Consider the following 109,326-nt stretch of genomic DNA (forward strand, 5'->3'; position numbering starts at 1 on the left):
TCGCGCTGTGCCGTGTCAGTGGATGCGCATTATAGGGAGCTAAGATTTTTGCGCAACCCCTTTTTTGAAGTTTTTTGTAATTTATGGCTCACTTGTTGGTAAATTGACCTGACTAGCTAGTTTTTAAGCATTATACTTTTAAAAAACGCCATTTCTAAGGATATTTATGACTTCCAACTTACGATCTTACCAAGGTAAGCACCCCGAATTAGCTGATAGTGTATATGTAGATAGCAGTGCTATTTTGGTTGGAGACATCAATTTAGACCATGATGCCAGTATTTGGCCACTTGTTGCAGCCAGGGGAGATGTAAATCACATTCGTATAGGTAAACGCAGTAATGTACAAGATGGAAGTGTTTTGCATGTCACCCGGAAATCACCATCAAACCCTGATGGTCATCCATTGATTATTGGCGATGATGTGACTATTGGCCACAAGGCTATGTTGCATGGTTGTCGGGTGGGTAATCGTGTTCTCATCGGTATGGGTGCCATTTTATTGGATGGTGCCATTATTGAGGATGATGTCATTGTGGGGGCGGGTACCTTGGTTCCACCTAATAAGGTGCTTAAAAGTGGCTACCTGTATGTGGGCAGCCCTTGTAAACAAGCCAGAGAATTAACGGATGCTGAAAAAGCGTTCTTACCTCAATCGGCTGATAACTATGTACGCCTGAAGAATGAATACCTTGTTGAGGTTCAACAAGAAGCAAGTTATTAGCTTCTGGTATTACTTATAGATTGTTGAAAGTGTTATTTGTTCAATACTTAGAAACAGATGTTTCCTTGTATTGAACAATATTTCAGCTTTTTAATCGGCAATAATGTTGCCTTTACAATAATATAGAACCATCATCTTCAAATAACTCATCTTTTATTGCTTTTTCAGCTAACTCTTCAATATCAAACCTTATCTGTTCAAATACCGTTACTGCATTGTTCACAGTGACTAGCAATGAAGACAATTTAGTTAGGGAGGAAAAACTTATCAGGCACTGGATAACTTGTCCCTGTTGCTGTGCTGAAAATCTCACAGCGCTTTCCAACGCGGTGACATCATCACCAAAAATGAGATTTTGATTCATATGTTTTCCATCTCTATCACGTTATAAAATAAACAGGATCGGTAAAACATTATGTCATCTGCTGACGAATAGTGGTCATTATTATTTGGGGATCAGGCATGACACCGCGCCAAATACTGAAACTTTTTGCTGCCTGGCCTACGAGCATACCTAATCCATCCGCTGTTTTTATTGCGCCAACGGATTGAGCCCAATGATTAAATAGGGTCAGTTTTTTCCCATAGGTCATGTCGTAGCACATTGTATTTTTACCAATAACAGACTCTGGTAATGGTGCTAATTCTCCAGACAAGCCAGCTGAAGTTGAGTTGATGACAATATCAAATTCATCATTTAATGTATTAATGTTTTCAGCATAAACATTACCGAAGTCGTTAAATAGCAAAGCTAATTGCTTAGCTTTGCTATATGTACGATTGCATATCACCAGCTTGCTAATATTACTTTGCAGTAAAGGCAATATACACCCTCTTGCAGCACCACCAGCACCAACAAGCAATATTCGTTTACCTGCTAGAGAACCAAACTGAATTTGTAGATCATTCACTAAACCTACCCCATCGGTATTATCACCAATGATTTTTCCTGTGACAGTAAAAGAAAGCGTATTCACCGCGCCAGCTAGTTTAGCTAATTCACTGAGTTCATCACACAATGTAAAAGCTTGCTCTTTAAATGGAGCGGTAACATTCGCACCTTTTGCACCTTGCTTTATGAAGGTGCGCAAAGTGGACTCAAATTGATCGACCGGAGGTTGGATTGCTTGATAACTTATATCTTGCAAGGTTTGCTTGGCAAACTCACCATGAATATAAGGTGATTTACTTTGCGCAATAGGGTTACCCAATACGGCATACAACTCGGTCATCAATTATCTCTCTTTCTTAAAGTGCTTTGGCACTACTTAGTGTAACCACGTGGCATATCAGAAGGTGTGGTATAGCGCTCACGTAACTTATCATGACGGCTTTGAGTGCTTTGCTCTTTACCGTCTATGTACATTTTTACCACATGACTACTGAATTCAAACGGGTCACCATTCCAAATAACAATATCAGCGGGCTTACCGACCATAATACTGCCACTGTCAATATTGAATGTATCTGCAACATTGACAGTTAATGCAGCTATTGCAGCATTGTAATCCATTCCATTGGCAACGGCATTTCCAGCACTATAACGTAAGTTATAGATGTTATGGCTGTCACCCATGTTTGACAAAATCACTTTTACGCCAGCGGCATGTAATTTACCCGCGTTGCTTAAATCATTATGCAGTGAATCAAAGCTTTCTGGTAAGTTTCGCATTGCATCAATAATCACTGGGACATTGGCTTTTGCAATTTGCTCACTAATCAAAACAGCATCTGCGGCACCAACTAGCACAAGATTTACATTAAAGCGTTGCTTCAGTTTTAATATGGCAAGTATGTCGCTGGCCCGATCAACGGAAACGATTAAAGGCTTTTCTCCAGACAATATCGACTTAACAATTTCATCCGCCGCTTCTGGCTCTGGCGCATCCTCTTTTGCTTTTTTATCTTTCGATACTTTAGCTAATGACTTTTGTCCTTTTTCTAATTGGGTTATTAATTGTTGAATGGAGGTAGCACGAGAACCTTCATGATTTGCTCCTAAGCTAACAAATACGCCAGTACTTGTTGCCTTAACACTATCCCAATCACCTGTTAAATCGACCAAAAACGTTTGGCCAGAATGGATATCTTCACCACCACTAGAGGCCACCACATTAAGCGTTATGCCACCTTTACGTGTAAATGCAATGCTACTCGCTTTAGGGTTGTAACCAAAACTAGGATCAAAGGTTATATCAGCCTTTTTATCCCATGCATCACTAGAATCTGTCACTGCGTTAACTTCAACCAGTCCGAGTATGTTCATTGAGCCAATAAAGCCTGGTGTAACAATGCCGCCTTGCGCATCGATAATATTGTCAACGTCATATGTTATGCCTGCAGTGGCAGGGACGACAGAGGTAATTACACCATCTTTAACCACAACAACGGCATTTTGTATTACCCCTTGCTCTGTTGCGGTATGCACTGTGGCATTGGTAATAGCAAATGAATCAGCTAATGCTAAACCCGACGTGCCAAGCAAAGTGCTTGCCAAAGAAAGGGCGAGTAAAGATTTGGTCATTTTTTTCATAGTATCCACCTTATTCCTGTCCAAGTAAAAAATCGCTTTGTGCTTGATAACGAGTGTCTTGATGATCAAACACTTTGGCACCATCGATAAATACTTGTTCTGCTTTGGCGTAAACACTAAACGGATTAACGTTCCAAATAACCACATCAGCATTTTTGCCTACGCTAAGTGATCCCGTTTTATCCGCAATGCCTAAAGACTTAGCGGCGTTAACAGTGATCCAGCTAATTGCCTGCTCTTCGGTATAATTGAAACCGCTGGCATTGGCGTTATGCATAATTTTAGCGCTTTCTTGGTTCAGACGTTGAATTGTCACAGGTGAATCTGAATGCACGACTGCGCATGAGTTTTTCACAGCATCAACTATGGCCACATTTTCCAGTACCATATCGTAAGCTTCTAACTTGAATCCCCACCAGTCTGGCCACATAGCAGCACAATTACCATTTTCAGCTAGCGTATCTGCAATTTTGTAGGCTTCAATAGCATGGTGGAAGGTACCTGAGTGATAATTAAACTCTTTACCTAAATCAATCATCATCACCATTTCTTCGGCTTTATAACAATGATTGTGAATAAGAATTTCACCTTCTAACACCCCTTTTAAGGTATCTAAGGTTAAATCCCGTTTCGGCGCGACGGCATTTTTACCAGCGGCATAATCGGCTTCATATTTATCCCAAGCTCGTTTGTATTCTGTGGCTTCGATAAACGCTTGACGATAACCAGCCATATTACCCATTCGCGTCATCGGCAGTTCTGAACGGCTACCATAAAGCGACTTAGGGTTTTCTCCACAAGCCATTTTTAGACCGTAGGGTGCATCAGGAAACTTCATTGCTTGCATGCTTTCAGATGGCACGTTTTTTAGGGTTACACCCCGTCCGCCAATTAAGTTGGCTGAACCTGGTAAAATTTGCATCGTCGTCACCCCGCCTGCACGGGCACGGTTAAACCCTGGGTCTTGCGGCCAAACGCTATGTTCAGCCCATACTTCCGCTGTGATTGGATTGGTCATCTCATTGCCATCATTATGAGATTCAGCATTAGGACTTGGATAAACACCTAAATGGGAGTGGACATCTATAATACCTGGGGTGACCCACTTACCCTGGGCATCAATAATAGTGGCACCATCTGCAGTGAGATTTTCCCCAACGGCATTAATTTTGCCATCAATCATTATTACATCAGCATTTTCTAACTTTTCACCGGTTCCTGTTAACACTGTGGCATTTTTGATAATTGTTTTTGTGCTAGGTAAAACCTGATAGGTACTAGGGTAAGGATTTTTATTTATGGTTACTTTTGGATCTTGAGCTTCTGATTGGTTACAACCCACAAGGGCCGTAGTGACAGCAATCATCACTAAAGATGGCATCATCTTAGTCATTATTGTTCTCCTTTTAAATTGCCGTCAATTTAACAAGATAGGCTGACAAACAAAACAGAAAAGTTAACTAAATCGTTTCAAAACATTAACCAAAACTTCAACGCTAGCGTAATTGGAATAACCGAGTTTTATTGAGATATAATATAAATCAAACAAATATTCGGTATTGTTATGAATTGGCTTAAAAAAATTTTCTCAAAACATGATGCTCAACAGGATAGAGATCCTGAGCAATCCAATGCCTACGATTTGATTGGGGGAGATAAAGTGATTCGAGCTATTGCCCATGAATTTTATCAACAAATGCAACAACGACCAGAAACCCAATCTTTGCTGGCAATTCACCGATCACCTATTGCAGAATCTGAAGCTAAGCTTTATGAATTTTTAAGTGGTTGGTTAGGTGGGCCGCAACTTTACCAACAAAAGCATGGTCACCCAGCACTTCGCGCTAGGCATATGCCTTTCAGTATTGATGACTCGATGCGTGATCAATGGCTAATCTGTATGCGCGCAGCTGTTGATAAGTGCGTAAAAAAGCCTGAACATCGACAGGCGATTATTCAGGCTATTTCAACGTTAGCTGACCATATGCGCAACCAGTAACAAAAGTCGCTTAAATCTAGGTTTATAAATTCAACTTCAACCAGTCTTGTGGTTTAAGGTAATACTCATATAATTCTGCTTCAGGAGTGCCCTCTTCAGGCGTAAATCCATACTCCCAGCGCACAAGTGGCGGCATCGACATTAAAATTGATTCGGTGCGACCACCGGTTTGTAAACCAAACAGGGTGCCACGATCATAAACAAGATTAAATTCAACATAGCGCCCACGGCGGTATAATTGAAATTGACGTTCTTCATCTTGATATTCTAAATCTTTATTGCGTTCAACAATTGGCTCGTAAGCTTCAATGAAGCCATTACCCACCGCTTGCATAAACGCAAAACTATTTTCAAACCCAGGTTCGTTTAGATCATCAAAAAACAATCCACCCACACCACGAGTTTCATTTCGGTGCGGTAAAAAGAAGTATTCATCACACCATTTTTTATACCTAGGATAAACATCTTCACCAAACGGCAAGCATAAATCATGCGCAGTTTGGTGCCAGCTTATAACATCTTCTTCAAACGGATAATAAGGCGTTAAATCGAATCCACCGCCAAACCACCAAACAGGATCTGCGCCCTCTTTGCGTGCAATAAAAAATCTGACATTGGCATGGGTTGTTGGAATGTAAGGATTATTTGGGTGGATCACTAATGACACACCCATAGCTTCAAAGCTTCTGCCCGCTAGTTCTGGACGATGTGCGGTAGCCGATGCAGGCATTGCTGCCCCCATCACATGAGAGAAGTTAACTCCTGCTTGCTCAAACACGTTGCCTTGGGTTAATACCATACTGGTACCACCGCCGCCTTCTTCACGCTTCCATGATTCTGCACTAAAGGTAGATTTACCATCAAGAGCTTCTAATCGCTGACAAATATTTTTTTGTAACGATAATAAAAATGTTTTTACTTGTTCTGCATTGGGTAAACTGACGGCATCTGAACCAGTTTGCATATAATTAGTTTCCGTTTCTAATAATTTGACCTGTGAGCGCATCAATAATCGTCGAGGGCTGGCGCTGTTCTCCTAAAGTTCCCATCACCAATGCATCAATTTTGCCCTCAAAATCACTGAGTATATGTTCGGCCAAAACAACGGGATCTTCACCCGCTAAATTTGCGCTAGTTGATACTAACGGTTTCTGCAGCGAGTCGCAAAGTGCGCGAACCACGGGGTGAGCTGAAACTCTCACTGCTATCGATGCAAACTCACCACATAACAGCTTCGAAACGGTGGGTTTAATTGGCATAACAAATGTAAATGGGCCAGGCCACTTAGAAAACGCAAATTGAAGTTGGGCAGATGTCAATTGAGACTCGTCAATATAAGGCGTTAGTTGATCAAAATTACTTGCCACCAAAATTAAGCCTTTTTGCCATGGGCGTTGTTTTACAGCCAATAGTTTTTGAATAGCGGTATCATTGTCGGGATCACACCCCAAACCAAATACTGCTTCTGTAGGATATGCAATTACCCCACCCTCTAAAACAACGTCAACAACAGCGTCTGGCTGCACTTGCAACATGATTGATCCTCAACACAATTAGATTATAACGAACGTTTGTATTTACACATTTTTTGCGGACACTCAACTCGATTGCCAGCAGCGCCCTTTCGCTCAACCAAAATGCCAAATCCACAATCAGGACAGGATTCACTTATGGGTGGGTAATTGACGATATATTTACATTTAGGATAGGCATTACAGGAAAAAAACGTTTTTCCATAACGGCTAGTACGCGATTCTAACAGCCCTTTTAAGCAATGTGGGCAGGTTATCGCTTCAGCTTCATCACTGTGATCATGTTTTTCAATATGATGACACTCAGGATAATGCGTGCAGCCAATAAAGATACCAAACCGCCCTGATTTCACAGCCAGCTCATGGCCACATTCAGGGCAACTTGAACCAGAAATAACCTGTGTCTCGATTGATTCATGCTGCACTAAAGGCCGAGTATATTCACATGTCGGATAATTATTACAACCAATAAAGCTACCGTGCTTACTGTGTTTTAACGATAACTCACAGCCACACTTAGGACAGAGTTCAAACTCTTTTTCTAAAGCATGCTCATGGACAGTAAATAGTTGCTGGTCAATTTTTGACATGGTTATCTCATTGGCTGAATCTTTGTGCATTTTACCAAGCTCGATGCTGCTTGGATATCGAATAAGCATCTAATTATAGCTAGCCTTCGCACAAAACCATCTGTATATTGTATACAAAAAAAAGGAGGTGCTATGTTAACCCGTTCATTTATTGCTTTATCTTTTCTTTATTCGAGCTTAGTTCTGCTCTCTGGTTGCAGCACGGTAAAGCCAATAGATACCAACCCAGCCATTGCTCAACAGCTACAAACTACCTCTGTTGATCAATTTTTTACCCATGATTATCAACACACCCGAGATTCTTTCAATCAAGCCGTTAAGCTCATTCAAAATGAAAATATCCCAGAGCAACTTGATAGACAGCTCTATTTTCTGCGAGCATTCAGCTATTTCGGCCCTTTAGATACAGTGACTCAGGATGATAAACAGCGACTGACTAACGCTTTAATCAAGCTATCAACACTACAAGCATTTAATGACAGCCCAAGGCTACAAGAGCACTTCGCTGTAACCCTTTACCTTTATTACAATACTGACGACACAGCGTTATTGCTGAGTGAGCTGCTGCCAATACTCAATACACAATTAACACGACTCGCCAAACAACCTATCACAGAGGCGAATGACTACGCTTTATGGGAAACCTTAAGAGCTTACGGATTACTGCTCACTGATGCCAGAAAGAATAATGAAGGCGCACTCTCGAAGCAGCTTATCGATGCAAATATCAGCCAAGCGTTATTAGCCTTCGCTAGCTCACCTGAAAGCCTGCGTGCGCAGCAAGATTGGCCAAGAGCAAATGCGTATTGGGCATTAGGACAATATCGTCTCGCACTTCCTAGTGGTGAGGATGGTAATCCTACTTCCGCTGAATTAGCCATCGATTCAGCGGTCGCCAAAATAGCCAAAGCCGATGTAGACCTACGTGGCAGTATCGCGAAACACACTTACACACTAGGCTTTCACGTCAACGCTTTTGCTGGGCAGGAAAGTTGCCAACAGCTGAATGAAATTTGTCAAATACCGACACTCTCCGAGATCTTACCGATAAACTATCCTTGCTCTGATTCGTTGTTTATTCTGGCACAAGATCTTAATCAGCAAGAGTTAGCTCTGAGCTGTGAAAAGCTGACCTCACAAGAATCAAGCTTCCACCAATTACTCCAGACCCAAAATACGCCTACAGCCAACGATGGCAACAACGCCCTTCGCGTAGTGGCATTCAAAAACTGGAGCCAATATAACGCCTACGGTCAACTACTCTTTGATATTCAAACTGATAATGGTGGTATGTACATTGAAGGAACACCATCAAAACCAGGCAACCAAGCAACATTTTTTGCTTATCGCCAGTTTTGGATTGAACCAGAATTTGCCATCTGGAATCTTAACCATGAATATGTGCATTATTTAGATGGCCACTTTGTAAAGTATGGCGGTTTTGGACACTTTCCAAGCAAAATGGTGTGGTGGTCAGAAGGCCTCGCCGAATACGTATCTAAAGGCAATGATAACCCCACAACATTCGAAGTGATTAAACGGGATATAGAGAAAGCGCCGACATTGGCAGAGATATTTGCCACCGAATACAAAGATGGCCAAGATAGAACTTACAAGTGGAGTTACATGGCAATTCGTTTTCTCGCTGAAAATTACCATGATGATTTTGTGCAGCTAAGCCGCTACTTAAAAACGGACTACTTCGAAGGTTATGAGCTGTTACTGGTTGAACTCAGCAAACATCAACAGCAATTTGCAGTATGGCTTAATGATCAAGCTGCCGCTTTTGAAAATGAAACAGCGCAAGCACCTGCAAAAATAAACAAACTCGATCGCTATGGCTACCGTGATTATTTAATCCCAAGCCATCTCACTCAAAATAACAAACATTTGCATTTTTAGATTGATGAAAAACGAAAAAGGAGGCCAAAGCCTCCTTTTTATCTCATTTATTTATGAGTGCAACCTTCCATCAGGCTGCTCAAAGATTAAATCTTCCATTTGCTCATAGGCTGACTCATTACCGGGCACATTAAATAACACCATCAATATCACCCATTTTAAATCTTCTAATACTAAAGCGGGTTCATCTAAATCCATGACTCTGTCGATAACCATTTCACGTGTTTCGACGCTTAACACCTGAATTTGTTCTAAAAACAATAAGAATCCGCGACATTGCACATCTAGCTTGGCCATTTCTTGTTTAGTATAAATACGGAAAGAATGTTGCGCATGATTGCATAAATACGGCTGCTCGCTTTCTTGCAAGTCGGCTAAATGCTCAAGCCATGCCAAGGCCTTAATAATATCGACCTGATGAAAACCTGCACGAGTAAGCTCTTTGGTTAATTCATCTTCATCAACCAATAGCTCTATTTCGCTATGAACATAGTTCTCAAATAAATACATGAGGATATCAAACATGGCTAACTCCTCTTTAATCTGACGTAACCACCGGGTACCACGGTAACCCACCCTTGTAACTCAAGTTCAAGCAATTGTACTAACACCAGATCTATTGGTTTTCCACTGTGCTCGACTACCGCATCAATTGTTGTAGTCTCATATCCTACACTTGTTAACAGACTAGCTAATTGTGAAGGAAATGGCAAATTACTCATTTCGTTATCTTGTATATGGTGACGCTGATGTAATTGTTCAAGGTGATATTGAGATAAACACCCTAACTCTTCTATTATATCGGCAGCATTCTCAACAAGCTTTGCACCATTTTTAATTAAATCATGACAGCCTTGATGAAATCCTGCCACGGTTGAACCTGGAACGGCAAACACTTCTCGATTTTGCTCCATGGCCAATCTTGCTGTGATCAATGAGCCACTTTTGCGCGCAGCCTCAACAACGACCGTTCCTAGACTTAATCCACTAACGATGCGATTACGCCGAGGAAAATGTCCTGCTAAAGGGCTTACGTTCGGCCAAAACTCACTTATCACACAGCCATTTTGCTGGATATTATCATATAACGCTTTATGTCGCTTAGGATAAATCACATCAACGCCACAGCCGAGTACCGCTAACGTCATACCATTATTGGCAACCACAGCTTTATGCGCTGCACCATCGATACCAGCGGCCATGCCACTAGTAATACTAAACCCTTGATTAGATAACGAGATAGCTAAATTAGCTGCAGTGTCTGCACCATGCAAAGACATACTACGACTGCCCACTATCGCAATAGATGGTGGTAACAATGCATTGAGATTACCTTTGATAAACAAAACGGAAGGGGGATCATAAATTTGTTGAAGTAATGGAGGATATTGAGGATCAGATAAACAGATCAGATGATGGTTATTATCTTTTTCAAGCCAATCAAGCGCGTTATCGACTTTATCAAAATCGATAACGCAAGCTTGCAAGGTATGAGATGAAAGAGGCAAAGCACTGGGTTCAAACTGCAGTCTTTGCCTTAACTCTTCTACATCCATGTAAGTCAGTAATTGTTTAATCCGAGCGGGTCCTAGCCCAGATACAGCAGAAACAACCAGCCAATCGACCAGATTGTCAGTAATTATTCACCTTTAAACGTTAAGTTTGCTGGAGTAACCAGTTTATCTTTTACTCTTACCGGACGATCACTCATCATTATTAACCCTAGGCTAGTTTTATCAAAAACTTTAAACACCATTAAGTTACCATGATAAACATCAGGGACTTTAAACACTTTATCATCTGAAAAGTGAGCCACGACATTATCGTATGATGAACGGTCTACAGTTCGTACTGGTTGGCCGTTGTTATCTAATATAATTTCTTCACCATCACGATAAATAGCAAACACATGACCAGGTTGAACACCGGCATTTAATCCTTTGTCCAAATAAACCACTTCAAGTTTACCTGCTTCAAGGTTAGCGCTAGCAGTAGCAATCACACTAGCAGGCACATCTAATGCTGCAGCAGTGGGTACGAAGAAAGCTGACATTAAGGCTTCATCTTCAACCGGAATAACCGCATAACCGACTTTAGTTTCGCGCAGGTTGCTTAATAGTTGTACTTTTGATATTTCACCATCAGTTGTCACGCGGCCACTGGCGGTAAGAATAATTTCACGCCCTAGCACATCACCGGTTTCAGTATCTAAAAATTCTCGACCAGGCTCATAAATTGCCACTTTCTGCCCCATTGGCATATTGGCATTTACAAACACAATGTCGTTAAGAATATGATGCTTAGACTCACTTTCGCCACTTAACACAAAAGGCTGTGCAGTTAACCACTCTTGTTCTACTACACGATTTTGTAATAAATACGGTTGAATAAGCGCTAAGTCAATTGCAGGTATCGCATCACTTTTAGGCACGATACGCCCTTCAACACCTTTCTTAATATGTTGTTTTTTGACTAAACGCGGTTGACCGTCAATGAACACTAACGTCAGTCGATCACCGGGATAAATTAAATGAGGGTTAGCAATTTGTGGGTTAACACCCCACAATGTCGGCCAGCGCCAGGGATCTTTAAGAAAATAGCCAGAAATATCCCAAAGTGTGTCGCCTTTTTTAACGACATAAGTATCGGGATGTCCCGCTTTTAAAGTTAATGTATCTGCATTTAATCCAAAGATATTCAATGTCATAAAAGCAAGTAGTAATATCCGTTTCATGGTGGTGTCCATGTTATTAAGCTCTATATTTGAGCTTTTTACTATTATTGAAGGCCCGTTAGGATTAAAATTATCCTATTTTTTACAGTCAGTATAGCTAACAAGCTAAATATTGACAGATTTGTTAAGAGTTTATCTATGCCATTATTAAATGTTTTACGTTTTCCAGATGAGCGTTTGCGCACTGTAGCCAAGCCTGTAACAGACTTCGGCCCAGAACTTCAGACACAAATTGATAACATGTTAGAAACAATGTACCACGAAAAAGGCATTGGGCTAGCTGCAACGCAAGTTGATTTTCATCAGCAACTGATTGTAATGGACTTACAAGACGAAATAGAACGCCCAACAATTTTCATTAATCCACAAATTGTCAATTCTAGTGGCGACTTTGCCAATGAGGAAGGCTGCTTATCTGTTCCTGGGGTTTATGCCAAAGTTGACCGCGCAGAAAAAGTCACGCTAAAAGCACTTGATCGCCATGGCGAAGCTTTTACTGTTGAAGCCGATGAGCTATTTGCTATTTGTATTCAACATGAAATGGATCACTTACAAGGCAAGCTTTTTGTGGATTACTTGTCGCCACTGAAACGTCAACGCATTAAAACTAAGCTTGAAAAAGAAGCTCGCTTAGCAGCTAAAGAATAGGGGCTGATTTGAAACCGTTAAATATTATTTTTGCTGGCACGCCCGATTTCGCAGCTCGCCATTTACAGGCGTTGATTGCATCAGAGCACAATGTTTGTGCTGTTTATACCCAACCAGACAGACCTGCAGGGCGTGGTAAAAAATTGACCCCTAGCCCAGTAAAACAATTAGCGGTTGAGCATAACATTGCCGTTTTCCAGCCACCATCGTTACGTAATGAGGATGCTCAAGCCGAGCTTGCTGCGCTAAATGCAGACATTATGGTTGTGGTGGCATATGGACTGATTTTGCCGAAAGTCGTACTCGATACACCTACATTAGGCTGCATAAATGTTCATGGTTCAATCTTGCCGCGTTGGCGAGGTGCTGCGCCAATTCAACGAGCATTATGGGCAGGTGATAATGAAACCGGCGTAACCATTATGCAAATGGACATAGGCTTAGATACCGGTGACATGCTGCTAAAAACTGCGTTAAAAATTGAAGACACAGATACATCTGCCAGTCTTTATGAAAAGTTAGCGCTTCAAGGCCCTGATGCCCTTATCGATGCTTTAGCGCAATTAAGCTTAGGCGCCTTAACCGCCGAAAAACAAGATGAATCCTTAGCTAATTACGCTGAGAAATTATCAAAAGAAGAAGCCAAGCTTGACTGGAATAAACCCGCTAAGCAGCTTTGGCAAGAAGTGCGCGCTTTTAACCCTTGGCCAGTCAGTTATTTCGAACATCAACAAAGCAGCATTAAAGTATGGCAAGTGCGTTACGACACGTCATTAAATACAGCGGCGCCAGGGACCATTACTCAGGCGGATAAAAATGGCATCGTCATCGCCACCGCTTCTGGCAGCTTAATAATCGACACCATGCAGTTACCCAACAAAAAACCATTAGCTGTTGCTGACATTCTTAACTCACGAGCTGACTGGTTTAGCGTTGGAACCCTATTAAGCCAAGAGGCAAATTAGCATGAATGTGCGCGCATTAGCCGCCAAAGCCATTTTTGATGTATTAGAAAAAGGCGTATCCCTATCTGTTGCCCTACCGGAACAACAGCAACATCTTGATAATGGCAAAGACAAAGCCTTGATGGCAGAGATTTGCTATGGCGTCATGCGCCAACTGCCTCAGCTTGATAAATGTATTAGTGATTGTTTAGCCAAACCGTTTAAGGGTAAGCAGCGAATCGTTTACCAGCTTTTGCTTGTGGGGTGTTACCAGCTTTACTTTACCCGTATTCCTGCACACGCTGCGATTTCAGAAACCGCTGAAGCTTGCAGACAATTAAAGTTTGATGGTTTAGTCAAAGTGGTTAATGGGGTATTACGCAATATTCAGCGTAATAATGCTCCACTGTCGACAGAAGCAGATACACTTCGTTATAACACTCCCGCCTGGTTTATTAAGCGCTTACAACAAGCGTATCCTGAACAGTGGCAACACATTATTGAGCAAAGCCACCAGCGTCCACCTATGTGGTTACGTAACAATCAATTATCACAAAGCCGCGATGCCTACATTGCCACCTTGGCTGAACAGGAAGTCTTAGCAACAAAAGGCACAAGTGCTGATGCTATTTTGCTAGAAAGTCCAAAAGATGTGCATCTACTTCCCGGTTTTATGGATGGCGCTGCTTCAGTTCAAGATGGTGCCGCACAATGGGCAGCCACCTTATTAGCCCCAGAAAACGGTGAGTTAATCCTAGATGCCTGCGCAGCACCTGGCGGCAAAACCTGTCATATCATAGAGCAAGCACCTCAAGCCCAAATTGTTGCGGTAGATTTTGACGAAAATCGTTTAGCCAGAGTGCAACAAAACCTCGACAGATTGAATTTAAAAGCGCAAGTTATTCATGGCGATGCTGCCAATATTGATACTTGGTGGCAAGGTGAAAAATTTGACCGTATTCTGTTAGATGCACCTTGTTCAGCGACCGGTGTAATCCGTCGTCACCCAGATATCAAATGGCTGCGTAAAAATAATGACATTGCTGAGCTGGCCATTTTACAACAACAGATATTTGATCACTGTTGGCAATGGTTAAAACCCGGAGGTACGTTACTTTATGCAACGTGCTCAATATTACCGGAAGAAAATAGTCAGCAAGTTAGCGCGTTTTTATCTCGTACTCCTGACGCGCAATTAGTGCCGATTAGTCAGCAACAAAATGCACAAGATATTGGCTGGCAGATTTTACCCGGCCAGGACAATATGGACGGTTTCTACTACGCTCGCTTAATAAAAGCACTGTAAGGATATTGGCAAGGATATGAAGATTATCATCTTGGGCGCTGGACAAGTAGGCGGCACGCTAGCTGAAAATTTAGTTGGCGAAAACAACGACATCACTCTTGTTGATAACGATCGAGCCAGACTTAGAATTTTACAGGATAAGTTTGATTTACGCGTTGTTGTTGGTCATGGTGCACATCCTAGCGTCTTAAAAGAAGCTGGCGCCGAAGATGCTGACATGCTGATTGCGGTAACCAACAGCGATGAATGTAACATGGCGGCTTGCCAAATTGCTTATTCACTGTTTGGTACCCCAACTAAAATTGCCCGGATCCGTTCCGAGCCATATTTAGATTTGCGCGAAAAGTTATTCATTAATTCAGAAGTAAAATCGAGTGACGCAAAACCACGCGGTGGTTTTATCATCGATGAGTTAATTGCGCCAGAACAGTTAGTAACTGCTTACATACATCGTTTGGTTGAATACCCAGGAGCGCTTCAAGTACTTGAGTTTGCTGAAGGAAAACTGAGCCTAGTGGCGGTGCGCGCTTATTACGGTGGCCCATTAGTGGGTAATGCACTTGCTACATTGCGTGAACATATGCCTAATATTGATACCCGGGTAGCGGCAATATTCCGTCAAGGTAAAGCCATCATGCCCCGTGGTACCACAATTATCGAAGCTGACGATGAAGTATTCTTTGTTGCCGATAGCCGCCACATTCGCGCTGTAATGAGTGAAATGCAAAAGCTAGATAACTCGTATCGCAACATTATGATTGCCGGCGGGGGTAATATCGGTTTTGGTTTAGCGAAACGTTTACAAAAAAATCATTCGGTAAAATTGATAGAGCATCGCCAAGAGCGCGCCGAAATGTTGTCAGAGAAACTCGAAAAAACCACCGTTTTTTGTGGTGACGCATCGGATCAAGAACTATTAAATGAAGAGCATATCGACCAAACAGATGTGTTTATTGCCGTGACCAATGATGATGAAGCCAACATCATGTCTGCTTTGTTAGCCAAACGTTTAGGTGCCAAAAAAGTCATGGTGCTTATCCAACGTGAAGCCTATGTTGATATTGTTCAAGAAGCGAATATCGATATTGCCATCTCCCCTCAGCAAGCTACCATTTCAGCTTTACTGACCCATATTCGCCAAGGTGATATTTGTAATGTGTATTCATTACGTCGTGGTGCAGCAGAAGCCATTGAAGCGATTGCCCACGGCGACGCCAATACATCTAAAGTTGTCGGTAAACAAATTGGCGACATCAAACTGCCACCGGGTACGACTATTGGTGCCATTGTACGCAAAGATGAAGTACTAATGGGGCATGACAAAACGGTTATTCAGCAAGGAGATCATGTGATTCTTTTCTTAGTAAATAAGAAGTTTATCGGCGATGTTGAAAAGCTGTTCCAACCGAGCGCTTTTTTCTTTTAGTTCGACTATAAATGATAAATCTCAAGCAACTGGTTTTTGTGATTGGCATATTTCTCGCCATCCTCACAGGCTTTATGCTTATCCCAATGGGTTTCGCGCTAGCATATGGCGAAGAAACCATTGGTGACTTTATGCTATCAGCTTTATTCACTGGAATTATCGCAACCATTTGTATCCAATCAGGGCGACCACATGACATTCGCTTAAATATTCGCGACATGTTTGTGTTAACCAGTGCCACCTGGCTAGCGGTAAGTTTTTGTGCGGCTCTACCCTTCACTCTTTATCACGGTATCACTTATACCGACGCATTTTTTGAAACCATGTCAGGTATTACAACTACAGGCTCAACCGTGTTATCAGGTTTAGATAGCATGGATCACAGCATCTTAATTTGGCGCTCTTTATTGCAATGGCTTGGCGGGATCGGTTTTATTGTCATGGCGGTGGCTGTTTTACCATTCTTAAACGTGGGTGGTATGCGTTTATTTAGAACAGAATCATCGGATTGGAGTGATAAAACCACTCCAAGAACCCAACACATGGCCAAACACCTTTTTCTTCTTTACGCTGGTCTCACATTACTGTGTGCATTGGCTTATCACCTCGCGGGGATGAATTGGTTTCAAGCCATTAATCACGCTATGACCACGCTTTCAACTGGCGGATACTCTACATCTGATAGCTCAATGGCTCACTTCTCTAATGCATCGCACTGGGTTGGGGTTGTGTTTATGCTCGCAGGCGGTTTACCGCTATTGATGTTTGTCCAATCTATCCAACAACGTAATCTGTCCATTTGGAACGATCAGCAAGTAAAAGGATTTCTACTGTTTGTTGGTGTTGTATCACTAAGCATTGCTGTGTGGCTGTATTTTCACAAAGAATTAGCCTTTATTGATGCATTAAGATTATCCAGTTTTAATGTCATATCAGTAGTCACAACCACAGGATATGGCTTAACTGATTATCAAGCCTGGGGAGCGTTTGCCGGTACCGCCTTCTTATTTTTAATGCTCGTCGGTAGCTGTTCCGGCTCCACATCTGGTGGAATTAAAATTTTCAGATTTCAAATTGCCATGGCGATTATGCGTCAGCAAATCAAACATCAGTTTCACCCCAATGGTATTTTCAAAGAAACCTACAATGGCCACAAAGTGCATGATGATATTGTGCGCTCATTAGTGACCTTTTTTATGTTGTTTTTCCTGGTTATTTTAAGTTTATCAATGGTATTAGTCTTAACAGGTTTAGATACGATGACCAGCTTCACCGGTGCAATTACTGCGGTTGCGAATGTTGGCCCTGGTTTAGGCTCAATCATCGGCCCAGCAGGTAATTTTTCAAGCCTTTCAGATGTGGCAAAATGGGCATTAGCAATAGGAATGTTATTAGGCCGTTTAGAAATACTGACCGTTGCAGTTCTTTTTCACCCCCAATTTTGGCGATACTAGCAATGTCTAAGGCCTATAAATTATAGGCCATCACCTATGAGCTACTGCTTAACCAACGTCAATATATGCTCGGCATAACACTTCACATCATCCCAGTCGGTGTAATCGATAATCGCTTTAGGATCTGTTGGTCCATCGGTCATTTTCATGATTAACCGGATCATCAAACTGTCATACCAAGGCCAGGATGGGTAATCTACCTTACCGGCAATAATTTTGACATCTTGCGGTTGCCAAGGTGACAGCGATAAAAACTTTTGTAGATATTTATTGTTTTCAGGAATGCGCTTCTCAGGGTTGCGGGCAACCACATTTACGCAAAAAAAGCTGTTAGGTGCTTGGGTTAATTGCGCTTGATAGCGCTCAACAAACTCAAAAACAGACTTATGATAAGAGCCGTATAACACGCATGCGCCTAATGCAATGGCATCATATTGAGGCCAGTCAATATCGCCTTTAACATCATGGATATTAACGACATCACACCCGTTACCCGTCGCCATGATTTGTTGAGCAATGGCACGACTAATTTGCGCAGTATGACCACCTCGAGAATAATACAGTACCAATATTTTAGACATGGTTTAGCCTTATTGATTAACAAAGGACTAGTGTGGCAAAAATATTGCTGAGATACCGATGAAATGATCACAAATTAGAATTAGCTCATATAATTAATACTGATAATTGAGATCTCTCTTCCGCACGAGTATGATTCTCATATAGATAATCGCCCAAGGAATTCATCATGCAGCAAGAGATTGATGTCACGACCATGTTAGAAAATGCTGAAACGGCTGCAAAATGGCTAAAAGCCATCGCTAATCCTTACCGATTAATGATTTTATGTTTATTGCTGGATAAAGAACTTAGTGTGACAGAGCTAAACGAAACGGTCCCATTAAGTCAGTCAGCACTGTCACAACACTTAGCCGTATTGCGAGCAGAAGATTTGGTTAATACACGTAAGAGCTCACAGGTAGTATTTTATACCTTGAAAAACGAGCAGGTCACAGAGGTAATATCAATACTACACCGTCGTTACTGCGCTTAATATTCACGCCCTCGCCTTAAGCGCTCAGTGAGAGGTTTGCTGCACTAACTGCGCAGCAAACTCATCAACTTTCTGCCAATCAGTAAACTCAAATGTTCCCGTTGTATCAGTCGGGCCTTTAGTCATCCACATAATAAAGCGGATCATAAATTTATCGAAAAATCGGTATTTTGGATAATCAATTTTACCTGCAAAAACACCAAGCAACTGCGGTTGCCATTGTGACAATACTAAAAATTTTTGCATATATGGGTTGGTTTTAGGGGTGTTTTTTTCAGGTTTTCTTGCCACCACGTTAACCGTAAAAAAGCTATTTGGCTTGCCTTCAATACTCGTCTTATGGGTTGAAATAAAATCATACAATGCAGATCTATGTTTGCCATAACGAATGCTTGCACCAATAATGATCTGCTCTGCGTTGTTAACATCGACTTGACTAACCTGAGCAACATCTTTCAAGTTAACAGACTGTCCAGCCTGCTCAAGCTGCTGCTTTATTCGCTGACAAATCGCTAATGTTTGCCCATCAACCGTTGAATACACCATCAAACTTTGCATTAATTTTTCCAAAATGTCGGCGTGAATAACACCAATAGAGTAAACACTTCTAAACGCCCAAATAACATCGCCATTACGAGCACCCATTTAGCACCATCAGTAATACTTGCGTAATTGTTAGCCACATCGCCTAACCCCGGGCCAAGGTTATTCAAACTGGCAGCTGTCGCACTAAACGCGGTAATCGCATCCATGTCCATTGCCATTAAAATGACCATACAAATAACAAACACTAAAGCATAGGCCGAAAAGAACCCCCATACCGCATCGATAATACGATCGGGTAACGCTGTACCACCAATACGAATTGAATACATGGCCTTAGGGTGTACTAAGCGCTTAAGCTCACGCGAGCCTTGTAAAATAAGTAAAATGAGTCGGATTACTTTCATTCCTCCACCTGTTGACCCGGCACAACCGCCAATGAAACTTGAAAAAATCAGTAAAATAGGCAGGAACAAGGGCCAGGAATGGAAGCTTTCGGTACCAAAACCTGCTGTGGTGGATATCGAGACAACCTGGAAAAAAGCATAATCTAAGGTTTGTTCTGGTGAATCATAAATACCAGATGAATATAGGGTGATAAAACAAATAGCGGTTAAGACTAACTGCACAGCAATTAACACTTTAAATTCGGCATCTTTAAAATAGATTTTAAAGTTAATACCTCGACGGGTAAATGCTGCAAAATGTAGACTGAAATTAACCGCTGCAATTAATAAAAACACCGCACATATAATATTAATTAATGGGCTATCGAAGTGCCCTAAGCTAGCATCTTTAGTCGAAAAACCACCAATGGCGATAGTTGAAAATGAGTGGCAGATAGCATCAAAAATGTCCATTCCTGCAAAATGAAATGCTGTTGCACATGCAATTGTTAACATTAAATAGATGTACCATAAGGCTTTAGCCGTTTCAGCAATCCTTGGAGTCATCTTACTGTCTTTTACTGGCCCAGGTACTTCAGCCTTATAAAGCTGCATACCACCAATACCTAATAGTGGCAAAATGGCTACGGCCAAAACGATGATCCCCATCCCCCCCATCCACTGTAATAGATGACGATAAAACAGTACGGCTTTAGGTAAATGGTCTAGGCCAACAATAACCGTGGCCCCTGTCGTTGTCAGCGCCGAAAATGATTCAAAAAAGCTATCAGTCCAGCTTAGATCGGGCTCTTTAGAAAAAATAAACGGTAACGCACCAATCGATCCCAGTACGGTCCAAAACAACACAACAATGAGGAATCCTTCGCGAGTACGTAAGTCGCCTTTTTCTCGACGGTTGGGGTACCAAAGCAAAAAACCTAAAAATAAGCTAACAAAAAACGCCTGAATAAACGCCGTACCACCGCCATCTTTATATAACACCGCCACCAACGCAGGAGGAAGCATGGTGATAGAGAATAACCCCATCAACAACCCCGTGATTCTTATAATTGTTTTATATTGCATTAATGGCTTCTGTTGGCTAAATGTTGTAAAGATATAAAGAAATACGATCTGTCAGGGCATTTTGGCATAAGTTCTGCGTAGCTCAAACTGTAAACTTCACTTGAAGTTCACCCTGAGTCAGGGTGGCAAGTTGTGTATTGAAATGTTCTAACGCATCTTTGGCTAATTCAAACTTAAGTTCAACCTTGTCTGTAAATTCTTTGGTTAACATAACGCCGTCATGTTGCGCGACAATATACTCAATATCAGCTAATTGCGCGTAGCTACAACTCAGGCTAATTGGATATCGAATAAATTTAGTCACCACGCTAAGTTGTTGCATCCCTTGCTTAACACCCGAACTGTAAGCTCTGACTAAACCACCGACACCTAGCTTAGTACCGCCAAAATAGCGCACCACAATCGCGCCAACCTCACCGATATTAGCCCCTTGCAAGGAAGCAAGCATAGGTCTTCCCGCACTTCCGGCGGGCTCACCATCGTCACTGGAGCCAATATTCACCATATCATTCGGCGCACCGGCAACATAGGCGTAGCAGTAATGACTTGCCCCAGGGTATTCCTGCTTAATGTTAGTAAGTGTTAACTTCAAAGTGTCCTGACTTGGACAATGAAACAGAAAAGAGATAAAGCGACTATGCTTTATCTCTTCTTCAATCAATAAGTTAGACTCTGGTATCGAATAACTCTCAGTCAAGACCACTCTCTCTTGTCATGTTTTCATTTCTATCAGCATGGACGATGACATTATCTTCAATACGGATCCCACCAAAGGGCCGCATTAAATCAACGGTTTGCCAATTCACTAATTGTTTTGCATTATTTGATAAGTCATTCAGTAACGAGTCGATGATATAAATACCAGGCTCTATGGTTAACACCTGATTAACCGCTAACGTTCGAGTGCAACGCAAAAATGGATGTTTTTCAGGTGCGGGGATATGTGTCCCTCTTTCGTCATGGGAATATCCACCCATATCATGTACCTGCAAGCCGAGCATATGCCCCAAACCATGAGGAAAAAACGCACTCGTTACACCAGAGTCTATTAATGTTGCCACGTCCGAATGTGCTAACTTAAAATCAATCAACAACTGTGCAATCCGTTCATGAGTCATGATATGTAAATCTGTGTACTTCACCCCAGGCTTCATTGCATCAATAATACTTAACTGCTGTTGGTTTAGTGCACTGATTAACTCAGAAAAACGGTTTTTCTCAAAGGAATAAGTCCTGGTAATATCCGCTGCATAACCATGGTAACTCGCGCCAGCATCAATCAAAAAAGACAATCGCTGTTGCGGCTTTACGTGCGCTAAGGTCATGTAATGTAAAATTGCGGCATTTTGATTGAGGGCAATAATGTTGCCATAGGGCATTTCATTCTCACCTTGACTTATTTCGGCCAAATACTGCTGCTGGATCTCAAATTCACTGGCGCCATTAAAAAATGCACCTTTCGCCGCTTTATGGCCCCTTACTGCAATTTGGTTTGAACGACGTAAACACTCAAGCTCATATTGTGTTTTATCAGCTCGATGATAATGCAGGTAATTCATTACAGCATCTGGATTGCGCGAGGAAAACTCAAGCACGTCGGCGACATCCAAATGCTCACCAATGTACGCCCACCCCGTTAAATCTTTTGGTAGAAACTCCGCAACCTTGTCAGCTTTAGTCAATAACTGAATATCAAAGTGTTCGGTCCAAAATGCTTCGGGAACATCACTGACCTTATGCCAAAAATCCACAGGACGGTAAAAAACTAATTTAGGTTTATCGATACCATTCACAATAACCCAGCAATTAGGGTTATCCAGAACCGGTAACCACGCTTTGAAATGTGGATTAACCTTAAATGGATAATTCATGTCATCTAAGAATTGGCGATGAGGTTGACCAGAATGGATGACCAATCCCGCTAATCCTTCACGGTGTGATATTTCCGCCACACGACGGTTTAATTCAGCAATATGCGCATGATAAAAGCTAGCCAGCTTATCCATTTTTTAATCCCTATTCTTGAGTTGGCGAACCTTAACAGTCTACCACAAAGGAGAAAAATCTCCTCAGCAGACAAAAAATTAAACGGTCGTTTAAATTGGGTGTTGTAATTTTTGTCATTTAGTCGCACACTGTTGTGTAACTGGTCAAATGATGGCCTACACTGCTGTAAAACAAGCTTGATAACTACACAAGTCATAAAGATGTGGAAATCGCTTTAAGCAATAAGGAAGCAAGCAATGATCTACCAAAGCCCTACCATCCAGGTTGAGTTACTAGAAGACAATATTGCCAAGCTGTGCTTTGATGCACCGGGCTCGGTAAACAAGTTCGATAGAGAAACTCTAGCCTCTTTAGATGCTGCATTAGATAGCATTAAGCAACATGCTGAGATTAAAGCACTGTTACTGACCTCAGCCAAAAGCACATTTATCGTTGGTGCTGATATCACTGAGTTTTTAGAATTATTTAAGCAAGATGACGCCACATTACTCGCTTGGGTTGAACAAGCTAATGCGGTATTCAATAAGCTTGAAGATTTACCTTTTCCGACAGTATCTGCCATCAACGGTTTTGCCTTGGGCGGCGGTTGCGAAACGATTTTAGCAACAGATTTACGTGTAGCAGATACTAATGCACGTGTTGGTTTGCCAGAAACCAAACTGGGATTAATTCCTGGTTTTGGTGGCACAGTGCGTCTACCTCGCGTGATTGGTGCAGATAACGCATTAGAGTGGATCACATCGGGTAAAGAGCAGCGTCCTGATGATGCCCTTAAAGTTGGCGCAATTGATGCGGTCGTTGCACCAGAAAACTTACAATCAGCAGCGATTCAAATGATCCATGACGCGTTAGCTGGCAACTTAGATTGGCAAGCACGTCGTAAACAAAAGCAATCTCCTCTGCAGCTTGCTAAGTTAGAAGCCATGATGTCTTTCGCTACCGCTAAAGGCATGGTGTTCTCAATTGCCGGTAAACATTATCCTGCGCCAATGGCGGCTGTGAATGTTATCGAACAAGCAGCAACTCTTGATCGCACTGGTGCATTACAAGTTGAAGCGCAGGCCTTTATCAAGTTAGCTAAAACAGAAGTCGCTACAGCCCTTATCGGCATTTTCTTAAACGACCAATTCGTTAAAGGCAAAGCTAAGAAAGCGGTCAAACTAGCTAAAGATGTTAACAATGCAGCGGTACTTGGTGCTGGTATTATGGGTGGTGGTATCGCCTATCAAAGCGCAAGTAAAGGCACTCCGATTGTCATGAAAGACATCGCCCAGCCTGCACTTGAGCTTGGTTTAAACGAAGCAGCTAAATTGCTTTCAGCACAGGTTGCCCGTGGACGCTCTACGCCAGAAAAAATGGCACAAGTACTCAACAACATCACTCCATCATTAGACTATGCATCGATTAAACACAGTGATGTGGTAGTTGAAGCGGTAGTTGAACACCCAAAAGTGAAAGCGACAGTATTAGCAGAGGTTGAAGGTTACGTAGCTGAAGATGCAATTATTGCATCAAACACATCAACTATTTCAATCAACTTACTCGCCAAAAGCCTCAAGAAACCGGAACGTTTCTGCGGCATGCACTTCTTTAATCCTGTGCACAAAATGCCATTAGTTGAAGTGATCCGTGGTGAACACAGCTCAGAAGAAACCATTGCTTCGGTTGTTGCCTACGCCAGCAAAATGGGTAAAACCCCTATTGTTGTTAATGACTGTCCAGGTTTCTTTGTTAACCGCGTACTTTTCCCATATTTTGCAGGCTTTAACGGCTTACTTGCTGACGGTGCTGACTTTGCCGCAGTTGATAAAGTGATGGAAAAACAATTTGGTTGGCCAATGGGCCCTGCGTACTTACTTGACGTGGTGGGGTTAGATACTGGCCACCATGCACAAGCAGTTATGGCTGAAGGTTTCCCAGATCGTATGGGTAAAACAGACAAAGATGCTATTGACATCATGTTTGAAAACAAACGTTTCGGTCAAAAAAATGCCAAAGGATTCTATGCTTATTCTGTTGACCGTCGCGGTAAACCGAAAAAAGATCTGGATCCAACCAGCTATGAATTACTCAAAGGCACATTTGGCGAACTAAAAGCATTTGAAGCTGATGACATCATCGCGCGTTGTATGATCCCAATGATCATTGAAACAGTGCGTTGTTTAGAAGAAGGCATTGTTGCCTCTCCAGCAGAAGCTGACATGGGCTTAGTTTACGGCTTAGGTTTCCCTCCATTCCGTGGTGGTGTATTCCGTTATTTAGACACTATGGGCATAGCAGCATTTGTTGCCCTAGCAGATAAATATGCGCATTTAGGTGGCTTGTACCAAGTGACTGATGCAATGCGCGACCTTGCAGCCAACAACGGTAGTTACTACCAAGCCTAATTAGTGGGAAAGGAATTAAATCATGAAACAAGCTGTTATCGTAGACTGCATTCGTACCCCAATGGGCCGTTCAAAGGCGGGGGTATTTAGAAATGTACGTGCAGAAACTCTGTCTGCAGAATTAATGAAAGGGTTACTTCTTCGTAACCCACAATTAGACCCAAACCTAATTGAAGACGTTATTTGGGGTTGTGTACAACAAACCTTAGAGCAAGGCTTTAACATTGCGCGTAATGCTTCATTACTTGCTGGTGTACCTAAAACGGCGGGCGCTGTTACCGTAAACCGTTTATGTGGTTCATCAATGGATGCCATTCATCAAGCCGCTCGCGCCATCATGACAGGCATGGGTGACACTTTCATTATTGGTGGTGTTGAACACATGGGTCACGTACCAATGAATCACGGTGTTGATTTTCACCCAGGCCTTGCTAATCGTGTTGCTAAAGCGTCAGGTATGATGGGCTTAACCGCTGAAATGCTGGGTAAATTACATGGCGTTACTCGTGAGCAACAAGATGCATTTGCTGTGCGTTCACACCAACGCGCTCACGCAGCAACTGTTGAAGGCCGTTTTGCCAAAGAAATTTGGGCAATGGAAGGTCATGATGCAAATGGCGCATTAATCAAAGTGTTCAACGATGAAGTGATTCGTCCTGAAACCACAATGGAATCACTTGCGGGTTTACGTCCAGTATTTGACCCTGCAAACGGTACTGTTACTGCGGGTACTTCTTCTGCACTTTCAGATGGTGCATCTGCAATGCTCGTCATGGAAGAATCTAAAGCGCGCGCTTTAGGTTTACCAATTCGTGCCCGCATTCGCTCTATGGCTGTTGCCGGTTGTGATGCCGCAATCATGGGTTATGGCCCAGTTCCTGCCACCCAAAAAGCATTAGCTCGCGCAGGCTTAACGGTTGCTGATTTAGACGTGATTGAGCTTAACGAAGCATTTGCTGCACAGTCTTTACCCTGTGTGAAAGATCTTGGTTTGCAAGATGTGGTTGAAGAAAAAATCAACCTTAACGGTGGTGCGATTGCACTAGGTCATCCACTAGGCTGTTCTGGTGCTCGTATTTCTACGACCCTAATCAATCTAATGGAAGATAAAGATGCAACCTTGGGTTTAGCTACCATGTGTATTGGTTTAGGCCAAGGTATCGCAACGGTATTTGAGCGCGTTTAAACCTGATATCTGGAAGTCAGATAGAAATGTTAACTCTGTAGCTTGATGACTTGACTATGATGATAAAAACCGAATTATTATAAAATAATTCGGTTTTTTATTTTCATGAAACGGCTAATGTTCCACGTGAAACATATTTGAGGAAAGTTTAAAAAGCACGATGAACACAAATCTTGAATGGCATAGCATACAAAAAAGATCATTGAGCCATAAGTCTGAAGGTAAGTATTACGTAATCTATTCAGCCATAATGGTAATTTGAACATCTGCACCAAAAACAAACATAGTGGTTAAAAAAAATAATCATCAATCAAAAAAACGTCAGTTTACATCGACAAATTCAAATAAATTTTATTCGCTTAAAATCACATTAGCCGCAGCTAAACTTGGCAAGTTTAACTTGGCGGAGTACCATATCCACATAGTCATGTTGTCAATAGAAGTTGTAATGTCAGAACAATTAACCTCATCAGATATATTTAAGCAAGCTCAACATCAACTTGATGCTGTAGGCTTACGCTGCCCTGAACCGGTAATGATGATCCGAAAAACGGTTCGAAAAATGGCGGAAGGTGAAACACTGCTAATTATTGCCGATGACCCAGCAACCACAAGAGACATTCCCAGTTTCTGTGAGTTTATGGATCACACTCTGGTAGCCAGCGCTACGGATGCTACACCTTACCAATATTTGCTCAAAAAGGGATTGTGATGACCTCACCTAAAACTGACATAACCTTAACGGGCATAGCATATAAAACAGCAAAACGGGGCGTTATGAACTCGGTTTTTTGCGCGAATGTGACCCTAGAGCGTGGCGTAGAGAATGATATTTTTGGCCGCCCGGGTAAACGTCAAGTCACTGTGATGTCAGAAGAGCAATGGCAAATAGCCTGCCAGCAAATCAATAACGATTTAGATTGGCTTACTAGAAGAGCCAATTTATTAATAAGTGGCTATCAATTCAGTGTCGATGATGTTGGTAAAGTCATTCAAATAGGTGATGATTTACAGTTAATCATAACGGGTGAAACGGATCCATGTAAAAAAATGGAACAGGCATATTCTGGATTAGAGCAAGCTATGACACCGGATTGGCGTGGCGGTGTAACCTGCCGAGTTAAAAAGCCAGGCCTTATTCAACAAGATGATATTGTCACCATCATCACCCCCTAATCGACCTTACAAACATTCACACCGCCCGTCATTTCCCCCTATTAAGTCAACTTATTGTGCTGCGAATGTTATTTATTGTCATTAATTGAAACAGAATTTTTGTGTCGTTAAGCGCCCTTTTATGCGATAAAGGTTGCCAAGCCAGATTTGATGCTAGCAACCTTACTAAAAACACCTATCCACGGTTTGCTAGTATTCATTTTCTTATAACGATAAATAAATGGATCTTGCATGTTCACACAAAAACTCACCCCAATATATACCGCGATAGCCTTGTCGCTTGGTATCAGCGCTAACAGTTTTGCAACCGAAGAAGAAGCAACTAAATGGCAAGTAAATGCGCCAGAAAACGCCCCTCTTCAAAAAGTCGATATTAATGTTACCGATGGGACATGGATGAACGTTAACGTGTCTCCTGACGGTAAAACCATCGTATTTGATCTACTCGGTGACATTTATCAAATGCCAATATCAGGTGGCGAAGCCAAAGCTATTTCAAGCGGTATAGCATGGCAAATGCAGCCAGTATATAGCCCCGATGGAAAATACATAGCCTTCACATCTGATGAAGATGGTGGCGACAATATATGGGTAATGAATGCCGATGGTTCTAACCCACACCCTGTGACCAAAGAAACCTTCCGCCTGTTAAATAGTCCTGCATGGAGCCCTGATTCACAGTATTTAGTCGCCCGTAAACACTTCACCGCGAGCCGAAGTTTAGGTGCTGGCGAAGTATGGATGTATCACCTTGCTGGCGGTGAAGGGGTAAAATTAACTGAGCGCCCTAATGATGAAAAAGATTTAGGTGAACCATCTTACTCGCCAGATGGCCGTTATATTTATTTCAGCCAAGATGCTACACCGGGTAAAACATTCCACTACTCAAAAGACTCTGTAAAAGGGATTTATAAGATTAAACGCTACGATACCCAAACAGGTGATATCGAAGTATTAATCGAAGGTACGGGGGGAGCAATTCGTCCAACGCCAAGTCCTGACGGAACAAAACTAGCATATATAAAGCGCGATGGCTTTCAATCTACGTTATATCTCCTTGATCTTAAATCGGGTGAAACCACCAAGTTATACGATAAATTAGACCGTGATATGCAAGAGACTTGGGCTATTCATGGCGTTTACCCAACGATGTCATGGACCCAAGATAATAAAGAAATTATCTTTTGGGCTAACGGTAAAATTAATAAACTCAATATAGCAAAACAAACTGTCAGTGATATTCCCTTTTCAGTAAAGACCCAATTAGACGTTCAACCATCTGTACGATTCACTCAAAATCTTGACCAAGATAAGTTTGATGTGAAAATGTTACGCATGGCACAAGTATCACCAAATGGTGAAAAAGTCGTTTTTGAAGCGTTAGGAAAAATTTGGATTCGTGATATTAATGGTGGCAAGCAGCAACGCTTAACGCGTTTAGATGACAACATTAATGAACTGTTTCCGCAGTGGTCTCGTGATGGTAAAAACATCGTGTTTACCACTTGGAATGATCAAGACCAAGGAACAGTCAGTGTTGTCAGTGCGCGAGGTGGCAAAGCCAAAGTATTAACCAGTGAGCCAGGTAAATACGTTGAAGCCACCTTTTCACCAGATGGCGATACCATTGTTTACCGCAAATCGAAAGGCGGTTACATGACACCAAGAACTTGGTCGCAGGAACCAGGTTTATATAAAGTAGATATTAAAGGTAAACAAAATACTAAAATTTCTGCCAGCGGTCATCAACCACAGTTCGGTGCCGATAATGATCGCGTGTTTTTTATGGACTATAGTGATAAACCCGAGCTTGCCTCTATCGGTTTAAATGGTTTTGAAAAACGCACTCATTACACGAGCGATCATGCGACTGAGTTCCGGGTATCTCCCGATGGTGAGCACTTAGCTTTTGCTGAACGTTTCCGGGTATACGTAACCCCGTTTGCTAAACACGGTGAAACGATTAATATTGGTCCAAAAGCAAATAACCTCCCTGTTACACAACTCAGTGCCCGCGCAGGTGAAAGCATCAGCTGGAACAATGATAGTAATCAATTATATTGGACCCTTGGCCCAGATTTATATCAAGCTAAAGTGGATACATCATACGCTAAGTCAGATACCAAAACTGACCCCACAATCACAGCTATCGGCTTTAAAGAAAACGCAGATGTTCCACGTGGAACTGTCGCATTTGTTGGCGGAAAAGTGATTACGCTTGAAAACGACCAAGTGATTGAAAATGGTGTTGTGATTGTCAAAGATAACAAGATTATCAGTGTTGGCGATGCAACAACTGAAATACCCTCTGGTGCTGAGATAATCGATATCAAAGGCAAATCAATTATGCCTGGTTTATTTGATGCGCATGCCCATGGTGGACAAGCTGACGATGAAATCATTCCACAACAAAACTGGGCGCTATATTCAGGCCTGTCATTGGGTGTCACGTCAATCCACGATCCATCAAATGATACCACCGAGATTTTTGCTGCATCAGAGCAACAAAAAGCCGGTAATATTGTTGGTCCACGTATTTTCTCAACCGGCACAATTTTATATGGGGCAAACCTTCCAGGTTACACCTCTCATGTAGACTCATTGGATGATGCTAAATTTCATTTAGAGCGCTTGAAAAAAGTTGGTGCATTCAGTGTTAAAAGCTATAACCAACCACGTCGAAATCAACGTCAGCAAGTGATTCAGGCTGCTCGTGAGTTAGAGATGATGGTTGTGCCAGAAGGTGGTAGTTTACTGCAGCATAACTTGTCGATGATTGCCGATGGTCATACAACCGTTGAGCATTCGTTACCTGTTGCCTCTATCTATAGTGATATCAAACAATTTTGGCAGCAAACTGAAGTCTCTTATACCCCAACGTTAGTTGTGGCATATGGTGGTATTTCAGGCGAGCATTACTGGTATGACAAAACAGATGTTTGGGCTCACCCACGCCTTAGCATGTACGTTCCATCAGACATTTTAGATGCGCGTTCAATGCGCCGCACAACTGCACCCGATGCCCACTATAACCATTTCAATGTGGCACGCGTTGCAAACGAACTCAACAATGTTGGCGTTAAAGCCAACATTGGCGCACATGGTCAACGTGAAGGTTTAGCGGCTCATTGGGAAATGTGGATGTTTGCACAAGGTGGCATGAGTAATATGGAAGTGCTAAAAACGGCAACCATTAATCCTGCAACAACCTTTGGTATGGATCATCAATTAGGGTCTATTAAACCAGGTAAATTAGCCGACTTAATCGTTATCGATGGTGATCCATTAGCAGATATTCGTACGACGGATAAAGTGACTTACACTATGATTAACGGCAAGCTGTTTAATGCAGAAACGATGAACCAATTAAATGGCGATAAAAAACAACGCAAAGCTTTCTTCTTTGAGAGCAAGTAAGCTGGTTTTTAACTCACTATAAAATAAAAGGGTGTTCCACGTGGAACACCCTTTTTTATATAAACCATAAGCGTTACTTTTTATAGCAGAAACAATCTTTTGTGTGGTCGTTGACCATGCCTACAGCTTGCATAAAAGCATAACAAATTGTCGGACCGACAAAATTAAAACCAAGCTTTTTAAGTGCCTTCGACATGGCCTCTGACTCAGGAGTTTGTGCGGGCAAATCCGCTGCTGTTTGAAAATGATTAATCTGCGGTTGACCATTAACGAACTCCCAGAGAAATGATGAAAAATCATTACCCTGCTCTACAAATGCTAAATAAGCTTTGGCATTACGTATAATAGAATTAATCTTCAATCTATTACGAACAATACCAGGCTCAAGCATGAGTGCCTCAACTTTCGCCTCGTCATAGGTAGCGATAATACTGGGGTCAAAGTTAGCAAATAAATCTTCATAATTATGCTGTTTTTTTAAAATGGTTATCCAAGACAAACCTGCTTGTTGACCATCTAAACATAACTTAGCAAACAACTCTTGCGAGTCATAAACCGGTCGGCCCCAAACCTCGTCATGATATCGTTGGTATATAGGATCATCACTTACCCAGCCGCATCGGATAACTTGCATGTATCGCGTCCATTAACAAAAATTGTCATACGTTAAAAAATAACCTACATCTACCTAGTTCTACAAGGTATAATCAATTCCATTTTCTATTAATAGCCTGACAGTAGTAGACATGACGACGAAACACGACGTAAAGACATTTCAGGGTTTCATCCTAACCCTACAAGAATACTGGGCGCAGCAAGGTTGCGCGATTGTTCAACCACTCGATATGGAAGTGGGCGCGGGAACATTTCATCCGCAAACATTTTTACGCTCTTTAGGCCCAGAGCCAATGAGCAGCGCCTATGTTCAACCATCACGCCGCCCAACTGATGGCCGTTATGGTGACAACCCTAATCGCTTACAACACTACTATCAATTCCAAGTAGTATTGAAGCCGTCTCCAGACAATATCCAAGAGTTATATTTAGGCTCATTAGAAGCGCTCGGTATTGATACTCAAGTACATGATATCCGTTTTGTTGAAGACAACTGGGAATCACCTACGCTTGGCGCCTGGGGTTTAGGCTGGGAAATATGGTTAAACGGTATGGAAGTGACTCAGTTTACCTACTTCCAGCAGGTTGGCGGATTAGAATGTAGCCCGGTTACGGGTGAAATCACCTACGGCCTTGAGCGTTTAGCTATGTATATTCAAGAAGTCGACAGTGTTTATGATCTCGTCTGGACTGATGGCCCTATGGGTCGAGTAACTTACGGTGACATTTTTCATCAAAATGAAGTTGAACAATCAACTTATAACTTTGAACATGCCAATGTTGAAGTGTTATTCAAACAATTTGATGACTGTGAAAAAGCCTGCCAACATTTATTAGGTTTAGAAAAGCCACTACCTCTCCCTGCCTACGAGCAAGTCATGAAAGCATCGCACGCTTTTAACTTACTTGATGCACGCCACGCTATTTCAGTGACCGAGCGCCAGCGTTATATTTTACGCGTTCGTACCATGGCTAAAGGTGTAGCAGAATCTTATTATCAAGCACGTGAAGCGCTAGGCTTCCCTATGTGTAAGTAGAGGTAACCGATGAATTTTGAAAACTTACTCATTGAGATTGGTACAGAAGAACTGCCACCAAAAGCATTACGTAATTTAGCTGAATCATTTTTAGCTAACTTTAGCGATGAGCTAGCAAAAGCCGATTTACCTTTTAGCGCATCAACATGGTATGCCGCACCTCGTCGTTTAGCGATTAGCTTTACTGAGCTGGCATTATCTCAAGCTGACAAAGTGGTTGAAAAGCGTGGTCCTGCGGTTACTTCTGCATTTGATGCTGAAGGTAACCCAACTAAAGCCGCTATAGGCTGGGCACGTGGTAATGGTATTACGGTTGAGCAAGCCGAACGCTTAGTCACCGACAAAGGTGAATGGTTAGTGCATAACGCTAAAGTTGTCGGTGTTGCCACCAGCAGCTTAATTGCTGATATGACGCAGCGCGCATTAGACAAATTACCCATCCCAAAACCGATGCGTTGGGGCAGCAGCAAAACTCAATTTATTCGTCCAGTGCACACCGTAACTATGTTGTTAGGTAGTGAGGCCATTGACGGTGAAGTGCTTGGTATCAAATCAGCTCGCACTATCCGTGGTCACCGTTTTATGGGACAAGCTAGCTTTGAACTTGATCATGCCGATAACTATATAAGCATGCTTAAAGAACAAGGCAAAGTGATTGCTGATTACCACGAACGAAAAGCACTCATTAAAGCCGATGCAGAAAAAGCGGCGAGTACTATTGGTGGCGTGGCTGATTTAGAAGATAGCTTACTTGAAGAGGTCACTTCTTTAGTTGAATGGCCGGTAGTATTAACGGCGCACTTCGAAGAGAAGTTTTTAGACGTACCGGCAGAAGCCTTGGTTTACACCATGAAAGGCGATCAAAAATACTTCCCAGTTTTTGACGCTGCGGGCAAGTTACTGCCTAACTTCATCTTTGTGTCTAACATTGTGTCTAAAGATCCACAGCAGATTATTTCGGGTAACGAAAAAGTGGTTCGTCCACGTTTAGCCGATGCTGAGTTTTTCTTTAACACCGATAAAAAACACACGCTTGAGTCTCGTCTAGCCAGTTTAGAAACTGTTGTGTTCCAAAAGCAATTAGGTACGTTAAAGCAACGTGTTGAACGCATTTCTGCAATGGCAGGCTTTATCGCTGCGCAATTAAATGCAAATGAAACTGATGCGAGCCGTGCCGGTTTATTGTCTAAAGCAGACTTAATGACCAACATGGTGATGGAATTTACCGATACCCAAGGCACCATGGGCATGCACTATGCGCGTCTTGACGGTGAAACCGAAGCGGTTGCCATTGCTATAGAACAGCAGTATAAGCCTAAGTTTTCAGGCGATACCGTACCAACAGATGCAATATCTTGTGCCGTTGCCTTAGCTGAAAAATTTGACACCCTTGTGGGTATTTTTGGTATTGGCCAAGCCCCTAAAGGGGCTGCAGATCCTTTTGCTTTGCGTCGTGCCGCTATTGGTATTCTGCGAATCATCGTCGAAAACAACTTGCCACTTGATTTAGTTGATTTAATAGCTCAAGCGCAAGCATTGCATGGCGAAACCCTAAGTAATAACAGCACTGCTGATGATGTACTTGAGTTCTTTATGGCACGCTTCCGCAGCTGGTATCAAGATCAAGGTATTGAAGTTGATGTTATCTTAGCAGTGTTGGCACGCCGTCCAACACGTCCTGCTGATTTTGATAGCCGAGTTAAAGCGGTATCTCACTTCCGCAGTTTAGAAGCATCTACCGCCCTTGCAGCCGCCAATAAACGTGTATCAAACATCTTAGCTAAAGTTGAAGGCACATTGCCTGACACGATTAACTCAAGCTTACTTGTGGAAGCTGCAGAAAAAGCCTTGGCAGATAAGTTAACTCAGCTTCAACCTGAGTTAGCACCATTATTTGCCAGCGCAAATTACCAGCAAGCACTGACATTGTTAGCTGATTTACGTGAAAGCGTTGATCAGTTCTTTGAGGATGTAATGGTGATGGCTGATGATGAAGCCCTAAAACAAAACCGCATAGCCTTACTTAATAGTTTACGTGAACAATTCCTGCACGTAGCAGATATTTCGGTGTTGCAGTCTTAACCTCTCGCTCATCAATAAAAAAGCGCCTTAGGCGCTTTTTTTATGTCGGTTAAATGGTGGTGATTGTTATGTAATAAATACCAATAAAATTAAAACTCAATGAGCTTTTGATGTAACGAATCGAATGATTCACGAGAAAAATCAACTTGTCCGAGCAACTTAATCAACATCTGTTCCGACAATTTATTAGCCTGTAATAACATTGAGCATTCACTAATCACATTGGCACGCCAAACCGCTTTTGCCGCGCCAGAATGAGGCGCAATATTCACATTGGCTAGTAACAATAAGTTATCAGCAAACGTATCAGGGATCTGCCAATATTTAGCCAATAAAGCACTTAAGGTGAGCGATTTAGACGTCATTAACTGACTAAAAAGCACCGAGTTTGGTTGTTCCCCTGGTTCGGCCTGATAAAACGCATCAATTAACATTTTAAAAATGGCTATCTTACCCACATCATGCAAAAGCCCTAATAAAAAAGCACTGTCGCTATCTTGTTCAACTAACTCACCTGACAAAAATGCTACCTGCATTGAATGTCGCCAAATCTCGGCGCCAAATCGACGAAAGTAAATGGGCTTAATATCGATCATTTCACGGGTAAGACAAACAGTAACAAGTCGCCTTAGCTGTGCTCGCCCCAACTGTACCAAAGCTTGCTGAAGATTAGTCACTTGTTTATCTGAACGCCTAAACAGCGGTGAATTACACAGCTTCAGTATTTCGATGCTTAATAACGGGTCTTGCTCAATCAGTTTAAGCACATCTTTAATATCAACATTTTCGTCAGCTAATTTGTTATCTAACTCAATTATCTTACTTGGCAGCTTCAGTACATTTTCAGCAATTTCTTTAGGCGAACTTAATGCTGTTTCAATTTGCCCCATAACTTGGCGCTCAAGATTATTAGCAATGCCATCTTGTTGCTGTTGTTGTGGAAATAGCAAAGTATAAAATAGCGCTGACACATCAATAGAGGATAGTTGCTCAGCATCGTTGGGCCGATTAACACGAGGTGACGTATTCGGATGAACCGACTTTTTTTGTATAGCAGCCTGCTTTTTTTCAGCACTAGACACGCCAGTAAACTTGGCTTGTTCTTGAGTATCACGAACATTAAACAACTTTTTAAATAATTTTATGACCACAAGATAAGCCTAAAAAGTAAATCTATTAACCCAAATATAACCATAGCATCCTGTAATAAAAATGGGTGCTAAATAGCACCCATTTATGATATTAACGTCAATATTACACGTCTAGGTTAGCCACGTTTAACGCGTTGGTTTCGATAAACTCACGGCGCGGTTCAACTTGATCACCCATTAAACAAGTAAAGAGTTGGTCTGCAGCAACAGCATCCTCAATCGTCACGCGTAACATACGACGAGACTCAGGATCCATGGTGGTTTCCCATAATTGCTCAGGGTTCATCTCACCCAATCCTTTATAACGCTGGATATATAAGCCACGTTTCGCTTCACTTACGGTCCAATCTAACGCTTCTAAGAAAGTATCAACTTCTTTTAAACGTTCACCACGTTGTACATAACCACCCTCTTCAATCATACCGTCTAGTGCCGCACCTAACTTAGCAATACGCTGATAGTCAGTAGAAGTGAAGAAGTCATAACCAAATAAATAGTTAGTATCAATACCGTGCTTACGGATAGTGATGTTTGGGGTATACACTTTACGCTCAGGATCTAAAATCACTTCTGATGAATAGATCACACCGCTGTTTTCTAGATCGACAAGATCTGCGATAAACGCGTTACACCAGGTATTCATCGCACCTTCATCAGCAAGCGTAGCTAATGTAATTTCTGGATGGTAAAGCATGCGGTTAGTTATATTGGTTGGGAAACGTTTTTCTAAACGACTGACAATTTTCTCAACATCACGATACTGACTCACTAAACGCTCTAACGGCTCACCACTCATTCCAGGTGCACCTTGGCTTGGGTAGACATGTGTACCATCTAGCGCTTGAGTTGTTAAGTATTCAGTTAGTGCTAACTCATCTTTTAAATACTGTTCCTGTTTGCCCTTTTTCACTTTATATAACGGTGGCTGTGCAATATACACGTAACCACGTTCAATAAGCTCAGGCATTTGACGGAAGAAGAAGGTCAACAGCAAAGTACGAATGTGCGAGCCGTCGACGTCAGCATCGGTCATGATAACGATATTATGATAACGAGTTTTATCTGGATTGTATTCATCACGGCCAATACCACAACCTAATGCGGTAATTAGCGTCGCCACTTCTTGTGATGACAACATTTTATCAAAACGCGCTTTTTCTACGTTAAGAATTTTACCTTTAAGCGGAAGAATTGCTTGGTTTTTACGATTACGCCCCTGCTTGGCTGAGCCGCCAGCAGAGTCACCTTCCACTATGTATATTTCAGAAAGACCAGGGTCTTTCTCTTGGCAATCGGCAAGCTTACCTGGTAAACCACCTAAATCTAATGCGCCTTTACGGCGGGTCATTTCACGAGCTTTACGTGCGGCTTCACGTGCACGAGCTGCATCAACAATCTTACCCACAATCAATTTAGCATCAACAGGATTTTCTAATAGGTAGTCATTTAATTGCTCACCCATTGTTTGTTCAACTGCGCTTTTCACTTCGCTAGACACCAATTTATCTTTGGTTTGCGAGCTAAATTTAGGATCAGGCACTTTAACAGAAATAACCGCAGTTAAGCCTTCGCGAGCATCATCACCTGTTGCACTTGTTTTACCTTTTTTATTGAAGCCCTCGCGCTCCATATAGTTGTTCAAGTTACGGGTTAACGCACCACGGAAACCGGCTAAGTGGGTACCACCATCACGCTGAGGAATGTTATTGGTAAAACAGAAAATACTTTCTTGATAACCGTCATTCCACTGCATTGCAACTTCAACGGTAATACCGTCTTCACGCTCTTGAGAAAAATGGAATACATCTTTATTAATTGGGGTTTTATTGCGGTTCAAGTAATTTACGAATGCACTGATACCGCCTTCATATTTGAAGAACTCATCTTTATTGTCGCGTTCATCAACAAGGCGAATGCCTACTCCTGAGTTTAAGAAAGATAGCTCACGAACACGCTTAGCTAAAATATCAAAGTGAAACTCAACATCGGTGAAGGTTAGGCTACTTGGCCAAAAACGGATTTCTGTACCGGTTTTAACGGCATCGCCAATTTCTTTGATAGGTTCGTCAGGTACACCATGAGTATAAAACTGCTCATAAACCTTACCAGCACGACGAATGGTTAACTGTAATTTTTCTGATAATGCGTTTACAACCGATACACCCACACCGTGTAAGCCGCCAGATACTTTATAAGAGTTATCATCAAACTTACCACCAGCATGCAGTACAGTCATAATAACTTCTGCAGCAGAGACGCCTTCTTCTTCATGAATAGAAACCGGAATACCGCGGCCGTCATCTTTTACTGAAACAGAACCATCTGAATGAATGGTGATAGTGATATCACTACAATGGCCGGCTAACGCTTCATCGATAGAGTTATCGACGACTTCGAATACCATGTGGTGAAGGCCTGTACCGTCATCGGTATCACCAATATACATACCAGGGCGCTTACGTACTGCATCAAGGCCTTTTAAAACCTTAATACTCGAAGAATCGTAACTATTCTCTGACATATTTCTCTCTCGTTGTTATTCAATAACCGTTACTTGCCCATGTTCCACATGAAACATCCTGTCGGGAGGGCTTGTTAACGAATCGACTATTGCTGAAGGCTCGATAGCGGTGACAAAAATTTGTGCGCCGGTTTCTGTTAACTGTTTCAACAATAGTTGCCTATGCTGTGCATCCAACTCTGACGGTAAATCGTCTACCAAATAAATACTGTTTTTATTTAGCTGTTGTTTGAGCAACTTTCCCTGTGCAATACGCAGTGCACAGACTAATAATTTTAATTGCCCCCGGGATAACGCGTCCTGCGCAGGTAAAGTACCTACCCTTAACCGTAAATCCGCTTTATGCGGGCCGCTTAAGGTATGTCCGGTGGCTAAATCTCTAGGATATTGGTTTTCAAGTAACTGCGAAAAGTCCGTTTTACTATCCCATCCTCGGGTAAAAGAAACATTGATATTAACCTGAGGTAAAAACTCACTTATTATACTCTTTAGTAGCGCATTTAACGAGTCTACATAGTGATTTCGTATATCAGTGACCTGTTCAGCATACCGCACCAATTCCTTATCCCAAAACTGTATTTGCGAATAGCTTGCTTGATTTCTAAGGAGTTGATTTCTTTGCTTTAAAATGCGCCTAGTATTGACCCAAGCTTGATAAAATTGTGGGTCAGAATGAAATGCGCCCCAATCAATAAATTGTCGCCTAGCTTTAGGACCTTCAAACAATAATGAAAAGCTTTCGGGGGTGATGACCTGTATTGGTAAGGTTTCAGCTAATACCGAAAGTTTTTTAACTTTGTCACCATTTATTTTAACTTCAATCTCACCACTGCGATGGCGTCTTAAACCAATTTTGGTTTGTGATTCATCATCTTCAAGTTGAGCAAATAACATTAAATTATCAGCATCGGTATTAATTACGCGTTGCGACAAATGACTGCGAAATGAACGCCCCATTCCCAAAAAGAAAATCGCTTCTAAAATACTGGTTTTGCCACTGCCATTTTGACCATAAATCAAGTTCAAGCCACTGCCAGTACTAAGGTTAGCAGACAAAATGTTACGAAATGAACTAATGGTTAAACGGCTAAGACTCATGCAGACCTGTAGGTAAATAAATGGCTAGAATAAAAGACAAACAAGGTGCCTTAAGCACCTTGTTAATGATATGAGTTAGACTACCACAATGCGCTTAAAGACGCATAGGCATCACAACATACATAGAGTCTTCTTCTAAATGATTTTCAATTAACGCACTTGAATTACCGTCGATTAAAGTAATACGTACTTCATCACTGGCGAGGTTATTTAAGACATCCAACAAATAACTCACGTTGAAACCAATTTCTAAATTATCTGAGTCGTAATCTACATCAATAATTTCTTCAGCTTCTTCTTGTTCTGGGTTATTTGCGGTAATTTTTAATAAACCCGGTTCAAGCTGAATTCGCACTCCACGGAATTTTTCGTTCGAAAGGATCGAGGCTCGAGTTAAAGCCTGTTTCAATTGGTTACGGCTAGCAATAACAATTTTATTGCCACCTTTTGGTAATACACGGCGATAATCAGGAAAACGTCCATCAACTAACTTACTGGTGAACACGGCATTGGCTGTCACAGCACGAATGGCATTATCACCTATGCTGATAGTGATATCTTGATCTTCACTGTCTAATAGGCGCGACATTTCAACCACACCTTTACGCGGTACAATCACCTGTTTTTCAGGCAATGTTTGTTCAACCTTACGATGACTTAATGCTAGACGATGACCATCTGTGGCAATCGAGCGTAACACATTACCCTCAGTTTCAAATAGCAAGCCATTCAGGTAGTAACGCACATCTTGGTTGGCCATCGAAAATTGAGTGGAATCGATGATCGATTTCAATACGCCCTGCTTTAAGCTAAATTCAATATCAGCTTGAAACGCTTCAACATTCGGATAATCTTCAGCAGGCAAAGTTGCCAATGAAAAACGGCTACGACCAGAAAGCAGTAACCATTTATTATCCTGTTGTTCGATACGCAGTTCAGAAGAATCCGGCAATGACTTTACGATATCTAATAGTTTTTTAGCAGGAACGGTAGTCCGCCCGGTGATAACGTCACCATGAATAGCAGCTTGACCAACAAGTTCCACTTCTAAATCTGTACCTGTTAGCTTAAGTGAGTCTTCACTAACTTCTACAAGTAAATTGGCAAGAATGGGTAAGTTGTGCCTACGTTCCACGGCACCACAAACCAATTGCAATGGCTTTAGCAGTGCATCCCTATCAATTGAAAATTTCATTGTGTCAGTATTCCCTGAATTAAGAAGAGAGCGTTCTAATTAAGTTAGCATAATCTTCTTTAATATCATGACTTTCTTCACGCAACTGCGCAATCTTACGACAGGCATGAAGCACAGTTGTATGGTCACGACCACCAAATGCATCACCAATTTCAGGTAAGCTTTGGTTGGTTAGTTCTTTAGATAACGCCATCGCCACTTGTCTAGGTCTTGCCACACTGCGCGAGCGACGTTTAGACAGCATATCTGCCATTTTTATTTTGTAGTATTCAGCAACGGTTTTCTGAATATTGTCTATAGTGACTAATTTTTCTTGAAGTGCCAAGAGATCACGTAAGGCTTCTCGAACAAAATCAATGGTAATTGGTCTACCAGTAAAGTTAGCATTGGCAATAACGCGGTTTAACGCGCCTTCTAATTCACGCACGTTCGATCGCAAACGCTTAGCAATAAAGAATGCCACTTCATCAGGAAGGTTAATGCCGCTTTCTTGCGCTTTACGCATCAAAATAGCCACACGGGTTTCTAATTCTGGTGGCTCAATCGCCACTGTTAATCCCCAACCGAAACGTGATTTTAAGCGATCTTCCACGCCGTCGATCTCTTTTGGATAACGGTCTGAGGTTAAGATGATCTGATGATTACCTTCTAATAATGCATTAAAGGTATGGAAAAATTCTTCTTGAGAGCGATCTTTATTGGCAAAAAACTGAATATCATCGATAAACAATGCGTCAACACTACGGTAATAGCGTTTAAATTCTTCGATAGCATTGTTTTGCAGCGCTTTAACCATATCCTGAACAAAACGCTCAGAATGCATATAAACCACTTTTGCATTGGGATTATTTTTAATAATGCCATTACCCACTGCATGTAAAAGGTGGGTTTTACCTAAACCGGTGCCACCGTATAAAAACAACGGATTATAAGCGCCACCGGGGTTTTCAGAAACTTGCAAAGCCGCAGCTTTACCTAACTGGTTTGATTTACCTTCTACAAAGTTATCAAACTGATACGTTGGGTTGATATTACTACGATGATTAGCATTTGCTATCGGTTCAGCCTGGGTATTAAAGCTAGTCCCCACACGAGCCTTAGTCTGTTGACCACTGGGTTTAGCATAAACAGGTGCTGACACAACAGGTGTTTGACGGGCAGAAGGACGACTACCAATATCAAAACGCAACTTAGGTGCATTACTGCCCATTTGCTCAGTAAAGAATTGATTAATGATATTGATGTATTTATCACGTACCCAATCCAATACAAATCGGTTTGGAGCGTAAAGGACTAACGTATCACCATCCATTTCAGCTTGTAACGGACGGATCCACATACTGAACTGCTGAGCCGATAATTCGTCTTGCAGTCTACCGATACATTGTTGCCAAAGTGAAACCGCCACTTATATCTTCCCCAAAATAGCTTAACAAAAGGAGATGTATTCTATAGCGAGATCACAAGGATCGCTATCGTTAATCTAATATTTATCCCCAACGCGATCATTGTATGTGGATATCTTCGATCATTAAAGATCAAACTCGATCTAATTTCTGTAAAAATGATGCAAATCCCGCTTTATTAACCGATCCGGATTGATCTATAATGCGCGACCTTTGATCTGTTTTCATTGTTTTAAAACCACTAGATATTGTGTTGGTACACAGAGTTATCCACACTCTATGGTGCTTTTTAGCTAAATTCAGCAAAGAAATATTGGCAGAAATTTATCATATAACCATTTTGGCTGTTGACGCTGAGGGTTAAAGTGATTACAATTCGGCCTCTTTTTTACCCTTACCTCTAATGTTGGAGCTAAGGCAAATTCACTAACAAAGACGGATTGCCATCATGAGTAAACGTACTTTTCAACCTAGCAACCTGAAGCGCAAGCGTTCTCACGGCTTCCGCGCTCGTATGGCCACTGTAGGCGGCCGTAAGGTGCTTGCACGTCGTCGTGCGAAAGGTCGCGCTCGTTTATCTGCTTAATAAGTAGATAACTAGGTGACTAGCTATACCTTTACGCGGGAGTTAAGACTCTTAACTCCCGCGCAATTTAAATCTGTATTCTCCAATCCAATCAAAGCATCCTCTGCTGAAATAACCCTGCTCGCCGTTCCTAATTCAGAGCAACATCCTCGTATTGGTTTAACTGTTGCAAAACGTTTTGTTAAACGTGCTAATCAACGCAACCGAATCAAACGTGTGATAAGGGACAGTTTTCGTTTACATCAACACGACATTCCCAACATAGATATCGTGGTATTAGTCAGAAATGGCGTGATGGAAATGGAAAATGCAGAACTACACAAATTAATAGAAAAGCTATGGCGCAAACTCAGTCGCCGCTACAATGGCTAGCAACCACGTTAATTCGTGGCTATCAACTCATTATTAGCCCTATGATTGGACCGCGTTGTCGATTCAATCCAACATGTTCACATTATGCAATTGATGCAATAAAAATACATGGAACGGCAAAAGGTAGTTGGTTTGCAATCAAACGCATATTAAAATGTCACCCTTTACATCCCGGCGGAAGTGATCCCGTCCCACCCAAAAATGACAGGTGTAATAAATAGGCTATGGAATCTCAACGCAATATATTGCTAATCGGTCTGCTGTTTGTCAGCTTTTTAATGTGGCAACAATGGCAAACAGATAAAGCACCACAACCGGTTGCTACTCAAACCTCATCAGTTGCCGCTTCAACGAATGCGCAACTATCTGATGTACCTGATGCTGATGCTTCTCTTCCTGAAGCTGTAACCGCATCAAAAGAACTCATTACTGTTACCACAGACCAATTAGTATTAAAAATCGATCCAGTCGGTGGTGATATTGTTTACTCTGCATTGGTTGGACATAAAGTCAAAATCGATGAAGAAGAATCTTTTGTGCTGCTTGAGCAAACAAATGATATTTATTATATCGCCCAAAGTGGTTTAATCGGTCGCAACGGTATCGATAGCAGTGCTAAAGGTCGTGCGCATTATTCAAGCCAATCACAGCAATATACCCTAGCAGATGGCCAAGACACTGTTGAAGTACCATTATCATTTGTTGCTGACAATGGTGTGACATATAACAAGGTGTTTATCCTTCATCGCGGTAAGTTCAATGTTGATGTTGATTATCGCATTAACAATACATCAGCTGAATCACTGCAAGTACAAATGTATGGCCAAATCAAGCATAGCATTAAAGAAAGCGAAAGCAGCATGATGATGCCAACATACCGTGGTGCAGCTTTCTCTACAGCTGATACCCGTTATGAAAAATACAGCTTTGAAGATATGGCTGACAAAAACCTAGACAAGAAAACATTAGGTGGTTGGGCAGCAATGCTACAGCACTACTTTGTTTCAGCTTGGGTGCCGCCAGCGAATGATCAAAACACCATTTTCTCTAGTTTAAGTGCTGGTGGTTTAGCTAATATTGGTTTCCGTGGTGCTATTTATGATATTGCTCCGGGTGCTGAACAAACGCTTTCTGCTCAATTTTATGTAGGTCCTAAAGACCAAGAAGCCTTAACCGCTATCTCTGAGTCACTAAACTTAGTAGTTGATTACGGTTTCCTTTGGTGGTTAGCCATCCCGATTCACTGGTTATTGATGTTCTATCAATCCTTTGTGGGTAACTGGGGTGTGGCGATTATTCTAATTACCCTAACAGTACGTGGACTGCTGTACCCGCTAACTAAAGCGCAGTACACCTCTATGGCTAAAATGCGTAACTTGCAGCCTAAATTAGCTGACATGAAAGAGCGTTTTGGTGATGACCGTCAGAAAATGGGTCAAGCCATGATGGAACTGTACAAGAAAGAGAAAGTGAACCCTATGGGTGGCTGCTTACCTATCTTGTTACAAATGCCTATCTTCATCGCATTATACTGGGTATTACTAGAAAGCTATGAATTGCGTCATGCGCCATTCATGCTATGGATTAACGACTTATCAGTGCAAGATCCATACTACGTATTACCATTATTGATGGGTGTGTCTATGTGGTTAATGCAGAAAATGCAACCAATGGCACCAACCATGGATCCAATGCAAGTGAAAATGATGCAGTGGATGCCGGTTATCTTTACCGTGTTCTTCCTATGGTTCCCAGCAGGTCTAGTACTTTACTGGTTAGTAGGTAACTTAGTTGCTATTACCCAGCAGAAGATTATTTATGCCGGTCTTGAGAAAAAAGGCTTAAAATAAGCCAAGCTCAATAAACAACTCATTGTGTAGTTACATTAAAAGGCGGCTTAATTGGCCGCCTTTTCAATTAATGATTTAGCAGGAAATAACCGTGACAACAGATACTATTGTGGCACAAGCTACCGCACCCGGTCGTGGAGGAGTAGGCATCATTCGTGTATCAGGTGATTTAGCCAGTAATGTGGCGACGGCCATTATTGGTCATGTACCGAAAACTCGATATGCCGAATATTGTGATTTTAATAGTAGCGACGGTCAGGTTATCGACCAGGGTATTGCACTATTTTTCAAAGGCCCAAATTCGTTTACCGGCGAAGATGTACTCGAACTACAAGGCCATGGTGGCCAAATAGTGCTTGATATGCTGATCAAACGTGTTATGGAAATAGACGGTATTCGTATTGCTAAACCAGGCGAGTTCAGTGAGCAGGCCTTTTTAAATGACAAGCTTGATCTGACTCAAGCAGAAGCCATTGCCGACTTAATTGATGCCACCAGTGAACAGGCAGCCAAAAGTGCATTGCAATCACTCCAAGGTGAGTTTTCGAAAGAAGTGCATGAATTAGTCGACCAAGTAACTAACCTGCGTTTGTATGTTGAAGCCGCGATTGATTTTCCGGATGAAGAAGTCGACTTTTTATCGGATGGAAAAATTGCCAGTGCCCTTTATAAAATTATTGATAAATTAACGGTTGTGCAAGCCAGTGCCAAACAAGGCTCAATTATTCGTGAAGGCATGAAGGTGGTAATTGCAGGTCGCCCGAATGCAGGTAAATCAAGTTTATTAAATGCCTTAGCGGGTAAAGAATCAGCCATTGTCACAGAAATTGCCGGTACTACCCGTGATGTACTGCGAGAGCACATTCATCTTGATGGCATGCCATTACATATTATTGATACCGCCGGATTACGTGATACTGCTGATACCGTTGAAAAAATTGGTATTGAGCGCGCTTGGGCTGAAATAGCTACCGCTGACAGAGTCCTATTTATGGTTGATGGCACCACAACCGACGCCGTAAACCCGCATGATATTTGGCCCGATTTTATCGACCGTTTACCACCAAAACTCGGTATTACGGTTATCCGCAATAAAGCAGACTTGACCGGCGAGCCGTTAACCATGTCAGAAGAACAAGGTTATGATGTTTACCGTATATCAGCCAAAACAGGCCTAGGTGTTGAAGAGTTAAAACAGCATTTAAAGTCACTAATGGGCTACCAAAGTAACCTTGAAGGTGGCTTTATTGCCCGTCGCCGTCATTTAGAAGCCTTAGACCTAGCTGAAAGCCACTTAATGTTGGGTAAAGAGCAATTAGAAGTATATTTAGCCGGTGAGTTACTGGCCGAAGAACTGCGTATGTGCCAAATGGCGTTATCTGAAATCACCGGTAAATTCACTTCAGACGACCTATTGGGCAAAATTTTTAGCTCGTTCTGTATTGGTAAATAAGGCATAGGCATCATGTTGGCAAATGGCGATATAACGTTAGCAAATAATGTCGTTGTCCTCGATTTTGAAACCACAGGCTTATCACCTGATAACGGTGATAGAGCCATTGAAATCGGTGCGGTGAAAATAGTTAACGGTGAAATCGTTGAGACTTTTCAGTCATTAATGAACCCAGGTAAAAAGGTAAATACTTTTATCGAACAATACACGGGTATCAGTAATGCCATGCTGAGTGAAGCACCAAGCTGTCAGATTGTAATGAACCAGTTTGCTGATTTTATCGGCGACTTTAGCTTAGTTGCCCATAATGCAACTTTCGATAAAAAGTTTTTAGATGCTGAATTAAATTATTGCCAACGCGACTACACTGGCCAATTTGCCTGTTCATTATTACTGTCACGTCGTATTAGCCAAGATGCACCCAACCATAAATTAGGCACCTTAGTTGAATATCATCAGCTGCCTAATGATGGCGTTTTTCATCGAGCTTTAGCTGATGCCACCATGACAGCTCATCTGTGGTTATATCAATTGACACTTATTCAGCAAAAAGTGCCACATGTTGAATTATCGTTTGATGTTATCAATAGATTATCGCGCGTGCCTAAAGCACAAATTAATCAATATTTAAAATCTTTAAAAACCTGATAATTCTATCGCAATAGACTTAAGCCAGTTCTGCGCTCAGCATATCGACCAATAACCTTACTTTAGCGGATAAATGGCGGTTTTGCGGATACAAAGCCCAAATACCCTCTTTTGCTTGCTGAAATGGCGCCAACAGAACCTTTAACTGACCTTGCTTAATGGCATCATTAACATAATAGCCAGGCAACTGTACCACGCCCATTCCACGTAAAGCCGCATCCAGTAAAGTCAGGCCACTGCTGCATTGCAATCGGCCTTGCACCTTAATCACCTTTTCTTTTCCATGCTCATCAAAATGCCAATGGCTATTAGTACCAATCAAACAATGATGCTGATTTAAATCGGCTAAGGTTTCAGGCACACCATATTGTTGCAAATAAGCGGGCGACGCGCACACATATTGGCGGCGACTGGTTAAGCGTTTAGCCACTAAACTCGAGTCCGCTAATCTACCTAAACGAATAGCTAAATCATAGCTGCCATCAACTAAATCGAGTTGCTTATTGGTCAGCTCGCAAATCACTTCCACTTGCGGATATTTTTCCATAAAGTTAACCACAATAGGCATAACAAAACGTTCGCCATAAGTGACAGGTGCCGTCATTCTAATCAAGCCTTGTGGAGATCGATGCAGACTTGAAATAGCACGTTCAGCCTCTTCTAAACCATCTAATACTTGGCGACAATGACGAAAATACACCGCACCTTCTTCTGTTAAAGACACCTTACGGGTGGTGCGATAAAACAACTTGGTCGTTAAGCGATTTTCAAGCTGACTGACTTGACGACTGACTTGTGCGGTAGATATCCCTAAACGGCTGGCCGCCTGCGTAAAACTTTCTGTTTGTGCCACAGCAACAAACTCTACAACCCCATCCCATGGCATCATTATTACATTCTCGTAAAAGTGATTTGCAATTTAAGCTAATTATCAACTGATATAAAACAATTACAATAGCTTTATCATCTACACTGTGTAGATATTTATTTTCATCTATTAGGCTACTGGTTAATGTTTTACAACATGGTCAAATCAAAGCATGCCAAACAACACTCTATATCGATAAAGGAATAAACACATGTCAGCACAATTTATCAAATCAAAAGCCGCTGTTGCCTGGGGTCCCGGACAAGCATTAAAAATTGAAGAAGTCGATGTCATGTATCCAAAAGCAGGCGAAGTGATGGTGAAAATTGTGGCTTCAGGTGTTTGTCATACCGACGCATTTACCTTATCTGGCGATGATCCAGAAGGGGTTTTTCCTGCCATTCTTGGTCATGAAGGTGGCGGGATTGTTCATATGGTAGGTGAAGGTGTTACTAGCGTAAAAGTAGGTGATCATGTTATTCCGCTTTACACCGCTGAATGTGGCAAATGTAAATTCTGTACTTCGGGCAAAACCAACCTGTGTAGTGCTGTACGTGAAACCCAAGGTAAAGGCTTAATGCCTGATGGTACTACGCGTTTTTATAAAGATGGCCAACCTATTTTCCATTATATGGGTTGTTCGACCTTTTCTGAATTTACGGTATTGCCTGAAATATCATTAGCTAAAGTCAATAAAGATGCCCCATTAGAAGAGGTTTGCTTACTGGGTTGTGGCGTGACCACCGGCATGGGAGCGGTGCTGAATACCGCAAAAGTACAACCTGGCGATACTGTGGCTATCTTTGGTTTAGGCGGTATTGGTTTATCGGCTATTATTGGTGCAACAATGGCCGGAGCATCGCGTATTATCGGCATTGATTTAAACGAATCTAAATTTGAATTAGCCAAAAAACTGGGTGCGACAGATTGTATTAACCCAAAAAACTTTGATAAGCCTATTCAGGAAGTTATTGTCGAAATGACTGATGGAGGTGTGGATTTTTCATTCGAATGTATCGGTAATGTCAACGTTATGCGCAGTGCTTTAGAATGTTGTCATAAAGGTTGGGGCGAATCTATTATCATAGGTGTAGCAGGTGCTGGCCAAGAAATTTCAACCCGACCATTCCAATTAGTAACAGGCAGAGTGTGGAAAGGCACCGCATTTGGTGGCGTCAAAGGTCGCAGTCAATTACCCGGCATTGTTGAGCAATATCTCAATGGCGATTTTAAACTGGATCATTTCATCACCCATACCATGGGGCTAGAAGGTATCAATGATGCATTTGAGTTAATGCATAAAGGTGAAAGTATTCGAAGCGTCATTCACTTCAATAAATAATCACTACAGGCATTTGCACTTCCCCTCAGCAACTTATGTGAGCTGAGGGGAATTTATCGATGAATCAAATGTTATTAAGGTCTGTAGAACTTTACTGGTGGAGTTTTGTTCAAGATAAACACGAATTAAGCATGGCGAGTGAACGGCTGCCAAGTAATCTAAGTACAATTCACTCAACAAAGTGTAATGCGTTTTTAGCCTAAACATTCTATCTACAAAGGCCAACAGACTCTAAACCTTCATAGATCAAGACAAAGGAACCAAGATGTCTATCGAACAAGTCAGTTCAACCAAAGTGTTTAATGGTTGGCATAAACAGTTTAGCCATCAGTCTACTAGCACCCAGTGTCAGATGCGATTTGCTATTTTCTTACCACCTCAAGCAGAACAACAAAACGTGCCTGTGCTGTATTGGCTTTCGGGGCTAACCTGCACAGATGAAAACTTTATGCAAAAAGCTGGGGCTTTAAAACTTGCTGCGATGTTGGGGATGGCAATTGTATGTCCAGATACCAGCCCAAGAGGTGAAAACGTTGCCGATGATAACAATGGTGCTTATGACTTTGGCTTAGGTGCAGGCTTTTATCTCAATGCCACTCAAGCGCCCTTCAATGCACATTATAAAATGTATGATTATGTCGTTAACGAATTGCCCGCAATCATTGAAACTCATTTTCCGGTAACCAAGCAACGGGCAATCAGTGGTCATTCTATGGGCGGCCATGGGGCGTTATCGATAGCCTTTAAAAACCTTCAAAAATACACCAGTGTGTCGGCTTTTAGCCCAATTTGTAATCCAATGAACAGCCCTTGGGGTAAAAAAGCATTCAAGGGTTATTTAGGTGTTAACACACAAACATGGTTTGAATATGACAGTTGTGAATTGTTGAAAAAGCTCACTGATCCACAATCGTTTATACCAGCGCTGGTAGATCAAGGCGACAGTGATAATTTTTTAGTTGAACAATTAGCGCCACAAGCTCTAACCCAAGCGGCGGAAGAAGTGGGCTACCCTTTAGTTCTCCGCATGCAACCAGGCTATGATCATAGCTATTACTTTATAGCCAGTTTTATAGAAGAACACCTGCGTTTTCATGCACAACATTTTAGCTAAATTGGCTAAGCGCTAAAGCTATCAATACACTCATAACCGCATGAGTAATGATATTTAAATAAGTAAAATAAAAAGGAATGCATCTGCATTCCTTTTTAAACATTTATGCTTTGAGACTGAAGTTAATTAGATTTTAGTCGCGCAAAATAACTTACGGAGGCAGCCTTCACTTTCGGGGCTAACATGATGGCTGATGTCATTGTAGGAATAGCCATCAAGGCGTATGCCGCATCTATGATATTAACGATTTCCTGTAGACTCGCGGTAGCAGCAAACAAAATGGCCAGTAAATAAAAATATTGGTAATAACGAATCTTACTGCGCCCAAACAAAAATGCAAAACATTGCCCACCATAAAAAGCTTGGGTAAAAATGGTGCTTATACTGAAAAATACCACGCACAGAATCAGTAAATAAGGTCCAACACCAGGCATAGTGACACTGAATGCCTGAGCCGATAAATTAACCCCTTCAGCCTCAGTCCCCTGCCAAACACCTGATATCAATATAATCATTGCCGTGGCGGTACACACCATTAAAGTGTCAATAGCAGGGCCAAGCATAGCCACTAAACCTTCTTTAACAGGTTCATTGGTTTTGGCACAACCATGGGCCATCACCTCGGTACCTATACCCGCTTCATTTGAAAACGCAGCACGACGAATGCCAATTAACATGGTACCTAAAATCCCACCACCAACCGAGTTTAGTGAAAATGCTTCAGTAAAAATAAGCGAAAAGTAACCCGGTATATCAGCTAAATTGGTCGCGATGACATAAAAAGCACAGCTCATATAAATGAAGATCATCAATGGCACCACTTTTGATGCCACGGTAGCAATGCGTTTGATCCCACCTAAAATCACGCTCGCGACAATCAGCATCACAATGATCCCTAACCCCAGATCCACTATAAACGTAGATTGATCTGCCGGAAAATAACCCGGTTTCACGATCAGCCATTCGCGAATAATCTGCACTAATTGATTTGAGTTAAATAAAGGGAAATTACCAACTAAGCCTACAACACAAAAAAATACTGCCAAAAAGTGCCATTTTTTAGACAATCCTTGGGTAATAATGTACATAGGCCCCCCCTGTACATCACCATTTTCATCTTTTCCACGGTACATAATGGCTAAAGTACAGGTAAAAAACTTAGTTGCCATGCCCACTATTGCACTAATCCACATCCAAAAAATAGCACCAGGCCCGCCGACCATTATCGCCACAGCCACGCTACCTATGTTGCCCATCCCCACGGTGCCAGCCATAGCACTTGATAGTGCGCCAGCATGACTAATGTGACCTTCGGCACCATCATCAGGATATTTACCCCGCACAATATTAATGGCGTGACCAATATAACGAAAAGGTACAAAACGAGAGTAAATCAGGAAGAATATTCCGCCCCCCACAAGTAGAATAAGCATATGTGGGCCCCAAGCCATATCGGCAAGTTGCTGAGTAAATTCAACTAAAGTCATAAATAATGTTGCTAAATTGTAAACTGATTAAACTAAAAGTACTGAGTCTCAGCACAAGGTGCAATGAAAAGTTAGTCGTAATAGGGCAAAATAATTCAATATCTTCAACATATTCGGAGTAAGAATGGCAAATATAGCGTTATTAGTAGGCACAACATTGGGGGGAACTGAGTATATTGCTGACGATCTTGCCGCCCAATTAGAAGCAAAAGGTCATCAAACAAGGGTAATGTTAGACCCTAATTTGGCTGAATTAGCAGATTATTCACTGTGGATCTTAGTCTGTTCGACCCATGGAGCTGGCGATCTACCCGATAATATTCAGCCTTTTTACAAACAATTGATGTTAGAAAACCCAGATCTCAGTCGGCATCAGTACGCTTTATGTGCAATAGGAGATTCAAGTTACGATACATTCTGCCAAGGGCCTGAAAAATTAATTTCCCTGTTTGAAGAAGCTGGAGCAAAGGCATTTGTGGATAAGATCCAAATTGATGTACAACGCGATCCCATTCCTGAAGAGCCCGCTTTATCATGGTTATCTGAATGGCAAGAGCAGATCATATAGATCAAGCCTAGAATAACTTTAGTGATAAAAGATCATTAACCCACACTTTAGATCCAGTTTATCCACAAAATGTCATTTTTATTTATAACTTTGTGGATAAGCTATTATTTTATGCGATCATAACTCTGTATTGTTCACCACCCGATCTAGATTAAGATCCCCCCTGTGGATAACCATGCGATCTACCCACATGTTATATCTGGTTTGATCGCGAACTGATCACAGGATTAGGATCGTATAACGCTATAATAATTAATGTAAATTAGCGTTACCCACAGATATTGACGATCCTAATAGTAAACATAATAAGAAGATCTATATAAAGATCTTAAGATCTTTTACTCAAGCCTCTTTGGATCAAACAAGCAAAAATGATCTTTCATGATCAGCCCTGCAAATGCTAAAATGATCCGCTCAATTTGAACTCGGCTGATCCTCGACTCAAACTGAATAATCTTTTTACTCCATTTATTTTTTAATAAATAAAATTAGCTAACGTAGGTCCAAGATGCATTTTCATGAACGGTTTGATGTAATTGTTGTAGGTGGTGGTCATGCCGGAACTGAAGCGGCACTTGCTGCAGCAAGAATGGGATCTAAAACTTTATTGCTGACACACAATATCGATACTTTAGGACAAATGTCCTGTAATCCAGCCATTGGTGGGATCGGTAAAGGTCATTTAGTTAAAGAAATTGACGCCCTAGGCGGCTCAATGGCTATTGCAACTGACTACGCTGGCATTCAATTTAGAACATTAAATTCAAGCAAAGGCCCAGCGGTGCGAGCCACTCGCGCTCAAGCTGATCGCGCTTTATATCGACAAAAGATACAACAAATTCTTCAAAACCAAGTTAACTTACGTATATTTCAACAGGCAGTAGATGACTTAGTTGTTGAAAATAATAAAGTTATTGGTGTTGTTACCCAAATGGGATTAGCATTTGAGGCCCCAGCTGTAGTATTAACGACCGGAACATTTTTAAGCGGTAAAATTCACATTGGATTACAAAATTACAGCGGCGGTCGAGCTGGTGATCCACCGGCTATCGCATTAGCAAATCGCTTACGTGAATTACCAATACGTGTTGGCCGGTTAAAAACAGGTACCCCGCCACGTATTGATGCTAATACCATCGATTTTGACCAAATGACAGAGCAAAAAGGTGATACGCCATTGCCGGTAATGTCATTTTTGGGCGATGTCAGTCAACATCCAAAACAAATTTCTTGTTACATCACTCATACTAACGAAAAAACCCACGATATTATTCGTGGAGGATTAGACAGAAGTCCGATGTACTCTGGTGTTATTGAAGGAATCGGTCCAAGATACTGCCCATCAATTGAAGATAAAATACACCGCTTTGCAGACAAATCCTCTCATCAGATATTTATTGAACCTGAGGGATTAACAACCAACGAAATTTATCCAAACGGTATTTCGACCAGTTTACCGTTTGATGTTCAGTTGAATTTAGTTCGTTCGATCAAGGGGATGGAAAATGCCGAGATCGTTCGTCCAGGCTATGCCATTGAATATGATTACTTTGATCCACGAGATCTTAAAAACTCATTAGAAACCAAAGCGATCAATGGATTGTTTTTTGCTGGACAAATCAATGGTACAACCGGTTATGAAGAAGCGGGTGCACAAGGATTACTAGCAGGAATGAACGCAAGCTTACAAGTGCAAGGTAAAGACAGCTGGTGTCCACGTCGTGATGAGGCTTATCTTGGTGTTTTAGTTGATGATTTATCAACTTTAGGTACCAAAGAACCGTACAGAATGTTCACTAGCCGTGCCGAATATCGTTTGTTATTACGTGAAGATAATGCCGATTTACGTTTAACTGAAAAAGGTCGTGAACTGGGTTTAGTTGATGACGATCGTTGGGCTAAATTCTCTGAAAAACGTGAGTCGATCGAATTAGAATTACAACGTTTACGCAGCCAATGGGTTCACCCAAATTCACCGTTACTTGATGTATTAAATCCACATTTAAATACTCCAATATCACGGGAAGCTAAATTTGAAGATTTGCTGCGTCGTCCTGAAATGGATTATCCAAAGTTAATGTCTTTAGCAGGTTTTGGCCCTGGATTAGAGGACCCTCGTGCGGCTGAACAGGTACAAATTCAGGTAAAATATTCTGGTTATATTCAACGTCAACAGGATGAAGTTGATAAAGCCATTCGTCATGAAAACTCATTACTACCTTTGGATCTTGATTACCAAGAAGTGCCAGGGTTATCAAATGAAGTGATCGCTAAATTGAATAATCATAAACCTGATACCGTTGGCCAAGCGTCTCGAATTTCAGGTATTACACCTGCTGCGATCTCAATTTTGTTAGTCCATTTGAAAAAACGCGGTTTATTAAGAAAAACGGCATAAAATCAAACAAACTGATCAAACTCAATAATAAGGGGAGCCATAAGGCTTCCCTTAGTGCTTTTACGGCTTCATAATACCGAAGCTTATTGGTTTAAATTAAAGAGGCATTATCTGTGTTAGCTGCTCAACTTAGTGATTATTTAGCTGAAATGGACATTTCAGCAACTGAATTACAGCAAAAACAACTTGTTGGCTTTGTTGAAATGCTTAACAAATGGAATAAAGCGTACAATTTAACCTCAGTTCGCTCACCTGAACAAATGTTAATCCGTCATGTGATGGACAGTTTGGTCGTATCACCTTATCTTGAAGGTCAGCGTTTTATTGATGTTGGCACGGGTCCTGGATTACCAGGTATTCCATTAGCTATTTTAAATCCTGATAAAGAATTTGTATTACTAGACAGTTTAGGTAAACGGATCCGTTTTCAAAAACAGGTGCAGTTTGAATTAAAAATTCATAACTTTACCTCGATAGAAAGTCGAGTTGAAGCTTATCAACCCGAACAAAAATTTGATGGTGTATTAAGTAGAGCTTTCGCATCTATTGCTGACATGTTGAATTGGTGTCACCACTTACCTAAAGAAAATGGTTTATTTTATGCCTTAAAAGGTCAGTTAACTGCTGCTGAAATAGCCGCGATACCAGCAGAGTTTAAACTTGTTGATACCATCACCTTAGAAGTACCAAAGCTTGATGAACAGCGACATTTATTAAAATTGGTAAAAGTGTAATACTCACTAGCAGATATACGTATACCGGACATCAATAATTATAAACAGGATGACATTGTGGGTAAAATCATTGCCGTAGCCAACCAAAAAGGTGGCGTAGGAAAAACAACAACTTGCGTAAATTTAGCCGCATCACTTGCCGCCACTAAGCGTAAAGTGTTGTTGATTGATTTAGATCCACAAGGCAATGCCACTATGGGCAGTGGTGTCGATAAATACGAAGTCGAAAATACCGCCTATGAATTATTGGTTGAAGAAAAACCGTTCGAAGAGATAGTGATCAAAAATACTGCGGGTAAATATGATCTGATTGCTGGCAATGGTGATGTTACTGCCGCAGAGATCAAATTGATGGAATTCTATGCCCGTGAGATCCGTTTACGTAACGCATTGGCCCCAATCAGAGATCAATACGATTATATTTTCATTGATTGCCCACCTTCACTAAACATGCTGACGGTAAATGCCATGTCCGCAGCTGATTCTGTACTCGTGCCTATGCAATGTGAATATTATGCATTGGAAGGTCTTACAGCCTTGATTGATACAATAACCAAACTGGGCGCTATGGTTAATCCAACGCTAACAATCGAAGGGATCTTACGCACCATGTATGATCCGCGTAATCGATTATCAAATGATGTATCTGATCAATTAAAACAGCATTTTGGTGAGAAAGTATATCGCACCGTGATCCCAAGAAATATTCGTTTAGCTGAAGCGCCAAGTTTTGGTGCACCTGCCATGTATTATGATAAAAGCAGTGCCGGCGCAAAGGCATATTTGGCTTTAGCGGGTGAAATTATTCGCCGCGCAGAACAGCAAACACCCATTAAAGAAGCGTAGGATTTAAACAATGACGGTAAAAAAACGCGGTTTAGGTAAAGGACTGGATGCCTTACTGAGCCATAGCAATGCAGCAAGTCGAAAATCTGATATTCAGCAATCTGAAAATACAACTGACAATGAGTTAATTCATCTCGATTTAGACCTATTGCAACCTGGCAAATATCAACCGCGTAAGGATATGTCACCAGAGGCATTAGAAGAATTAGCTGAATCAATTCGCTCACAGGGGATTATTCAACCAATTGTTGTGCGAAAAGTGTCAGAGTTTAAATATGAAATTATTGCTGGCGAACGTCGTTGGCGAGCAGCTCAACTTGCTAAACTAAATAAAGTACCTTGTTTGGTTAAACAGGTTGCCGATGATGCTGCAGTGGCAATAGCCTTGATTGAAAATATTCAACGTGAAGATCTTAATGCAATGGAAGAAGCGATTGCATTACAGCGGCTATTAACCGAGTTTGAGTTAACCCATCAACAAGTTGCCGATGCAGTCGGTAAATCACGTGCATCAGTCTCTAATTTATTACGTTTAAATAGCTTAAATGAGCCCGTAAAACGTTTATTAGAATATGGTGATATTGATATGGGACATGCGCGGGCATTGTTGGCTATTGAAGGTGATGAGCAAACTAATCTGGCTAGATTAGTTGCATCAAAAGAAATGACTGTTCGAGAAACGGAACGATTAGTCAGTAAAGCATTAAATCCGGCTAAAACCCCTGAAACTCCAACTAAAGATCACGATGTAAGCCGCTTGGAGCAACAGTTAATTGAGAAATTAGGGGCTAAAGTTGCCATTAATCATGGCGCTAAAGGCAAAGGGAAAATTGTAATTAATTACCAAAACCTCGCTGAATTAGACGGTATTCTGAATAAAATTCACTAAATTTTAACAAAATTTCATTTCATCAGTAAGTTTGTGACACAGCTATAATTTTTGTTTTCGCAGTTCTAGACGCAAATCACCTTTAAAATAGCTGTTTTACACTCATCAAAGTTGCAAACAAAGCGCGAAAAGGTATACTTTGCAGGCTTTTTGTAAGTTAAGGCTGGGTTAATAAAGTTAAACTAGACTTATGCGCGCAAAAAGCACGAATGCGGAGAGAGAAAATTGAGTAATGTTTTAGCGCGTCGTGGCCGATCATCAGCTTATAAACTAGTGGTAATTCAGGCGGCGATAGTTGGGGTAACTTCAATTTTACTTTTCGCTCTGTGGGGCTTTCAGTATGGACTTTCTGCTTTTGCAGGAGGTGTTATTGCTGTATTGCCTAATTTTGTATTCGCAACCCTAGCCTTTTCCCATGCAGGGGCAAGTGCATCAGGAAAAGTCGTTCAGTCGTTTTTTCTGGGGGAAGCGGTAAAGTTGCTGCTTACCATTGTATTGTTTGCTATTGCTTTTGGTTTATTAGATATGGTGTTCGCACCGTTATTTGCAACCTACGCATTAGGAATACTAGTACCTTGGGCAGTCCCTTTATACTTCAAGCAAAATTAAGTGAGATTAATCATGGCGACAACTGGTGAAGCACTAACTGCTTCCGGGTATATCCAGCATCACCTGACTAATGCGAAAATGTGTTCTGCCGATGGCGGAGTTGCTTTTAACTATGCATGTCAAGATGCCGGGTTTTGGACTTGGCACATTGACTCACTTTTGTTTTCAGTAGGCCTTGGGGTTTTGTTTTTGTGGTTATTCCGCAAAGCAGGAAAAAAAGCAACCACGGGTGTACCAGGCAAATTTCAATGTTTTGTTGAAATGTGTGTGGAAGGTGTTGATAAAATTGCAAAAGACTCATTCAATGGTCGTAATGCAGTTATCGCACCATTAGGTTTAACTATTTTCGTCTGGATTTTCCTGATGAACTTAATGGACCTAGTCCCTATTGACTTTATACCTGAAGCCGCAAACAGATTATTAGGTGTTCCTTACCTTAAAATTGTTCCGACAACTGATTTAAACGTCACTTTAGGTTTGTCCTTAAGTGTGTTTGTGTTAATTGTTTTTTACAGTATCAAGGTTAAGGGTATTGGCGGTTTCACTAAGGAACTGACATTACAACCTTTCAATCATTGGTTATTGATTCCAGTCAATTTAGTATTGGAAACAGTTACCTTGGTTGCGAAGCCTATTTCATTGGCGCTTCGTCTGTTTGGTAACCTGTATGCAGGTGAGTTGATTTTTATTCTGATTGCACTTATGCCTTGGTGGGCTCAGTTCGCACTTTCAGTGCCTTGGGCGATATTCCATATTTTGGTCATTGTGCTGCAGGCCTTTATTTTCATGATGCTGACGATTGTTTATTTAAGCATGGCTCATGAAGAACATTAATTTAGAAATTGATAATTAGATATTTATCGGAGATAAAATGGAAACTGTAATTGGTTTTACGGCAATCGCTGTTGCTATCATGATTGGCCTAGCTGCATTAGGTACTGCTATCGGCTTCGCAATCTTAGGTGGTAAGTTCTTAGAAGCTTCTGCACGTCAACCTGAGCTAGCGCCAGCGTTACAAACTAAGATGTTCATCGTAGCGGGTCTACTAGATGCGATCTCTATGATTGCAGTTGGTGTTGCATTATTCTTCGTATTCGCGAACCCATTCTTAGCTCAACTTGGCTAATCTAGCACCCTGTAAGGAGTTGACGTTATGAGTATTAACGCTACCCTGCTAGGCCAAGCAATATCTTTTGCGCTCTTTGTGTGGTTCTGCATGAAGTTTGTATGGCCGCCGTTGATGAATGCAATCGAAGAGCGCCAAAAGAAGATTGCTGATGGTCTGGCTGATGCCGGCCGTGCTGCAAAAGATCTAGAGTTAGCTCAAGCGAAAGCCACTGAGCAACTTAAAGACGCTAAAGCAACTGCTAACGAAATTATTGAGCAAGCTAACAAGCGCAAAGCTCAAATCGTTGAAGAAGCAAAAGCTGAAGCAGATGCTGAGCGGGCTAAAATTGTCGCTCAGGGTAAAGCAGAAATTGAGAACGAACGTAATCGCGTAAAAGATGACTTGCGTAAGCAAGTTGCTGCTCTAGCCATCATTGGCGCAGAGAAGATTCTTGAGCGTTCGATTGACCCAGCCGCCCACAGTGACATAGTTAATAAACTTGTTGCTGAAATTTGATAAGGGAGTTGAGTAATGGCTGAATTAAGCACCATCGCTCGCCCTTACGCAAAGGCAGCTTTTGATTTTGCAGTTGAACATAAAGCAGTAGAAAGTTGGACAGAAATGCTAACTTTCGCGTCATTGGTTACTGAAAATGAATCAATGAAACCATTGCTGAATGGCACTCTAGCGAGTGCAGAACTTGCTTCACTATTTATCAAAGTATGTGGTGAGCAAGTCAACGAGCAAGGTCAAAACCTGATAAAGGTAATGGCTGAAAACGGTCGTTTAGGGATACTGCCTACAGTGTCTCTACTTTTTGCTGAATACCGCAATGAGTGGGCCAAAGAAGTAGAAGCTGATGTGGTTTCTGCTACTGAGCTAAGCGCAGAGCAACAACAGCAAATTAGTGTTTCTTTAGAGAAACGTCTCGCACGCAAAGTTAAGCTGAATTGCAGCATTGATCCATCGCTAATTGGCGGTGTGATAATTAAATCAGGCGACCTAGTCATTGATGGCTCGGTAAGCGGTAAGTTATCGCGTTTGTCTGACAAGCTGCAGTCGTAATTGGGAGTTTGAGCATGCAACTGAATTCCACTGAAATCAGCGATCTGATTAAGCAGCGGATCGAGCAGTTCGACGTCGTTAGTGAAGCTCGCAACGAAGGTACTATCGTTGCAGTAAGTGACGGCATCATTCGCATTAACGGCCTAGCCGATGTAATGCAAGGTGAAATGATCGAACTGCCTGGTGGCCGTTTTGCAATCGCGTTGAACTTAGAACGTGATTCTGTCGGTGCCGTAGTAATGGGCCCTTATGCTAATTTAGCTGAAGGCGCAAAAGTAAGAACAACTGGTCGTATTCTTGAAGTACCAGTCGGTCGTGGTCTACTTGGCCGCGTTGTTAACACTCTAGGTGAGCCTATTGACGGAAAAGGACCTATCGAAAATGATGGTTTCTCTCCTGTTGAAGTAATTGCTCCTGGTGTTATTGAACGTAAGTCAGTATCACAACCAGTTCAAACCGGTTATAAAGCCGTTGACTCTATGATCCCTATTGGTCGTGGACAACGTGAATTGGTCATCGGTGACCGTCAAACTGGTAAAACAGCTTTGGCAATCGATGCCATTATTAACCAGAAAGATTCTGGCATTAAATGTGTATACGTAGCGGTAGGCCAAAAAGCTTCTACCATTGCTAACGTTGTACGCAAGCTAGAAGAACATGGTGCATTAGCTAACACTATCGTTGTAGTAGCATCAGCTTCTGAAGCTGCAGCATTACAATTCTTAGCGCCATATTCTGGTTGTTCTATGGGTGAATACTTCCGTGACCGCGGTGAAGATTCTTTAATCGTATATGATGATTTGTCTAAGCAAGCTGTTGCTTACCGTCAAATTTCATTGCTATTGAAGCGTCCACCAGGACGTGAAGCATACCCAGGTGACGTATTTTATCTACACTCTCGTTTATTAGAGCGTGCTTCACGCGTAAACGAGAACTACGTAGAAAAGTTCACTAAAGGTGCAGTAACAGGCAAAACCGGTTCTTTAACCGCTTTACCTATTATTGAAACCCAAGCTGGTGACGTATCAGCGTTCGTACCGACTAACGTAATTTCGATTACCGATGGTCAGATCTTCCTTGAAACTGACCTATTTAACTCGGGCTTACGTCCAGCGGTTAACCCAGGTATTTCTGTTTCTCGTGTTGGTGGTGCAGCGCAGACTAAGATCATCAAGAAACTGTCTGGTGGTATCCGTACCGCACTTGCACAGTATCGAGAGCTTGCAGCGTTCTCACAGTTCGCATCTGATTTAGATGATGCAACACGTGCTCAGCTTGAGCATGGTGAGCGTGTAACCGAATTAATGAAGCAAAAGCAATATGCTCCAATGAGCGTTGCTGACCAATCAGTATCTATTTTCTCTGCAGAAAAAGGCTACTTGAAAGGTGTTGCTTTAAATGAAGTCGGTCGCTTTGAAGCCGCTCTGCTTTCATACATGAACAGTCAACATGCTGACCTAATGAACACCATCAACGCTACTGGCGATTATAACGCTGATATCGAAGGTGAGTTGAAGGCAGGCATGGACAAGTTCATTGAAACCCAAACCTGGTAACAATGAACGGGGTGCCCATGGGCACCTCAGGTCCCAGATTGGAGAGTAGAGATGGCCGGCGCTAAAGAGATTAAAACCAAGATCGCGAGTGTTAAAAACACTCAGAAGATCACTTCAGCTATGGAAATGGTTGCAGCTAGCAAAATGCGTAAAGCGCAAGACCGCATGGCAGCAAGTCGTCCATATGCAGAAAATATGCGTAAGGTGATCGGTCACGTCGCGCAAGGTACACTTGAATTCAAACATCCAATGTTAGAAGTTCGAGATGCCAAGCGGGTTGGTTACATTGTTGTGTCAACTGACCGTGGCCTTTGTGGTGGTTTGAACGTTAACCTTTTCAAAAAGGTAGTTACAGACCTGAAAGAATGGAAAAAGCAGGGTGCGCAAATTGAGTTTTGCCCAATTGGCTCTCGCTCAGTACAGTTTTTCAAAAGCTTTGGCGGTGAAATATCTGCCCATACATCAGGTTTAGGCGATGCGCCAAAACTTGCTGATTTGATTGGCACAGTACGTGTCATGTTAAAAGCTTACAACGAAGGCAAACTGGATCGTCTGTTTATTGTGTTCAACAAATTTGTTAACACAATGACTCAGACTCCTGTGATCGAGCAACTGCTACCTTTGCCTAAATCGGAAGAAGAAGTAGCTAAATATCCTTGGGATTATATCTACGAGCCGGATCCAAAAGAAATTTTGGAAACACTATTAACTCGTTATATTGAATCACAAGTATATCAAGGTGTTGTTGAAAATATCGCTTCAGAACAAGCTGCCCGTATGGTGGCAATGAAAGCGGCTACAGACAACGCAGGCGAACTTATTGACGATTTGCAGTTAGTTTATAACAAGGCCCGTCAGGCTGCTATTACGCAAGAACTGTCGGAAATTGTATCTGGCGCTGCAGCGGTTTAGGTTTTAGGTAACGAATTCAAGTTTAGAGGATTAATCATGAGCACAGGTACTGTTGTCCAAGTAATTGGCGCGGTTGTGGACGTAGAGTTTCCACAAGATTCTGTACCCAAGGTATATGACGCTCTGAAGATCACAGGTGAAGGTACCTGTAATGGTTTGGTGCTGGAAGTTCAGCAGCAGCTAGGTGGTGGTGTTGTTCGTACCATCGCTATGGGTTCTTCTGATGGTCTGCGTCGTGGTCTAGAGGTAGCAAACTCAGGTTCACCAATTTCTGTTCCGGTTGGGGTTGCAACCCTTGGCCGTATCATGAACGTATTAGGTGAGCCAATTGATGAAGCGGGTCCAATCGGTGAAGAAGAGCGTTATGAAATTCACCGTGCAGCTCCTTCATACGAAGATCAATCAAACACAACTGAGCTTTTAGAGACGGGTATTAAGGTTATCGACCTTGTATGTCCATTCGCTAAGGGTGGTAAAGTTGGTTTGTTCGGTGGTGCGGGTGTTGGTAAAACAGTTAACATGATGGAACTGATTAACAACATCGCTAAAGCTCACTCGGGTCTTTCTGTATTCGCTGGTGTAGGTGAGCGTACTCGTGAGGGTAACGACTTCTACTACGAGATGGAAGATTCAGGCGTACTTGATAAAGTAGCCATGGTTTACGGTCAGATGAACGAGCCTCCAGGTAACCGTTTGCGCGTAGCGTTAACCGGTCTGAGTATCGCTGAGAAGTTCCGTGACGAAGGTCGTGACGTACTGTTGTTCGTTGACAACATCTACCGTTATACCTTAGCGGGTACTGAAGTATCTGCACTATTAGGTCGTATGCCTTCTGCGGTAGGTTATCAGCCAACACTAGCTGAAGAGATGGGTGTTCTTCAAGAACGTATCACTTCAACTAAGTCTGGTTCGATTACTTCTGTACAAGCAGTATATGTACCTGCGGATGACTTAACCGATCCGTCACCAGCTACAACCTTCGCTCACTTAGATGCGACTGTTGTACTATCACGTAATATTGCATCGCTAGGTATTTACCCTGCGGTTGACCCATTGGATTCGACTTCTCGTCAGTTAGATCCACAAGTTGTTGGTCAAGAGCACTATGACGTTGCTAGCGGTGTACAAACTGTATTACAGCGTTACAAAGAGCTGAAAGACATTATTGCTATTTTGGGTATGGATGAATTATCAGATGATGATAAAACAACCGTATTCCGCGCACGTAAGATTGAGCGTTTCTTATCTCAACCTTTCTTCGTAGCAGAAGTCTTTACTGGTTCTCCTGGTAAGTACGTTTCTCTTAAAGACACCATCCGTGGCTTTAAGGGTATCTTGGAAGGTGAGTTCGATCACATCCCTGAGCAAGCGTTCTACATGGTTGGTTCAGTAGACGAAGCCGTCGAAAAAGCTAACAAAAAGAAATAACTAGGCCGTAAAGCTTAGTTCTTTAAGGAGAGCTCAATGGCAGGCATGACAGTCAAACTTGATATTGTTAGTGCAGAGAAAAGCTTGTACCACGGCGAAGTTACTTTTTTTGAAGTATCTGGCGCTGAAGGTGAATTAGGTATTATGCCTAATCATGCTCCTTTGCTAACAAAAATCAAACCTGGCATGGCGCGCATGGTCAAGCAAGATGGCAGTGAAGAAGTATTGTATCTTTCAGGTGGAATCCTGGAAGTTCAACCTACTTCAATTTCTGTTCTTGCTGATGTTGGATTGCGTGCCGATGATATTGATGAACAAGCAGCTTTAGAAGCTAAACGCCATGCAGAAGAGAAAATTGCTAATGCAGGTGTAGACTTCGATTATGAAGCGGCAACCATTGAATTGGCTAAATCGATAGCGCAATTGAAAGTTGTTGAAACCATCAAGAAAAACATCACCAGATAAGTTGATTATTTGCTGAATAAAAGGCGACTCATTTATGAGTCGCCTTTTTTATTGCGCCGAATAAGTTCTGATTAATGATCCGTTTTCCCTTTATGGCGCGATTCAGCTAAAATAGCCCCAATTTTACTTTTAGGTATTTTGAAGGAATCAATCATGTCGTTAAATGTTGTGATCTTAGCTGCAGGCAAAGGAACGCGTATGCGCTCAGATCTTCCTAAAGTGTTACACCCAATCGCCCATAAAAGTATGGTGCAACATGTCATCGATACGGCAAATTCTTTAGGCTCACAGGCTATTCAATTGGTTTATGGCTACGGAGCCGATAAACTACAAGCCGCACTGGGTGAACAACCTTTAAACTGGGTATTACAAGCCGAACAGCTTGGTACAGGCCACGCTGTAGCACAAGCGAACCCCAATATTGGTGATGATGATACGGTGTTGATCCTTTATGGTGATGTACCACTTATTCAGCAAAGTACCTTAGAAGAATTATTAAAAGCACGTCCTGATAATGGTTTAGCTATTCTTACTGTTAATTTACCAAACCCAACAGGTTATGGCCGCATTGTGCGTGAAGCAGGAAAAGTGGTTGGTATTGTTGAACAAAAAGATGCCAACCCAGAACAGCTTAATATTAAAGAAGTTAACACCGGCATAATGGCTGTGCCTGGCAAGCAACTAAAAGCTTGGCTTAACCGTTTATCAAACAATAATGCCCAGGGCGAATATTATCTTACCGACATTATTGCTATGGCCCATGCCGATGGTGTTGAAATTAATACCGCGCAACCTCAGTCAGCAATAGAGGTGGAAGGTGCTAATAACCGCGTGCAACTCGCTCAACTTGAGCGTGCTTATCAAGCCCGCGCAGCTGAAAAGCTTATGCTAGAAGGCGCCAACTTACGCGACCCAGCAAGAATAGATATTCGCGGTGACGTAAGCGTAGGTATGGATGTGATGATCGACGTTAACGTGATTATTCAGGGTAAAGTCACCCTAGGTAATAATGTCACTATTGGTGCTGGTGCTATTCTCATCGATTGTGAGATTGCTGATAACGCTGAAATTAAACCTTATTCTATTATCGAAGGCGCTAAATTAGGTAAATCTGCCAGTGCGGGGCCATTTGCCCGTTTACGTACAGGTGCTGAATTGAAAGAAGATGCGCATATCGGTAATTTTGTTGAAATGAAAAAAGCCGTATTGGGCGTTGGTTCAAAAGCTGGCCACTTAGCATATTTAGGCGATGCGCAAATAGGTGCGGGCGTGAATATTGGTGCAGGAACCATCACGTGTAATTATGATGGTGCTAACAAGTTTTTAACTGTTATCGAAGATGGTGTATTTGTCGGAAGTGATACCCAGTTAATCGCTCCGGTTACCATAGGTAAAAATGCCACTTTAGGTGCAGGCTCAACCATTGCTAAAGATGTTGGCGAAGGTGAGTTAGTTATCACGCGTGTAAAACAGCGTCATATCGCTGGCTGGCAACGTCCAGTTAAACAGCCTAAGTAGCCAAAGGCTAGTTAATCTCTGTTCAGCGGCTATTGTCAACGTTATCTGCGTTAGACTTACTGGTAGTAGGCCTGCGATACACTCGACACTAAGCGATAAATGTCATCATTTATCGCTTTTTTTAGGCAATTAAAACATCTCAAAATAGAGTAAATATACTGTAAATTTTATTTAATAATAATCATTCTCATTTAAGATGCCCGCATTAAATCGGTATAACATCTTAATAGAGGTATGAATGTTAACTAAACTTTCGGCAGTAGCTATCGCTGTAACAACAGGATTATTATCGTATTCAGTGCAAGCTGAAACATCTACGTCATTACAAGTCACACCAGATCAAGCCGCGGCTACACATAAAAGTATTGAGCGAATAGAAGTCACCGGCAGACAGTTTAATCATTATAAAGTCGGTACAGCCTCAGGTGCGATGCGCGGTAACATTGATTTAATGGATACCCCCCAGTCAGTGGCAATTATTCCTGACTTTGTTACCGATGAACAACTTGCTAAAAATTTATCTGAAGTATTGGTCAATGATTCAAGTGTGACTGCCGGCAGTGAAAAATGGAACCGCCAGGTCTTTAGTTTACGTGGGTTTGAGCTTGACTCTGGGTCGAGTTATCTTATCAATGGCCACCAGCAGTGGTCTCACTATGTTCAGCCAATAGAAACATTACAACAGGTTGAAGTGTTAAAAGGCCCATCTAGTATGTTGTATGGTCAATCAGGCCCCGGTGGTTTGATTAATATGGTGACCAAAAAGCCAACATACGATACTCAATTTGAGCTAGGTTTTGATACCGATGATCAAGGCTCGACACGATTTCAAGCTGACGCGGGTGGCAGTATCAATGATGCACAAACTCTGCGTTACCGTGCTGTGTTGGTTAAACAGGATTCACAATACTGGCGTACCTATGCCAACACTATGGGCGTTGATGAAAATAATCAAGAACGCGATCGCTGGTTAGGCTTTATTAACCTTGAATACGATATTACTGACGATTTATTGTTGTCACTCAAATACGACCATACCCAAGATAAAACCGGCATCGACCGTGGTGGTTGGTTAAATAATGCGGGTGAACTGGTAGGAGGCCGAGATTTAATATGGGATATGCCATGGGCATTTACCGATAATACTATCACCAATAAAGGTGGCGATTTAACTTACCATATTAACGATAATATGCAGGTTAAAACCGGTTATAACCACCAGCAATTTAATCGTCAGCGTTTAGATACCTTACCTAATCGTTGTGGTAAAGACAGCAACAAACAAAATGTGTGCTATGAAGATCCATTAACCCAAGGTTACTTTATCAGTCCATTTGATCGCTATGATGACTGGCAACATGAAACGGCCTATATGGATTTTACCAGCCAATTTAATACAGCAGGTATTGATCATCAATTGCTATTAGGCGGCAATTTATTGAAGTACTACTATGGCCAGTTAAAAGATTCAGGCCCTAGAAATCAGCATGTTATGCCTGGTGTACCTGTCGTTAATCCGGGGTTAGATTATCACCGTGATACTACTAAGTATGAATCTGATTACAAGCATTACGGCTTTTATCTACAAGACTTAATTAGCTTTAATGATTCATGGCAGGCGTTAGTGGGTACTCGCTATGATGAACAGAAAAAAGATGGTGAGGGTAACAATAGCTATGCGGTTTCACCTAAGTTTGGCGTGATCTACTCGCCAACAAAAAACGGCAGTATTTACGCTAATTATTCACAAAGCTTTAGCCCACAAGGGATGGTTAATAATGAAGATGACGTCAATAACAAGATGGATCTTGAACCAGAATACGGCACCCAATATGAGTTAGGGACAAAATGGGAATTATACGATGGCAGTTTACTGTTAACGGGTGCTATTTTTGATATCACGGTATCTAATGTTACGGTACAACAAACATTAGTAACCCCCGTTAATGGCAAAACTTATATCACTACCCAAGAAGGCGAACAGCGCCATAAAGGGGCTGAAATTGGTGCTCAAGGTCAAGTTGCCGATAAGTGGTTTGTCACTGGGTCAATGATGTATTTAAATGCTGAGTATTCACGCCCAGCCTCTGACAGCTTGAATGGTAAGACCCCGATAGATGCACCTGAGTTATCAGCAAACCTTTGGACACGTTATGAAATGACAGAAAGCTTTGCCCTTAACTTTGGCGCAACCTACGTGGGCGAGCGTTATGCCGACAGTCAAAACACCATCACTAAAGATGATTATATTACAGTTGATTTAGGTGCGGCTTACACTATGCCGGTAATGGGGAGCGATGTGAGTTTACGAATGAACATCAGAAACCTATTCGATAAAGAATACCTTGGCGGTGGTGGTACAACCGATGTTACCGTGGGTCAGGGGCGTAATGTGAATTTGGCGCTAGAAGCCAAGTTTTAACCCTTGCATTCGACAACCGACTCTAGAGGTTGGCCTATAGTCGATGTTATAGATAAAAAAAGCAGCGATTACCGCTGCTTTTTTGTTATTTATCTTTCAATAGTACTAGAAAATGTTTCATTTGCTGCTAAAATATCTTTCGTTTCGTAACTTAAGTGAAAGATAAGCGTCAATATGAACAAACGTAATACTCAACAACGTCGTCACAGCATTATTAACCTGCTAAACCAGCAAGGTGAAGTCAGTGTTGAAGAATTGTCGTTACGTTTTGAAACGTCTGAAGTGACTATTCGAAAGGATCTGGCCACCCTAGAAAAAACAGGCCTATTATTACGCCGTTACGGTGGCGCTATAGCCGTTCCTGATGAAGTTACTCAGCAATTTAGCGCCAAAATCGCCCCTAATAAATTAGCCATTGCCAAAACTGCAGCAGCGCTGATTAAAGATCATAACCGCATCATTATCGACAGTGGCAGTACAACCACAGGCATTGTGCAGCAACTTAATGGTCTACGAGGTTTAGTGGTGATGACTAACTCATTACAGCTAGCCAATGCGATTCATGAACTTGAGAACGAACCGACATTATTGATGACCGGTGGTACGTGGGACCCGCATTCAGAGTCTTTCCAGGGCCAGGTTGCCGAGCAAGTATTGCGTTCATATAACTTTGACCAGCTATTTATAGGTGCAGACGGATTAGATTTAGAGCGTGGCACCACCACATTCAACGAGCTAACCGGACTGAGTAAGGTCATGGCCGAAATGTCGCGCGAAGTTATTGTCCTCCTTGAGTCATCAAAAATAGGTCGCCGAATCCCAAATTTAGAACTGCCTTGGAGCGAGATCAATGTATTGGTCACCGATGACCATATCTCAGCCGAGGCATTACAAACCATTACCGACCAGGGCGTAAAAGTGTTACTTGCGCCTTACGTTGCATAAATTCAATTTAAAACCATTTAATAGGTAAAAAATCATGTGTGGAATCGTTGGCGCAGTAGCGCAAAGAGATGTTGCAGAAATTTTAGTTGAAGGTTTACGCCGCCTAGAATATCGCGGTTACGACAGTGCAGGTGTAGCCGTTATTCATAATGGTATGCTAAGTCGCACACGTCGCTTAGGTAAAGTGCAAGAGTTGTCATCTGCATTAGATGAAACACCATTAGCTGGTGGCACGGGTATTGCGCACACCCGCTGGGCAACCCACGGTGAACCAAGCGAGCGTAATGCTCACCCGCATGTGTCTGAAGGTGATATCGCCGTGGTACATAACGGTATAATTGAAAACCACAGCAAGCTACGTGAAAAACTAAAAGGCTTAGGCTATGTGTTTGCATCAGACACAGATACCGAGGTGATTTGCCACTTAGTGCACCATCAATTAAAAACCGCTGATAATTTATTAGCCGCAGTGCAAGCCACAGTTAAACAACTTGAAGGTGCTTACGGCACAGTGGTTATCGATCGTCGCGACAGCGAGCGTATGGTTGTTGCCCGTAGCGGAAGCCCATTGGTGATTGGTTTTGGTTTAGGCGAAAACTTTGTTGCATCTGATCAACTGGCGTTATTACCTGTTACTCGTTCATTCGCATTTTTAGAAGAAGGTGATGTCGCAGAAGTTACCCGCCGTGAAGTTAATATTTTTGATGTTAACGGCAACCCAGTTAAGCGTGAAGTGAAAGAATCAGAAGTCACCCACGATGCCGGTGATAAAGGTGAATACCGTCACTACATGCTTAAAGAAATCTACGAACAGCCAACTGCCATCGCCCATACTTTAGAAGGCCGTATTGCGGGTGGTAAAGTATTAGATTCTGCCTTTGGTGAAAACGCCGCAGAGTTTTTAAAAGATATTAAGCACGTTCAAATTATTGCCTGTGGTACCAGTTACCATGCGGGTATGGCGGCGCGCTACTGGTTAGAAGACTGGGCTGGCGTATCGTGTAATGTTGAAATAGCCTCTGAGTTCCGCTATCGCAAATCGCACTTATTCCCTAACAGCTTATTGGTGACGATTTCACAATCAGGTGAAACCGCAGACACCCTAGCAGCACTACGTTTAGCCAAAGACATGGGCTACAAAGCCACCTTAACCATTTGTAACTCAGCGGGTTCATCATTAGTACGTGAATCTGATATGGCGTACATGATGAAAGCGGGCGCTGAAATTGGCGTCGCCTCAACCAAAGCCTTCACTGTGCAATTGGCTGGTTTATTAATGCTAACTACAGCTATTGGTCGTCACAACGGCATGAGCGAAGAAATGGAAGCGGCGATTACTCAAAGCCTACAATCTATGCCAGCTAAAGTTGAGCAAGCCCTTGGTTTAGATGATGCCATTGCTGAACTAGCAGAAGATTTTGCCGACAAGCACCATGCATTATTTTTAGGCCGTGGCGATCAATACCCAATCGCAATGGAAGGCGCGCTAAAGCTGAAAGAAATTTCATACATTCATGCAGAAGCCTATGCTTCAGGTGAATTAAAGCACGGCCCATTAGCACTTATTGATGCTGATATGCCGGTTATTGTTGTCGCACCAAACAACGAACTGCTTGAAAAACTTAAATCAAACGTAGAAGAAGTACGTGCCCGTGGCGGATTAATGTATGTGTTTGCCGATAAAGATGCCGAGTTTGAGTCTGATGACACTATGAAGGTGATCCCAGTACCACATTGTGATGAGTTTATGGCACCGCTTATTTACACCATTCCATTGCAGTTGTTGTCATACCATGTAGCCTTGATTAAAGGTACCGATGTTGACCAACCACGGAACTTGGCTAAGTCTGTGACAGTTGAGTAGGTAACATTATTGCTGTTGGTTGATTGTAAACTTACAAAAAACTATCATACTTACAAAAAAGTATCATACTAAACAAAAAACTATCACACTTTAGTATTTCCGAGTTATGCTTAATAAATGAGCATAACTTGGATACTATTAAGATGAAACAAGCCCATGTATTTCTTACCCCTTACCCTCGGGAAATAATTAATCTACTCGAACCTTCTATTATCAAGCGTTTACAAAAAGAGAAGCGAGGTCAGGGTGTTGGCAAACATTACAAGCCATTCCTTACCGTTCGGGATGTTCCAAGTAAAGGTAGGGTTCATCGTCGACCAGCACTTACTCATAATCGTATTGTTCATTTACTTTCTGATCTTGAATTAGCCGCATTTCTTATCTACGACTGGCAACACTCGGTTATCGATATCCGAGAGCAATTTCCTCTAAATCCAGAAGCAACGGTTTCTATAGCAAAACGGTTGGGTATTAAACACCCTGCCTATCAAGGTGTTATGCAAGTAATGACAACGGATTTACTTGTGGATTTTAATTCAGATGGACAGCACCAGAGCAGAGCTATATCTGTCAAGTATGCGCAAGATCTTGAAGATAAACGAACAATTGAGAAGTTAGAGTTGGAACGGCGATTTTGGGAGGCTGAGGGAATAGAATGGTTTGTCTTTACGGAACATGAAGTGCCGGTTAATTTTGTCAAAAATATCCGTTGGTTAGCTCCTCACATGCACAGCTATGACCTTGATGACTCTCAAAGAATGTTCGTGTTTGAGAGCATCCTTCAGATGCTGGAAGCCAACTGGGAAGAAAAGCTCCCTGTGGTGCTTAGCGAGTTAGATCAAAAACAAGGGCTTCAGATCGGTACAAACCTAAATTATTTCAGGCATCTTGCCGCGCAAAATGCTTTCCAGTGGGAAATGCATAATTGCCTGCACACAAGCTTAAAAGCTAAAAATATTATTGCTTCAGAGTTTTGGCTAGGAAAGGATGCTCAATATGTTCATGCCTAACGATGTCTACGCCTGGCATGAAAAAAGAATCCGAATTTTGTGGAGTAATCAGCAAGCAATATTCTGGATAGACATTGATGATGATCTTGCCCTTCCACAGATTGCGTCAAAATATGATTTTGAACACTTTATGGCAAGGGGAGAACTGCTGTCCGAAGCCGATCCTTACGTAAAATTCAGTATGACTTCTCCGAAAAAAGGTTCAAAAGCTGAAGCTGTTCAGGAAAAAGCCTGGAATGCTATTCGCTTAGTGATAAAAGTTGAGCCAGATATTTATCAGAGAAAAACCAGAGGAGAACTTTTAAATCAAGTACTGGATCAATCAGGAGTAACTAAGCAGACAGTATACCGGTGGCTCAGGCGCTATTGGCAGTTTGGTATGTGCAAAAATTCATTAAGTGGGCGGTATGATCTCTGTGGAGGCTTTGGTAAATCTAAAAGAATTGAAGATAAACGTAACGGTCGCCGTCGTACTCGAACTCCAGGGGAAGGTGTACCAGTTACCGAGCAAATGAAATCGCTTTTTAGGGTTGTGATTGAAAAATGCTTGCTTAATCAGGGCAAATATGAATTTGATTACGCCTATAATCAATTACTTATTGCCTATGGTATAAAGTTACCTTGTAAGCCGGAAGATTTAATTGATGTTCCGACCGAAAGGCAATTTGGTTACTTTTACAAAAAAGAGTACACATCTATCGAAATTACCAGAAAAAGAGAAGGTGAAATTAATTACCTAAAAGATCATCGACCTGTTCTTAGTACATCAACAGCTGAAGTTCCCGGTCCAGGATATTTATATCAAATTGATGCGACTATTGCTGATGTTTATTTGGTTTCAGAGCTGAATCGCGAAGAAATCATTGGTCGCCCAACTCTTTATTTTGTTGTTGATGTATTCAGTAGGGCCATTGTCGGAATGTATGTCGGCTTAGAGAATCCATCGTGGATAGCCGCTATGGAAGCACTTAGTGCTTCTATGGCTGATAAGGTCAAATATTGTGCTCAGTTTGATATCGATATCACTCCTGATATGTGGCCGATGCAAGGATTACCTGAAAACCTTATTGGTGATAAAGGTGAAATTCTTGGGCGGCATGTGGAAGTGCTCAGCAAAGCTTTTCATGTAGATATTCAAAATACTCCGTCTTTTCGTGCTGATTGGAAAGGGTCTGTTGAGCGATATTTTCGCACCACTCAAACTAAGATGAAGCCGTTTGTTGAAGGCTATGTGACAAAAAATCCTATCGGTAAAAAACGGCATGGCAATGATTATCGTCAGGATGGAATTCTTACCCTGAAAGAGTTCACTAAGATGATGATTAAGATTGTTCTTTTTTACAACAATGAGCATGTGATTAGTACGTATGATATTGATTCTGGCATTCCTAAAGATCTGCCGGCAAATCCTCTTACATTGTGGAACTGGGGAATTGAAAATCGGACCGGCTTACTTCGTAGACCAGACTCGAAGTTAGTTAACGTAAATCTGCTACCGCATACTACAGCAACTATCACTGAACATGGACTAAAGCTTTTTGGTTGTTATTATAGTTGTAAAGAAGCGTTAGATTGGGGATGGTTCGAAGGTAATTATCGTGGCCTAAAATCCGTTACAGTGGCGTATGACTTGTATACCACAAATACGATTTATTTGAGACCATCTGACTCTTATGCGGATTTTATTTCTGCAAACCTTACGGCGAGAAGCCGGGCGTATGCCAACATGACAATGTGGGAGTTATGGACTACTCGTGATGGGCAAAGTACAGCAGCAGCTACATCAAAATTAAAAGCCCGATCTGGTTCAGTTAATCTAGTAAATGATCTTGAGCAGATTGCTGATGAAGCAAAATCAAAACAACCCAAGTACACCAGAGCAGAAAAAGCACGAAGAGCGAAAGGTATTTCGGATAATAAAAGTAACGAAAGGCAATATGAGCGAGATAAAAAATCGGCCAAGAATGAGCCGGAATCTAGTGAATCATTAGCAACGGTAATATCAATTCATGGTGCAAAAGCGACTGAGAAGAGCTTTAAGTTACCAACGAGGTTAAAAGATCTACTTAAAGAGGATGACTTAGATGAACCAATATAATGACACACGTTATCCAGAAGCTGATTATAAAGACCAAGGATTACCAGAATACAGTGATAATCCACTTATTGCAGCATTACCGATAATTATGAGTCCCATTGATGTGGCTAAGAAACTGAGAAATCGACCTATCTATCATTCTGCTGAATTGAATTTGGAAAGCCATATTCGAACACATGCTATTAGCCGGTTAACTAGGTCGTTTTTCGTACCGCAGACCAATCACATTGTTGTGGAACAAAAACTATCTAAGTTGATTCGCACCAGCTACCTGAACAGAAACCCAAATACCGCAACCTTTAAACGTAAGCTAAATACAATTAGAGATTTAGTTCAAAGGGAAGATTTAACCGCTTATATTCATGATGATGTTCATTCGCCAGCTTCATCTATGACAATTGCTGGTATTTCTGGGGCAGGTAAATCGACTACTGTCAACCTAGTATTGAATACCTATGATAGGGTTATTTACCATCCAGAATACCATTTGCTTCAGGTACCATGGTTAAAAATAGATTGCCCACATGACGGATCACTCTCAGATTTTTGTCTGAGCTTCTTTATCGCTTTAGGGCGACGCTTAAATATTGATTATCGCGCTAAATACGCTTCAGGTCGGCCAACTATTGGAAAAATGATGGCAGATGTTGCTGACCTTTGTCTGATCCACGCGATTGGCTTACTCGTTATTGATGAGTTTCAGCACATGAACCTTGCTAAGAGCGGTGGTGAGAAGAAAATGATTAATTTTCTTGTCACATTGGTTAATGTTGTTGAGGTTTCAGTTGTTCTGATTGGCACTCCTAAAGCGTTAAGGCTATTTACCAGTGAATTCCGCCAAGCTCGTAGAGCGAGCGGTGACGGAAGCATTGTTTGGGACCGATTGCCATTTGATGAAAGCTGGGAAGACTTTTTGACTGAACTCTGGCCCTATCAATGGCTGAATAACAAAGTAGAGAGAACAGAACCTTTAACCAATAAGCTTTATGAACTGAGTCAGGGCATCCCGGATATTGTTGTAAAACTGTTTTGTCTGGCTCAAGCGCGTGCCATTTTGTTGGCAGGTAGCGCCGAAGACGAGATGTTGTCTGTTGAGCTATTCAATGATGTGTTTGAAGAGGAATTTTCAATTGTCCGACCGATGTTGGAAGCGTTAAGAAGCGGGAATAAGAAGATAGTTGAAGAGTGCAATGATCTTGTTTTTCCAAAATTGGAAGAGAGCATAATCGGTGCTTTTGATAGACTGGTCTCTAAACCATTACCAAAACCCAAGCCCGTTGAGCTTGGTGACTCCTCTGAAAATAATGTGGCTAACTCAGCGATTTGTGCAATCGTTTCCATGGGAATTTCAGAAGATATTGCTCGCCCTTTAGTTACCGATGCTTTAGCCAGAAACCCAGATCTCCAACTTCTTCATTTAATGCAATTGGTGACGACGTCTTTAACTCAAGATGCTCATCAACCAGTTAACACGAAGAAAAAGAAAGAGAAACCTGTCTATACGAGTTTAAGTAATTGGGGACAATTGTCCGATCTTGATTTAAGGAAAATTTATAATGATAAAACAGGATCGCAGTACGAAGCATTATTAGAGCTACAGTTGATTTATCCGATTGACGAATTGCTGGCTGGTTAAGATGCTAACGTATTTCACCGTACCATATGATGATGAACTGCTTTATAGCTGTATTGCCCGTTATGGATGTCATACCGGGCAAGCGCAAAATCAAAAAGCTGTAGTTAGAGATGTGTGGGGGACAGATAGTGCAGTGGCTATTCCTGATTTGCCAAGTCATTTGCAAGATTTTGTTGATAATGTCGGAACGGTTTGGAAAGTTACTATAAATGAACTCATAGCTCAATTTACGTTGGCCCCTTTATATATTCCATTTTTATCTGATCAGCAGGCAAGACAAGTTCTTTCTTCGATGGAATCCAAATTTGGGGGTAATATTCATACTAGAGCAGGGATTGTTGCCAGTCGTGTACCTATACCAGCCCATTTTCGATATTGCCCTCAATGCTTGGAAGAACAATTGGCCGAATTGGGTGAGCCTTATTGGAGACGAATGCATCAATTGCCAATAATTGATGTTTGTATTATTCATAGCTGTAAACTTGAAGATAGCGCAGTCCCTTTTCATCCGAAGCAAAAGCATCATTATTGTGCGGCCATTCTTGAGTGTCATTCTCGTCAAGCAAGGTATGTTGAGCTAACAGAGTTGGAGCGACGGGTTATTGAATATCACAAGGAGTTACTGGATGTTTCCTTATTGGAAGGTTTGGGAACAAATCGTTGGACACTTTATTATCAAGAACTTGCAAAAGAACGCGGGCTTACTCATAAAAGCCGTGTACAACATGAAATAATTCACCAGAGTTTAATAAAAGCTTGGAAAGGTACCCTGTTAGAACCAATTTTGCCAGGAATGAACGAAAATAGCTGGCTAACTAATTTGTTTCGTAAACATCGAAAATCATTTCATCCTCTTAGGCACCTTATGGTTTTATCGGTATTAACTCCAGATAAAAAACTGTCTGAAATATTACAGCAAGTGAAAACGTTTCCTCCTGAGCAAGTACGAACTAAGCAGGTGTTTAAAGTTACAGGTAATACTCATGAAGAAATTAAAGCGCATAGAAATGAATGGGTTAAATTAATGGCCGTTCATCCTAACTATGGAGTGAAGAAGCTACGTAAACTTAACCCTGGCGGACGTATTTATGCGTGGTTATATCGCAATGATTACCCATGGTTGATGCAAAATTGTCCGAAAAAAGAAACATCACCAGAGGGTATTCGAGATGGTGATTATCCCAGTTGGGACAAACAAAATGTCAGAGTATTAACATCTATTTACAAAGACTTATTTCAAAGTAAAGGGCGGAAACGTTTGACTACAAGCCATTTGATTCAAAAGTTGCCTAGAGCAAATTCGGTTCAGAAACATTTGGTTGATTTGCCTTTGACCAAGCAGTGGCTGAGTTTACATGCTGAATCGCTAGAAGACTATCAGGTTTTTAGGCTTAAATTGGCTTATCAACATTTGACGGAGCGGCACCAAACAATCAAACGTTGGAGGCTCATTAGAGTTGCGAATATTCGAGAAGAGTTAGTCACAGAAAGAATTGAACGTGAAATAATAGCGTTGAAAAAGTTGTGGAGATCACGCCAGAAATGAGTGAGTTGGATGGGATTGGGATACGTGGCATTCCAAAAGGTTCAAAGTTGATTTTACTTGGTGATTGGTATCGTAAATTTGGAGGTGGCTGGCATGTTGTTTGTTATTTTTGGCATGATAAAAAGTATACAATCCGTAAATCATTACCGATTGATATGCTTCCAACCCTTACTGCCGGCACAAAATATCCCAGAGAGTTAATTGATAATATCGCTCAAGGATGGACTGGGAGTTTTCAAGCCCCAAATATCAGGTTCTGGCATAAATGCCGATATGGAGACATTCCCAGATCTTTACACCGAGCCGAGCAGTATGCTGAACAAGTCGATAATTCGATTGTTTATCGCCTTGATTCCGCTGGGCGAACTTATTGGCTACCTGCTATTGAACTGGCGCGAATGCTATTTTTCCATTCAGCGGAAGTGGCTAGAGCTTCTGTATATCAGGGAAACACTTGGCAATTGGGTAAGTCATCCGAGCATGGTTGGATTGGCGAGATTGAGCTGTCCTCTAATATTCCTGTCAGATATCTCAATAGTTTGCAGTTCAGAAAATTTTTCACCTGGTTATTCTTTGTTTCTGAAGCTGAGAAGAGTTTTTGTTCTATTTTTGAACAAATAAACCGAACAGCAAGAGAGATTGATAATGGTGAAAGGTGGACGTTTGATTTTTCTCCTCCTGACTTAGGAAATTGTGAGATTTCGTATGCTGGATTTACAGGCGGTGAATTTAATGATCAAATTTATATTCGTGAAATTCGGTCCATATCGGGTCTTCAATCACCAGAGTTAGATATTGTATTCTTTTCGCACCCTGATGATGAACTTTTTGTTCAATCTGAATCGGAAGATAAAAATAATGAGTGTAATCTTCTCCCTAATAAGCCGCCAGTTAATATCAAAGAACTAGATCCTGAAGGTAAGCCTAAAGCCAGTAAAAAACGTTATTTTATAAAAATGGGAAGAGCGGGTTTTAACTTTGATGTTGAGCCTGATTTAAGAAGAAGCCCTCGTCATATAAAGGCACTGCCACAAAATATAAAGCCTGAATTGGGTGATAATCAGGAGCTGTCAGAGGAAGAAATGGCGAGTTTACAAGAAGGAAAGGATAACGGTAAGGGTGTATGTGCCGACGTTGATAACCTTGACCCACCTCAGCTAATTGAAGCTCCTGAAAAGTTGGTCTTTTTTCAATTAATGCTCGAACAACTTGAATCTAAATATCAGTGGAAGATTGATTATCAGATGGGCGATGTTCCTAAGCAAAATTGCCGTAGTGCCCATTTAATCGATGGTAGGCCTCGTCAATATTGCCATGTAATCATACAACGCGATGACACTACCACCGTTCAAATCTTAGAAATTGAGCTAACCAAAGAGGAAAGCTTATCGACCTTGTTCTTCCGGATGAAGAGCGGTGGTCCAATTTATCAGAAGATTCTTGATGAATTGATGAGCCGAGATAAAGAGAAAGGATTGAATGCGATGAGTTGGAAACGACAATCTAATTCATTGAACACTAGCTTTTGTGTTTATCTTGGTCATCCTGATAACAAGATTAAGAATGAAGGGGATGCACTTGAGGTTTGGGTTGCTAGAGTCGCAGAAAAAATTCTGAGTCTTTAAACCATCTGAGTATTACTAACACCATTATCTAGGGTTAATTATCAATGTTATTTCATCCATTACCTGTGGATGGCATTATGCCTTTTTGTTATTATGTTACCTAATGAAAAAAAGTAGGTTGCTTGATGGCATTCAATCGATGGCTTCCTAGTTTTAAATGATTAGGGCTTGTCCCAGATGGATTGAGAGGCTGACAGTGCAAGACAACACTGGACTTGAAGAGCTTAGCCAAGCACAGAGAGAACGACTAGCTCATATTGATTTCACTTTGTTATTTAAAGGTGAAGCTGGGCGTAGTTATTTAACAGAGCGCTTTAGCGTAGCGCCGTCTGTGGCAACACAAGATTTTGCGCGGTACAAAGAGTTGGCTCCTAACAACGTTATGTATGACGAAAAACGCAGAGTGCACTTGAAGACGAGTGCATTCCAGCCGTTGTTTGATTATGACGTTGTTCGAACTCTTGCGACGATAAGCCAAGGATTCGGTGATGGTTTTCTTGGTAAGGTCAGGCCACCTATGGCTTGTGAAGCGCCATTCCATCTCAATAAGCCGAAATTGGAAGTGGTAGCGGCTATTAGTGAAGCCATCCATAAACGCGCAGTGATTAACATTGAGTACACCTCTTTGTCGAGTGGTCATGGGAGCCGGAAAATAGTTCCTCATACCTTGATTGACAATGGCTTAAGATGGCATGTCCGAGCATTCGATAGAAAGCATAGTGAATTTAGGGATTTTGTTTTAACCAGAATAAGTGAAGTTGAACTGTTAGAGGATGAGGTTAACGACGAAGTTGAGATTCTTCAGTGGGATAAGCAATGGAACCGAATAGTTGAACTAGAACTAATGCCTCACCCCAAACTAACACATCCAGAAGCTGTATCGATGGACTACGCAATGGAAAACAATAGGTTGCGTGTAGATATAAGGGCTGCGTTCGCTGGGTATTTACTGCGTTTATGGAATATCGATTGTTCAAAGAATAGTAAGATCAATGGGCGAGAGTTCCATTTAGCACTTAAAAACCCTGAAGCATTGTATGGTGTTGATAATGCTGAACTCGCTCCAGGGTATAGCGAATTGTGAGATAAAGTTATGAATATAAGAGAATATGTAGGTGACCTAATAGGAGGCAGTTTATTTATAACTGAATCTAGGATAATCGCTGAGTCGCTACTGAAAAAACTGCCAGAAGATGAGTGGAAGTCGCAGATCGTTGAGCAAAATGTTCTTCAGAAAAAATCCGGTCAGACGGCTATTCGTTATGCCAGAACTATCCGTTGGCGTATTGAAGGCCTTGGTGATGAGTTTATGACTGATCTTTTAGCCGCGAGTGAACGAGCATATGTCCAAATGCTGATGATGTCATTACTCATTCATTCCCCGGTTGTCGCTGATTTTATGCGACTTAGCTTGGCCGAGGCTCGTCGCACCTATAAACCTTCTTTAACTGCTGATGCATGGTCTGAATTTTATGACACAAGAGTGCGGGCATATGCCGAGCTTGGTGATTATTCTGATTCAACCATAAAAAAAATGGGTAATAACGCAGTTAAGGCATTGGTTAACTGTGGCTATCTTGGTGATAGCAGAAAAAAGAAAATACAGCCTGTTTACCTAATGCCAGAAGTTCAAGACTGGTTAGTTCGTCTGGGCAGGGAAGATTTGATTGATGTAATGGAGTGCACAATATGAAGGTTCTTCAGACTAGGCTTGATCTGATCTTGGAACGAATTGAAAGCCCTAAGTTTCTGAAAAACTATGGCTTGGGCAATGAAATTGGATTTTGGGTGTTTGATTATCCAGCCAAGTTTGAACTGCTTGTAAGAGAGCACCTTAAGCATGTTGATGAAAAGCTCAATAAGCGTGGTTACCGCTTTGTCCATCTCAATATTTTTGAAGTCTTGATAGAGATGCTTGAGGAGCGAGGTCTATTTGACCGAGCTTGCCAGCGTGAACTGCAAGTCGGTGTAGATGGCCTTCGAAAAACACTAGCCGGGCCTTTGAGCCAAGAGAAAGTGGCTAGGTATATAGCGGACAAATATAAGCCATCAGGTCTTGAGTTTGTGTTGTTGTCCGGCTTAGGCAGTGCGTGGCCGCTTGTCCGAGGGCATGAGTTACTCAGTGCTCTGCAAGATGTGATGGGCAGTACGCCATTAGTGCTTTTCTATCCAGGAGAATATAGCGGAAGGGATTTGCATCCTTTTGGCATGATCGAATCTAAAAACTACTATCGCGCCTTCAAGCTTGTGCCTGAAGACGGTAAAAAACCTTTTGCTGACAATAAGAAGTAGAGCGTGGAGCCAAGAGAATGAAAATTGAACAAATTTTTTCTAAGAAGTTAACGCGTGACATTAACGGCGTCGTTAAAGCGGAACAGAAAGATAATGATAGTGTGTATGTCGAACTTGATGAATATGTCGTCACCCGAGAGCTAGATCGGCACTTTCGAGCATTCTTTGAAGCTTATGTACCATCTGTTGCGAAAAATCACGGTGATATGTCAGGTAAAATTGGCGTATGGATTTCTGGTTTCTTTGGCTCGGGTAAATCGCATTTCCTGAAAATTTTATCTTACCTTCTTGAGAACAAATCTGTTGAAAAAGATGGGCAAGGCCGTCAAGCATTTGAATTTTTCAAAGAAAAAATCAACGATGCCATGCTGTTGGCAGATATCCAGAATGCAGTTAACAAAGACACAGATGTCATTCTTTTTAACATCGATTCACGAGCGAATACGGATGACCAAGAAAATGCCATTCTTAAGGTTTTCCTCAAAGTATTTAACGAACGAGTAGGATACTGTGCTGATTTTCCTCATGTTGCTCACTTAGAACGCGAGCTTGATAAGCGCAAGCAATACTTGCCGTTCAAGGACAAGTTCGCTGAGTTGACCCAATCAACTTGGGAAAAAGAGCGTGACGCTTATGACTTCTATCGAGACGAGCTGTCTGAAGCACTCGCTCATGCCTGTGAGCAATCATTAGAGTCTGCCAAGGCGTGGGTTGAGCAGGTTGAAAACAATTTCCCGTTAGATATTCGCAATTTCTGCAAGTGGGTTAATGAATATCTAGACAACACTGGTGACCGAAATCTGCTGTTTTTAGTCGATGAAGTTGGTCAGTTTATCGGTAAGAACACACAAATGATGTTGAAGCTTCAGACTATTACTGAAGATCTTGGTACATATTGTGGTGGCAGAGCTTGGGTCGTTGTTACCTCACAGGCTGATATTGATGCTGCCATAGGTGGTATGGATAAGCGCGATGGTGAGGACTTTTCTAAAATTCAGGGGCGTTTTAGCACCCGATTACAGCTGTCTAGCTCTAACACCTCGGAAGTTATTCAAAAGCGTTTGTTGTCCAAAACGGAAGAAGCTCGTACCCAGCTTATCGATGTCTTTGCTGAAAAGGGTGACATTCTTCGTAACCAGCTGACATTTGATAAAACGACAACAGCTTCTCTAAAAGGTTACTCCGACGCTCCGTCTTTCGTAGACAACTATCCGTTTGTGCCTTACCACTACACGCTGGTACAAAAAGTGTTTGAATCAATTCGAACAAAGGGCGCTACGGGTAAGCACTTAGCTATGGGTGAGCGTTCATTACTTGATGCTTTCCAATCAGCTGCGAAACAAATGAAGGATTCTGCCCTTGATGTGTTAATCCCGTTTTACAGTTTCTATGCTCCGATTGAAAGCTTTTTGGAACCAGCGGTTAAGCGAACGATTGACCAAGCCTGTGAGTTGGATACCTTAACAGAATTCGATGGCAAAATCCTTAAAACCCTTTTCTTAATCCGATATGTGGACGTTGTCAAAAGCACACTAGACAACCTTGTTACTCTGTCAATTGACCGAATCGATGCAGATAAAATTGCGCTGCGCAAACAAATTGAAGAGAGTCTTAATCGTCTTGAGCGCCAATTGCTGATTGCCCGTAATGGTGATGAATTTATCTTCCTGACCAACGAAGAAAAAGAGATTGAAAACGAGATCCGCCACACTGACGTTGAAATGTCAGAGGTCTCTAACAAGCTTTCCGCAATCGTCTTTGACGGTATTTTGAAAGGTAATCGCGCCTATCGTTACCCGATTAACAAGCAAGACTTTGCGGTGAGCCGTTTTTGTAATGGTCATCCGAAAGATGGTACCACGCTGGAAGACCTAGTCATCAAAGTCATTTCACCTTTGGATTCGCACTTTGAAAATTACTCCCACGATCAAGCGTGTATCAATCATACGCTTGAGGCAGACGGGTGCGTGCTCGTCAAGCTGGGCGAACATAAGCGTCTTTGGGATGACCTGACAACCTTTATTAAAACTGACCGATTCTTAAAACAGAATTCAGGACAGCGACCAGAGCAAGAACATCTTCTCCGCGAAAAGCAGATGGAAAATATTGAGCGTGAAAAACGCTTAAGAACGGATTTTGAAGCTTTGTTTGCAGAGGCGGACGTTTACGCGATTGGCACAAAACTACCGAAGAAATCAGCAACGCCAAGTGCCATCGTCGAAGAAGCATACAAATATGTTATCGAAAACACCTTCGCTAAATTGAACATGCTCAAGGCAACGCCTGGTGAAGTTTTACGTGAGCTACAGGCCGTACTTGTTGCTGATGATATTGCTCAAATTGGATTGGATCTTCAGGCTGATGAATGTAACCCAGAAGCTTCGCGTGAGGTTGAGCAGTACGTAATGCTAAAAGTCGAGCGTAATGAGCCTGTGTACTTACGTGATATCGTTGCCCGTTTCGGCAAGCGCCCATATGGCTGGCCAGACAATGAAATCTTATTGCTCACTGCAAGGCTTGGCTTAGCTGGAAAGGTATCTTTTAGTACCCAAGGTACAGATCTGGCGTTGAAAAAAGCTTACGAGCCTTTTACCAGTGTGCGTAAACGCGGCGAGATCCGTGTGCATAAGATCAGGCAACATGACGAGCGCCAAATTAAAAAGGTCGCCTCTCTTGTGAAAGAGATCTTTTCTAAAACCTTTACCGGCTCTGGTGAGAAAGAGCTCTATGAATTAGTGCGCGATGAATTACTGCTTTGGAATGAAGAGCTTAAATCATTCAGAACCGTGATTAATTCAGGAGGGCAGACAGGTCATTTCCCTGGTACATCTCAAATTGACGATGGCCTTGCATTGGTCGCGGGTATTCTTGAGCAAACTTCAAGCTTCGCCCTTATCGCCCGATTCTTAGAAGACGCTGATGCCCTTGAAGAGTTTGCTGAGGACTTTGAGGATCTTGATGACTTCTACAATAGCCAATTTCAAACTTGGCAAGCCCTTGCTGGCGCATTAAACGAGAAGTTTAAGGCCAATAGACCCGCATTAGAAAAAGACAGTGAAGCATTAAAAGCGCTCACTGAATTAGAACGCATTTACAATATGCCCTCACCGTATGAGCAGCTGCGCCACATTAATCCGCTTATCGAGCAGGTGGCAAAAGTTAACTCAACATTGGTTGAAGAAAAACGCACTCATGCCTTAGAGCGTGTTGATCTGCGCATCGGACGTGTAAAGGAAGCGCTAGCTGAAGCACATGCACCGACTGAACTACAGAACCAAGCAATGCGCCCGTTACAAATGTGCAGACAGCGTATTGAAGCAACCTCTTCAATACCACAAGTTATCAGTGAGCAAACTGAAGCGGAAGGTTACGAGGACGAAGCCTATGAGTTGCTGAATGGCTTTATCGAAGAACAACGCAAAAAAGCTGAAGCTGAGCAAAGACGTCGTGAACTCGAACAGAAGAAACGCGAAGAAGAAGCAGCGAAAGCCGGTAAGGCAGCTCCAGCACCTGAGCCAGTCCCTGAACCAGTGCAGCCACAGCCGGTTGCAAAACGTACTGTAACGATTAACCCAACTGATGCCATGGCAAAGTCAGTAACAACCGGATTCATTGAAAGTGAAGCCGAAGTTGATGCCTATCTTGCCGCTTTAAGAGAACAGCTGATTGCTGCTGTCAAAGCTGGCGACCGAGTGAGAATTAAGTAAGAGGCAACGGATAGCTATGTATCAAGCGGGTGGAACAATAAGATCATTACTCGACAAGGTTGCTGAGCAGGAATACCTGTTACCGGCCATCCAGCGAGAGTTTGTATGGCGACCAGAACAGATCTGTCGTCTATTTGATAGCCTGTTGCAAGGTTACCCGTTTGGGACCTTTCTATTCTGGAAGATAAAACCAGAGAACCGGGATAGCTATCAGTTTTATCAGTTCATGCAGCATTACCATGAGCGAGATAACTACCATTGTGAAAATGTCACTCAGTTACCGGAGCGCGAGTTCATCGCCGTCCTAGATGGACAGCAGCGGATTACTGCTTTGAATATCGGCTTACGCGGCTCATTTGCGTGGAAGCTGACAGGTAAATGGTGGAGTAATGATGACGCCTTCCCTGTGCGCAGGCTTCACTTAAATCTGTTAAGCCAGCCCGACTTAGAAACTGGGTCGATGTATGACTTTGAGTTCCTTACCGACGATAAAGCTTCTCTGGATGCTTCTGAACAATACTGGTTCCGTGTAGGCCGGATCATGGAAGAGGAAGAAGATGCACTTATCGATGAAGTTGCTGATGATGCTAGGTTGAGTTCGGAGCAACGCAAAGAGGCTCGCTCAACTCTTCGTCACTTGTATCGAACCATCCATGACAAAGACAAGATTTCGTTTTACGAAGAAAGTGATCAGAGCCTAGAACGTGTTCTGAATATCTTTATCCGCATGAATAGCGGCGGTACTACCTTGTCCTACTCAGACTTACTACTTTCAATAGCAGTAGCCCAGTGGAGCTCGTTAGATGCCCGTGAAGAAATTCATGCATTAGTGGATGAGATGAACCGTGTTGGTGATGGATTCAACGTATCAAAAGATCTCGTCTTAAAAGCAGGCTTAATGCTCTCTGATATCGGTAGCGTCGGCTTTAAGGTTGAGAACTTTAACAAGGAAAACATGGCGATTCTGGAAAAGAACTGGACGCCAATTCGTGATGCGTTATTGCTCTCAATGCAGTTGCTGGCAAGTTTTGGTTTTAATGCACAAAACCTCAGAGCAACAAGTGCCATCCTCCCGTTGGCGTATTACCTGCACCACCGAAAGTTAACGGCAAGCTACCTTTCTAGGGTTGAATATGCGGTCGATAGAGAATGCATCAGAAATTGGCTCATTAGGTCGTTGTTGAAAGCGTCAGGCATCTGGGGAAGTGGTTTGGACACCCTGCTTACTATGCTCCGCTCAGACATCAAGCAATCAGGTGATACAGGTTTCCCGCTAGCGAAAATTGAAGCGACCATGCAACAGCGTGGTAAATCGTTGCGCTTTGACCCAGAGGAAATTAGTGAACTAGCCCAGTTGGATTATGGTAATCCGCGTACCTTTGCCTTGTTGACATTGTTGTTCCCTGGATTCGATTTTTCACGACACTTCCATGTGGACCACATTTACCCCAAAGGTTTGTTTACGCGTAACAAGCTTGCAAAAGTTGGTGTCCCAACTGAACAGCTAGATGAACTCATCGAGGCATCTAACAAGCTGCCAAACCTTCAGCTGTTGGAAGGGACTATCAATAATCAGAAGCGGCAAAAAATGCCCCATGAATGGTATGCGCAGCAGTGGCCTGATGTGAATGCAAGACAAGCACATCTGCAATCGCAAGCCATAACATCATTACCTGAACAACTAAACCAGTTTATGGATTTTTACCGCGAGCGTCAGGAAACACTGCTTGCCCGCATTAGAACTGCATTACAACCCGCAAGCAGCGTAGAGACAGAATAAGAGGCGCAGATCATATGAATACGAACAACATTAAAAAATACGCACCAAAAGCGCGCCGCGAATTTATGGATGCGGTTGCTAAACGATTAAACACCTTTGGTATCACCGCGAATAAAAAAGGCGAGCTACAAATTGCAGAAGCGAATCTACAAGGTTCTGTGCTTCAAATCGCCGGTAACAGTTTTGACGGTAAACTGGCTGAGCCCAGAAAACGCATAGTGGCCAGAAGCCAGAAACTTGGATATGCACAACTTATTGAACAAGTAGCTTATACCTGGTTCAACCGTCTGTGTGCTATTCGCTATATGGAAATCCATGACTATCTAGGCCACGGTTTTCGTGTTTTGTCGCACCCAGACAACCCTAAAGGCTTTGAAATTATCGACCATGCGCAAGACGCTGCGGATGAACTCGGATTAGATAGAGCTCGCATTATTGAACTCAAGCTAGCGGGCAACAAAGACGAAGAGCTTTATCGTGAACTGCTGTTGGGCCAGTGCCATAAGCTTCATGAAGCGATGCCTTTCTTATTTGACGCATTGGACGATGAAACAGAACTTTTGCTACCAGACAACCTAACACGTACCGACTCAATTCTGCGTGGGTTGGTAGACGGCATCCCTGAAGAGGACTGGCAACAGGTAGAAGTTATCGGTTGGCTTTACCAATTCTACATTTCTGAAAAGAAAGATCAGGTAATGGGTAAGGTGGTCAAGAGTGAAGACATCCCTGCCGCCACCCAGCTATTTACACCCAACTGGATTGTGAAGTACCTGGTACAAAACTCAGTCGGTCGCCAATGGCTGCAAACCTACCCAGACTCTGCCATTAAAACGCAGATGGAATACTACATTGAGCCTGCTGAACAATCTGACGAAGTTAACCAACAGCTAAAGGCTATTACGCCTGAATCTATCGAGCCTGAAACCATCAAAGTACTTGACCCGGCTTGTGGTTCGGGCCACATATTGATTGAAGCCTACAACGTACTAAAAGCCATCTACGAAGAGCGTGGTTTCCGCTCTCGTGACATTCCAAAGATGATTCTGGAGAACAACCTCTACGGCCTAGACATTGATGATCGTGCAGCGCAGTTATCTGGCTTTGCGCTGATGATGATGGCTAGAGATGACGATAAGCGTATTTTTACCCGTAACGTGCGACTCAATGTACTGTCATTGCAGGAAAGTAACCATATCGACCTGCCGACCGTATGGAAAGCACTCAACCTATCGGGAAATTGGCAAAGCGGCACATCGCAGGGCTTATTCGCCGACGAAGAACAAGATTTAAGCTCGTTCAATGCAGACAACCGCTACCAACTGCTGAAGCGAACGTTAGCAAGATTTACCCAGGCCAAGACCTTCGGTTCTTTGATTGATGTGCCAAGCGATGAGTATGAGCAGCTAAAAGAGCTACTGAGCACTCTAGTCGAGCTACAAGAGTCAGGCGACTCAATGCAAAAGCCAGCAGCGAAGCAATTGATTGAAATTGTTCATCAGGCTTTGGTTCTGTCGATTCGTTACGATGCAGTGATTGCGAATCCTCCCTATATGGGCAGCAAAGGTATGAATGCAGATTTGAAAGAGTTTGCTAAGAATAGCTATCCAAATAGTAAATCTGATTTGTTTGCTATTTTTATGGAGCGAGCGTTTTCTTTGCTTACAATATACGGCTTTAATGCTCAAATAAACATGCAATCTTGGATGTTCTTGTCAAGTTTTGAACAATTAAGAAAAAATCTGTTACAAGAGAATACATTTGTAACCATGGCTCATTTAGGTGCGCGTGCATTTAGTCAAATCAGTGGTGAGGTTGTACAAACTGCGGCATGGGTTGTAAATAAATTTCACATAAATAATTTCTACCCAACCTTCCATCGTCTTGTGGAAGGTAGTGAAGATCTTAAAAGAAAAAATCTACTGCAGAATAAGAATAGATTTGAGGAAATTTCACAAGAGTCATTTTTGAAGATATCTGGTCAACCTATCACATATTGGATTGCACCACGATTTCTTGAAGTTATATCAAAATTAGATAATTTGGGTGATGAATACGCAATTAAGAGTGGGCTGTCATCAGCGGATAACGATCGTTTTATTAGGTTATGGCATGAGGTTTCATCAGCTGATACATGTTTGCCAGGAGTTGAGTATTCTGATGAATACAAGTGGTATGGCTGCAATAAGGGTGGTGAATATAGAAAGTGGTTCGGCAATAATAACTATATTGTGAACTGGGAAAACTCTGGCTTTGATCTTAAAAATTTTAAAAATGCTTATGTCAGAAATGAAGACTATTATTTTAAGGAGTCTGTCACATGGACCATGATCGGGGGGGGAGAATTGTCTGTAAGATACACCCCTGAAGGTTATATCTTTGATTTTGCATCCCCTTCAATTTTTACAGAGTCATCTTCAGAACGACTTTTTTATGTAATGGCATTTTTAAATTCACCAGTAGGTAGTTTAATTAGTGGGCTTCTAAATCCAACCTTGAATCTAAGTCCAGGGGTTATGGCTAGTTTTCCAACAACTATTGTTGATTCAAATTATGAATTGATATGCACGCGAGCCAAAGAGCTAGTAAGTATATTTAAAGATGACTATCAGTCCAAAGAAGAGAATACCGGTTTTAAGTCCCTAAATATCATAAATATACATGCGTCAACTATTTCATCCTCTTTCAATAAGTTATATGAAAATTCCTTGGGCCTGGTTGAAGAAGTACAAGAGTTAGAGCAAGCAAATAATGAGTTGTTTATAGAGATGTACGGCGCAAGTGGCCAAGCAAATGAAGAGGTTAAAAAATCAACTATATCACTTTATTGTAACCAGTATTACCAATTTTCTAGTAAAGACCTTGCTTTAGGTAAATTATTATATAGGGCTGAAAAAATAGCGGAAATATTGAGCTATTCAATAGGTTGTGTCATGGGGCGTTTTTCTTTAAACCGAGAAGGTCTAGTTTATGCACAGTCTGGGAATGATGGATTCGACTTGCTAGATGCTGAAGGAGCTTATATAGACTATCCAGCCGATGAAGATGGCATCATTCCATTAACAGATCAAGAATGGTTTAGAGACGACGCAACCAACCGATTCCGCGAGTTTGTTCAGGTTGTTTGGGGTGAGGAACACTTACAAGAAAACTTGGATTTTGTCGCCGAATCACTATGCCTAAATGCTATTAAACCGAAAAAATCTGAATCAGCACTGGAGACAATTCGCCGTTATTTATCGACTCAGTTCTATAAAGACCATCTGAAGACTTATAAAAAACGCCCTATTTATTGGCTATTTAGTTCTGGTAAGCAGAAGGCTTTCGAGTGTTTGGTTTACTTACATAGGTACAACGAGGGCACGCTTTCTCGTATGCGTACTGAGTATGTCACGCCGTTACTAGGCAAATACGATGCTTATGCTGAGCAGCTTGAGAAGCAGATTGAAACAGCTGACTCAACCAGTGAAGCGAATCGCTTTAAGAAAGAGTTGGATGCCTTGATAAAGAAACAGGTTGAGCTACGAGAGTTTGATGACAAGCTAAAACACTACGCCGATATGCGTATTTCCCTGGATCTTGATGATGGTGTGAAAGTGAATTACGGCAAGTTTGGTGATCTGTTGGCCGATGTTAAAGCCATTACTGGTTCGGCCCCGGAGGTTAACTAATGCAGATTAGTGAACTGGCACAAGGCGTGGCTGCCAAGCTCGAACAAAGCCGCATTGTGTTTTGGTACGACCCAGAGCAAAGCTTTACTGAAGAGCTTGAGCATTTAGCTAACGCCCTCTCTATTGCAAAAGAAGGGCTTGCAAAAGAAACAGACGATAAATCGGCGGATAAAACGGCAAAAGTGCTACCAAATGATTTGACCATCCTCAATATGGGCAATGAGTCCGTATTGGCAGTGAAAAAGCGCATTGAAGTGGATGAGCGTGAAGCTAAATTCCTTATCTATTTTCCAAGCGCTGAGCCAGAGCCTGATCGTGATTGGTTGCTAGACGTGCGTTTGTACAGCGAGCAGTTTTTTGCTGATCACAGCTCAATGCTGCTTAATGAGCTGGGTATTCCGAAAATGGCGCTTCGCACGCACATTCGTAAGCGTCAGAGCTTTTTTGCCAATAAACAGCGCATAGCCGGTTTAAAAAAGTGGGTGACTGAGAACGAAGACGAACTTTCGTTAGACAGGAAGATGATGGCAGTGGTTGTAAAAGCTGATTCTGCGTCTTTGTCGGACATTCTGCTTGGGTTACTACGCGAATATGCGGCTTATATCGAATATGAAAGCCTTGGCCAACCTTTATGGAGCCAGCTAAGTAAGTTTGAACTTGAGACCTCACTCTGGGCATATCTAAGTGAGAGTTTTGGCTATACAGTTGAAGAGCCAACCTTCTCAGACTTCGTGTTGAAATTATTCTGTACTGAATTCTGGAGCCAAATTGAAGGCGTTGAACGTGATTGGTTGCTTAACAATGTTTTAAAAAGCGCATCAGGCCGGGCGACAGCCTTGGCGTTTATGGTGAGCTGGCGCGACAGCCGCTCTTTCGCCGCTTACTACGAAAGCATCTCTAAGGTGCTTAGCCAACAGTTGGAAATTTCGACTCGTGCTGGCCAGTACCATCCGGTTGAGCTTATCGAATGCGAAACGTTCGAAGCTGTGGAACAGGCCATAATCCGTGGTTTAGTTCGTGATTTGCTCGATAGCAGTAAAGCGCTAGACCGGGTTCAGTTTGATACGGTCTTATCAAGACGTCTTGCTAGCCACTGGACATTGTCACGCAAAGAATACTTCGCAATTTATGAAGCTATCCGCAACGCTGAAGAGTTAATGCACTTGCGAAATCGCTATGTGGACGGGTTCCACTTTGATAACGCGAAGGCAATGTACGACGCCTATACCACAGACATTTATCGTTTTGACCAGGCTTACCGTTTGTTCAATGAGCATGTGCACTCTGTATTGAGTAAAGGTGCAGACATACTGCGTCAGCTCGACGACGAAGTCGAAAGCATTTATACCAACTGGTACTTATATGAGCTTGGCCTTGCCTGGGATCGTCATTTGGCCAATGAGAAATTACTTGAAAAGTGGCAGATTTCTGGCGTACCGCACCAGTATGACTTTTATGAAAAAGAAGTTCGCACACGACTGAGTCTGAAACAGACAAAACGAGTGTTTGTGATCATCTCTGATGCCCTGCGTTTTGAAATTGCGAATGAGCTTGGCGCTATCATTAACAACGAGAAGCGATTTAAAGCTGAGGTGTCTACGCAGTTGGGTGTTTTGCCGAGTTATACCCAACTTGGGATGGCGGCATTATTGCCTCATAAAGCACTCAGTTACCAGCCAGAACAAGGCACGGCTGTTTATGTAGATGGTATTTCTTCACAGGGTTTAGACAACCGCAACGCCATCCTACAAAAAGTAGGTGGTATGGCGGTGAGTTCTAAGGAACTGATGGGCTGGAGTAACCAGGAGGGGCGTGACAAGGTTCGAGACGTAGAAGTCGTTTATATCTATCACGATACCATTGATGCTATTGGTGATAAGGCTGCAACTGAAGAGAAAACGTTTGAAGCCTGTCGTAGTGCCATTGAAGAGCTAAAAGACCTCGTTGGGCGGGTCATCAACCGTCTAAACGGAAGCCGAGTTGTGATCACTGCTGACCATGGCTTCCTCTTCCAACAAAAAGCACTTGTAGCGGCTGACAAAACCTCGTTGAAAACCAAACCTGCTGGTGCGATAGAAGCCAAGAAACGTTATATCGTTGGTAAAAACTTACCTTCAGATGAAGCCTGTTGGAAGGGATCAATTAACGATACGGCTCATGGCTCTAGTGGCTCTTCATATCAAGCAGAGTTCCTGCTTCCAAAAGCGGCTCAACGCTTCCACTTCGTTGGTGGTGCTAAGTTTGTGCATGGCGGAGCGATGCTACAGGAAGTCTGCGTACCGGTACTACATGTGCGAGAGCTACAAAAAGAACAAGCAGCAAAACATGAGAAACAACCGGTAGGTGTTGTTGCAGCCACTCAGCCCATCAAATTAGTAAACAATATCGACAAGGTCAGATTTATTCAGACAGACCCTGTAGGCGAGCGTTTTGTCGCACGGTTGTTGGATGTCTATATCGTCGATGCACAAGGTAATGAAGTATCCAGTCGTGAAACGATTAACTTTGATAGCGTGAGTAAAGTGATGGATGAACGTACTCGCGAAGCTAGGTTAAAGCTTATTGGCTCTCAGTTCGACAGGAACGCTCAATACACGTTAGTTCTTGAGAATGCGGAAATGAGAACGCGTTATAGCCAATACGCGGTAACCATTGATTTGGCATTCCAAGATGATTTTTTCTAAGGGGTACTTCATATGAATGGCAACAATGGTAAAGATGTATCAGAACATCAAATGGAACAAGGCGAGTGGGTAGGTGCTGATACTACTAACTCCCCTTTTACCCAAAATGTTTATGTCGCGAATATGCAGGTTAATTTATCAACTACAGCAAATGGCGCAACAGAAGAAGATTATACTGCAGATCATACACAGCCAGCGATAGAGTCTGAACAAGAGATTGCTGATATGAGGAGTACAGATCTCGATAGTCTACTTAATCGTTTTTTTAAGGGCAAAGTGGTTCGAAAAGACCTAACTAAGCAGTTAAAAGAAGGTGCTAATGTACCGGTTTATGTGCTGGAATATTTGCTTGGGATGTACTGCGCTTCAGACGATGATGAGGTGGTGTTCGAAGGACTGGAAAACGTTAAGAAGATCTTGGCGGAAAACTATGTGCGCCCAGACGAGGCTGAAAAGGTTAAATCACTGATCCGTGAGCGTGGTTGCTTCAAGGTGATCGATAAAGTCGGGGTTAAGCTCAACCAGAAGAAGGATGTGTATGAAGCACAGCTTTCTAATCTTGGTATCAAGGATGCCGTGATCCCAGCTAGCATAGTTAAGCAAAACGAGAAGCTGTTGATGGGGGGAATATGGTGTATCATTACTCTCAACTATTTTTATGAAGAAGGCCAAAAAACCTCACCTTTTTCAGTTTCCATGCTCAAACCAATTCAAATGCCTTCCATGGATATGGAGGAGCTGTTTACCGCTCGCGCTAACTTTTCAACCGATCAGTGGTTAGACGTTCTCATCCGCTCAATAGGTATGGAGCCTACCAACCTTAAGTTACGTGTTAAGTGGCATTTGCTCGCTCGCATGATCCCCTTTGTTGAAAATAACTATAATGTGTGTGAACTTGGCCCTAGAGGTACAGGGAAGAGCCATGTGTATAAGGAATGCTCGCCCAACTCCCTGTTAGTTTCCGGTGGGCAAACGACTGTGGCTAACTTGTTTTATAACATGAGCTCTCGACAAGTCGGCTTAGTGGGCATGTGGGATGTTGTGGCCTTTGACGAGGTCGCAGGTATCACATTTAAAGACAAAGATGGCGTGCAGATCATGAAGGATTACATGGCGTCAGGCTCCTTCTCTCGTGGCCGTGATTCAATCGAGGCTAAAGCTTCGATGGTGTTTGTCGGTAACATCAACCAGAGCGTCGAAACCTTGGTCAAAACTAGCCATTTGTTAGCGCCATTCCCTGAGGCAATGATCGACACAGCGTTTTTTGACCGTTTTCATGCCTATATTCCCGGTTGGGATATTCCCAAAATGCGGCCGGAATTTTTTACCAATAGCTATGGTCTAATTACCGATTACCTTGCTGAATACATGCGCGAGATGCGTAAACGCAGCTTTTCTGATGCTATAGATCGCTATTTCAAGTTGGGCAATAACCTGAACCAACGTGATGTGATCGCGGTGCGCCGAACCGTCTCTGGTTTATTGAAGCTGCTGCATCCTCATGATGTATTTGGCAAAGAAGATGTGCGCCGTTGCCTTACCTATGCTTTAGAGTTGCGTAGACGCATTAAAGAGCAGTTAAAGAAACTTGGTGGGATGGAATTTTTTGATGTGCACTTTAGCTACATCGATAACGAGTCGTTAGAAGAATTCTTCGTCAATGTACCAGAACAAGGTGGCAGCAAGTTAATTCCTGATGGCTTACCTCGCGCTGGTGTTGTGCATTTGGTTACTCAGGGAAATACAGGACAAATAGGGTTATACCGTTACGAAACTCAAATGATGGCCGGTTCTGGTAAACACTCTGTTTCAGGGCTTGGTTCGAATACGGCAGCAAAAGAAGCGGTCCGTGTTGGCTTTGATTATTTCAAAGGTAACCTGAGTCGCATCAGTGCGTCGGCAAAGTTTTCTGATCATGAGTATCACCTCCATGTTGTTGAACTCCACAATACGGGGCCAAGTACAAAGTCATCGCTTGCTGCATTGATTGCATTTTGTTCAATTCTGATGAACCGACCGATTCAAGAGCAGATGGTTGTTCTAGGAGAGATGACTTTAGGTGGTGTTATCAATCCTGTTCAAGATCTTGCAGGCAGTCTTCAGTTAGCTATGGACAGTGGCGCAAAGCGTATTTTGCTCCCAATGGCCTCAGCCTCAGATATTCCAACGGTTCCTGCTGAGTTGTTCTCAAAATTTCAGATCAGCTTTTATGCAGACCCCGTCGATGCCGTCTTTAAGGCACTGGGTGTAAATTAGTTCGATGTGATTTTAGATAAGCAATGAAGATAGTATGATACTTTTTTGTTGTAAAAACAGCATCGATTTATCAGGAAACAACAAAAGTATGATATCTTCAAATATTAAAAATATAACCGCTATTGCAATATCAATAACTTACAGCGATTAAAGTATGATACTTTTTTGTAAGTTTACATTGATATATATTAACTGAAGATAAAAGCGACTGTTCTAATGAACGGTCGCTTTTTTGTCTTTGTTGGTAGCCTTAATTTTATGTGGCCTAAGCGGTCGAGGTAAGTCGTGGTGCTTCGCCCACACCAGACCAAAGGGGCAAAACGCTTGCGCCCCTTTGGAAACCCTCAGCGCCCCAGACGAAAAATGCTGAAAAGCGCATAATTTTCGATGGGGAAGGATCCAGCTTTAAACCTCATCAGTAACTGGCTTATAAATATCCTGTGTAAGCCATACTTCCCACCTTTATGTTGTGTGTACTGTGTACAAAAACAGTTGTAATGGTTTTTAGTATTTTTTCAGTTAAATCTGCTGATAAGTAAACTAAAGTAGTACGTTAAATAATTTGTTTATTTTTTAATTCATTGAAATAAATGTGTTTTTATTTTTTTGTTGCATATTGAGTCCACTTTTAACGCGCAAGCGCGCTTTTATTTGACAGTGGAGTTAAATAAAACGGCTTTACATCAAGAAGATACTAAATGTAGGATGATATAAATCAATAACTTGAATGGCCGACTTTAATTTTCTTGCCCTTCAATAAGCTGTTAAGCCCTAAGAGGAATATATGAAGGTAAGCACCAAGATAAATTCTGAACATTACAACTGGGGTGAAGGTTGCGATGGTTGGCATTTGGTTAAATCTCCTCAATTAAGTGTGATTCAAGAGCGGGTTCCTGTTGGTTTGTGCGAAGTTACGCATTATCACGAAAAAGCGGAACAGTTCTTTTTTGTTCTATCTGGTGTTGCTACTTTGATAGTTGAAGGTAAAGCTCATAGCTTAAACCCTACAGAAGGTTTTCATGTAAAAGCGAACACTACTCATCAGCTAAAAAATGATGGTGATCAGGAGTTAGTCTTTATTGTTACTTCAACTCCACCTAGTCATGGTGATCGTGTTGAGGCGCGGGCTTAACAAGGCGCACAAGCAGATTCAACTCGCTTCGCTCAGACATAGCACACGTTCACTCACAGCTTAGCTTTGCGTTAGGTGCTACCAAATATCAAACATCGAGTAATATGCATATTCAAACAGATAGAACAGTGATTGAAGTCCTCGGCAGTGATGGTACTGAGTTAATGCTGAATTATTATATTGAGAACAGAGAGCATCTTGCTCCTTGGGAACCAACGAGAAGTGAAGAATATTTCACGTTAAGTAATTTTTCAGAGATGCTTCATGACAACAAAAAGTCTTTTCAGGATAAAACAGCTTTAAAGTTTTCTGCATTAAACCCTGAGAGAAATGAAGTTATTGCCGTTTGCAACTTCACAAATATTGTTTTTGGCCCATTTCAAGCCTGTAATCTCGGCTACTCCATTGCTGAAAAGCATCAAGGAAAAGGGCTAATGTCAGAGGTGCTAAGTTCAACAATCGCATACGTTTTCGAAGAGCTTAACCTTCATCGAATTATGGCAAACTATATTCCAGAAAATGTTAAAAGTTCAGCAGTTTTAGAGAGGTTAGGCTTTGAACGTGAAGGTCTTGCTAAATCCTATTTACAAATTGCTGGTCAATGGCAAGATCATATTCTCACGTCAAAATTAAACCCTAAGCATCTTGCACCTAACAAATAAATTCACCGGACGTCCGCTGCGCTCGGTGATTTAGGCGTTACCGCATCGTAGATTGCATACTTTCGCTAATATAATCATTTTCAGAGCGTAAGCGCCAACTCATTTATGCCCAAAAATAAGCTAATCATACTTTGAATCCGTAGTTAGCTTTCATTAACCACTTCAGTGCTAAAATGACCAGCCAGTTAGGCTAAGCCAAACAAAAAAGGGAACGCAGATGTTCCCTTTTTGCTGTCTAACACTTGGTTATTTCATCAATAGCCAAGCCTGAATTAGCAGGCGATTACCACACTCTGGCAACTAACCCTTTCAGATAATAACCTTCAGGGAATGCACTGCTGATTGGGTGGTCGCTGGCCTGATGCATCCGCTCAACAAATTGCACTTCGCGCTTGGCATCTAGTGCGGCGTCGGCAACTACTTTTTGGAATAGGTCTGACTGCATTAACCCTGAACATGAGAATGTTAGTAACACTCCACCCGGTTTAAGCAACTGCATGGCAATCATGTTGATGTCTTTGTAACCACGACATGCGCCATCTAATTGCGCTTTATTATCGGCAAATTTAGGTGGATCTAATACGATAACATCAAAGGTTTTACCCTCGTCGCGATATTGTCTTAATAGCTTAAATACATCGGCTTCGTGGTAGTTTACGTGGTCGTCGTTTAAGCCGTTAATTGCCATATTGTCGCGGGCGGTTTGTAGCGCTAATGATGAAACATCGACGTTTTCAATGCTGGCTGCGCCAGCTTTAGCTGCATATAAACCAAAGGTGCCGGTGTAGCAAAAACAGTTGAGTACCGATTTACCCTTCACAAAGCGTGCTGCCATGGCGCGGTTATCACGTTGATCTAAGTAAAAACCGGTTTTATGGCCTTTAACTACATCAACCGCTATTTTTATGCCATTTTCTTCAATAATCACCGGCATTGGCGGTAACTCACCGTGCAGTAAACCGGTTACTGGCAATAAACCTTCTTTTTTACGAGAATCAACATCAGAACGTTCATATATGGCGCAATCTGGAAATTGCAGCGCTAATTGTTCAACAATGGTGTCGCGCCACTTTTCAGCACCAGTGCTTAGCAGTTGGCACACTAAAACATTGGCGTAACGGTCAATGGTGATACCCGGTAAACCATCAGATTCCGCAGCAATTAAACGATAACCTGTTAGTCCCTGTTCACGGATTAAGTCTTCTCGTCCCGCTTGGGCTCGTTGAATGCGGCGGGCAAAAAAATCGGCGTCGATGGTTTCTTCTTTATCAAAAGTCCATACGCGAACTTGGATTTGCGACTCTGGCGACCATGCCCCACGTGCTAACCAGCGGCCGTCGTGACCGACTACATCAACAGTGTCGCCAGCTTGTGGCTTACCGCCATTGACGTTATGAATACCGTTGGAAAACACCCAAGGGTGGCGGCGTTCTAATGAACGTTCGCGTCCAGGTTTAAGTTTTATTCTGATAGCCATGGTATTGCCTAATGTAATTGTAAAAGTGATAAATGGGATTCTGTGCATTACGCCTAATAAAGTCTGTGGCGTTGTTTAAAAAACGATGCGGTTTAGGATGCGGATCATAGCGTGTTTTGAACTTAAAAACCTGACAAATAGCAAATTGAGTTTATTGCATATGTTTGTGATAGGTGTAGGTTTGTAAAAGAGGTAATCGGCGATGCGGTTTGGGCGAGTGTCTTGTCCTTTGGTTAATATTCTTGTGATGTGACTAAATGATATTAATCGCGCATCATCAAGTTCATTAATTTGCTGATACGTTAAAGATCACAGGGACATAAACAGCCAACCTATTTTCAAAACAAATAAGGTGTCATTTAATGAAAACAATTGGCCTGATAGGCGGCATGAGTTGGGAATCGACCGTGAGTTATTATCAAGCAATAAACCAGGGCATAAGGCGGACATTAGGTGGATTACATTCGGCTAAGGTGTGCCTTTATAGTGTGGATTTTGACGAGATAGAAAAACTGCAGCGACAAAATCGTTGGGATGATAGCGCAATCCTGTTGGTAAAAGCGGCGCAGGCTGTTGAGGCTGGAGGTGCTGACTTTGTACTTATTTGTACCAATACCATGCACAAAGTGGCTGACGAGGTACAAGCTGCAATTAGTATTCCGTTAGTGCACATTGCCGATGCTACCGCACAACAATTGGTGACCGATGGCATAAAAAGTGTAGGGCTATTAGGCACTAAATTCACCATGCAGGAGGATTTTTACAAAAATCGCCTCACTGAGCGATTTGGTATTGAAGTGCTAGTGCCCACCCACGCAGGGCAAGAGATGATCCACGATGTGATTTATAACGAGTTATGCCTGGGTACTATCAATAATCAATCTCGGCAGCACTTTATTTCGGTCATCAATGATCTTTATCAACAAGGCGCCGAGGCGGTTATTTTGGGGTGTACTGAAATTGCGTTATTGGTTGAACCACAACACACGGATGTCCCGTTGTACGACACTACCCAAATTCATGCAGCAAAAGCGGTCGCATTAGCATTAAAATCATAAAATACTTTACATGCAATATTTCATATATACACTATTTCATATGTTTTGGTGTGACTTAAATGAAATATGAATATGACAAAACCTCGAGTATTGTTTTTGTGTACAGGTAATTCAGCTAGATCACAAATGGCTGAAGTGTTGTTAACGCATCGCGCAGGTGATCGCTTTGAGGTTTTTAGTGCAGGTACGCATCCGGAAGTAGTAGATAGTCGCACGGTTGAGGCGTTAAATCGTTTTGGTATTGATACCAGTGAGTTAGTTTCGAATCATATTGATGATTATCAGGGCCAAACGTTTGATTACGTGATAACCCTTTGCGACAAAGCCAGCCTTGAATGCCGAAGTTACCCTGGTGCCGCGAAGCAATTTGCTTGGGATTTCCCAGATCCTAAGTCACGTTTAGGTTGCAACCCTTTTGCGGCGACCTTGAATGAAATCAATAACCGTTTATCGATGTTTTTACTGCTTGAAAATACCGCTGGTAAGGCATTGAGTGATGAACCCGCTTCTGCTTTTAATATCGACCCTACATTATTTTTTAAATGCTTAACCGATGATATCCGCTTAAAAACCTTAATGCTAACCCATTACCACGGCGAACTGTGCGTGTGCGAGTTGATGCAAGCATTGGCCGAAGACAGTCAGCCTAAGGTGTCGCGTAATTTGGCGGTATTAAAAAAGGCCAACATCATTAGCGACAGAAAACAGGGGCAATGGGTATTTTATCGAATTCATCCCGAATTGCCTTTGTGGGCAAAGTCGGTATTAGCTCAAACCACTGAGAACAATATTCCCCTGATTGATATCCCGTTAACTCGGCTAGCCGATATGCAAGGTCGACCGAATAAAGCGAGTTTTTGTCAGTAATCCCTCATCGGGCTAAACGGTGGGGATAACAATAGAAGGTTTAGAGTATGGGTATTTTTGAGCGTTATCTGTCGGTATGGGTAAGCTTGTGCATCTTGATAGGTGTGGGCTTGGGTTTATTACAACCTGAAGCGTTTCAAGCAATAGCCAATCTTGAAGTCGCCCACGTGAATATTGTGGTGGCGGTGTTTATATGGGTGATGATTTACCCCATGATGCTGCAAATCGATTTTTCAGCCGTTAAAGATATCGGTAAAAACTCTCAGGGGCTATTACTGACAATAGTGATCAATTGGTTAATTAAACCTTTTACTATGGCCGCGCTGGGGTGGTTGTTTTTCAACGTTTTATTTGCCGAATGGGTTGACCCTTCATCGGCGCAAGAATACATCGCAGGGATGATTTTACTTGGTGTAGCGCCCTGTACAGCGATGGTATTTGTTTGGTCACAACTGACTAAAGGCGACCCTAATTACACCTTAGTGCAAGTGTCTGTGAATGATGTGATTATGATATTTGCTTTTGCGCCTATCTCAGCTTTTTTGTTGGGTGTGAGTGATATTCAAGTACCTTGGCAAACCTTGCTGGTTTCGGTGCTTTTGTATGTGTTGTTGCCCTTAATCGCCGGTATACTAACAAGGCAGTGGCTCAATAAGCGCCGAGGTGAGCAGGGCATTAATCAGTTTTTAGCTAAGTTAAAGCCCTGGTCGGTGATCGGTTTATTAGCCACTGTGGTGTTACTGTTTGGTTTTCAAGCCAATACCATAGTGTCGGACCCGCAAATTATAGTGCTTATCGCCATTCCGTTATTACTGCAAACCTATGGCATTTTCTACCTGACGTATATCGCAGCCAAACGGTTAAAACTACCGCACAATATTGCCGCCCCAGCCTGTTTAATTGGTACCTCTAACTTTTTTGAGCTAGCGGTTGCGGTGGCTATTTCATTATTTGGCTTACATTCTGGTGCTGCATTGGCAACGGTTGTTGGCGTGCTGGTGGAAGTGCCAGTTATGCTGTCTTTGGTGGCATTTTTAAACCGTAAAGCCAACAGCATGGCCACGCAATAACACCGTATTCATTTCACATTAATGGTAATACACGCTATGACGATGCAATCACATCCCTTTGACACCTTAACCTTAGATAATGGCGCAAGGCTGATTTTTACCCCTTGCCCAGGTACAAAAAACGCTAACTTAACCGAGTCTGTCGCCACACTCAAACAGGCGGGAACGGATATGTTACTCACGCTGATGTTTGATGAAGAAATGGCCGATAATAATGCTAGCGATTTGGCAAAGGCGTGTGCCGAGCAAGATATCCAGTGGCTACAATTACCTATTCTTGATGATGCAGCGCCTAATGGAGAGTTTGAATCCCAATGGCAATTGCATAAGGTGACTATTTTAGCAGCGCTGGCACAGCAAGGCACTATTGCGGTGCATTGTCGTGGCGGCTCAGGCAGAACTGGCTTGGTGATAGGCTTGATATTACTAGCCTATGGCTGGCCAGCTGAAAAGGTGATTCAGCAGGTACAACAAATCAGACCGAATGCGCTGAAACATCCAGTGCAATTAAATTATTTCAATACTCAACGATAAACGAGGATTACAAGGTGACGATTAAAATCGGTATTAATGGCTTTGGCCGTATGGGACGTTTATCAATGCGCGCCGCATTTGACTGGGATGACATTGAAATTGTGCATATCAATGATCCGGCAGGTGATGCAGCAACTCTGGCTCATTTAATGACATTTGACTCAGTGCATGGCCGTTGGCACCATGAAGCAAGCCATACTGAAGTCAATGGCGCTCAAGCCATGGTTGTTAACGGCAAAACGATTCCCTGTACCCAGAATATCGCGACTGAAGATACTGATTGGTCAAAATGCGATGTGGTCATAGAAGCATCGGGTAAAATTAAAACCAAAGCACTGTTGCAAGCTTATTTAGAGCAAGGCGTAAAACGTGTGGTGGTTACAGCACCCGTTAAAGAAGATGGCGTGCTTAATATTGTGATGGGGGTAAATGAAGCTTTATACAATAAAGATATCCACCCTATCGTCACCGCAGCCTCTTGCACCACTAACTGTTTAGCGCCTGTGGTCAAAGTTATCCATGAAAAAATTGGCATTAAGCATGGCTCTATGACCACTATTCATGACATTACCAATACGCAAACCATTATCGATGCACCCCATCAAGATTTACGTCGCGCCCGTGCCTGTGGCACTAGCTTAATTCCTACCACCACAGGTTCAGCAACGGCAATTACCCATATTTTTCCTGAATTAAAAGGCAAGCTAAATGGTCACGCGATTCGTGTGCCCTTAACCAATGCCTCTTTAACCGATTGCGTATTTGAAGTTGAGCGTAAAACAGATGTGGCAGAGGTTAATCAGTTATTAAAATATGCGGCTGAAAATGAACTTAAAGACATATTGGGTTATGAAACTCGGCCATTAGTGTCGATTGATTATAAAACTGATCCGCGCTCAAGCATTATTGATGCCTTATCCACTATGGTGGTCAATGACACCCAAGTGAAGCTGTATGTGTGGTACGACAATGAGTGGGGCTATGCTAATCGCACAGCAGAGTTAGCGCGTATGGTTGGTTTGGCGGATAAAAAATAGCTAAAGGCTGAACATTGATGGGACTTTTATCACTCAGCACGTTATCACCACAGATTAAGCAATATCTGGTGATAACCGGTAATTATTGGGCATTTACCTTAACCGATGGTGCGCTGCGCATGTTGGTGGTGTTGTATTTCCATCATTTAGGTTATAGCCCAATAAATATTGCGATGTTGTTTTTGTTTTATGAAATCTTTGGGGTGGTAACCAACCTCATCGGTGGCTGGCTTGGGGCGCGTTTAGGGTTAAATAAAACCATGAACATTGGCCTTGGGTTGCAAATAGTCGCGCTGGGTATGTTAGCCGTACCTGCAGATATGTTAAGTGTGGCCTATGTTATGGCGGCGCAAGCATTGTCTGGTATTGCCAAAGATTTGAATAAGATGAGTGCTAAAAGTGCCATTAAGTTGCTAGTGCCAGCGGGTGCTGAAGGTAAGTTATACCAGTGGGTAGCGGTATTAACGGGCTCTAAAAATGCCCTAAAAGGTGTCGGTTTCTTTTTGGGCGGGGCACTACTCACGCTACTTGAATTTAGAGGTGCCATTATTTTAATGGCATCACTATTGGCGGTGGTGTGGTTATTCAGTTTGATTGCGTTGAAACAAGATCTTGGCAAGGCTAAAAATAAGCCTAAGTTTAAAGAGGTGTTTTCTAAAAGTCGGGCGATTAATATTTTGTCTGCCGCGCGATTGTTTTTGTTTGGGGCGCGTGATGTGTGGTTCGTGGTGGCTTTACCGGTTTTTTTAGCTGTAACCTTTAACTGGGACCATTGGTGGGTTGGCGGCTTTATGGCGAGCTGGGTGATTGGCTATGGCATAGTACAATCACTTGCACCTTATATAACAGGTAAAAAACAGGGGCGAGTCCCGACAGGTCGCTCGGCTTTTATATGGGCTAGCTACTTAACCATTATCCCTGTCGCAATTGCATTTGCCTTACATTTTGATTTTTATCTACAAGCATCTGTAGTGATAGGTTTATTGATTTTTGGGGCTGTATTTGCGGTTAACTCTTCACTACACAGTTATTTAATTGTCAGTTATGCCAATGCAGATGGGGTGTCTCTTGATGTGGGTTTTTATTATATGGCTAACGCCATGGGGCGATTAATTGGCACTGTGTTATCGGGTATTGTGTTTCAACTGTATGGGCTGGAAGCTTGTTTATGGATATCTGCATTGTTTGTGGCTATTGCGGCTATGCTATCAATTAAACTACCGATAACGTCATCCAATAACTGAAAAGATAAAAGTGATGAACTTAGCCTTATTTGACTTTGACGGCACTATTACGACTGAAGACAGCTACACCAAATTTATACTTTTTTGTACCCCTAAACCTCGCCGCTTTATTGGTGGACTGTTAATGTCTCCGGCCATTTTACTTTATCAGTTGGGCTGGTTACCAGCTTGTAAAATGCGCACGTTAATCAGTGCCGTGGCGTTTTATCGGCGTGATGTTCAGCAGGTACAAGCCCTCGCGCAGCGCTATGTTACAGAGGTTATTCCACATATTTTGCAGCCACAAATTATGTCACGTATTAAATGGCATCAAACACAAGGGCATCATGTGTATGTGGTCTCGGCTTCTATTGATCCTTATTTATCCATTTGGTGCAGTGATCAGGGTATTAAATTGATTTGTAGTGAGTTAGAAACAAATACCAAGCATTTTACGGGGCGTTACTTATATGGAGATTGTGGTGCAGACAAAGTATCAGCAATCACTCGCAAGCTAATATTGACTGGATTTGACACTGTTTATGCTTATGGCGATACCAAAGAAGATTTGCCTATGCTTGCTTTGGCTGATATTGCTTATTATCGTGGCGAGAAACAAGTATAAATTGCAGACTTATTTCATCGTCACTTTACCGCCAATCATTTTATAAGCAGGGGTGCCGCGTATTAAGGTTTCTCTCGCAAAGGTTGTTTCACACTGCGGACACACACAAGGCGTGGTGGTTAGGTCATCAACAATTCGCTCTTTAAAGCATTTTACTAATGCGCCTTTGCCGCCCTTACGATATTTGAACAATTGGGCTTTGCATTTAGTGCAATAAATATCAACGGTGCGGGTAGGACCTTTGGAATTAGGTTTTGCCAAAATGCGCTCATGTGCTGTTGGGATGCTTGACCAAATGGTAACGTAAAAGGCTTATTCAGTAATTCATTTAGTTCCAAACTGATCATTTGAAATCCGTGGTTACTGAGATTTATTAAAGTTTGGGTTAACCGGCCTTTTGGCTTTGTTCGATAGCAATCATTTCGTCATTAATTTTCTCAGCTTCAGCCGTCAACATCGAATAGGTTCTAATATCGCCATTTCGCTGGGCATGCATGGCTTGTTCAAGTTTTGCTTCATATTGCTTATTTAATTTTTTGATTGGGTTGCGGGTAAAAAATGAAAACATTGAAGTGACCTTATATTGAGTGACTGTGATACTTGATACGTAGAACAAAGCTTTTTAGTTGTGCTTTTCTCCATATTTATTCAAGGTGAGGCAATCGCATTCTCATTCCTGCACACTTGGATAAGATCATTGGCAGTCATTTTTATTTCAGCTCACTTAAATTGTCACACTGTTTGTGTTGGTGAGTATCTGAGCGGCTTTGGCCGCTTCAATTTTGGACCATACCTTGTCATGAAAATAAAACACCACGGTATTCACAGCGGGTTCTATTAACGCTACCGCACCACCAATGACTATGCTACCGGTGAGTAAATAAGTAATGGAAAATGCGACACTGAAATGTAAAATCGCAAAACTGATGGTTTTTTTCATAATAGCGTCGCCTTAACATGCATAAATAGGATGATTGTTTCAATACGACAAATGATAACAGTTCTTATTTGTATTTAAAGTGACTTTTATCAATTAGGTTAAAAGACTGACTCGATTAGCTTCTACACATAAAAAAAATAGACCTTTAAAGGTCTATTTTTGATGTCTGCTGTGTTTTGACTAATGATGTATTAGTAATGCCACGGAAAATTGGTGAAATCCTGATCGCGTTTTTCTAAAAAGGCATCTCGCCCTTCCTGAGCTTCATCAGTACCATACGCTAATCGTGTAGCTTCGCCAGCAAACAGCTGTTGGCCAACTAAACCATCATCAGGCAAATTAAAGCCATATTTGAGCATACGCATTGCTGTAGGTGATTTACTGTTAATCTCTTTTGCCCATACTAACGCTTCAGTTTCTAATTCGGCATGGGGAATAGAGCGGTTGACCATGCCCATTTGCACGGCTTCATCGGCAGAATAGTTAAAGCCTAAAAAGAAAATTTCTCGGGCACGCTTTTGACCAACCATTTTAGCTAAGTAAGCACTACCGTAGCCTGAGTCGAAGCTACCTACATCCGGATCGGTTTGTTTAAATATGGCATGTTCTTTCGATGCTAAAGTGAGATCACATACCACATGCAAACTGTGGCCGCCGCCAACAGCCCAACCAGGTACAACAGCAATCACGACTTTAGGCATAAAACGGATCAGACGTTGTACTTCTAATATGTGTAGACGTCCCATTCTTGCTATATCAGGCTTACCTTCTTCAGCACCTTCATACTTATAACCATCTTTACCACGAATGCGTTGATCGCCGCCGGCACAAAAAGAATATTGGCCCTTAGCAGATGGACCATTACCTGTAATCAATACACAGCCGACATCTGACCATTGTCTAGCATGGTCTAATGCCATATAGAGTTCGTCTACTGTTTTAGGGCGAAATGAATTTAAGCAATCAGGGCGATTAATCGCAATTCTTACCGTTCCCTGATCTTTTGCGCGGTGATAAGTGATGTCTTCAAAATTAAAACCACTAACAGTGTCCCAAAGTGATGGGTCGAATATATCAGAAACTTGTTCAGTCATTATTTTACTAGCCTTTTTCAATCAATTATCCAAAGGCTAGGCTGTATTAATATTTAGGTCAATCTAGCGAGGATAAATCTGTTAACTAAATCTTATCGCAAATAAATTGCAAATTTTCGCGACTAAACACCGGATGACTGGCTTTAGAGTTTAAGCAATATTCTTCTTTAAAGTCAGCGATAGATTCATTGTCGGTGAAAACACCGTCGAGTTCACGGATTTCTATGGTCGATAAGCGCTCGTAGATTGTTTCTTTTAGCGCAGGTATTTTAGTATCAATTCGCTGAATTTTTGTCCCCGTCATCGAGGTTAATTTTTTTTCAGCAGAAATAAAAATACTTTTTACATATTCAATGGGCTCATTGAGCTTATTTGTTTCTGTTGCAAAGTAATAAATTATGCCGGCTATGATGGCTAAACCTATCCAACCTCTCATTTTTCTGTCCGAGTTAATGTTAGAAAGGTATATACTATTCCAGTTTCTTTGTAATGTTAATGTAGTAAGGCTGTAAAATGACAATAGAATCGAAGCCAAAAGATTATTCGAAACAAAATCGAATAAAGATTCATCAACCCGATGCCAGCAAAGCGGACCGTTTCGATCCCAGTAATAGTATCTATGTGCGAGCAGTAGACGGGCTTTGGACACGCGTTCGTCGTCGTATGGGATGGATTTCCATGCTGTTCTTTTTAATACTGCCTTGGATCCCATGGGGAGACCGTCAAGCAGTTTGGTTCAATCTTGCGGAACAAAAGTTTCACGTATTCGGTTTAACCATCTGGCCACAAGACCTCACCTTATTAGCAGCGCTGTTTATGATAGCAGCCTTCGGCTTGTTTTTTGTGACAACATATTTAGGACGAGTATGGTGTGGCTATACTTGTCCGCAAACGGTATGGACATTCATATTCATTTGGTTTGAAGAAAAAATTGAAGGTGCGCGCAATAAGCGGATCAAGCTAGACCAAATGCCCTGGAGCTTTGACAAACTATGGCGTAAAACGGCCAAGCACACCGCTTGGGTCTTGGTAGCTTTACTTACCGCGATGACGTTTGTGTCGTATTTTGTTCCCACGCGCGAAGTGTATATCGACGTATTTACCCTTAATGCTGACGGCAGTATCTATTTCTGGGTGATTTTCTTTACCCTAGCGACTTATGGTAATGCTGGTTGGATGCGTGAAATTATGTGTATTCACATGTGTCCCTATGCACGATTCCAAGCAGCCATGTTCGATAAGAATACCTATATAGTTGGTTATGATACCAAACGTGGCGAAACCCGTGGTCCTCGTTCACGCAAAGCAGATCCCAAAGAAATGGGGTTGGGCGACTGTATTGATTGCGACTTATGCGTACAAGTGTGCCCAACGGGAATTGATATCCGAAATGGTCTGCAATACGAATGCATTAACTGTGGAGCTTGTATTGATGCATGCGATAACACAATGGAGCGCATGGGCTATGACAAGGGCTTAATCAGTTACACCACTGAAAACAAATTAGATAATGTTCAAGAAAAGGTCTTAAGACCCAAACTTGTGGGTTACGGTGTCGTGCTTACCGTCATGATTCTCTTGTTCGTTTATGCAAGCGCCACCATAGCACCTGTGAGAATGGATGTTATTCGAGATCGTAATGCGTTATACCGTGAGAATAGTCGCGGCGAGATAGAAAACACCTTTACCATTAAAATACTCAACAAGACCGAATATCAACATGACTATAAATTAAGTGTTGATGGACTTGATGATGCCAAATGGATAGGACCAGACAATGTCAGCATTGCTGCCGGTGAAGTATTAACCTTACCTATTAGTGTCGCCGTCGACCCCGTCGTCTTAAAACGTAGTGTCACTAACATTAATATCGTAGTAGAAACCGAAATCAATGGTGAAAAGGTAATTACCACCCAGGAAACACGTTTCTTTGGTGAGTGATAAACAACGATAAAATAGCTAGAATCAGCATAAAAAGGGACGAACAGTCCCTTTTTTGCACGTTATGTCCAATATTTGCGCCATCAAATCCTATTTTGCAAAAAACTTCAAAAAAGGGGTTGCGCAAAAATCTTAGCTCCCTATAATGCGCATCCACTGACACGGCACAGCGCGA

The 109,326-nt window shown here is 42.1% G+C and carries 94 protein-coding genes; 65 read left to right on the forward strand and 29 right to left on the reverse strand.

All coding sequences use genetic code 11. The annotated features are described in order from the left end of the window. Positions 1–166 precede the first annotated feature (166 nt). Positions 167–724, forward strand: a complete 558-nt coding sequence (locus ORI98_RS13425; protein ID WP_261299200.1) for a gamma carbonic anhydrase family protein — start codon at positions 167–169, stop codon at positions 722–724. 112 nt (positions 725–836) lie between these two features. On the opposite strand, the gene ORI98_RS13430 is transcribed toward ORI98_RS13425, so the two are convergent. Genes ORI98_RS13430 through ORI98_RS13445 form a run of 4 tightly spaced genes read right to left on the reverse strand, consistent with a single transcriptional unit; the run spans position 837 to position 4,650 of the window. After that, positions 837–1,088 (reverse strand): DUF1488 domain-containing protein, encoded by a 252-nt coding sequence (locus tag ORI98_RS13430; RefSeq protein WP_261299199.1) that lies wholly within the window; start codon positions 1,086–1,088, stop codon positions 837–839. 49 nt (positions 1,089–1,137) lie between these two features. Continuing rightward, a complete protein-coding gene (gene aroE, locus ORI98_RS13435) occupies positions 1,138–1,956 on the reverse strand; it encodes a shikimate dehydrogenase (RefSeq protein WP_306135543.1) in 819 nt (272 codons plus the stop codon). 32 nt (positions 1,957–1,988) lie between these two features. Continuing rightward, positions 1,989–3,257 (reverse strand): amidohydrolase family protein, encoded by a 1,269-nt coding sequence (locus tag ORI98_RS13440; protein WP_306135544.1) that lies wholly within the window; start codon positions 3,255–3,257, stop codon positions 1,989–1,991. A 10-nt stretch (positions 3,258–3,267) separates the two neighbouring features. Continuing rightward, the gene (locus ORI98_RS13445) at positions 3,268–4,650 is read right to left on the reverse strand and encodes an amidohydrolase (protein WP_306135545.1); all 1,383 of its coding nucleotides are present in this window, start codon (positions 4,648–4,650) and stop codon (positions 3,268–3,270) included. Between the two features lie 171 nt (positions 4,651–4,821). Between ORI98_RS13445 and ORI98_RS13450 the strand changes: the two genes are divergently transcribed. Further along, positions 4,822–5,256 (forward strand): group II truncated hemoglobin, encoded by a 435-nt coding sequence (locus ORI98_RS13450; RefSeq protein WP_306135546.1) that lies wholly within the window; start codon positions 4,822–4,824, stop codon positions 5,254–5,256. A gap of 22 nt (positions 5,257–5,278) precedes the next feature. Here the strand turns inward: ORI98_RS13450 and hemF are convergent, their stop codons facing one another. From hemF to ORI98_RS13465, 3 genes are read right to left on the reverse strand one after another with little or no spacing between them, the layout of a single operon-like run. After that, on the reverse strand, positions 5,279–6,220 hold the full coding sequence (gene hemF, locus ORI98_RS13455) for an oxygen-dependent coproporphyrinogen oxidase (protein ID WP_306135547.1): 942 nt from the start codon (positions 6,218–6,220) through the stop codon (positions 5,279–5,281). 4 nt (positions 6,221–6,224) lie between these two features. Continuing rightward, entirely contained in the window at positions 6,225–6,791 is a 567-nt protein-coding gene (locus tag ORI98_RS13460) for an L-threonylcarbamoyladenylate synthase (protein ID WP_306135548.1), read from the reverse strand. A 23-nt stretch (positions 6,792–6,814) separates the two neighbouring features. After that, complete coding sequence (locus ORI98_RS13465) at positions 6,815–7,378, reverse strand: type I DNA topoisomerase (protein ID WP_306135549.1); 564 nt, start codon at positions 7,376–7,378, stop codon at positions 6,815–6,817. Between the two features lie 132 nt (positions 7,379–7,510). On the opposite strand from ORI98_RS13465, the gene ORI98_RS13470 reads away from it, so the two are divergent. Beyond that, positions 7,511–9,280, forward strand: a complete 1,770-nt coding sequence (locus tag ORI98_RS13470) for a collagenase (RefSeq protein ID WP_306135550.1) — start codon at positions 7,511–7,513, stop codon at positions 9,278–9,280. A gap of 51 nt (positions 9,281–9,331) precedes the next feature. On the opposite strand, the gene ORI98_RS13475 is transcribed toward ORI98_RS13470, so the two are convergent. The 3 genes from ORI98_RS13475 to ORI98_RS13485 form a co-directional block, all read right to left on the reverse strand. Then, positions 9,332–9,805, reverse strand: a complete 474-nt coding sequence (locus tag ORI98_RS13475; RefSeq protein WP_261299190.1) for a DUF494 family protein — start codon at positions 9,803–9,805, stop codon at positions 9,332–9,334. Between the two features lie 2 nt (positions 9,806–9,807). Next, positions 9,808–10,836 carry a DNA-processing protein DprA gene (dprA, locus tag ORI98_RS13480; RefSeq protein ID WP_306135551.1) on the reverse strand — a complete coding sequence of 343 codons (1,029 nt, stop codon included), beginning with the start codon at positions 10,834–10,836 and terminating at the stop codon, positions 9,808–9,810. Positions 10,837–10,919: 83 nt separating this feature from the next. Next, positions 10,920–12,026, reverse strand: coding sequence for a LysM peptidoglycan-binding domain-containing protein (locus ORI98_RS13485; RefSeq protein WP_306135552.1), 1,107 nt, complete (start codon positions 12,024–12,026; stop codon positions 10,920–10,922). A gap of 126 nt (positions 12,027–12,152) precedes the next feature. Between ORI98_RS13485 and def the strand changes: the two genes are divergently transcribed. Genes def through ORI98_RS13510 form a run of 5 tightly spaced genes read left to right on the forward strand, consistent with a single transcriptional unit; the run spans position 12,153 to position 17,792 of the window. Continuing rightward, positions 12,153–12,662 carry a peptide deformylase gene (gene def / locus ORI98_RS13490; RefSeq protein WP_306135553.1) on the forward strand — a complete coding sequence of 170 codons (510 nt, stop codon included), beginning with the start codon at positions 12,153–12,155 and terminating at the stop codon, positions 12,660–12,662. Positions 12,663–12,670: 8 nt separating this feature from the next. Then, on the forward strand, positions 12,671–13,627 hold the full coding sequence (fmt, locus tag ORI98_RS13495) for a methionyl-tRNA formyltransferase (RefSeq protein WP_261299186.1): 957 nt from the start codon (positions 12,671–12,673) through the stop codon (positions 13,625–13,627). 1 nt (position 13,628) lies between these two features. Then, positions 13,629–14,912: a 16S rRNA (cytosine(967)-C(5))-methyltransferase RsmB gene (gene rsmB, locus ORI98_RS13500; protein WP_261299185.1), complete on the forward strand. Its 1,284-nt coding sequence runs from the start codon at positions 13,629–13,631 to the stop codon at positions 14,910–14,912. Positions 14,913–14,928: 16 nt separating this feature from the next. Then, complete coding sequence (gene trkA / locus ORI98_RS13505) at positions 14,929–16,338, forward strand: Trk system potassium transporter TrkA (RefSeq protein ID WP_261299184.1); 1,410 nt, start codon at positions 14,929–14,931, stop codon at positions 16,336–16,338. 11 nt (positions 16,339–16,349) lie between these two features. Then, complete coding sequence (locus ORI98_RS13510; protein ID WP_306135554.1) at positions 16,350–17,792, forward strand: TrkH family potassium uptake protein; 1,443 nt, start codon at positions 16,350–16,352, stop codon at positions 17,790–17,792. A gap of 41 nt (positions 17,793–17,833) precedes the next feature. On the opposite strand, the gene hemG (ORI98_RS13515) is transcribed toward ORI98_RS13510, so the two are convergent. Continuing rightward, positions 17,834–18,373 carry a menaquinone-dependent protoporphyrinogen IX dehydrogenase gene (gene hemG / locus ORI98_RS13515; protein WP_261299182.1) on the reverse strand — a complete coding sequence of 180 codons (540 nt, stop codon included), beginning with the start codon at positions 18,371–18,373 and terminating at the stop codon, positions 17,834–17,836. 167 nt (positions 18,374–18,540) lie between these two features. On the opposite strand from hemG (ORI98_RS13515), the gene ORI98_RS13520 reads away from it, so the two are divergent. After that, positions 18,541–18,846, forward strand: coding sequence for a metalloregulator ArsR/SmtB family transcription factor (locus tag ORI98_RS13520; protein ID WP_261299181.1), 306 nt, complete (start codon positions 18,541–18,543; stop codon positions 18,844–18,846). Between the two features lie 24 nt (positions 18,847–18,870). On the opposite strand, the gene hemG (ORI98_RS13525) is transcribed toward ORI98_RS13520, so the two are convergent. The 4 genes from hemG (ORI98_RS13525) to pepQ form a co-directional block, all read right to left on the reverse strand. After that, positions 18,871–19,404 carry a menaquinone-dependent protoporphyrinogen IX dehydrogenase gene (gene hemG / locus ORI98_RS13525; protein ID WP_306135555.1) on the reverse strand — a complete coding sequence of 178 codons (534 nt, stop codon included), beginning with the start codon at positions 19,402–19,404 and terminating at the stop codon, positions 18,871–18,873. Further along, positions 19,404–20,861: a TrkH family potassium uptake protein gene (locus ORI98_RS13530; RefSeq protein ID WP_306135556.1), complete on the reverse strand. Its 1,458-nt coding sequence runs from the start codon at positions 20,859–20,861 to the stop codon at positions 19,404–19,406. The genes hemG (ORI98_RS13525) and ORI98_RS13530 overlap by 1 nt, the downstream gene beginning before the upstream one ends. Positions 20,862–20,943: 82 nt before the next feature. Continuing rightward, a complete protein-coding gene (locus ORI98_RS13535) occupies positions 20,944–21,558 on the reverse strand; it encodes a YigZ family protein (RefSeq protein WP_261299178.1) in 615 nt (204 codons plus the stop codon). Beyond that, on the reverse strand, positions 21,551–22,867 hold the full coding sequence (pepQ, locus tag ORI98_RS13540) for a Xaa-Pro dipeptidase (protein WP_306135557.1): 1,317 nt from the start codon (positions 22,865–22,867) through the stop codon (positions 21,551–21,553). The genes ORI98_RS13535 and pepQ overlap by 8 nt, the downstream gene beginning before the upstream one ends. A 237-nt stretch (positions 22,868–23,104) precedes the next feature. Here pepQ and fadB point away from each other — a divergent pair, with 237 nt between their 5' ends. The 5 genes from fadB to ORI98_RS13565 all read left to right on the forward strand — a co-directional run bounded on the left by fadB (position 23,105) and on the right by ORI98_RS13565 (position 31,034). After that, positions 23,105–25,255, forward strand: coding sequence for a fatty acid oxidation complex subunit alpha FadB (fadB, locus tag ORI98_RS13545; RefSeq protein WP_306135558.1), 2,151 nt, complete (start codon positions 23,105–23,107; stop codon positions 25,253–25,255). A gap of 22 nt (positions 25,256–25,277) precedes the next feature. Next, positions 25,278–26,441, forward strand: coding sequence for an acetyl-CoA C-acyltransferase FadA (gene fadA / locus ORI98_RS13550; protein WP_261299175.1), 1,164 nt, complete (start codon positions 25,278–25,280; stop codon positions 26,439–26,441). Between the two features lie 448 nt (positions 26,442–26,889). Further along, the gene (gene tusA / locus ORI98_RS13555; RefSeq protein ID WP_261299174.1) at positions 26,890–27,153 is read left to right on the forward strand and encodes a sulfurtransferase TusA; all 264 of its coding nucleotides are present in this window, start codon (positions 26,890–26,892) and stop codon (positions 27,151–27,153) included. Next, the gene (locus ORI98_RS13560) at positions 27,153–27,617 is read left to right on the forward strand and encodes an MOSC domain-containing protein (RefSeq protein WP_306135559.1); all 465 of its coding nucleotides are present in this window, start codon (positions 27,153–27,155) and stop codon (positions 27,615–27,617) included. Before tusA ends, ORI98_RS13560 begins: the two co-directional genes overlap by 1 nt. Before the next feature lie 231 nt (positions 27,618–27,848). Next, positions 27,849–31,034, forward strand: a complete 3,186-nt coding sequence (locus tag ORI98_RS13565) for an amidohydrolase family protein (RefSeq protein ID WP_306135560.1) — start codon at positions 27,849–27,851, stop codon at positions 31,032–31,034. Positions 31,035–31,107: 73 nt separating this feature from the next. On the opposite strand, the gene ORI98_RS13570 is transcribed toward ORI98_RS13565, so the two are convergent. Beyond that, positions 31,108–31,668 carry a DNA-3-methyladenine glycosylase I gene (locus tag ORI98_RS13570; protein WP_261299171.1) on the reverse strand — a complete coding sequence of 187 codons (561 nt, stop codon included), beginning with the start codon at positions 31,666–31,668 and terminating at the stop codon, positions 31,108–31,110. A 112-nt stretch (positions 31,669–31,780) separates the two neighbouring features. Here ORI98_RS13570 and glyQ point away from each other — a divergent pair, with 112 nt between their 5' ends. Together glyQ and glyS are read left to right on the forward strand one after the other, a co-directional pair. Beyond that, positions 31,781–32,686 carry a glycine--tRNA ligase subunit alpha gene (gene glyQ / locus ORI98_RS13575; RefSeq protein WP_188843259.1) on the forward strand — a complete coding sequence of 302 codons (906 nt, stop codon included), beginning with the start codon at positions 31,781–31,783 and terminating at the stop codon, positions 32,684–32,686. A gap of 9 nt (positions 32,687–32,695) precedes the next feature. Next, positions 32,696–34,768 carry a glycine--tRNA ligase subunit beta gene (gene glyS / locus ORI98_RS13580; protein WP_306135561.1) on the forward strand — a complete coding sequence of 691 codons (2,073 nt, stop codon included), beginning with the start codon at positions 32,696–32,698 and terminating at the stop codon, positions 34,766–34,768. Between the two features lie 89 nt (positions 34,769–34,857). Here the strand turns inward: glyS and ORI98_RS13585 are convergent, their stop codons facing one another. The 5 genes from ORI98_RS13585 to dnaA all read right to left on the reverse strand — a co-directional run bounded on the left by ORI98_RS13585 (position 34,858) and on the right by dnaA (position 42,141). Continuing rightward, on the reverse strand, positions 34,858–35,919 hold the full coding sequence (locus ORI98_RS13585) for an HDOD domain-containing protein (protein WP_306135562.1): 1,062 nt from the start codon (positions 35,917–35,919) through the stop codon (positions 34,858–34,860). A 103-nt stretch (positions 35,920–36,022) separates the two neighbouring features. Next, positions 36,023–38,440: a DNA topoisomerase (ATP-hydrolyzing) subunit B gene (gene gyrB, locus ORI98_RS13590; protein ID WP_261299167.1), complete on the reverse strand. Its 2,418-nt coding sequence runs from the start codon at positions 38,438–38,440 to the stop codon at positions 36,023–36,025. A gap of 15 nt (positions 38,441–38,455) precedes the next feature. Then, the gene (gene recF / locus ORI98_RS13595) at positions 38,456–39,538 is read right to left on the reverse strand and encodes a DNA replication/repair protein RecF (RefSeq protein WP_261299166.1); all 1,083 of its coding nucleotides are present in this window, start codon (positions 39,536–39,538) and stop codon (positions 38,456–38,458) included. 94 nt (positions 39,539–39,632) lie between these two features. After that, a complete protein-coding gene (dnaN, locus tag ORI98_RS13600) occupies positions 39,633–40,733 on the reverse strand; it encodes a DNA polymerase III subunit beta (RefSeq protein ID WP_306135563.1) in 1,101 nt (366 codons plus the stop codon). 19 nt (positions 40,734–40,752) lie between these two features. After that, positions 40,753–42,141 (reverse strand): chromosomal replication initiator protein DnaA, encoded by a 1,389-nt coding sequence (dnaA, locus tag ORI98_RS13605; RefSeq protein WP_188843244.1) that lies wholly within the window; start codon positions 42,139–42,141, stop codon positions 40,753–40,755. A 446-nt stretch (positions 42,142–42,587) separates the two neighbouring features. Here dnaA and rpmH point away from each other — a divergent pair, with 446 nt between their 5' ends. The 6 genes from rpmH to ORI98_RS13635 all read left to right on the forward strand — a co-directional run bounded on the left by rpmH (position 42,588) and on the right by ORI98_RS13635 (position 47,048). Next, positions 42,588–42,725, forward strand: coding sequence for a 50S ribosomal protein L34 (gene rpmH, locus ORI98_RS13610; protein ID WP_006083827.1), 138 nt, complete (start codon positions 42,588–42,590; stop codon positions 42,723–42,725). 15 nt (positions 42,726–42,740) lie between these two features. Then, on the forward strand, positions 42,741–43,097 hold the full coding sequence (gene rnpA / locus ORI98_RS13615; protein ID WP_188843242.1) for a ribonuclease P protein component: 357 nt from the start codon (positions 42,741–42,743) through the stop codon (positions 43,095–43,097). Then, the gene (gene yidD / locus ORI98_RS13620) at positions 43,064–43,318 is read left to right on the forward strand and encodes a membrane protein insertion efficiency factor YidD (RefSeq protein WP_261299164.1); all 255 of its coding nucleotides are present in this window, start codon (positions 43,064–43,066) and stop codon (positions 43,316–43,318) included. Before rnpA ends, yidD begins: the two co-directional genes overlap by 34 nt. A 3-nt stretch (positions 43,319–43,321) precedes the next feature. Beyond that, positions 43,322–44,947 carry a membrane protein insertase YidC gene (gene yidC, locus ORI98_RS13625; protein WP_306135564.1) on the forward strand — a complete coding sequence of 542 codons (1,626 nt, stop codon included), beginning with the start codon at positions 43,322–43,324 and terminating at the stop codon, positions 44,945–44,947. A 91-nt stretch (positions 44,948–45,038) separates the two neighbouring features. Continuing rightward, positions 45,039–46,400, forward strand: coding sequence for a tRNA uridine-5-carboxymethylaminomethyl(34) synthesis GTPase MnmE (gene mnmE / locus ORI98_RS13630; protein WP_306135565.1), 1,362 nt, complete (start codon positions 45,039–45,041; stop codon positions 46,398–46,400). Positions 46,401–46,412: 12 nt separating this feature from the next. After that, a complete protein-coding gene (locus ORI98_RS13635) occupies positions 46,413–47,048 on the forward strand; it encodes a PolC-type DNA polymerase III (RefSeq protein WP_306135566.1) in 636 nt (211 codons plus the stop codon). 19 nt (positions 47,049–47,067) lie between these two features. Here ORI98_RS13635 and ORI98_RS13640 read toward each other — a convergent pair whose 3' ends face one another. Continuing rightward, positions 47,068–47,937, reverse strand: coding sequence for a LysR substrate-binding domain-containing protein (locus tag ORI98_RS13640; protein ID WP_306135567.1), 870 nt, complete (start codon positions 47,935–47,937; stop codon positions 47,068–47,070). A gap of 190 nt (positions 47,938–48,127) precedes the next feature. On the opposite strand from ORI98_RS13640, the gene ORI98_RS13645 reads away from it, so the two are divergent. Both ORI98_RS13645 and fghA read left to right on the forward strand, forming a co-directional pair. Further along, positions 48,128–49,258, forward strand: coding sequence for an S-(hydroxymethyl)glutathione dehydrogenase/class III alcohol dehydrogenase (locus ORI98_RS13645; RefSeq protein ID WP_306135568.1), 1,131 nt, complete (start codon positions 48,128–48,130; stop codon positions 49,256–49,258). Positions 49,259–49,523: 265 nt separating this feature from the next. Beyond that, the gene (gene fghA / locus ORI98_RS13650) at positions 49,524–50,372 is read left to right on the forward strand and encodes an S-formylglutathione hydrolase (RefSeq protein ID WP_306135569.1); all 849 of its coding nucleotides are present in this window, start codon (positions 49,524–49,526) and stop codon (positions 50,370–50,372) included. 122 nt (positions 50,373–50,494) lie between these two features. On the opposite strand, the gene ORI98_RS13655 is transcribed toward fghA, so the two are convergent. Further along, positions 50,495–51,859: a sodium:alanine symporter family protein gene (locus ORI98_RS13655; protein WP_306135570.1), complete on the reverse strand. Its 1,365-nt coding sequence runs from the start codon at positions 51,857–51,859 to the stop codon at positions 50,495–50,497. A 124-nt stretch (positions 51,860–51,983) separates the two neighbouring features. Between ORI98_RS13655 and mioC the strand changes: the two genes are divergently transcribed. The 33 genes from mioC (at position 51,984) to ORI98_RS13820 (ending at position 97,285) form a co-directional block, all read left to right on the forward strand. Then, positions 51,984–52,427, forward strand: a complete 444-nt coding sequence (gene mioC, locus ORI98_RS13660) for an FMN-binding protein MioC (protein ID WP_306135571.1) — start codon at positions 51,984–51,986, stop codon at positions 52,425–52,427. A gap of 508 nt (positions 52,428–52,935) precedes the next feature. After that, complete coding sequence (gene mnmG, locus ORI98_RS13665) at positions 52,936–54,825, forward strand: tRNA uridine-5-carboxymethylaminomethyl(34) synthesis enzyme MnmG (protein WP_306135572.1); 1,890 nt, start codon at positions 52,936–52,938, stop codon at positions 54,823–54,825. 113 nt (positions 54,826–54,938) lie between these two features. Next, positions 54,939–55,559: a 16S rRNA (guanine(527)-N(7))-methyltransferase RsmG gene (gene rsmG, locus ORI98_RS13670; RefSeq protein WP_306135573.1), complete on the forward strand. Its 621-nt coding sequence runs from the start codon at positions 54,939–54,941 to the stop codon at positions 55,557–55,559. A 57-nt stretch (positions 55,560–55,616) separates the two neighbouring features. Next, entirely contained in the window at positions 55,617–56,405 is a 789-nt protein-coding gene (locus ORI98_RS13675; RefSeq protein WP_261299153.1) for a ParA family protein, read from the forward strand. Positions 56,406–56,415: 10 nt separating this feature from the next. After that, the gene (locus ORI98_RS13680; protein ID WP_306135574.1) at positions 56,416–57,294 is read left to right on the forward strand and encodes a ParB/RepB/Spo0J family partition protein; all 879 of its coding nucleotides are present in this window, start codon (positions 56,416–56,418) and stop codon (positions 57,292–57,294) included. A 225-nt stretch (positions 57,295–57,519) separates the two neighbouring features. Continuing rightward, positions 57,520–57,903 (forward strand): ATP synthase subunit I, encoded by a 384-nt coding sequence (locus ORI98_RS13685; protein WP_261299151.1) that lies wholly within the window; start codon positions 57,520–57,522, stop codon positions 57,901–57,903. 12 nt (positions 57,904–57,915) lie between these two features. Then, a complete protein-coding gene (gene atpB / locus ORI98_RS13690) occupies positions 57,916–58,737 on the forward strand; it encodes a F0F1 ATP synthase subunit A (RefSeq protein WP_261299150.1) in 822 nt (273 codons plus the stop codon). 37 nt (positions 58,738–58,774) lie between these two features. Next, the gene (gene atpE, locus ORI98_RS13695) at positions 58,775–59,029 is read left to right on the forward strand and encodes a F0F1 ATP synthase subunit C (protein WP_188843213.1); all 255 of its coding nucleotides are present in this window, start codon (positions 58,775–58,777) and stop codon (positions 59,027–59,029) included. Between the two features lie 27 nt (positions 59,030–59,056). Next, the gene (gene atpF, locus ORI98_RS13700; RefSeq protein ID WP_188843211.1) at positions 59,057–59,527 is read left to right on the forward strand and encodes a F0F1 ATP synthase subunit B; all 471 of its coding nucleotides are present in this window, start codon (positions 59,057–59,059) and stop codon (positions 59,525–59,527) included. Positions 59,528–59,542: 15 nt separating this feature from the next. Continuing rightward, on the forward strand, positions 59,543–60,076 hold the full coding sequence (gene atpH / locus ORI98_RS13705) for a F0F1 ATP synthase subunit delta (RefSeq protein WP_188843209.1): 534 nt from the start codon (positions 59,543–59,545) through the stop codon (positions 60,074–60,076). A gap of 14 nt (positions 60,077–60,090) precedes the next feature. Further along, positions 60,091–61,632: a F0F1 ATP synthase subunit alpha gene (gene atpA / locus ORI98_RS13710; RefSeq protein ID WP_261299149.1), complete on the forward strand. Its 1,542-nt coding sequence runs from the start codon at positions 60,091–60,093 to the stop codon at positions 61,630–61,632. 51 nt (positions 61,633–61,683) lie between these two features. Next, positions 61,684–62,544: a F0F1 ATP synthase subunit gamma gene (gene atpG, locus ORI98_RS13715; protein ID WP_261299148.1), complete on the forward strand. Its 861-nt coding sequence runs from the start codon at positions 61,684–61,686 to the stop codon at positions 62,542–62,544. 36 nt (positions 62,545–62,580) lie between these two features. Continuing rightward, positions 62,581–63,972, forward strand: a complete 1,392-nt coding sequence (atpD, locus tag ORI98_RS13720) for a F0F1 ATP synthase subunit beta (protein WP_306135575.1) — start codon at positions 62,581–62,583, stop codon at positions 63,970–63,972. A gap of 36 nt (positions 63,973–64,008) precedes the next feature. Beyond that, entirely contained in the window at positions 64,009–64,437 is a 429-nt protein-coding gene (locus ORI98_RS13725) for a F0F1 ATP synthase subunit epsilon (RefSeq protein ID WP_261299146.1), read from the forward strand. Between the two features lie 153 nt (positions 64,438–64,590). Then, entirely contained in the window at positions 64,591–65,955 is a 1,365-nt protein-coding gene (gene glmU, locus ORI98_RS13730; RefSeq protein WP_261299145.1) for a bifunctional UDP-N-acetylglucosamine diphosphorylase/glucosamine-1-phosphate N-acetyltransferase GlmU, read from the forward strand. A gap of 238 nt (positions 65,956–66,193) precedes the next feature. Further along, positions 66,194–68,377, forward strand: a complete 2,184-nt coding sequence (locus tag ORI98_RS13735) for a TonB-dependent siderophore receptor (RefSeq protein WP_306135576.1) — start codon at positions 66,194–66,196, stop codon at positions 68,375–68,377. Between the two features lie 174 nt (positions 68,378–68,551). Continuing rightward, complete coding sequence (locus ORI98_RS13740; RefSeq protein ID WP_261299143.1) at positions 68,552–69,322, forward strand: DeoR/GlpR family DNA-binding transcription regulator; 771 nt, start codon at positions 68,552–68,554, stop codon at positions 69,320–69,322. Between the two features lie 34 nt (positions 69,323–69,356). Continuing rightward, a complete protein-coding gene (glmS, locus tag ORI98_RS13745) occupies positions 69,357–71,186 on the forward strand; it encodes a glutamine--fructose-6-phosphate transaminase (isomerizing) (RefSeq protein WP_306135577.1) in 1,830 nt (609 codons plus the stop codon). A gap of 128 nt (positions 71,187–71,314) precedes the next feature. Beyond that, a complete protein-coding gene (locus ORI98_RS13750; protein ID WP_306135578.1) occupies positions 71,315–72,196 on the forward strand; it encodes a TnsA endonuclease N-terminal domain-containing protein in 882 nt (293 codons plus the stop codon). Beyond that, positions 72,183–74,294, forward strand: coding sequence for a Mu transposase C-terminal domain-containing protein (locus ORI98_RS13755; protein ID WP_306135579.1), 2,112 nt, complete (start codon positions 72,183–72,185; stop codon positions 74,292–74,294). The genes ORI98_RS13750 and ORI98_RS13755 overlap by 14 nt, the downstream gene beginning before the upstream one ends. Next, positions 74,281–75,930, forward strand: a complete 1,650-nt coding sequence (locus tag ORI98_RS13760; RefSeq protein ID WP_306135580.1) for an ATP-binding protein — start codon at positions 74,281–74,283, stop codon at positions 75,928–75,930. Before ORI98_RS13755 ends, ORI98_RS13760 begins: the two co-directional genes overlap by 14 nt. A gap of 1 nt (position 75,931) precedes the next feature. Continuing rightward, complete coding sequence (locus tag ORI98_RS13765; RefSeq protein ID WP_306135581.1) at positions 75,932–77,476, forward strand: TnsD family Tn7-like transposition protein; 1,545 nt, start codon at positions 75,932–75,934, stop codon at positions 77,474–77,476. After that, positions 77,473–79,101 (forward strand): hypothetical protein, encoded by a 1,629-nt coding sequence (locus ORI98_RS13770; RefSeq protein WP_306135582.1) that lies wholly within the window; start codon positions 77,473–77,475, stop codon positions 79,099–79,101. The genes ORI98_RS13765 and ORI98_RS13770 overlap by 4 nt, the downstream gene beginning before the upstream one ends. A gap of 157 nt (positions 79,102–79,258) precedes the next feature. Then, a complete protein-coding gene (locus tag ORI98_RS13775) occupies positions 79,259–80,185 on the forward strand; it encodes a WYL domain-containing protein (RefSeq protein WP_306135583.1) in 927 nt (308 codons plus the stop codon). A gap of 9 nt (positions 80,186–80,194) precedes the next feature. Further along, entirely contained in the window at positions 80,195–80,794 is a 600-nt protein-coding gene (locus ORI98_RS13780) for a DUF1819 family protein (RefSeq protein ID WP_306135584.1), read from the forward strand. Then, positions 80,791–81,393: a DUF1788 domain-containing protein gene (locus ORI98_RS13785; RefSeq protein WP_306135585.1), complete on the forward strand. Its 603-nt coding sequence runs from the start codon at positions 80,791–80,793 to the stop codon at positions 81,391–81,393. Before ORI98_RS13780 ends, ORI98_RS13785 begins: the two co-directional genes overlap by 4 nt. A gap of 17 nt (positions 81,394–81,410) precedes the next feature. Next, positions 81,411–85,100, forward strand: coding sequence for a BREX system P-loop protein BrxC (gene brxC, locus ORI98_RS13790; protein WP_306135586.1), 3,690 nt, complete (start codon positions 81,411–81,413; stop codon positions 85,098–85,100). 16 nt (positions 85,101–85,116) lie between these two features. Next, positions 85,117–86,880, forward strand: coding sequence for a DUF262 domain-containing protein (locus ORI98_RS13795; protein ID WP_113603074.1), 1,764 nt, complete (start codon positions 85,117–85,119; stop codon positions 86,878–86,880). Positions 86,881–86,894: 14 nt separating this feature from the next. Next, positions 86,895–90,551, forward strand: a complete 3,657-nt coding sequence (gene pglX, locus ORI98_RS13800) for a BREX-1 system adenine-specific DNA-methyltransferase PglX (protein ID WP_306135588.1) — start codon at positions 86,895–86,897, stop codon at positions 90,549–90,551. Beyond that, complete coding sequence (gene pglZ, locus ORI98_RS13805) at positions 90,551–93,235, forward strand: BREX-1 system phosphatase PglZ type A (RefSeq protein WP_306135589.1); 2,685 nt, start codon at positions 90,551–90,553, stop codon at positions 93,233–93,235. The genes pglX and pglZ overlap by 1 nt, the downstream gene beginning before the upstream one ends. A gap of 225 nt (positions 93,236–93,460) precedes the next feature. Further along, on the forward strand, positions 93,461–95,491 hold the full coding sequence (gene brxL / locus ORI98_RS13810; RefSeq protein ID WP_371931165.1) for a protease Lon-related BREX system protein BrxL: 2,031 nt from the start codon (positions 93,461–93,463) through the stop codon (positions 95,489–95,491). 784 nt (positions 95,492–96,275) lie between these two features. After that, positions 96,276–96,623 (forward strand): cupin domain-containing protein, encoded by a 348-nt coding sequence (locus ORI98_RS13815; protein ID WP_306135591.1) that lies wholly within the window; start codon positions 96,276–96,278, stop codon positions 96,621–96,623. Positions 96,624–96,727: 104 nt separating this feature from the next. Continuing rightward, the gene (locus ORI98_RS13820; RefSeq protein ID WP_306135592.1) at positions 96,728–97,285 is read left to right on the forward strand and encodes a GNAT family N-acetyltransferase; all 558 of its coding nucleotides are present in this window, start codon (positions 96,728–96,730) and stop codon (positions 97,283–97,285) included. Between the two features lie 283 nt (positions 97,286–97,568). On the opposite strand, the gene ORI98_RS13825 is transcribed toward ORI98_RS13820, so the two are convergent. Further along, positions 97,569–98,762, reverse strand: a complete 1,194-nt coding sequence (locus ORI98_RS13825) for a class I SAM-dependent rRNA methyltransferase (protein ID WP_306135593.1) — start codon at positions 98,760–98,762, stop codon at positions 97,569–97,571. A 362-nt stretch (positions 98,763–99,124) separates the two neighbouring features. Between ORI98_RS13825 and ORI98_RS13830 the strand changes: the two genes are divergently transcribed. The 7 genes from ORI98_RS13830 (at position 99,125) to ORI98_RS13860 (ending at position 105,176) form a co-directional block, all read left to right on the forward strand. Continuing rightward, positions 99,125–99,820 carry an aspartate/glutamate racemase family protein gene (locus ORI98_RS13830; RefSeq protein ID WP_306135594.1) on the forward strand — a complete coding sequence of 232 codons (696 nt, stop codon included), beginning with the start codon at positions 99,125–99,127 and terminating at the stop codon, positions 99,818–99,820. 72 nt (positions 99,821–99,892) lie between these two features. Then, positions 99,893–100,687: a metalloregulator ArsR/SmtB family transcription factor gene (locus tag ORI98_RS13835; protein WP_261299135.1), complete on the forward strand. Its 795-nt coding sequence runs from the start codon at positions 99,893–99,895 to the stop codon at positions 100,685–100,687. A gap of 47 nt (positions 100,688–100,734) precedes the next feature. Beyond that, positions 100,735–101,757 (forward strand): ACR3 family arsenite efflux transporter, encoded by a 1,023-nt coding sequence (gene arsB, locus ORI98_RS13840; protein ID WP_306135595.1) that lies wholly within the window; start codon positions 100,735–100,737, stop codon positions 101,755–101,757. Between the two features lie 42 nt (positions 101,758–101,799). After that, positions 101,800–102,291, forward strand: a complete 492-nt coding sequence (locus ORI98_RS13845; RefSeq protein WP_306135604.1) for a tyrosine-protein phosphatase — start codon at positions 101,800–101,802, stop codon at positions 102,289–102,291. A 14-nt stretch (positions 102,292–102,305) separates the two neighbouring features. Next, positions 102,306–103,328: an ArsJ-associated glyceraldehyde-3-phosphate dehydrogenase gene (locus ORI98_RS13850; RefSeq protein ID WP_306135596.1), complete on the forward strand. Its 1,023-nt coding sequence runs from the start codon at positions 102,306–102,308 to the stop codon at positions 103,326–103,328. Between the two features lie 17 nt (positions 103,329–103,345). Next, positions 103,346–104,572, forward strand: a complete 1,227-nt coding sequence (arsJ, locus tag ORI98_RS13855) for an organoarsenical effux MFS transporter ArsJ (RefSeq protein ID WP_306135597.1) — start codon at positions 103,346–103,348, stop codon at positions 104,570–104,572. A gap of 13 nt (positions 104,573–104,585) precedes the next feature. Beyond that, positions 104,586–105,176 carry an HAD-IB family hydrolase gene (locus ORI98_RS13860; protein WP_306135598.1) on the forward strand — a complete coding sequence of 197 codons (591 nt, stop codon included), beginning with the start codon at positions 104,586–104,588 and terminating at the stop codon, positions 105,174–105,176. A 9-nt stretch (positions 105,177–105,185) separates the two neighbouring features. On the opposite strand, the gene ORI98_RS13865 is transcribed toward ORI98_RS13860, so the two are convergent. The 5 genes from ORI98_RS13865 to ORI98_RS13885 all read right to left on the reverse strand — a co-directional run bounded on the left by ORI98_RS13865 (position 105,186) and on the right by ORI98_RS13885 (position 107,646). Continuing rightward, a complete protein-coding gene (locus tag ORI98_RS13865; RefSeq protein WP_306135599.1) occupies positions 105,186–105,437 on the reverse strand; it encodes a hypothetical protein in 252 nt (83 codons plus the stop codon). A 124-nt stretch (positions 105,438–105,561) separates the two neighbouring features. After that, positions 105,562–105,744 (reverse strand): DUF6435 family protein, encoded by a 183-nt coding sequence (locus tag ORI98_RS13870; RefSeq protein ID WP_306135600.1) that lies wholly within the window; start codon positions 105,742–105,744, stop codon positions 105,562–105,564. A 156-nt stretch (positions 105,745–105,900) separates the two neighbouring features. Beyond that, the gene (locus ORI98_RS13875; RefSeq protein WP_306135601.1) at positions 105,901–106,116 is read right to left on the reverse strand and encodes a DUF2061 domain-containing protein; all 216 of its coding nucleotides are present in this window, start codon (positions 106,114–106,116) and stop codon (positions 105,901–105,903) included. A gap of 191 nt (positions 106,117–106,307) precedes the next feature. After that, positions 106,308–107,210, reverse strand: coding sequence for a 1,4-dihydroxy-2-naphthoyl-CoA synthase (locus tag ORI98_RS13880; RefSeq protein WP_306135602.1), 903 nt, complete (start codon positions 107,208–107,210; stop codon positions 106,308–106,310). Positions 107,211–107,295: 85 nt separating this feature from the next. Further along, entirely contained in the window at positions 107,296–107,646 is a 351-nt protein-coding gene (locus tag ORI98_RS13885; RefSeq protein ID WP_306135603.1) for a hypothetical protein, read from the reverse strand. Between the two features lie 77 nt (positions 107,647–107,723). On the opposite strand from ORI98_RS13885, the gene ccoG reads away from it, so the two are divergent. Beyond that, the gene (gene ccoG, locus ORI98_RS13890; protein WP_261299117.1) at positions 107,724–109,151 is read left to right on the forward strand and encodes a cytochrome c oxidase accessory protein CcoG; all 1,428 of its coding nucleotides are present in this window, start codon (positions 107,724–107,726) and stop codon (positions 109,149–109,151) included. The last annotated feature ends 175 nt before the right edge of the window (positions 109,152–109,326 follow it).

This window comes from Shewanella sp. ULN5 (assembly GCF_030731885.1).
GTDB lineage: Bacteria > Pseudomonadota > Gammaproteobacteria > Enterobacterales > Shewanellaceae > Shewanella > Shewanella holmiensis.

What these genes read in the sequence shown, in the direction of transcription:
- atpF (WP_188843211.1), top strand. Translation starts at nt 59,057, where the DNA reads ATGAGTATTAACGCTACCCTGCTAGGCCAAGCAATATCTTTTGCGCTC.
- ORI98_RS13860 (WP_306135598.1), top strand. Translation starts at nt 104,586, where the DNA reads ATGAACTTAGCCTTATTTGACTTTGACGGCACTATTACGACTGAAGAC.
- ORI98_RS13640 (WP_306135567.1), bottom strand. Translation starts at nt 47,937, where the DNA reads ATGATGCCATGGGATGGGGTTGTAGAGTTTGTTGCTGTGGCACAAACA.
- ORI98_RS13425 (WP_261299200.1), top strand. Translation starts at nt 167, where the DNA reads ATGACTTCCAACTTACGATCTTACCAAGGTAAGCACCCCGAATTAGCT.
- pglX (WP_306135588.1), top strand. Translation starts at nt 86,895, where the DNA reads ATGAATACGAACAACATTAAAAAATACGCACCAAAAGCGCGCCGCGAA.
- pepQ (WP_306135557.1), bottom strand. Translation starts at nt 22,867, where the DNA reads ATGGATAAGCTGGCTAGCTTTTATCATGCGCATATTGCTGAATTAAAC.
- atpH (WP_188843209.1), top strand. Translation starts at nt 59,543, where the DNA reads ATGGCTGAATTAAGCACCATCGCTCGCCCTTACGCAAAGGCAGCTTTT.
- ORI98_RS13460 (WP_306135548.1), bottom strand. Translation starts at nt 6,791, where the DNA reads ATGTTGCAAGTGCAGCCAGACGCTGTTGTTGACGTTGTTTTAGAGGGT.
- arsB (WP_306135595.1), top strand. Translation starts at nt 100,735, where the DNA reads ATGGGTATTTTTGAGCGTTATCTGTCGGTATGGGTAAGCTTGTGCATC.
- mnmG (WP_306135572.1), top strand. Translation starts at nt 52,936, where the DNA reads ATGCATTTTCATGAACGGTTTGATGTAATTGTTGTAGGTGGTGGTCAT.
- ORI98_RS13725 (WP_261299146.1), top strand. Translation starts at nt 64,009, where the DNA reads ATGGCAGGCATGACAGTCAAACTTGATATTGTTAGTGCAGAGAAAAGC.
- fadA (WP_261299175.1), top strand. Translation starts at nt 25,278, where the DNA reads ATGAAACAAGCTGTTATCGTAGACTGCATTCGTACCCCAATGGGCCGT.
- arsJ (WP_306135597.1), top strand. Translation starts at nt 103,346, where the DNA reads ATGGGACTTTTATCACTCAGCACGTTATCACCACAGATTAAGCAATAT.
- ORI98_RS13875 (WP_306135601.1), bottom strand. Translation starts at nt 106,116, where the DNA reads ATGAAAAAAACCATCAGTTTTGCGATTTTACATTTCAGTGTCGCATTT.
- trkA (WP_261299184.1), top strand. Translation starts at nt 14,929, where the DNA reads ATGAAGATTATCATCTTGGGCGCTGGACAAGTAGGCGGCACGCTAGCT.
- def (WP_306135553.1), top strand. Translation starts at nt 12,153, where the DNA reads ATGCCATTATTAAATGTTTTACGTTTTCCAGATGAGCGTTTGCGCACT.
- glyQ (WP_188843259.1), top strand. Translation starts at nt 31,781, where the DNA reads ATGACGACGAAACACGACGTAAAGACATTTCAGGGTTTCATCCTAACC.
- hemF (WP_306135547.1), bottom strand. Translation starts at nt 6,220, where the DNA reads ATGCAAACTGGTTCAGATGCCGTCAGTTTACCCAATGCAGAACAAGTA.
- ORI98_RS13465 (WP_306135549.1), bottom strand. Translation starts at nt 7,378, where the DNA reads ATGTCAAAAATTGACCAGCAACTATTTACTGTCCATGAGCATGCTTTA.
- ORI98_RS13520 (WP_261299181.1), top strand. Translation starts at nt 18,541, where the DNA reads ATGCAGCAAGAGATTGATGTCACGACCATGTTAGAAAATGCTGAAACG.
- ORI98_RS13655 (WP_306135570.1), bottom strand. Translation starts at nt 51,859, where the DNA reads ATGACTTTAGTTGAATTTACTCAGCAACTTGCCGATATGGCTTGGGGC.
- ORI98_RS13485 (WP_306135552.1), bottom strand. Translation starts at nt 12,026, where the DNA reads ATGGACACCACCATGAAACGGATATTACTACTTGCTTTTATGACATTG.
- rsmB (WP_261299185.1), top strand. Translation starts at nt 13,629, where the DNA reads ATGAATGTGCGCGCATTAGCCGCCAAAGCCATTTTTGATGTATTAGAA.
- ORI98_RS13645 (WP_306135568.1), top strand. Translation starts at nt 48,128, where the DNA reads ATGTCAGCACAATTTATCAAATCAAAAGCCGCTGTTGCCTGGGGTCCC.
- ORI98_RS13885 (WP_306135603.1), bottom strand. Translation starts at nt 107,646, where the DNA reads ATGAGAGGTTGGATAGGTTTAGCCATCATAGCCGGCATAATTTATTAC.
- atpD (WP_306135575.1), top strand. Translation starts at nt 62,581, where the DNA reads ATGAGCACAGGTACTGTTGTCCAAGTAATTGGCGCGGTTGTGGACGTA.
- ORI98_RS13765 (WP_306135581.1), top strand. Translation starts at nt 75,932, where the DNA reads ATGCTAACGTATTTCACCGTACCATATGATGATGAACTGCTTTATAGC.
- ORI98_RS13430 (WP_261299199.1), bottom strand. Translation starts at nt 1,088, where the DNA reads ATGAATCAAAATCTCATTTTTGGTGATGATGTCACCGCGTTGGAAAGC.
- ORI98_RS13880 (WP_306135602.1), bottom strand. Translation starts at nt 107,210, where the DNA reads ATGACTGAACAAGTTTCTGATATATTCGACCCATCACTTTGGGACACT.
- hemG (WP_261299182.1), bottom strand. Translation starts at nt 18,373, where the DNA reads ATGTCTAAAATATTGGTACTGTATTATTCTCGAGGTGGTCATACTGCG.
- atpA (WP_261299149.1), top strand. Translation starts at nt 60,091, where the DNA reads ATGCAACTGAATTCCACTGAAATCAGCGATCTGATTAAGCAGCGGATC.
- dnaN (WP_306135563.1), bottom strand. Translation starts at nt 40,733, where the DNA reads ATGAAATTTTCAATTGATAGGGATGCACTGCTAAAGCCATTGCAATTG.
- atpG (WP_261299148.1), top strand. Translation starts at nt 61,684, where the DNA reads ATGGCCGGCGCTAAAGAGATTAAAACCAAGATCGCGAGTGTTAAAAAC.
- glmS (WP_306135577.1), top strand. Translation starts at nt 69,357, where the DNA reads ATGTGTGGAATCGTTGGCGCAGTAGCGCAAAGAGATGTTGCAGAAATT.
- ORI98_RS13795 (WP_113603074.1), top strand. Translation starts at nt 85,117, where the DNA reads ATGTATCAAGCGGGTGGAACAATAAGATCATTACTCGACAAGGTTGCT.
- ORI98_RS13530 (WP_306135556.1), bottom strand. Translation starts at nt 20,861, where the DNA reads ATGCAATATAAAACAATTATAAGAATCACGGGGTTGTTGATGGGGTTA.
- ORI98_RS13560 (WP_306135559.1), top strand. Translation starts at nt 27,153, where the DNA reads ATGACCTCACCTAAAACTGACATAACCTTAACGGGCATAGCATATAAA.
- ORI98_RS13785 (WP_306135585.1), top strand. Translation starts at nt 80,791, where the DNA reads ATGAAGGTTCTTCAGACTAGGCTTGATCTGATCTTGGAACGAATTGAA.
- ORI98_RS13735 (WP_306135576.1), top strand. Translation starts at nt 66,194, where the DNA reads ATGTTAACTAAACTTTCGGCAGTAGCTATCGCTGTAACAACAGGATTA.
- ORI98_RS13760 (WP_306135580.1), top strand. Translation starts at nt 74,281, where the DNA reads ATGAACCAATATAATGACACACGTTATCCAGAAGCTGATTATAAAGAC.
- brxL (WP_371931165.1), top strand. Translation starts at nt 93,461, where the DNA reads ATGAGGAGTACAGATCTCGATAGTCTACTTAATCGTTTTTTTAAGGGC.
- ORI98_RS13510 (WP_306135554.1), top strand. Translation starts at nt 16,350, where the DNA reads ATGATAAATCTCAAGCAACTGGTTTTTGTGATTGGCATATTTCTCGCC.
- ORI98_RS13825 (WP_306135593.1), bottom strand. Translation starts at nt 98,762, where the DNA reads ATGGCTATCAGAATAAAACTTAAACCTGGACGCGAACGTTCATTAGAA.
- ORI98_RS13830 (WP_306135594.1), top strand. Translation starts at nt 99,125, where the DNA reads ATGAAAACAATTGGCCTGATAGGCGGCATGAGTTGGGAATCGACCGTG.
- ORI98_RS13845 (WP_306135604.1), top strand. Translation starts at nt 101,800, where the DNA reads ATGCAATCACATCCCTTTGACACCTTAACCTTAGATAATGGCGCAAGG.
- recF (WP_261299166.1), bottom strand. Translation starts at nt 39,538, where the DNA reads ATGAGTCTTAGCCGTTTAACCATTAGTTCATTTCGTAACATTTTGTCT.
- brxC (WP_306135586.1), top strand. Translation starts at nt 81,411, where the DNA reads ATGAAAATTGAACAAATTTTTTCTAAGAAGTTAACGCGTGACATTAAC.
- mioC (WP_306135571.1), top strand. Translation starts at nt 51,984, where the DNA reads ATGGCAAATATAGCGTTATTAGTAGGCACAACATTGGGGGGAACTGAG.
- ORI98_RS13635 (WP_306135566.1), top strand. Translation starts at nt 46,413, where the DNA reads ATGTTGGCAAATGGCGATATAACGTTAGCAAATAATGTCGTTGTCCTC.
- tusA (WP_261299174.1), top strand. Translation starts at nt 26,890, where the DNA reads ATGTCAGAACAATTAACCTCATCAGATATATTTAAGCAAGCTCAACAT.
- atpB (WP_261299150.1), top strand. Translation starts at nt 57,916, where the DNA reads ATGGCGACAACTGGTGAAGCACTAACTGCTTCCGGGTATATCCAGCAT.
- ORI98_RS13835 (WP_261299135.1), top strand. Translation starts at nt 99,893, where the DNA reads ATGACAAAACCTCGAGTATTGTTTTTGTGTACAGGTAATTCAGCTAGA.
- ORI98_RS13815 (WP_306135591.1), top strand. Translation starts at nt 96,276, where the DNA reads ATGAAGGTAAGCACCAAGATAAATTCTGAACATTACAACTGGGGTGAA.
- ORI98_RS13740 (WP_261299143.1), top strand. Translation starts at nt 68,552, where the DNA reads ATGAACAAACGTAATACTCAACAACGTCGTCACAGCATTATTAACCTG.
- ORI98_RS13775 (WP_306135583.1), top strand. Translation starts at nt 79,259, where the DNA reads ATGATTAGGGCTTGTCCCAGATGGATTGAGAGGCTGACAGTGCAAGAC.
- atpE (WP_188843213.1), top strand. Translation starts at nt 58,775, where the DNA reads ATGGAAACTGTAATTGGTTTTACGGCAATCGCTGTTGCTATCATGATT.
- gyrB (WP_261299167.1), bottom strand. Translation starts at nt 38,440, where the DNA reads ATGTCAGAGAATAGTTACGATTCTTCGAGTATTAAGGTTTTAAAAGGC.
- ccoG (WP_261299117.1), top strand. Translation starts at nt 107,724, where the DNA reads ATGACAATAGAATCGAAGCCAAAAGATTATTCGAAACAAAATCGAATA.
- glmU (WP_261299145.1), top strand. Translation starts at nt 64,591, where the DNA reads ATGTCGTTAAATGTTGTGATCTTAGCTGCAGGCAAAGGAACGCGTATG.
- dprA (WP_306135551.1), bottom strand. Translation starts at nt 10,836, where the DNA reads ATGGATGTAGAAGAGTTAAGGCAAAGACTGCAGTTTGAACCCAGTGCT.
- ORI98_RS13570 (WP_261299171.1), bottom strand. Translation starts at nt 31,668, where the DNA reads ATGCAAGTTATCCGATGCGGCTGGGTAAGTGATGATCCTATATACCAA.
- ORI98_RS13820 (WP_306135592.1), top strand. Translation starts at nt 96,728, where the DNA reads ATGCATATTCAAACAGATAGAACAGTGATTGAAGTCCTCGGCAGTGAT.
- rpmH (WP_006083827.1), top strand. Translation starts at nt 42,588, where the DNA reads ATGAGTAAACGTACTTTTCAACCTAGCAACCTGAAGCGCAAGCGTTCT.
- fadB (WP_306135558.1), top strand. Translation starts at nt 23,105, where the DNA reads ATGATCTACCAAAGCCCTACCATCCAGGTTGAGTTACTAGAAGACAAT.
- ORI98_RS13445 (WP_306135545.1), bottom strand. Translation starts at nt 4,650, where the DNA reads ATGACTAAGATGATGCCATCTTTAGTGATGATTGCTGTCACTACGGCC.
- ORI98_RS13680 (WP_306135574.1), top strand. Translation starts at nt 56,416, where the DNA reads ATGACGGTAAAAAAACGCGGTTTAGGTAAAGGACTGGATGCCTTACTG.
- ORI98_RS13440 (WP_306135544.1), bottom strand. Translation starts at nt 3,257, where the DNA reads ATGAAAAAAATGACCAAATCTTTACTCGCCCTTTCTTTGGCAAGCACT.
- ORI98_RS13770 (WP_306135582.1), top strand. Translation starts at nt 77,473, where the DNA reads ATGAGTGAGTTGGATGGGATTGGGATACGTGGCATTCCAAAAGGTTCA.
- aroE (WP_306135543.1), bottom strand. Translation starts at nt 1,956, where the DNA reads ATGACCGAGTTGTATGCCGTATTGGGTAACCCTATTGCGCAAAGTAAA.
- hemG (WP_306135555.1), bottom strand. Translation starts at nt 19,404, where the DNA reads ATGCAAAGTTTGATGGTGTATTCAACGGTTGATGGGCAAACATTAGCG.
- ORI98_RS13450 (WP_306135546.1), top strand. Translation starts at nt 4,822, where the DNA reads ATGAATTGGCTTAAAAAAATTTTCTCAAAACATGATGCTCAACAGGAT.
- yidD (WP_261299164.1), top strand. Translation starts at nt 43,064, where the DNA reads ATGGCGCAAACTCAGTCGCCGCTACAATGGCTAGCAACCACGTTAATT.
- pglZ (WP_306135589.1), top strand. Translation starts at nt 90,551, where the DNA reads ATGCAGATTAGTGAACTGGCACAAGGCGTGGCTGCCAAGCTCGAACAA.
- ORI98_RS13780 (WP_306135584.1), top strand. Translation starts at nt 80,195, where the DNA reads ATGAATATAAGAGAATATGTAGGTGACCTAATAGGAGGCAGTTTATTT.
- yidC (WP_306135564.1), top strand. Translation starts at nt 43,322, where the DNA reads ATGGAATCTCAACGCAATATATTGCTAATCGGTCTGCTGTTTGTCAGC.
- ORI98_RS13475 (WP_261299190.1), bottom strand. Translation starts at nt 9,805, where the DNA reads ATGTTTGATATCCTCATGTATTTATTTGAGAACTATGTTCATAGCGAA.
- fghA (WP_306135569.1), top strand. Translation starts at nt 49,524, where the DNA reads ATGTCTATCGAACAAGTCAGTTCAACCAAAGTGTTTAATGGTTGGCAT.
- ORI98_RS13565 (WP_306135560.1), top strand. Translation starts at nt 27,849, where the DNA reads ATGTTCACACAAAAACTCACCCCAATATATACCGCGATAGCCTTGTCG.
- ORI98_RS13870 (WP_306135600.1), bottom strand. Translation starts at nt 105,744, where the DNA reads ATGTTTTCATTTTTTACCCGCAACCCAATCAAAAAATTAAATAAGCAA.
- ORI98_RS13755 (WP_306135579.1), top strand. Translation starts at nt 72,183, where the DNA reads ATGTTCATGCCTAACGATGTCTACGCCTGGCATGAAAAAAGAATCCGA.
- glyS (WP_306135561.1), top strand. Translation starts at nt 32,696, where the DNA reads ATGAATTTTGAAAACTTACTCATTGAGATTGGTACAGAAGAACTGCCA.
- ORI98_RS13470 (WP_306135550.1), top strand. Translation starts at nt 7,511, where the DNA reads ATGTTAACCCGTTCATTTATTGCTTTATCTTTTCTTTATTCGAGCTTA.